Source organism: Streptomyces sp. NPDC006012 (assembly GCF_042871185.1).
GTDB lineage: Bacteria > Actinomycetota > Actinomycetes > Streptomycetales > Streptomycetaceae > Streptomyces.
The window spans coordinates 1-115,343 of sequence record NZ_JBIAIE010000011.1 but is presented as its reverse complement, the minus strand read 5'-3'; the positions used below and the strand labels follow the sequence as shown (position 1 = coordinate 115,343).

General features: G+C 71.1%; 75 protein-coding genes and 5 pseudogenes (1 of these 80 running past the window's edge). 31 read left to right on the top strand and 49 right to left on the bottom strand.

All coding sequences use genetic code 11. From position 1 onward, the window contains the following. From ACFYPJ_RS20620 to ACFYPJ_RS20550, 15 genes and pseudogenes are all read right to left on the bottom strand, one after another. A protein-coding gene (locus ACFYPJ_RS20620; RefSeq protein ID WP_389019179.1) for an SDR family NAD(P)-dependent oxidoreductase crosses the window boundary here: on the bottom strand, nt 1–2,372 show its 5' portion. Its footprint begins 6,511 nt before the window's first position; only the first 2,372 of its 8,883 coding nucleotides appear in the window; the start codon lies at nt 2,370–2,372; its stop codon lies off the left edge, out of view. Between the two features lie 18 nt (nt 2,373–2,390). Next, a pseudogene (locus tag ACFYPJ_RS20615) lies at nt 2,391–5,576 on the bottom strand (beta-ketoacyl synthase N-terminal-like domain-containing protein); the annotation flags it as partial. Nucleotides 5,577–5,960: 384 nt separating this feature from the next. Next, nucleotides 5,961–10,067: pseudogene (locus ACFYPJ_RS20610) on the bottom strand (SDR family NAD(P)-dependent oxidoreductase); the annotation flags it as partial. Between the two features lie 267 nt (nt 10,068–10,334). After that, a pseudogene (locus tag ACFYPJ_RS20605) lies at nt 10,335–12,953 on the bottom strand (type I polyketide synthase); the annotation flags it as partial. A gap of 75 nt (nt 12,954–13,028) precedes the next feature. Further along, the gene (locus ACFYPJ_RS20600; RefSeq protein ID WP_389018934.1) at nt 13,029–31,544 is read right to left on the bottom strand and encodes a type I polyketide synthase; all 18,516 of its coding nucleotides are present in this window, start codon (nt 31,542–31,544) and stop codon (nt 13,029–13,031) included. Nucleotides 31,545–32,134: 590 nt separating this feature from the next. Further along, on the bottom strand, nt 32,135–32,311 hold the full coding sequence (locus ACFYPJ_RS20595; protein WP_389019176.1) for a hypothetical protein: 177 nt from the start codon (nt 32,309–32,311) through the stop codon (nt 32,135–32,137). A 463-nt stretch (nt 32,312–32,774) separates the two neighbouring features. Next, nucleotides 32,775–33,419 carry a CoA transferase subunit B gene (locus tag ACFYPJ_RS20590; protein WP_389018931.1) on the bottom strand — a complete coding sequence of 215 codons (645 nt, stop codon included), beginning with the start codon at nt 33,417–33,419 and terminating at the stop codon, nt 32,775–32,777. Continuing rightward, nucleotides 33,419–34,204, bottom strand: coding sequence for a CoA transferase subunit A (locus ACFYPJ_RS20585; RefSeq protein ID WP_389018928.1), 786 nt, complete (start codon nt 34,202–34,204; stop codon nt 33,419–33,421). The genes ACFYPJ_RS20590 and ACFYPJ_RS20585 overlap by 1 nt, the downstream gene beginning before the upstream one ends. Further along, complete coding sequence (locus ACFYPJ_RS20580; protein WP_389018925.1) at nt 34,201–35,202, bottom strand: NAD(P)H-dependent flavin oxidoreductase; 1,002 nt, start codon at nt 35,200–35,202, stop codon at nt 34,201–34,203. Before ACFYPJ_RS20580 ends, ACFYPJ_RS20585 begins: the two co-directional genes overlap by 4 nt. Then, nucleotides 35,199–36,890, bottom strand: a complete 1,692-nt coding sequence (locus tag ACFYPJ_RS20575) for an AMP-binding protein (protein ID WP_389018922.1) — start codon at nt 36,888–36,890, stop codon at nt 35,199–35,201. Before ACFYPJ_RS20575 ends, ACFYPJ_RS20580 begins: the two co-directional genes overlap by 4 nt. Next, nucleotides 36,890–37,699 (bottom strand): enoyl-CoA hydratase/isomerase family protein, encoded by an 810-nt coding sequence (locus ACFYPJ_RS20570; protein WP_389018919.1) that lies wholly within the window; start codon nt 37,697–37,699, stop codon nt 36,890–36,892. Before ACFYPJ_RS20570 ends, ACFYPJ_RS20575 begins: the two co-directional genes overlap by 1 nt. A gap of 1 nt (nt 37,700) precedes the next feature. After that, entirely contained in the window at nt 37,701–38,933 is a 1,233-nt protein-coding gene (locus tag ACFYPJ_RS20565) for a CaiB/BaiF CoA transferase family protein (protein WP_389018916.1), read from the bottom strand. A 77-nt stretch (nt 38,934–39,010) separates the two neighbouring features. After that, nucleotides 39,011–39,781, bottom strand: coding sequence for an enoyl-CoA hydratase/isomerase family protein (locus ACFYPJ_RS20560; RefSeq protein ID WP_389018914.1), 771 nt, complete (start codon nt 39,779–39,781; stop codon nt 39,011–39,013). A gap of 34 nt (nt 39,782–39,815) precedes the next feature. Then, nucleotides 39,816–40,748, bottom strand: a complete 933-nt coding sequence (locus tag ACFYPJ_RS20555) for a hydroxymethylglutaryl-CoA lyase (protein WP_389018911.1) — start codon at nt 40,746–40,748, stop codon at nt 39,816–39,818. A 61-nt stretch (nt 40,749–40,809) separates the two neighbouring features. Beyond that, a complete protein-coding gene (locus ACFYPJ_RS20550; RefSeq protein ID WP_389018908.1) occupies nt 40,810–41,295 on the bottom strand; it encodes a MarR family winged helix-turn-helix transcriptional regulator in 486 nt (161 codons plus the stop codon). 108 nt (nt 41,296–41,403) lie between these two features. Here ACFYPJ_RS20550 and ACFYPJ_RS20545 point away from each other — a divergent pair, with 108 nt between their 5' ends. Further along, entirely contained in the window at nt 41,404–42,765 is a 1,362-nt protein-coding gene (locus tag ACFYPJ_RS20545; RefSeq protein WP_389018905.1) for an MFS transporter, read from the top strand. Between the two features lie 137 nt (nt 42,766–42,902). On the opposite strand, the gene ACFYPJ_RS20540 is transcribed toward ACFYPJ_RS20545, so the two are convergent. The 3 genes from ACFYPJ_RS20540 to ACFYPJ_RS20530 form a co-directional block, all read right to left on the bottom strand. Then, complete coding sequence (locus ACFYPJ_RS20540) at nt 42,903–44,669, bottom strand: pentapeptide repeat-containing protein (RefSeq protein WP_389018903.1); 1,767 nt, start codon at nt 44,667–44,669, stop codon at nt 42,903–42,905. 241 nt (nt 44,670–44,910) lie between these two features. After that, nucleotides 44,911–46,320, bottom strand: coding sequence for an esterase/lipase family protein (locus tag ACFYPJ_RS20535; protein WP_389018900.1), 1,410 nt, complete (start codon nt 46,318–46,320; stop codon nt 44,911–44,913). Nucleotides 46,321–46,377: 57 nt separating this feature from the next. Further along, nucleotides 46,378–50,895: a peptidase C14 caspase catalytic subunit p20 gene (locus ACFYPJ_RS20530; protein WP_389018898.1), complete on the bottom strand. Its 4,518-nt coding sequence runs from the start codon at nt 50,893–50,895 to the stop codon at nt 46,378–46,380. 56 nt (nt 50,896–50,951) lie between these two features. Between ACFYPJ_RS20530 and ACFYPJ_RS20525 the strand changes: the two genes are divergently transcribed. Next, the gene (locus ACFYPJ_RS20525; RefSeq protein ID WP_389018895.1) at nt 50,952–51,941 is read left to right on the top strand and encodes a translation initiation factor 2; all 990 of its coding nucleotides are present in this window, start codon (nt 50,952–50,954) and stop codon (nt 51,939–51,941) included. 427 nt (nt 51,942–52,368) lie between these two features. Here ACFYPJ_RS20525 and ACFYPJ_RS20520 read toward each other — a convergent pair whose 3' ends face one another. Next, on the bottom strand, nt 52,369–52,965 hold the full coding sequence (locus ACFYPJ_RS20520) for a TetR/AcrR family transcriptional regulator (RefSeq protein WP_389018892.1): 597 nt from the start codon (nt 52,963–52,965) through the stop codon (nt 52,369–52,371). 164 nt (nt 52,966–53,129) lie between these two features. Between ACFYPJ_RS20520 and ACFYPJ_RS20515 the strand changes: the two genes are divergently transcribed. Genes ACFYPJ_RS20515 through ACFYPJ_RS20505 form a run of 3 tightly spaced genes read left to right on the top strand, consistent with a single transcriptional unit; the run spans nt 53,130 to nt 55,780 of the window. Continuing rightward, nucleotides 53,130–54,386 carry a cytochrome P450 gene (locus ACFYPJ_RS20515; RefSeq protein WP_389018889.1) on the top strand — a complete coding sequence of 419 codons (1,257 nt, stop codon included), beginning with the start codon at nt 53,130–53,132 and terminating at the stop codon, nt 54,384–54,386. Next, nucleotides 54,386–54,583, top strand: coding sequence for a ferredoxin (locus ACFYPJ_RS20510; RefSeq protein WP_389019173.1), 198 nt, complete (start codon nt 54,386–54,388; stop codon nt 54,581–54,583). Before ACFYPJ_RS20515 ends, ACFYPJ_RS20510 begins: the two co-directional genes overlap by 1 nt. A 6-nt stretch (nt 54,584–54,589) precedes the next feature. Further along, nucleotides 54,590–55,780, top strand: coding sequence for an NAD(P)/FAD-dependent oxidoreductase (locus tag ACFYPJ_RS20505; RefSeq protein WP_389018886.1), 1,191 nt, complete (start codon nt 54,590–54,592; stop codon nt 55,778–55,780). A 353-nt stretch (nt 55,781–56,133) separates the two neighbouring features. Here ACFYPJ_RS20505 and ACFYPJ_RS20500 read toward each other — a convergent pair whose 3' ends face one another. Then, on the bottom strand, nt 56,134–58,980 hold the full coding sequence (locus tag ACFYPJ_RS20500) for an AAA family ATPase (RefSeq protein WP_389018883.1): 2,847 nt from the start codon (nt 58,978–58,980) through the stop codon (nt 56,134–56,136). A gap of 177 nt (nt 58,981–59,157) precedes the next feature. On the opposite strand from ACFYPJ_RS20500, the gene ACFYPJ_RS20495 reads away from it, so the two are divergent. Both ACFYPJ_RS20495 and ACFYPJ_RS20490 read left to right on the top strand, forming a co-directional pair. Beyond that, on the top strand, nt 59,158–60,072 hold the full coding sequence (locus ACFYPJ_RS20495; RefSeq protein ID WP_389018880.1) for an MBL fold metallo-hydrolase: 915 nt from the start codon (nt 59,158–59,160) through the stop codon (nt 60,070–60,072). Nucleotides 60,073–60,094: 22 nt separating this feature from the next. Next, on the top strand, nt 60,095–61,585 hold the full coding sequence (locus ACFYPJ_RS20490) for a carboxylesterase/lipase family protein (RefSeq protein WP_389018877.1): 1,491 nt from the start codon (nt 60,095–60,097) through the stop codon (nt 61,583–61,585). Between the two features lie 261 nt (nt 61,586–61,846). On the opposite strand, the gene ACFYPJ_RS20485 is transcribed toward ACFYPJ_RS20490, so the two are convergent. Next, nucleotides 61,847–62,776 carry an NADP-dependent oxidoreductase gene (locus tag ACFYPJ_RS20485; RefSeq protein ID WP_389018874.1) on the bottom strand — a complete coding sequence of 310 codons (930 nt, stop codon included), beginning with the start codon at nt 62,774–62,776 and terminating at the stop codon, nt 61,847–61,849. An 88-nt stretch (nt 62,777–62,864) separates the two neighbouring features. On the opposite strand from ACFYPJ_RS20485, the gene ACFYPJ_RS20480 reads away from it, so the two are divergent. Both ACFYPJ_RS20480 and ACFYPJ_RS20475 read left to right on the top strand, forming a co-directional pair. After that, nucleotides 62,865–63,245 carry a winged helix-turn-helix transcriptional regulator gene (locus ACFYPJ_RS20480; protein WP_389018871.1) on the top strand — a complete coding sequence of 127 codons (381 nt, stop codon included), beginning with the start codon at nt 62,865–62,867 and terminating at the stop codon, nt 63,243–63,245. A gap of 353 nt (nt 63,246–63,598) precedes the next feature. Further along, nucleotides 63,599–64,324, top strand: coding sequence for a hypothetical protein (locus ACFYPJ_RS20475; RefSeq protein WP_389018868.1), 726 nt, complete (start codon nt 63,599–63,601; stop codon nt 64,322–64,324). 66 nt (nt 64,325–64,390) lie between these two features. Here ACFYPJ_RS20475 and ACFYPJ_RS20470 read toward each other — a convergent pair. From ACFYPJ_RS20470 to ACFYPJ_RS20425, 10 genes and pseudogenes are all read right to left on the bottom strand, one after another. After that, nucleotides 64,391–64,651 (bottom strand): annotated as a pseudogene (locus tag ACFYPJ_RS20470) (ATP-binding protein); the annotation flags it as partial. 310 nt (nt 64,652–64,961) lie between these two features. After that, complete coding sequence (locus ACFYPJ_RS20465; RefSeq protein ID WP_389018865.1) at nt 64,962–65,789, bottom strand: class I SAM-dependent methyltransferase; 828 nt, start codon at nt 65,787–65,789, stop codon at nt 64,962–64,964. Between the two features lie 113 nt (nt 65,790–65,902). Next, on the bottom strand, nt 65,903–66,349 hold the full coding sequence (locus ACFYPJ_RS20460) for a MarR family winged helix-turn-helix transcriptional regulator (protein WP_389018862.1): 447 nt from the start codon (nt 66,347–66,349) through the stop codon (nt 65,903–65,905). 278 nt (nt 66,350–66,627) lie between these two features. Then, complete coding sequence (tatC, locus tag ACFYPJ_RS20455; protein ID WP_389018860.1) at nt 66,628–67,572, bottom strand: twin-arginine translocase subunit TatC; 945 nt, start codon at nt 67,570–67,572, stop codon at nt 66,628–66,630. 54 nt (nt 67,573–67,626) lie between these two features. Beyond that, nucleotides 67,627–67,908: a Sec-independent protein translocase subunit TatA gene (gene tatA / locus ACFYPJ_RS20450; protein ID WP_389018857.1), complete on the bottom strand. Its 282-nt coding sequence runs from the start codon at nt 67,906–67,908 to the stop codon at nt 67,627–67,629. Nucleotide 67,909: 1 nt separating this feature from the next. Beyond that, a complete protein-coding gene (locus ACFYPJ_RS20445; protein ID WP_389018854.1) occupies nt 67,910–68,233 on the bottom strand; it encodes a hypothetical protein in 324 nt (107 codons plus the stop codon). A gap of 46 nt (nt 68,234–68,279) precedes the next feature. Further along, nucleotides 68,280–68,846, bottom strand: coding sequence for a hypothetical protein (locus ACFYPJ_RS20440; RefSeq protein WP_389018850.1), 567 nt, complete (start codon nt 68,844–68,846; stop codon nt 68,280–68,282). Between the two features lie 292 nt (nt 68,847–69,138). Next, nucleotides 69,139–69,567 (bottom strand): ATP-binding protein, encoded by a 429-nt coding sequence (locus tag ACFYPJ_RS20435; RefSeq protein ID WP_389018847.1) that lies wholly within the window; start codon nt 69,565–69,567, stop codon nt 69,139–69,141. Nucleotides 69,568–70,476: 909 nt separating this feature from the next. After that, nucleotides 70,477–71,265, bottom strand: a complete 789-nt coding sequence (locus tag ACFYPJ_RS20430; protein WP_389018845.1) for an anti-sigma factor family protein — start codon at nt 71,263–71,265, stop codon at nt 70,477–70,479. 25 nt (nt 71,266–71,290) lie between these two features. After that, the gene (locus ACFYPJ_RS20425) at nt 71,291–71,893 is read right to left on the bottom strand and encodes a sigma-70 family RNA polymerase sigma factor (protein WP_389018843.1); all 603 of its coding nucleotides are present in this window, start codon (nt 71,891–71,893) and stop codon (nt 71,291–71,293) included. Nucleotides 71,894–72,689: 796 nt separating this feature from the next. Between ACFYPJ_RS20425 and ACFYPJ_RS20420 the strand changes: the two genes are divergently transcribed. The 4 genes from ACFYPJ_RS20420 to ACFYPJ_RS20405 are packed head-to-tail and all read left to right on the top strand — an operon-like array spanning nt 72,690 to nt 74,769. Further along, nucleotides 72,690–72,986 (top strand): plastocyanin/azurin family copper-binding protein, encoded by a 297-nt coding sequence (locus ACFYPJ_RS20420; protein WP_389018840.1) that lies wholly within the window; start codon nt 72,690–72,692, stop codon nt 72,984–72,986. Then, nucleotides 72,983–74,002: a metallophosphoesterase family protein gene (locus tag ACFYPJ_RS20415; RefSeq protein ID WP_389018837.1), complete on the top strand. Its 1,020-nt coding sequence runs from the start codon at nt 72,983–72,985 to the stop codon at nt 74,000–74,002. Before ACFYPJ_RS20420 ends, ACFYPJ_RS20415 begins: the two co-directional genes overlap by 4 nt. Further along, the gene (locus tag ACFYPJ_RS20410; RefSeq protein WP_389018835.1) at nt 73,999–74,448 is read left to right on the top strand and encodes a hypothetical protein; all 450 of its coding nucleotides are present in this window, start codon (nt 73,999–74,001) and stop codon (nt 74,446–74,448) included. Before ACFYPJ_RS20415 ends, ACFYPJ_RS20410 begins: the two co-directional genes overlap by 4 nt. Before the next feature lie 48 nt (nt 74,449–74,496). Then, the gene (locus ACFYPJ_RS20405; protein WP_389018832.1) at nt 74,497–74,769 is read left to right on the top strand and encodes a hypothetical protein; all 273 of its coding nucleotides are present in this window, start codon (nt 74,497–74,499) and stop codon (nt 74,767–74,769) included. Between the two features lie 159 nt (nt 74,770–74,928). Here the strand turns inward: ACFYPJ_RS20405 and ACFYPJ_RS20400 are convergent, their stop codons facing one another. From ACFYPJ_RS20400 to ACFYPJ_RS20385, 4 genes are all read right to left on the bottom strand, one after another. Continuing rightward, nucleotides 74,929–75,795 (bottom strand): GyrI-like domain-containing protein, encoded by an 867-nt coding sequence (locus ACFYPJ_RS20400; protein ID WP_389018829.1) that lies wholly within the window; start codon nt 75,793–75,795, stop codon nt 74,929–74,931. A gap of 356 nt (nt 75,796–76,151) precedes the next feature. Then, nucleotides 76,152–76,892, bottom strand: coding sequence for a methyltransferase domain-containing protein (locus ACFYPJ_RS20395; RefSeq protein ID WP_389018827.1), 741 nt, complete (start codon nt 76,890–76,892; stop codon nt 76,152–76,154). A gap of 344 nt (nt 76,893–77,236) precedes the next feature. Continuing rightward, a complete protein-coding gene (locus ACFYPJ_RS20390; protein WP_389018824.1) occupies nt 77,237–77,629 on the bottom strand; it encodes a peptidase inhibitor family I36 protein in 393 nt (130 codons plus the stop codon). A gap of 285 nt (nt 77,630–77,914) precedes the next feature. After that, the gene (locus ACFYPJ_RS20385; RefSeq protein ID WP_389018822.1) at nt 77,915–78,280 is read right to left on the bottom strand and encodes a MerR family transcriptional regulator; all 366 of its coding nucleotides are present in this window, start codon (nt 78,278–78,280) and stop codon (nt 77,915–77,917) included. A 112-nt stretch (nt 78,281–78,392) separates the two neighbouring features. Here ACFYPJ_RS20385 and ACFYPJ_RS20380 point away from each other — a divergent pair, with 112 nt between their 5' ends. Continuing rightward, nucleotides 78,393–79,298: an NADP-dependent oxidoreductase gene (locus ACFYPJ_RS20380; RefSeq protein WP_389018819.1), complete on the top strand. Its 906-nt coding sequence runs from the start codon at nt 78,393–78,395 to the stop codon at nt 79,296–79,298. Nucleotides 79,299–79,560: 262 nt separating this feature from the next. Here ACFYPJ_RS20380 and ACFYPJ_RS20375 read toward each other — a convergent pair whose 3' ends face one another. The 3 genes from ACFYPJ_RS20375 to ACFYPJ_RS20365 form a co-directional block, all read right to left on the bottom strand. Then, a complete protein-coding gene (locus tag ACFYPJ_RS20375) occupies nt 79,561–80,061 on the bottom strand; it encodes a hypothetical protein (protein ID WP_389018816.1) in 501 nt (166 codons plus the stop codon). Between the two features lie 491 nt (nt 80,062–80,552). After that, on the bottom strand, nt 80,553–82,070 hold the full coding sequence (locus ACFYPJ_RS20370) for an alpha-N-arabinofuranosidase (RefSeq protein ID WP_389018813.1): 1,518 nt from the start codon (nt 82,068–82,070) through the stop codon (nt 80,553–80,555). Between the two features lie 425 nt (nt 82,071–82,495). Continuing rightward, nucleotides 82,496–83,650, bottom strand: a complete 1,155-nt coding sequence (locus ACFYPJ_RS20365) for a LacI family DNA-binding transcriptional regulator (RefSeq protein WP_389018811.1) — start codon at nt 83,648–83,650, stop codon at nt 82,496–82,498. Between the two features lie 507 nt (nt 83,651–84,157). Between ACFYPJ_RS20365 and ACFYPJ_RS20360 the strand changes: the two genes are divergently transcribed. Then, a complete protein-coding gene (locus ACFYPJ_RS20360) occupies nt 84,158–86,020 on the top strand; it encodes an arabinofuranosidase catalytic domain-containing protein (RefSeq protein ID WP_389018808.1) in 1,863 nt (620 codons plus the stop codon). Nucleotides 86,021–86,333: 313 nt separating this feature from the next. On the opposite strand, the gene ACFYPJ_RS20355 is transcribed toward ACFYPJ_RS20360, so the two are convergent. Next, nucleotides 86,334–87,377, bottom strand: a complete 1,044-nt coding sequence (locus ACFYPJ_RS20355; RefSeq protein WP_389018806.1) for a LacI family DNA-binding transcriptional regulator — start codon at nt 87,375–87,377, stop codon at nt 86,334–86,336. A gap of 284 nt (nt 87,378–87,661) precedes the next feature. Between ACFYPJ_RS20355 and ACFYPJ_RS20350 the strand changes: the two genes are divergently transcribed. From ACFYPJ_RS20350 to ACFYPJ_RS20300, 11 genes are all read left to right on the top strand, one after another. Beyond that, complete coding sequence (locus ACFYPJ_RS20350; RefSeq protein WP_389018803.1) at nt 87,662–88,807, top strand: Gfo/Idh/MocA family protein; 1,146 nt, start codon at nt 87,662–87,664, stop codon at nt 88,805–88,807. Then, nucleotides 88,804–89,727 carry a PmoA family protein gene (locus ACFYPJ_RS20345; RefSeq protein WP_389018801.1) on the top strand — a complete coding sequence of 308 codons (924 nt, stop codon included), beginning with the start codon at nt 88,804–88,806 and terminating at the stop codon, nt 89,725–89,727. Before ACFYPJ_RS20350 ends, ACFYPJ_RS20345 begins: the two co-directional genes overlap by 4 nt. Continuing rightward, nucleotides 89,721–90,449 (top strand): cupin domain-containing protein, encoded by a 729-nt coding sequence (locus ACFYPJ_RS20340; RefSeq protein WP_389018798.1) that lies wholly within the window; start codon nt 89,721–89,723, stop codon nt 90,447–90,449. Before ACFYPJ_RS20345 ends, ACFYPJ_RS20340 begins: the two co-directional genes overlap by 7 nt. Nucleotides 90,450–90,586: 137 nt before the next feature. Further along, nucleotides 90,587–91,927: an ABC transporter substrate-binding protein gene (locus tag ACFYPJ_RS20335; protein WP_389018795.1), complete on the top strand. Its 1,341-nt coding sequence runs from the start codon at nt 90,587–90,589 to the stop codon at nt 91,925–91,927. Next, nucleotides 91,924–92,889, top strand: a complete 966-nt coding sequence (locus tag ACFYPJ_RS20330; protein WP_389018791.1) for a carbohydrate ABC transporter permease — start codon at nt 91,924–91,926, stop codon at nt 92,887–92,889. The genes ACFYPJ_RS20335 and ACFYPJ_RS20330 overlap by 4 nt, the downstream gene beginning before the upstream one ends. Next, nucleotides 92,886–93,722 (top strand): carbohydrate ABC transporter permease, encoded by an 837-nt coding sequence (locus ACFYPJ_RS20325; RefSeq protein ID WP_389018788.1) that lies wholly within the window; start codon nt 92,886–92,888, stop codon nt 93,720–93,722. The genes ACFYPJ_RS20330 and ACFYPJ_RS20325 overlap by 4 nt, the downstream gene beginning before the upstream one ends. 6 nt (nt 93,723–93,728) lie before the next feature. Further along, on the top strand, nt 93,729–94,343 hold the full coding sequence (locus tag ACFYPJ_RS20320) for a hypothetical protein (RefSeq protein ID WP_389018785.1): 615 nt from the start codon (nt 93,729–93,731) through the stop codon (nt 94,341–94,343). Nucleotides 94,344–94,466: 123 nt separating this feature from the next. Beyond that, a complete protein-coding gene (locus ACFYPJ_RS20315; RefSeq protein ID WP_389018783.1) occupies nt 94,467–96,287 on the top strand; it encodes a glycoside hydrolase family 2 protein in 1,821 nt (606 codons plus the stop codon). Between the two features lie 413 nt (nt 96,288–96,700). Next, nucleotides 96,701–98,122: a serine hydrolase domain-containing protein gene (locus tag ACFYPJ_RS20310; RefSeq protein ID WP_389018781.1), complete on the top strand. Its 1,422-nt coding sequence runs from the start codon at nt 96,701–96,703 to the stop codon at nt 98,120–98,122. 75 nt (nt 98,123–98,197) lie between these two features. Beyond that, nucleotides 98,198–98,695, top strand: coding sequence for a GNAT family N-acetyltransferase (locus ACFYPJ_RS20305; protein ID WP_389018778.1), 498 nt, complete (start codon nt 98,198–98,200; stop codon nt 98,693–98,695). 309 nt (nt 98,696–99,004) lie between these two features. Next, on the top strand, nt 99,005–99,943 hold the full coding sequence (locus tag ACFYPJ_RS20300) for a sulfotransferase domain-containing protein (protein ID WP_389018775.1): 939 nt from the start codon (nt 99,005–99,007) through the stop codon (nt 99,941–99,943). 43 nt (nt 99,944–99,986) lie between these two features. Here the strand turns inward: ACFYPJ_RS20300 and ACFYPJ_RS20295 are convergent, their stop codons facing one another. Then, on the bottom strand, nt 99,987–100,445 hold the full coding sequence (locus ACFYPJ_RS20295) for a MaoC family dehydratase (RefSeq protein WP_389018772.1): 459 nt from the start codon (nt 100,443–100,445) through the stop codon (nt 99,987–99,989). Nucleotides 100,446–100,838: 393 nt separating this feature from the next. Beyond that, nucleotides 100,839–101,393, bottom strand: coding sequence for a TetR/AcrR family transcriptional regulator (locus ACFYPJ_RS20290; protein WP_389018769.1), 555 nt, complete (start codon nt 101,391–101,393; stop codon nt 100,839–100,841). A gap of 103 nt (nt 101,394–101,496) precedes the next feature. Here ACFYPJ_RS20290 and ACFYPJ_RS20285 point away from each other — a divergent pair, with 103 nt between their 5' ends. Continuing rightward, complete coding sequence (locus ACFYPJ_RS20285) at nt 101,497–102,420, top strand: NmrA family NAD(P)-binding protein (protein ID WP_389018766.1); 924 nt, start codon at nt 101,497–101,499, stop codon at nt 102,418–102,420. 66 nt (nt 102,421–102,486) lie between these two features. Here ACFYPJ_RS20285 and ACFYPJ_RS20280 read toward each other — a convergent pair. Both ACFYPJ_RS20280 and ACFYPJ_RS20275 read right to left on the bottom strand, forming a co-directional pair. After that, nucleotides 102,487–102,930, bottom strand: a pseudogene (locus tag ACFYPJ_RS20280) (XRE family transcriptional regulator); the annotation flags it as partial. Beyond that, the gene (locus tag ACFYPJ_RS20275; RefSeq protein ID WP_389018763.1) at nt 102,827–103,309 is read right to left on the bottom strand and encodes a monodechloroaminopyrrolnitrin synthase PrnB family protein; all 483 of its coding nucleotides are present in this window, start codon (nt 103,307–103,309) and stop codon (nt 102,827–102,829) included. The gene ACFYPJ_RS20275 and the pseudogene ACFYPJ_RS20280, both read right to left, overlap by 104 nt. 41 nt (nt 103,310–103,350) lie before the next feature. Here ACFYPJ_RS20275 and ACFYPJ_RS20270 point away from each other — a divergent pair, with 41 nt between their 5' ends. Beyond that, entirely contained in the window at nt 103,351–103,491 is a 141-nt protein-coding gene (locus ACFYPJ_RS20270) for a hypothetical protein (protein ID WP_389018760.1), read from the top strand. A gap of 89 nt (nt 103,492–103,580) precedes the next feature. On the opposite strand, the gene ACFYPJ_RS20265 is transcribed toward ACFYPJ_RS20270, so the two are convergent. Further along, a complete protein-coding gene (locus ACFYPJ_RS20265; protein WP_389018757.1) occupies nt 103,581–103,949 on the bottom strand; it encodes a VOC family protein in 369 nt (122 codons plus the stop codon). A 64-nt stretch (nt 103,950–104,013) separates the two neighbouring features. Here ACFYPJ_RS20265 and ACFYPJ_RS20260 point away from each other — a divergent pair, with 64 nt between their 5' ends. After that, a complete protein-coding gene (locus tag ACFYPJ_RS20260) occupies nt 104,014–104,475 on the top strand; it encodes a MarR family winged helix-turn-helix transcriptional regulator (RefSeq protein WP_389018755.1) in 462 nt (153 codons plus the stop codon). Between the two features lie 73 nt (nt 104,476–104,548). Here ACFYPJ_RS20260 and ACFYPJ_RS20255 read toward each other — a convergent pair whose 3' ends face one another. From ACFYPJ_RS20255 to ACFYPJ_RS20240, 4 genes are all read right to left on the bottom strand, one after another. Further along, complete coding sequence (locus ACFYPJ_RS20255) at nt 104,549–106,768, bottom strand: MMPL family transporter (protein ID WP_389018752.1); 2,220 nt, start codon at nt 106,766–106,768, stop codon at nt 104,549–104,551. Nucleotides 106,769–106,809: 41 nt separating this feature from the next. Beyond that, the gene (locus ACFYPJ_RS20250) at nt 106,810–108,108 is read right to left on the bottom strand and encodes a serine hydrolase domain-containing protein (protein WP_389018749.1); all 1,299 of its coding nucleotides are present in this window, start codon (nt 108,106–108,108) and stop codon (nt 106,810–106,812) included. Between the two features lie 392 nt (nt 108,109–108,500). Continuing rightward, a complete protein-coding gene (locus ACFYPJ_RS20245) occupies nt 108,501–109,166 on the bottom strand; it encodes a response regulator (RefSeq protein WP_389018746.1) in 666 nt (221 codons plus the stop codon). Next, on the bottom strand, nt 109,159–110,376 hold the full coding sequence (locus ACFYPJ_RS20240; RefSeq protein ID WP_389018743.1) for a sensor histidine kinase: 1,218 nt from the start codon (nt 110,374–110,376) through the stop codon (nt 109,159–109,161). Before ACFYPJ_RS20240 ends, ACFYPJ_RS20245 begins: the two co-directional genes overlap by 8 nt. Before the next feature lie 484 nt (nt 110,377–110,860). Here ACFYPJ_RS20240 and icmF point away from each other — a divergent pair, with 484 nt between their 5' ends. Together icmF and ACFYPJ_RS20230 are read left to right on the top strand one after the other, a co-directional pair. Then, nucleotides 110,861–114,091: a fused isobutyryl-CoA mutase/GTPase IcmF gene (gene icmF / locus ACFYPJ_RS20235; RefSeq protein ID WP_389018741.1), complete on the top strand. Its 3,231-nt coding sequence runs from the start codon at nt 110,861–110,863 to the stop codon at nt 114,089–114,091. Between the two features lie 331 nt (nt 114,092–114,422). Next, complete coding sequence (locus ACFYPJ_RS20230) at nt 114,423–115,037, top strand: TetR/AcrR family transcriptional regulator (protein ID WP_389018738.1); 615 nt, start codon at nt 114,423–114,425, stop codon at nt 115,035–115,037. Between the two features lie 105 nt (nt 115,038–115,142). Here the strand turns inward: ACFYPJ_RS20230 and ACFYPJ_RS20225 are convergent. After that, nucleotides 115,143–115,343, bottom strand: a 201-nt coding sequence (locus ACFYPJ_RS20225) for an SDR family oxidoreductase (RefSeq protein ID WP_389018736.1), incomplete at its 5' end; no start/stop codon positions are given.

The window sequence follows — 115,343 nt, the reverse complement described above, 5'->3', positions numbered from 1 at the left end:
CCCCGGCGACTCAGCAACAGCAGATCCCGCACCCCGTGCGCCACCACCAGATGACGCGCCAACGCCGAACCCAGCACCCCCGTCGCCCCCGTGACCACCACCACACCCTCCGACCCCGACAACACCGGGATCGTGAGCACGTTCTTGCCGACGTGCCGGGCCTGCGCGACGTACCGGAACGCCTCCCTCGCGTCGCGGCAGTCCCAGGTGGTGATGGGCGGCAGCGTCAGCACACCCTGGTCGAACAGCGCGAGCAGCTCGGCCAGCAGGCTGCGCAGCCGGTCGGGGTCCACCCGGCCGATGTCGAACGCCCGGTAGACCACTGCGTCGGGAACGGAGTCCTCGGCGCGGATGTCGGTCTTGCCCATCTCGATGAAGCGGCCGCCCGGGGCGAGCAACCGCAGGGAGGCGTCGGTGAATTCACCGGCCAGAGCGTTCAGTACGACATCGACGCCGCCTTCGCCGCCGAAGTGCCGCTCGAACTCCAGCGACCGGGAGGAGGCGATGTGCGCGTCGTCCAGTCCCATCTCACGCAGTACCTGCCACTTGGCCGGGCTCGCGGTGGCGAACACCTCCGCGCCCAGGTGGCGGGCCAGCTGGACCGCGGCCGTGCCGACCCCGCCTGTCGCCGCGTGCACCAGGACCCGCTCGCCGGCCCGCAGCCCGGCGAGGTCCACCAGGCCGTGGTAGGCCGTCAGGAACACCGTCGGCACCGCGGCGGCGTCGGTGAAGGACCAGCCCTGCGGGATGCGGGCCAGCATGCGGTGGTCGGCCACCGCCACCGGACCGTAGGCCCCGTCGATCAGGCCCAGCACCCGGTCGCCCACCGCGAGCCCGGTCACCCCGGAGCCGATCTCGGTGACCACACCGGCGCCCTCGCCGCCGAGCAGTGCCTTGTCCGGGTACATGCCCAGGGTGATGAGCACGTCCCGGAAGTTCACCCCGGCCGCGCGCATCTCCACCCGGACCTCGTGTGCACCGAGGTCGCGGCCGGTGTCGGGGGCCGGCACCGGGGAAAGGGCGTCCACCGTGCCGCCCGGTCCTGGCTCCAGCCGCCACGGCTGCGACAGGGGGGTGAGCCGCTGCTCGGCGGCCACCACCCGGGGCACCAGCGTCTCGCCGTCGCGCAGCCACAGCTGCGACTCCTCCAGCCCCAGCAGCGTGCCCCAGTTCCGTTCGGACACCGGCTCGGCGGAGTCGACGAGCAGGACGCGTCCGGGGTTCTCGGTCTGCGCCGACCGCACCAGGCCCCAGACGGCGGCGGCCGCGAGGTCCTCCCCGGACACCGCGCCGTGTGTCACGACGGCCATACGTGAGCGGGAGCAGCGATCGTCGGCCAGGTAGGCCCGCACCGTGGTCAGTACGGACTCCACCACCTGTCCGGCATCGCCGCTCGGACAGGGCACCACCAGCACGTCGGGAACGTCTTCGCCCACGACGGGCCAAGTCCCGACCGTCGCGGGCACCCCGGGACGCTCCGCCGCGGGCGCCCAGTCCACCCGGTAGAGCCCGCCCGCCCCCGCGCCGGCCGGGCCGGTCTCGGGCAGCGGTCGGGAAGCGACCGCTCCGGCCGTCAGGACCGGCCTGCCGTCGGCGTCCGCCACCAGCACGCCGACGGCTCCTTCGGCGCGGGTCAGCCGGACCCGCAGGGTGGTCGCCCCGGTGGCGTACACGGACACGTCCCGCCAGGAGAAGGGCAGCCTGACACCGTCGTCGGTCCCGGGGAGCAGCGCCGCGTGCAGTGCGGTGTCCAGTGCGGCCGGGTGGATCGAGAACCGTCCGTCGCCCAGGCCGCTCTCCGGCAGTGCGACCTCGGCGAAGACCTCGTCGCCGGCTTCCCACGCCGCCCGCAGGCCCTGGAAGACCGGGCCGTATCCGAGGCCGAGAGCCGCCCACCGGTCGTAGGCGCCGCTCACATCCAGCGCCCGCGCACCGTGCGGCGGCCACTGGCCGAGCGGCTGGTCCGCCGCTGCTCGGACGCCGTCGGACAGCGTTCCGCTCGCGTGCAGTTGCCAGCTCGCGCCGGCCTCCCCGACCGGCCGGGAGTGGAAGTGGATGTTCCGAGCCGGGCCGGCCGACGGTTCCACGACCACGTGCAGATCGATCTCACCGCGTTCGGGCAGCACGACCGGGGCGTGGAAGACCAGCTCCGCCACGGACCGGCAGCCGACCTCGTCACCGGCCAGCAGCGCCATCTCCAGCAGGGCGGTACCCGGCAGGACGGCGGCGCCTTTGACCCGGTGGTCACGCAGCCACGCGTGCGTGCGCAGTGACAGCCGCCCGGTCAGCACCGCCCCGCCGTCGGGCTGGTCGACGACGGCGCCGAGCAGGGGGTGGCCGGTGGTGCGCAGGCCCAGTGCCCGCCCGTCCACGCCCGCCGAGCCGCGCAGCCAGTACGTGCGTCGCTCGAACGCGTAGGTCGGCAGGTCCACGGTCTGGGCGCCGGTGCCGTCGTACAGTCGCGCCCAGTCCACCTCCACGCCGCGTACGTGCAGCGCGCCGGTCGCGGTGAGCAGCGAGGTCAGGTCGTCGCGGTCGCGTCGCAGCGTGCCGCTGACCAGCACCGCGTCATCGTCGACGGTGTCCTCGACCGAGCCGGACAGCACCGGGTGCGGGCTCACTTCCAGGAACGTTCCGTGACCCCGCTCGTGCAGCGTACGTACGGCCTGGTCGAACAGCACCGGCCGGCGCAGGTTGTCCACCCAGTAGTCGTCGGTCAGGGTCCCGGTGTCCACCGGGGTTCCGGTCACCGTGGAGAGGAAGGTCTGCGGGCGGGACACCGCTGTGACCCGGCCGGCCACCGCGCGGATCGCCTCGGCGAGGGCGTCGACCTGTTCGGTGTGCGAGGCGTAGTCGACGGGGATGACCCGGGCCCGCACGCCGCGTGCCTTGAACTCGGCGACCGTCTCGGTGACGCCGTCCACCGGACCGGAGATCACCACTGAGCGGGGCCCGTTGTAGGCGGCGATCTCCACGCCGTCCCGCAGTGCGGCCCGTACCTCCTCGGCCGGCGCCGCCACCGACGCCATGGTGCCGTGGCCGGAAAGGCTCGCCCCGATGGCGCCGGAGCGCTCGGCCACCAGCCGGACACCGTCGCGGAGTGTCATGGCGCCCACGGCGACCGCCGCCGCGATCTCGCCCTGGGAGTGGCCCACGACCGCGGCGGGCGCCACGCCCAGCTCCTGCCACAGCCGGGCCAGGGACACCATCACCGCGAACAGCGCGGGCTGCACCACATCCACGCGGTCGAGCCCCGGCGCGTCCGGCTCACCGCGCAGTACTGCGGGCAGGGACCAGTCGACCAGGTCGGACAGCGCCGCGTCGCACTCCACCATCGCCTCGGCGAACACCGGGGAGCACTCCAGCAGCCGCAGCGCCATCCCGGCCCACTGCGAGCCCTGGCCGGGGAACACCCACACCACGCCGGAACCGGCCTCGACCGTGCCGGACACCGAGCCGGAGACCACCGCCGGGTGCTCGCGGCCCGACGCGAGCGCGTCCAGCCCGTTCAGCAGTTCGTCGCGGTCGGCCGCGACGACCACGGCACGGCGCTCGAAGGCCGACCGGGTGGTCACCGAGGAGAGTCCGAGGTCGATCAGACGGGTCTCGGGATGCGAACGGACGAATTCGGCGAGCCTGCCCGCCTGTTCCCGCAGCCCTTCGGCACTGCGGCTGGACACGCGCACCGGCACGACCCGCATGTCACTCACGACGGGGACGCGCGGCGGTGTCCCGGTTGCGGTCCTGCCGGCCGGTTCGGGAGCCGCCTCGGGCAGTGCCGGAGCCTGTTCCAGCACCAGGTGTGCGTTGGTGCCGCTGACTCCGAACGAGGACACGCCGGCCCGCCGGGGACGGTCCACCCGCGGCCAGGGCACCTTCTCCGTCGCCACCCGCACCCCACCCGACGACCAGTCCACATGCGACGACACCCGGTCCACATGCAACGTCCGGGGAACCACACCCGCACGCATCGCCATCACCATCTTGATCACACCCGCCACACCCGCAGCCGACTGCGTATGACCGATGTTCGACTTCACCGACCCCAGCAACAACGGCACCTCACGACCCCGCCCATACGCCGCCAGCAACGCCTGCGCCTCGATCGGATCACCCAACCGCGTCCCCGTACCATGCCCCTCCACCACATCCACATCCGACGCCGACAGACCGGCATCCTCCAACGCACCCGCAATCACCCGCTCCTGCGACGGACCGTTCGGCGCCGTCAACCCATTCGACGCACCATCCTGATTCACCGCCGAACCACGCAACACCGCCAGCACCGGACGCCCCGCCGCCCGCGCATCCGACAACCGCTCCAGCAACAGCACACCGACACCCTCACCCCAGCCGGTGCCGTCAGCGGCCTCGGCGTAGGGCTTGCAGCGGCCGTCCTCGGACAGCGCGTGCTGGCGCGAGAAGACGACGAACGTGTCGGGCTCGGCCATCACCGTCACGCCGCCGGCCAGCGCGAGCGAGCACTCGTTGCGGCGCAGCGCCTGCGCCGCCAGGTGAATCGCCACCAGCGACGACGAACACGCCGTGTCCACGCTCACCGCCGGCCCCTGCAGTCCGAGCGTGTAGGAGACCCGGCCCGATGTGACGCTCGTGGAGGTGCCGGTGACTTCGTACCCGGATAGGTCGTCCAGTGATTTCCGGGCATGTGCGCCGTAGTAGTAGTAGTTCGTCCCGACGAACACCCCGGTGCGGCTGCCGCGCAGCGAGACGGGATCGACCCCGGCCCTTTCGACCGCTTCCCAGGAGGTTTCCAGGAGCAGACGCTGCTGCGGGTCCATCGCCTCCGCCTCACGCGGGGAGATACCGAAGAAACCCGCGTCGAACGCACCGGCATCGGCCAGGAATCCGCCGTGGCGGGTATAGCTCTTGCCGGGGGCCTCGGGGTCGGGGTCGTACAGCGAATCCACGTCCCAGTCCCGGTCGTCGGGGAAATCCCCGACCGCGTCGATGCCCTCCGCGACCACGTGCCACAGGTCCTCGGGGGAACGCACCGATCCGGCGTATCGGCACGCCATACCGACGATGGCGATCGGCTCGGAGGCCGCGTCCTGGAGGGTCCGGTTCTGCCGCCGCAGGCGCTCGACCTCCTTGAGCGTACCGCGCAGTGCCTCGACGACTTCGGCTGAGCTGTCCATGGTGGGCGTCCTCTCGGGATAGGGGGGTCAGCCGGCGTCGTTGTGCCGGGCCAGGGACAGCAGGCTCTCGATGTCCATCTCGTCGATGGACCGCGGCTTCTGCTCCTGGCCGGTGTCGGTGTCCTGATCAGGGTCGGCCGGGGTGGTCAGGAGGTCGAGGACGCCCGCGCGGCGGAGCCGCTCCAGCGGCAGGGTGGCCAGAGCGTGCCGGATCCGTGCCTCTTCCTCGGTGTCGTAGGTGTCCGGCTCGTCCAGCCCGAGCCGACTGCGCAGATGGACGGTCAGCTCACCGGGGTTCGGGTAGTCGAACACGACGGTCGCGGGCAGGTGCAGACCCGTGGCCCGGTTGAGTTCGTTGCGGAACCCGACCGCGGTGAGCGAGTCGAAACCGAGATCGCGGAATGCGCGGCTCGCGGAGATACCCGTGGAATCCGGACGGTCGAGCACGCGGGTGCAGATGCGCTGCACCAGCCGCAGCAGCCGCTCGTTCTGCTCGGCGGTGCTGAGGCCGCGCACCGTCTCGGCGAAGCCGGCACTTCCGGTACGGCTGTCGCCCCCACCGTCGCGGGGGGCGGCGGCCGCTGGCTCCGGCGTGGACAGTGCCTCGAACAGCACGCTCGGCCGGACCGCGGCGTATACGGACAGGAAACGCCGCCAGTCGATGTCGGCGACCGCGGCCTCGGTGCGGTCGGCGGTCAGCAGCGCACCGAGGATGCGGATCGCCTCGGCCGGGTCGATCAGGCGCACGCCGGTACGCGCCAGCCCCTCCCGGAACGCGGCGTCGTCGCCCATGCCCGCACCGGCCCATGGCCCCCAGGCGACGGACAGCGCTCGCACACCCCGCGCCCGCAGGTTGCGCGCGTGCGCGTCGAGCACCGCGTTGGCCGCGGCGTAGGCGCCGTGGTCGCGGATGCCCCAGACAGCGCTGACCGAGGAGAAGTACACGACGGCATCGAGCGTGCTGGGGTCGAGGGCCGACTCCAGGGCGAGGGCCCCGTTGACCTTGGCGGCCACCATGGTCGCCAGGTCGTCGACGCCGGTGGCGGACAGCGGCATGCTGCCGCCGACACCGGCCGCGTGCACCACGGCACATATCCGCTCGCCCGCTTCGCGCAGCGAGCCGACGAGTCCGTGCACCGCGGCGGGGTCGGCGAGATCGCAGGCCAGCGCGGTCGACTTGGCACCGCTGGCCCGCAGTTCGGCGAGCAGTTCGTCGGTGCCGGGTGCGTCGGGGCCCCGCCTGCTGACCAGTACCACGTGCTCGGCACCGTGCCCGGCCAGCCAGCGGGCGACGTGGGCGCCCAGCGCACCTGTTCCTCCGGTGACCACTACGGTGCCCGCCGGCCGCCATGCGCCGCCGGGTCGTTCAGGGAGTCCGGCGGGGACGAGCCTGCGGCCCAGCAGCCGCCCGTCCGCCACCCGGATCTGGTCCTCGTCGCCCGCCCTGCCCAGCGCGGCACGCAGCAGCCGGCCGGACTTCCCGTCGAGGGCGTCCGGCAGGTCGATCAGGCCGCCCCAGCCGCCCGCGTACTCCAGCGCGGCCGTCCGGCCCAGGCCCCACACGGCGGCCTGCACGGGATTCGCCGTCTCCCCGGTCGCCCCTCGGGTGACGCACCACAGGGGTACACCGAGCCCGGCCGCCGCGAGCGCGCGGACCGCGACCAGTGTGGCGGCCAGCCCGGTGGGCACCTCCGGCCGGTGGGGGTGCGGGGACGGGTCGAGTGCGGTCAGGCTCACCACTGCTGACGGGGTGAATCCGACGGCCGCCGTACGGATCCGGTCGGCCAGCGCGGCGACGTCGGCCTCCAGATCGGCGCTCAGGTCATCGGGCCGGACCGGGACCACCACGACCTCGGCGCCGTCGCCCCGCAGCGCGGCCAGCACCGGGTCTGCCGCGCTCGTCCCGCCGGCGGCCGGGTCGGTGCCGTCGGCGGGTACCAGAGCCAGCCACCGGCCGGGCGCGGTCCCGTCGGACGGCGCGAGCGGCGTCCACTGGGTCTCGTAGGCAGTCGCCCCGGTCGTGTCCGCTGCCGCCCTGCGCGGCGCGTCGGGCCAGTAACGCCGGTGCTGGAACGGGTAGGTGGGCAACTCGACGTGGCGCGGTGAGGCCGGCAGCACCCGCGTGAGGTCGACCGGGGCTCCGTTGACGAACAGTTCGGCCAGCGCGGTCATCAGCCGGCGCACTGTGCCGTCCCCCCGGCGCAGGCTGCCGGTCACCAGGGCCGGCTTCCCCGTCTGTTCCAGGGTCTGGGTGACCGGCAGGTTCAGAATCGGGTGCGGACTGATTTCGGTGAACACCTGGTGCCCCTGCCGGGCGAGCGCGGTGACCGCTTCGGCCAGCCGCACCGGCTGACGCAGATTGCGGTACCAGTAGTCGGCGTCCAGCGCCGCGGTGTCCAGCCAGTCGGCGGTGACGGTGGAGAAGAAGGGGATGTCGCCGGTGCGGGGGGCGACCAGGGACAGCGCGTCGAGCAGGCGCGAGCGCAGCGGCTCGACGTGCGCGGAATGCGAGGCGTAGTCGATACCGATCCAGCGGGAGCGCACCCCCTTGTTCTCCGCCGCTGCGCGAAGTTCACGCAGTGCCGGCAGTGCGCCGGTGACGGCCGTGGAAGCCGGGCCGTTGAACACCGCGACCGACAGCGCGTCGCCCCAGGGCTCGATCCAGCGCGTCACGTCGTCGGGGGTCGCGGCGAGCGAGAGCATCCCGCCCTTCCCCGACAGCTCCCGCAGGGCCTGAGCGCGCAGCACGGTCGCGGCGGCAGCGTGCTCGACCGACAGTCCGCCCGCGACGCATGCTGCCGCGATCTCTCCTTGCGAGTGGCCGATCACCGCCGAGGGCCGCACGCCCCACGACTCCCACTGTCCGGCCAGCGACACCATGGTGGCGAACAGCATCGGCTGCACCACGTCGGCGGCCTCCGGGTCCCGGTCGCCGAAGCCGGAGCGGGCCGCGTCGGTGATCGACCATCCCAGATGCGGGCGCATCGCCTGGTCGCACTCGTCCCACCGGGCAGCGAACGCCGGTGAGGCATCGAGCAGTTCGTTCGCCATGCCGGGCCACTGACTGCCCTGCCCGGGAAAGAGCCACACCGGGGCACGGTCGAACGGCCGGGCCGTCCCGGTGACCACGCCGTCGGCCGATTCGCCCGCGGCGATCACGCGCAGCCCGGCGGTCAGCGCGTCGAGGCCGGTGCCGAGCACCACGGCACGGTGTTCGAACGTGGCACGGGTGCCGGCCAGCGCGGACGCGATCGCACCGAGGCCGGGCCGGTCCGTGTCGGCCGCCCCGCCGATCGCGTCGGCCAGCCGCACGGCGCGCTCCCGCAGCGCCCCCTCGCTGCGCGCGGTGAGCACCGAGGGCAGCACGTCACCTGATTCCGGCAGCGGCGCGGGGGCCGGCTCCTCGGGCGCCTGCTCCAGGATGACGTGGGCGTTCGTGCCGGACACGCCGAAGGAGGACACACCCGCCCGGCGTGGGCGTTCCGACACCGGCCACGGCTGTTCCTCGGTGAGCAGCCGGACGTCGCCGCGCGACCAGTCCAGCTTGGTGCTGGGACGCTCCGCGTGGAGGGTGCGGGGAAGCACGTCGTGCCGCATGGCCTGGACCATTTTGATGACGCCGAGGACTCCGCCCGCCGCCTGGGCGTGCCCGATGTTCGACTTGACCGATCCCATCCAGAGCGGTCGTTCGGGGTCCCTGTTTTTTCCGTAGACGGACATCAGGGCCTGCGCCTCGATGGGGTCGCCCAGGACGGTTCCGGTTCCGTGTGCCTCGACGGCGTCCACGTCGGACGGCTGTGCACCGGCGTCGGCGAGGGCCGCTCGGATCACCCGCTGCTGGGCCGGTCCGCTCGGCGCGGACAGCCCGTTGGACGCGCCGTCCGAGTTGATCGCGGTGCCGCGCACCGTCGCGAGCACCCGGTGTCCCCGGCGGCGGGCGTCGGAGAGGCGTTCCACCAGCAGCATGCTGGCGCCCTCGCTCCAGCCGGTCCCGTCCGCGTCGTCGGCGAACGCCTTGCACCGCCCGTCACCGGCCAGTCCGCCGAGCTCGGCGAACTGGCGGAACCCGCGCTCGGTCGACATGATCGCGACACCGCCGGCGAGGGCCAGTTCACACTCGCCGGCCCGCAGCGCCCGTACCGCGAGGTGCAGCGCGACCAGCGACGCCGAGCACGCGGTGTCGACGGTCAGGGCGGGACCCTCCAGGCCGAGCAGATAGGCGATCCTGCCGGAGATGACGCCGGCGGCGGTGCCGGTCAGCAGATGGCCGCCGGAGACGGACGTCCCGGCTATCGCGTGCTCGTAGTCCGAGCCGCCCACTCCGGCGAACACGCCGGTCCTGCGGCCCCGCAGGGTCCCCGCGTCGATCCCGGCGTTCTCCACGGCCTCCCAGGCCACCTCCAGCAGCACGCGCTGCTGGGGGTCCATGGCCAGCGCCTCCCTCGGGCTGATGCCGAAGAAGTCGGCGTCGAACCCGGCGGCGTCGGTGAGGAATCCGCCCTGCCGGCAGATCGCGGGGTCCAGGTCGTCGAGCTGCCAGCCGCGGTCGGCGGGGAAGGGCGCGACACCGCTCGCGCCGTCGCGCAGCAGCCGCCACAGCTCGTCAGGACCCTCGCCGCCGGGGAATCGGCAGGCCATGCCGACGATGGCGATCGGCTCGTCCGTCTCGCCGCGGTGCGTGGTGCCCCGGTCGGACTCCTCGTCGCGGCCGAGTATCTCGGCGATGAGGTGGTCGACGACACGGGCCGGGGTGGGATGGTCGAACGCCAGGGTCGCGGGCTGGCGGCGGCCGGTGTCGGTGCTGATCCGGTCGGCCAGCCGCACCGCCGACATGGAGTCCATGCCGATCTCGGTGAAGGCGCGGTCGGGCTCGATGTCCGAGGCGTCCTGGAAACCGAGGATGTCGGCCACGGCCAGGCGCACGTCGGCGAGCAACTGCCGCCGCGCCTCGGCGGGGTCGGACGAAGCCGCCGGAGCGGACACCTGCTCGGACCCCGCTTCGACGACCGCGTCGGTACGGGGCTCGGCCTCCCCGGTCCCGCGAGGCGCCGCGGTCCCGGTGGGGGCCGACCCGGTCAGCCAGTACCGCTCCCGCTGGAACGGGTAGGTGGGCAGGTCCAGCCGTACCGGGCCGTCCGGCGCGAGGATCGTCTCCCACGGCACGGGTGCGCCCGCGGCGAACAACTCACCGAGGGCGAGCAGCAGCACCTCGGGCTCGTCGTGACCACGCTGCATGGTGGAAGCAACGGTCACCGGCTCCGACGACTCCTGCACGCACTCGCTGGTGGGCAGGGCGAGGCCACCGGGGCCGATCTCCAGGAACGCGGTGACGCCGAGCCCGAGCAGCCGCTTGACACCGTCGTGGAAGCGCACCGGGCGGCGCACGTGCCGCGCCCAGTAGTCCGGGTCGGTGATCTCCTCGGGAGCGACCAGTTCGCCGGTCATGTCGCTGACCAGCGGGATCCGCGGCGCGTGGTGGGTCAAGGTGCGTGCGACCTCGCCGAAGGGCTCCAGTATCGGGTCCATGGCGGCGGAATGGCCGGCCAGGCCGAGCGGCAGTTTCCGGGCCCGCCTCCCGAGCGCCTCACAGGCCCCCACGACGCGCTCGATCGCCTCGTCCGTGCCCGAGACGGCCATCGAGCGCGGTGAGTTGACGGCCGCGATGTCGACGTGCTGCCCGGTCTCGGTGAGGATCTTGCGCAGTTCCTCCTCCGAGAGCGCGATCGACGCCATCGCGCCGCTGGTGCTTTCCATGAGCCGGCCGCGGGCGGCGACCAGGACGGCGGCGTCGGCGAGGTCGAGCACCCCGGCCACGTGCGCGGCGGCCAGCTCGCCGAGGGAGTGCCCCAGCAGGTAGTCCGGGGTCAGGCCCCAGTCCTTGAGCAGTGCCACGGTGGCCACTTCGACGGCGAACAGCGCGGGCTGGGCGAAAGCCGGCCGGGACACGAGTGCGTCGGAGGCCATCGTCTCGATCAGCGGTTCGGGCAGGTGCGGCGCGAACGCCGCGCTGATCTCGTCGAACGCCTCGGCGTACGCGGGGAAAGCCCGGTACATCTGACGGCCCATGTGGGCGCGCTGGGCGCCCTGGCCGCTGAAGAGGAACGCGGTACCGCCGTGCCGGCGGGCGCGGGAGTGGATGACTCCCGCCCCGGTACGCCCGCCCGCCACCAGCTCAAGGCCGCCGAGCAGCTGCTCCCGGCCGGTTCCCACCACGACCGCCCGGTGCGGGTGCTGGTCCCGGGAGGTCGCCAGCACCGCGGCCAGCTCCGCACCGGCTGTTTCGGGGTGCTGCTCGGCGAACCCGCGCAACCGGGCGGCCGACTCCCGCAGCGCCTTCGTGTCCCGTGCGGTGACCAGGAGCGCGGTCGGCACCTCCGGGTCCGCGGACGTCGCCCGGGGCGCGGAGAGCCGGGCCCCGGAAGGGGGGGTCTCCTCCTGTGGCGTCTCGTGGGCGGGTGCGGGGGCCTGTTCGAGCAGGACGTGGGCGTTGGTGCCGCTGATGCCGAAGCCGGAGACCCCGGCGCGGCGCGGTCGCCCGGTGTCGGGCCAGGAGCGGGACTCGGTCAGCAGCCGCACACCGCCCGACGACCAGTCGACCTCCTGGGTGGGTGCGTCCACGTGCAGCGTCCGCGGCAGCCTGCCGTGCCGCATCGCCATGACCATCTTGATCACGCCGGCCAGCCCGGCCGCCGCCTGCGTGTGCCCGATGTTGGACTTCACCGAGCCGAGCCACAACGGCTGGTCGTCCGGCCTGCCCTGGCCGTAGGCGGCCAGCAGCGCCTGTGCCTCGACGGGGTCGCCGAGCCGGGTACCGGTGCCGTGCGCCTCGACCACGTCCACCTGCGGGGCGCTCAGGTCGGCGTCCCGCAACGCCTGGCGGATCACCCGCTGCTGGGAGGGACCGTTGGGGGCGGTCAGCCCGTTGGACGTGCCGTCGGAGTTCACCGCGCTGCCCCGGACCACGGCCAGCACCGGCTCGCCGCGCCGCCTGGCCTCGCTCAGGGGGCGCAGCAGCAGCATGGCCGCGCCCTCGCCCCAGCCGGTGCCGTCCGCGGACTGCGAGAACGCCTTGCACCGCGCGTCCGCCGACAGTCCGCCCTGCTCGTACAGCTCGGCGTAGAGCGCGGGTTCGCCCATGACGCTGACCCCGCCGACCAGCGCCTGCGTGCATTCGCCGTTGCGCAGTGCCCGCACTGCGACGTGGAGCGCGACCAACGAGGACGAGCAGGCGGTGTCGATGGACAGCGCGGGCCCCTCCGTGCCGAGAACGAACGCCAGCCGCCCGGAGGCGACACTGTCCGTGGTGCCGGTCAGCAGATGGCCCATGACCTTCTGCTGCTCGGTCGCGTCCTTGGGCCAGTACCGCTGGGCGGTGATGCCCACGTAGATCCCGGTGGCCGTGCCGCGCAACGACGAGGCAGGCACGCCGGCCCGCTCCAGCACCTCCCACGTGGTCTCCAGCAGCAGCCGCTGCTGCGGATCCATGGCCAGCGCCTCCCTGGGCGACACCCCGAAGAAGCCGGCGTCGAAGGCCGCCGCGTCGGACAGGAAACCGCCCCGCTGACAGATGCCGGGGTCGAAATCGCCGGTGTCCCAGCCCCGGTCGGTGGGGAAGCCGCCGATCATGTCGTGGCCGCCCTCGACCGTGTCCCACAGTCCCTCGGGCGAGTCGATGCCGCCGGCGAAGCGGCACGACATGGCCACGATCGCGATGGGCTCGGTCGCGGCCGACTCCAGTTCGCGCAACCGCTGCCGGGTCTGCTGGAGATCCGTGGTGACCTTCTTGAGGTAACCCACGAGTTTGTCGTCAGTGCTCATGCTCATCTACAACCCCTGGTGGGAGGAGAGTCGATCGGGGGCATCCGGATGTGATCACCGGGGTTCGATGTCGGTACCGCCGTACTCGTTCTCGATGAAGGCGAGGACCTCGTCGATGTCCTGGTCGTCGGTGTCAGCCAGTGCTGACGGCACCGGCGATGTCGGCGCACTTGTCTTCAGCAGCGTCAGGATGCGGCGCACCCGCTGCCCGATCTCCTCGCTCGCCTCGTCACCGTGCGAGAGCGACTCGATCTCGGGTTCGAGCTGGTCCAGCTGCCGCAGGATTCGCTCGGCCCGGCCCAGCTGAGCGGGCGCGAGTCGAGCCAGCAGGTGATCGGCCAGATCGCCGGGTGTCGGATGGTCGTACACCGCGGTCGCGCTGATCCGCAGGCCGGTGGCTGCGTTCAGCCGGTTCCGCAGTTCCACCGCGGTCAGCGAATCGAAGCCCAGCTCCTTGAACTGCCGGTCCTCGTCGATGTCGTCGGCGGCGGTGCGCCGCAGTACCGCGGCGACGTGCGTGCGCACCAGCCCGGTCAGCAGCTCCCTGCGCGCCGGGCCGGTCAGGGTGTCGATCTGCGCGGGCAGTGGCGTGCCGTCGTCCGGGCCGGGCCGCGCGGTGCCGCCCTGAGATCCCCCGCCGGTCCGGAGCACTCCGGCGAGCAGCCGGTTCGGCCGGGTCGCGGTCTGGGTCGCGGCGAATCGGTCCCAGTCGACATCGGCCACCAGCACCGTCCCGGCGTCGGCGCGCAGCACCTGCTCCAGCGCGGCGACGGCCCGCTCGGCCGGCATGGGCAGTACCCCGGTGTGCGCGGTGCGGGCACTGGCGGCATCGCCGGCGGCCATACCGCCCCCTGCCCAGGTACCCCAGGCGACCGCCGTCGCGGGCATCCCCTGTGCGCGCCGCGACGTGACGAGCCCGTCGAGGAAGGCGTTGGCCGCCGCGTATCCGGCCTGACCGGCCGCGCCCACCGTCCCGGCCAGTGAGGAGAACACCACGAACATCGACAGGCCGGCGTCCCGGGTGGCTTCGTGCAGCACGAGCGCCGCGGCTGCCTTGGGCTGCCACACCACGGCCAGGCGCTCGGCGGTGAGCCCGTCCAGGATGCCGTCCTCCAGCACGCCGGCCGTGTGCACGACTCCCGTCAGCGGGAGGTCCTCGGGAAGCGCGGCCAGCATCCGGGCGACCGCGTCGTGATCGGTGACATCGCAGGACACGACGGTGGACTCGGCGCCCAGGTCGAGCAGTTCGGCACGCAACTGCGCCACGCCGTCGGCGTCCGCACCGCGGCGGCTGGCCAGCAGCAGGTGCGGTACCCCGGCCCCGGCCAGCCACCTCGCGGTGTGCCGCCCGAGCGCGCCGGTACCGCCGGTGACGAGCACGGTGCCGTGGTCGGGCACCCGTCCGCCGTTGTCCGGCAGCGCCGTCACCCTGCGCAGGCGACGTGCCCGAGCCCCGTCGGAGCGCAGCGCGACCTGGTCCTCGTCGCCGGCCATGACCACACCGACCAGGTCGGTGACGGTACGGGGTTCGAGCCGCGCCGGCAGGTCGGCCAGGCCGCCCCACTGCTGGGGCAGCTCCAGGGCGGCCACCCGGCCGAGGCCCCACACGGCCGACTGCGCGGGGCTGGTCCGCGCGCTCTCGGACTCGTCGACGGCCACCGCGTTGCGGGTGAGGCACCACAGCGGCGCCTCGGGCAGCAGGTCGGAGAGTGCCTGTGCCGTCGTGGCCGTGGCGAGCACGGCCCCGGGAGCGTCTGCGTCGGACAGCGCCTCGTCCAGCGTGAGCAGCGACAGCACCCCTGCGACGGGCGCGTCCTGCCGGGAGTACGGGGCGAGGCGTTCGGCCAGCGCTGCCCGGTCCAAAGCCGAGAGGTCCACGAGCACCGTTCGGACGTCGCCGCCCCGTTCCGCCAGTTCCGCCGCCAGTTCGGCCGCGGGATCGCTCCCCTCCGGCACCAGCACCAGCCACCGGCCGTCGAGCCGCTGTGCGTCGCACGGTGCGGCGGGCACCCAGTCGATGCCGTAGTTCCACGCCTGGACCGTGTCACCCTGCTGCCGTCGGCGGCGCCACGCGGCCAGCTCGGGCAGCAGGCGGCCCGCCGGGGTCTCGGTGTCCACGCCGGCGCCGGCCAGCATCGGCAGCACCTCGTCGTTCTCCAGCGCCGTCCAGAACTCGGCGTCGAGCGCGTCCGCGTGCCCGTTCCTGGGCTCCTGCCAGAACCGCTGGCGCTCGAAGGGGTACGTGGGCAGGTCCACCCGGCGGGCCCCGGTGTCCGCGAGGACCGCCGGCCAGTCCACGTCGGTGCCCGCGAGCCAGGTCCGTGCCACCGCCGTCACAAGCGTGGACGGCTCGTCCTGCGTCCGGCGCAGCGTCGGCAGCGCCACGACATCGGGGGCGTCGTCGGCGATCTCACCGATCATCGCCGAGAGGATCGCGTCCGGCCCCAGTTCGACGAACGTGGACACGCCGTGACCGCGCAGCCAGGCGACCGCGTCCGCAAAACGCACGGCCGCCCGTGCGTGCTCGGCCCAGTACGCGGGCGAGCCGAACTCCCCGGTGGCCGGGAGACCGGTCACCGTCGACACCACGGGGATCTGCGGTGCCCGCCACTCCAACCGCTGCGTTCGTGCCCGGAATTCCGACACCATCGGTTCCATCAACGGCGAGTGGAAGGCGTGGCTCACCCGCAACCGCCTGGTTTTCACCTGACGGTCCGCGCAGACCTCGACGATCCGTCCGACAGCCTCGCCTGCTCCCGCGACGACCACCGACCGGGGCCCGTTCACGGCCGCGACCGACACCTCCGGTTCGCCTTCCACCAAAGGCGCCACGAACTCCTCGGACGCTTGGACGGACACCATCACGCCCCCCTCGGGCAGCGCCTGCATGAGCGCTCCGCGTGCCACGATCAGCGTGCACGCGTCCGCCAGCGACAGGACGCCGCTGACGTGCGCCGCGGTGATCTCGCCGATGGAGTGCCCGGCGACCTGGTCCGGGCGGACCCCCCAGGCGTGCAGCAGCCGGAACAGGGCGACCTCGACGGCGAACAGCGCGGGCTGAGTGAACTCCGTGCTCTGCAGCCGCTCCGCGTTCTCGAAGAGCACCTCGTGCAGCGGTACGGGCATTCCGGCGTCAAAGAGCGCTTCGGCCACCTCGTCCAGCGCCGCGGCGAACACGGGGAACCGCTCGTACAGCTCCCGGCCCATGTCCGCGCGCTGCGAGCCCTGCCCGGAGAACACGAACGCGACGGGGCCCGGGCTCACTCGCTGGGCCACCGTCTCACCGGCAGCGACCGAGTGCAGCCCGGCCAGCAGCCCGGCCCGGTCGGCGGCCGTCACCACGGCGCCGGTGGTGAACCGGGACCGGCCGGTGGCCAGGGAGAACGCGACGTCGGCCACGGTCAGCTCAGGGCGCTCGGCCACGAACGCGGCCAGCCGGTCGGCCTGGTCGCGGACCGCGGCGGGCGTCCTCGCGGACAGCACGACCGGTACGGGGAACTCCGGGCCCTCCTGCTCCCGGACGGCGGGCTCCGGCCCTGGCTCCGGCTTTTCGATGATCACGTGTGCGTTCGTACCGCTGATGCCGAACGACGACACGGCCGCACGGCGCGGACGCCCGGCGTCCGGCCACTCGTTCGGCTCGGTGACCAGTTCGACGGCACCGGTGGACCAGTCGATGTGCGGCGAGCGCTCCTGCGCGTGCAGCGTCCGGGGCACCGTGCCGTGCGACATGGCCAGCACCATCTTGATCACACCGGTGATCCCTGCCGCCGCCTGGGTGTGGCCGATGTTGGACTTCACCGACCCGAGCAGCAGGGGCCGGGTGCGGTTTTGTCCGTACGTCGAGAGAACCGCGTGCGCCTCGATCGGGTCCCCGAGCGTGGTGCCCGTCCCATGGGCCTCCAGGACATCGACATCGGCGCTGGTCAGGCCGGCCGAGGACAGCGCCTGGTTGATGACCCGCTGCTGCGCCAGACCGCTGGGCGCGGACAGACCGTTGGACGCGCCGTCCTGGTTGATCGCCGAGCCCCGGACCGTGGCCAGCACCTGATGCCCGTTGCGGCGCGCGGCCGACAGCCGTTCCACGATCACCGTCGAGCAGCCTTCGGCCCAGCCCGTGCCGTCCGCCAAGGAGGAGAACGCCTTGCACCGCCCGTCCGCCGACAGCCCTCCCTGGCGGCTGAATTCGAGGAACAGGTCGGGCGTGGACATCACGGCCACGCCGCCCACCACGGCCAGCTCGCATTCGCCCGTGCGCAACGACTGGCCGGCCAGGTGCAGGGCCACCAGCGAGGAGGAACACGCGGTGTCCACCGTGACCGCCGGTCCCTCAAGGCCCATGGTGTAGGCGATGCGGCCCGAGAGGACGCTGGAGGTGTTGCCCGTCAGCAGGTAGCCCTCCAGCCCTTCGCCGCCGCCTTCCAGATAGCCGCCGTGGCTGGCGCCCATGAACACCCCGGTACGGCTGCCCTGCAGCGATGCCGGCACGATCTGGGCGTGCTCCAGGGCTTGCCACGAGGTCTCCAGCACCAGCCGCTGCTGCGGGTCCATGGCCAGTGCCTCGCGCGGGGAGATGCCGAAGAAGTCGGCGTCGAACTCGGCGGCCTCGTGGAGGAATCCGCCCGAGGCGGTCGCGCAGCCTGCCGCGGCCAGTCCGGCGAGATCCCAGCCCCGGTCCGTGGGCAGACCGCCGACGGCGTCCGTCCCGGACGTCAGCAACTGCCAGAACTCCTCGGGAGAGCCGACGCGGCCGGGCAGCCGGCAGGCCATTCCGACGATCACCACGGGGTCGTCGTCGAGATCGTCACCGTGGGCGGCCACCGTGGCCGCGGTGGCCGCGTGCGCCGCGTCGTCGCCGAGCAGCTGTCCGAGGATGTGGTCGGCCAGCGCGCCGGGCGTGCTGTAGTCGAAGACCACGGTCGCCGGCAGCCGCAGCCCGGTCGCGGCGGTGACCCGGTTACGCAGTTCGAGCGCCGTCAGCGAGTCGAAGCCCTGGTCCTTGAAGGCCGTGTCGGCCCGGACGTCCTCGGCGTCGGAATGGCCGATCACCGCCGCGACCAGCCGGGACACCAGCTCCTGCATCTCCCGGGCACGCTCCGCGGGCGGCATGGCCGTCAGCCTGGCGGCGAGACCGTCCTGTCCGGCCAAGTCCGCGGCGGCCGCGGTGCGCCGGACCGGCCGCGAGCGCGGGGCGAGGTCCTTCACGACCGGGGAGGGGTGCGCGTTCGCGCGAAGCGCCCGCTGGTCGAGCCGGATGGGCGAGACCACCGCCCGATGCGCGGCGAGCGCCGCGTCGAACAGTTCGACGCCGACCTCGGCAGGCATCTCGGACAGGCCGATGCGCGCCATGCGCCGCATGTCCTCCTCGGTCAGCCGGCCGGTCATGCCGACTTCCCGGGACCAGGTGCCCCAGGGCAGGGCGATCGCGGGCAGCCCCAACGACCGCCGGTAGTCCGCCAGGCCGTCCAGGAACGTGTTGCTCGCCGCGTACGCGGCCTGACCCGGGCTGCCCAGGATGCCCGCCGCCGAGGAGAACAGCACGAACCACGACAGGTCCGCGTCCCTGGTCAGCTCGTGCAGGTGCCAGGCCCCGTCCAGCTTCGGCGACAGCACCGCTTCGACCGTCTCGCCGCTCAACGATGCGACGGTCGCGTCCAGCAGCACGCCCGCGGTGTGCACGACCCCGGTCAGCGGGTGCTGGGCCGGGACGGCCGCCAGCACCTCGGCCAGCGCGTCCCGGTCGGTGACGTCGCAGGCCACCGCCTGCACCGTGGCGCCGAGCGCGGTCAGGTCCGCGACCAGTTCTTCCGCTCCGGGCGCCGCGGCGCCCCCGCGGCTGACCAGCAGCAGGTTCCGCACTCCGTGCCCGGTGACGAGATGCCGGGCGAACAGTGCGCCGAGACCGCCGGTACCACCGGTGATCAGCACGGTGCCCTCGGGGTCGAGCGGCCTCGGCACGGTCAGCACGACCTTGCCGACGTGCTTGGCCCGGCTCATGAACCGGAACGCCTCGGGCGCCCGCCGTATGTCCCAGGTCGTCAGCGGCAGCGGAGCCACCGAGCCGGCCTCGAACAGCTCCGCGAGCACGTCCAGCATCCGCGCGGTCCGCTCGGGGCCCACCGTCATCAGGTCGAAGGCGGTGTAGGTGACGCCGGGGTGGCGTGTCCCGACCTCGTGGGCGTCGCGGAGGTCGGTCTTGCCCATCTCCACGAATCGCCCGCCGTCAGCCAGCAGCCGCAGCGACGCGTCGACGTACTCGCCGGCCAGCGAGTTCAGTACCACGTCGACACCGCGCCCGCCGGTCACCGCGCCGAAGGACCGCTCGAAGCCGAGGTCCCGGGACGAGGCGATGTGGTCGTCGGCGAGGCCCAGCGCACGCAACTGGTCCCACTTGGCCGGGCTCGCGGTGGCGAACACCTCGGCGCCCAGGTGACGGGCGAGTTGGATGGCCGCCATGCCGACACCACCCGCCCCGGCGTGTACCACCACGGATTCCCCGGCCTGCAGCGAGGCGATCTCGACCAGGCCGTGGTACGCGGTCAGGTAGGCGGCCGCCACCGTGCCCGCCTGGGCGAACGACCAGCCGCCGGGTATGCGCGTGAGCAGCCTCTCGTCGGTGACCATGACCGGGCCCGCGCCACTGGTGTGGAACATGCCGGTCACCCGGTCGCCCGGGCGCAGCCGGGTCACACCGGAGCCGGCCTCGGTGACGACACCCGCCGCCTCGGTGCCCAGCAGATCGTTCTGTCCGGGGATCATGCCCAGGGCGTTGACCACGTCCCGGAAGTTCAGGCCCACCGCGCGCACGGACACCCGCACCTCGTCAGGGCCGAGCGCCCGGGCCGCCTCGGCAGTGGGCCGCAGCGCCAGCTTGTCGAGCGAACCCTTCTCGGTGATCTCCAGCCGCCATGCCTGCTCCTCGCCCGGCACCGGAAGGAGGTCGTCGGCGGACACCCGGGCGTAGCGGGGGGTGAGCGGTGTGCCGTCGCGCAGCGCCACCTGTGCCTCCCCCGTCGCCACGGCCTCCGCCAACAGCGCGTCGGTGGCCTCGGCGTCCGGTTCGACGTCCACGAGCACGAACCGGCCCGGGTGCTCGGTCTGTGCCGAGCGCACCAGCCCCCACACGGCGGCACCGCCCAGGTCGCGCACCGGCTCCGCGACGGTGGTACTCACCGCGCCGCAGGTGACGACGACCAGGCACGCGTCGTCGTCGTGGGCGCGCGCCAGCCACCCCTGCACCAGTGCCAGCGCCTCGGTCACGGCCGCCCGCACCCGGGTGCCGGCCGAGCCCGTCCCGGCTCCGATCCGGGCCACCTCGATCGTCGGCGGGGTCCGGTCGGCCGTTCGCTCCTGCACGGCGGGCCAGGTCAGCCCCAACAGCAGGTCGTCGCGGCGACGCCCGGAGGCCGGCAAGGTGCCGGGCGCGACCGGGCGCACCGTCATCTCGGCGAGCGAGAGCACCGGCCGTCCCGCCGGGTCCGCCAGATCGGCGGCCACCGCTTCCGGCCCGAGTGTGGTCATCCGGACCCGGACGGTACGTGCTTGGACCGCGTGCACGGTGACCCCGCTGAACGCGAACGGCAGCCAGCCCTGTTCCGGTTCGGCGAGCCCGCTGTAGCCGCCCGCGTGCAGCGCCGAGTCCAGCAGTGCCGGGTGGATCAGGAAGCGCTCCGTCTCGCCGGCCACGTCCTCGGCCAGCACGGCCTCGGCGAACACCTCGTCGCCGCGCCGCCACACCGGCCCCAGCCCCCGGAACGGCCCGGCGTAGCCGAAACCGGCCGCCGCCCGCTCCGGGTAGTAGTCGTCGGCCGCCACCGGCTGCGCGCCGGCCGGCGGCCAGGCACCGCCGGCCCAGTCGGTCTCCGCCTCCGCGGCCGGGGTGAGGACGCCGTCGGCGTGGCGCGTCCACTCCTCCTCGTCGTCGCCGCACGCATACACCTCGATGGTCCGGGCCCCGGCGCCGTCCGGTTCACCGACCACGACCTGGAGCCGCACCCCGCCCTCCTCGGGCAGGACAAGTGGCGCGTGCAGCGCCAGTTCACCGATGCGCGGGCACCCCACGTCCTCGCCCGCCCTGGAGGCCAGCTCGACGAACCCGGTACCGGGGAACACCGCGGCACCGTGCACCCGGTGGCCGTCCAGCCACGGTTGCGCGCGCAGGGACAGCCGGCCGGTGAACACGTGGCCGCCGCCCTGCGGCAGTTCCGTGCACGCGGCGAGCAGCGGGTGCCCCACCGCGCGCAGGCCGGTCGCCGCCAGGTCGGAGGCGGTCGCCGCCTGCGACGGCCAGAACCTCTGCCGCTGGAACGCGTACGTCGGAAGGGCCACCCGTCGTGCGGCGCCGTCCGCGGGCTGCACCGGCGGCCAGTCCACGGGCACCCCGTGCACGTACAGCTGCGCCAGCGCGGTCATCAGCTGGACTTCTTCGTCCTTCTGCCGCCGCAGCGTCCCGGTCACCACGGCCACGGCGCCCAGCGACTCGGCGACCTCCTGGACCGGCACGGTGAGCAACGGGTGCGGGCTGATCTCGACGAACGTCCGCAGCCCCGCTGAGAGCAGGCTGCGTACGGCGGGTGCGAAGCGCACGGTCCGGCGCAGATTGCGGAACCAGTACCGGGCGTCGAGCGGCTCGTCCGGAGTGATCCAGGCATCGTCGACCGTGGAGTAGAACGGGACCCCGGGTGCCTGGGGCGACAGCGGGGCGAGCAGCTGCATCAGCTCGTCGTGCAGCGCTTCCATCTCGCCCGAGTGCGACGCGTAGTCCACCTCGACGCGGCGGAACCTGACCTCCCGCTCGGTCAACGCCGACAGCACGTCGTCCAACGGTCCGTTCGGCCCCGCGATCACCACCGAGCGCGGGCCGTTGAGCGCGGCGATCGACACGTCGTGGACCGCGCTCAGCAGCGGTTCGATCTCCTCGGCCGGCAGGGACACCGAGACCATGCCGCCGGAGCCGGCCACGGCGCCCAGCGCGCGGGCCCGCAGCGCCACCGCTCGCGCGCCGTCCGCCAGTGACAGCGCCCCCGCCACGCAGGCCGCCGCGATCTCGCCCTGCGAGTGCCCGACGACCGCGGCCGGGCGCACCCCGTGCGCCTCCCACACGGCGGCCAGCGACACCATCACCGCCCACAGCGCCGGTTGCACCACGTCCACCCGGGCCAGCAGCTCCGCGTCCTCCAGCGCGTCGGTGAGCGACCAGTCCACGAAGGGTGCGAGGGCCCGCTCACACTCCGCCAGCTTCGCGGCGAACACCGGTGAGACCGCGGCCAGTTGCCGTCCCATGCCGAGCCATTGCGCACCCTGCCCCGGGAAGACGAACACCACGCCGCCCGTGGCCTCCGCCACGCCGGTGACCACGTCCGCCTCGCCCGCACCCTCGGCGAGCGCGCTCAGCCCCACGACCAGTTCCCCGTGGTCGCGGACCACGACCGCGGCCCGGTGGTCGAACAGGCCACGGGTGGTGCGCATGGCCACCGCCACGTCGGCCGGGCGAAGCGCCGGGTCGGCGACGAGCAGCCGGGCCAGGCGCGCGGCGTTGTCCCGTACCGCCGCCGCCGACCTGCCGGACACCACGACGGGCACAGCCGTCGCCGGGGCGTCCTGGGCCGCGGCGTCGCGGTGCGCCGGGTCCGCCGGCCGGCCGTCCTTCGCGGCGGCGCCGGCAGGGGCCTGCTCCAGGATGACGTGCGCGTTGGTGCCGCTGATCCCGAAGGCCGACACCGCGGCGCGCCGCGGACGTGACGCCTCGGGCCACGCGGTATGGCCGGTGAGGAGTTCGACCGCGCCCGCCGACCAGTCCACGTGGGGGGTGCGCTCGTCCGCGTGCAGCGTCCTCGGCAACTCGCCCGCGCGCAGGGCCAGTACCGTCTTGATCACACCGGCGATCCCGGCCGCCGCCTGGGTGTGGCCGATGTTGGACTTCACCGAGCCCAGCAGCAGCGGCTGCTGCCGCCCCTGACCGTAGGTGGCCAGCAGTGCCTGCGCTTCGATCGGGTCGCCCAGCGAGGTGCCGGTGCCATGCGCCTCCACGGCGTCCACGTCGGCCGGTTCCAGACCGGCCTGCGCGAGCGCGGCCCGGATGACCCGTTGCTGTGCGGGGCCGCTCGGCGCCGACAGTCCGTTGGAGGCACCGTCCTGGTTCGTGGCGGAGCCCGCGATCACCGCGAGGACCTCGTGCCCGTTGCGTCGTGCGTCCGAGAGCCGCTCCAGCAGCACCAGCCCGGCGCCCTCGCTCCAGCCCGTGCCGTCGGCGCCCGCGCCGAACGCCTTGCACCGCCCGTCGGGCGACAGCGCGCCCTGGCGGGACATCTCGATGAACAGGTTCGGCGTGGTCATCACGGTCACACCGCCGGCCAGCGCGAGCGAGCACTCGCCCTCCCGCAGTGCCTTGACCGCCAGGTGCAGCGCGACCAGCGACGACGAGCAGGCGGTGTCCACCGACACGGCGGGCCCTTCCAGCCCGAGCGTGTAGGCCAGCCTGCCGGACAGCACGCTGGAGGCCGTGCCGGTGGTGATGTGCCCCTCGGTGTCCTCGGCCGCCCCGCGCAGCAGCGACACGTAGTCCTGGCCGTTGGTTCCCACGAACACTCCGGTGGCGCTGCCGCGGCGGGTGGCCGGGTCGATCCCGGCCCGCTCCAACGCCTCCCAGGCCAGTTCCAGAAGAATGCGCTGCTGTGGGTCCATGGCCAGCGCCTCGCGCGGCGATATCCCGAAGAAGGCGGCGTCGAACTCGGCGGCCCGGTCCAGGAAGCCGCCCACCCGTACGTGCGTGGTGCCCGCGTGCGAGGGGTCCGGGTCGAACAGCCCGTCCAGCTGCCACCCCCGGTCGGTGGGGAAGTCCGTCAGCGCCTCGCCGCCCTCGCCCACCAGCCGCCACAGATCCTCCGGGCTCTCGACGCCCGCCGGGAACCGGCAGGACATCGAGACCACCGCGACCGGGTCGTCGACGAGGGACTGCGCGGTGACGGGACGGGGCGCCTCGGCGCTCGCCGCACCGAAGTGCGCGGCCAGGATGTGCTGCGTGATCGCATCCGGGGTGGGGTGGTCGAACACGAGGGTGCGGGGCAGCTCCAGGTCGAGCAGCGCGGCGAGACGATTGCGGAACTCGACGGCGGCCAGCGAGTCGAAGCCCTGCTCACGCAGCGCGCGGCCGGTGTCCACGGCGGTGGTCGTGCCGTGACCGAGCACCGAGGCGGCCTGATCGCGGACGACGGCCGCGAGCCGGACCGTCCGCTCGTCCGCTCCCAGCCCGTGCAGTTCGGCGCCGAGCCCTGTCCGCGGGGCGGCCGGTCCGTCCGTCGTGTTCTCCTCGCGAAAATCGCTCAGCTCCGCGAACAGCCGGTCCGGGCGTACCGCGGCGACCGAGGACAGCAGGCGGGACCAGTCCACGTCCACGGCGACCGCCGTCGGTACGTCGCTCCGCGCGACCAGTGCGCCCAGCGCGGCAAGGGCCGGCTCCGGCGCCAGGTCGGTGAGGCCGAGCCTGCGCATGCGTCGGTCTGCCGCGTCCCGCGCGGCCATCCCGTCGCCGGCCCACGGCCCCCACGCGACGGAGACCGCCGGCAGGCCCTGTGCGGCACGGTGCTGGGCGAGAGCGTCCAGGTAGGCATTGGCTGCCGCGTAGTTCGCCTGGCCCGCGTTGCCCATGACCCCGGTGAACGACGAGAACAGCACGAACGCGCTCAGGTCGAGGTCGTAGGTCAGCTCGTGCAGGTTGCGCGCGCCCGCGGCCTTCGGTGCGGCGACGGCACGTATCCGCTCCGGCGTCAGATCCATGAGCAGGCCGTCGTCCACCGTGCCCGCCGCGTGCAGGACGGCGGTGAGCGGCATGTCCGCCGGAATGCCGGCGAGCAGCCGGCGCAGCGCGTCCCGGTCGGCCACGTCACACGCCTCGATGCTGACCCGCGCGCCGAGGCCGGACAGCTCGGCCTCCAGCTCGGCGGTCGCCGCGGACCGGCCGGAGCGGCTGACCAGCAGAACGTGCTCCGCGCCGAGCCCGGCCACCCACCGGGCGGTGTGTGCGCCCAGTGCCCCGGTGCCGCCGGTGATCAGCACCGTGCCGGTCGGCTGCCACGTCCGCTCGGCGCCGCTGAGGCGGGCGGGCAGCGGAACCAGCCGCCTGGCGTACAACGCGGACCCGCGGACGGCGAGCTGGTCCTCGGCCCCCGCACCACCCAGCGCCTGGACCAGCAGGCGGGCGAGGCGGTCGTCGGGCGAGGCCGGCAGATCGGCCATGCCGCCCCACAGGCCGGGGTGTTCCAGCGCCACCACCCGGCCGAGTCCCCACAGCTGCGCCTGCTCCGGGTTCTCCAGGGTCTCCCCGGCCACGGCGACGGCGCCCGTGGTCAGGCACCACAGCCGGGTGGGCGGTTCCAGCCCGGCCAGGTCCTGGACCAGGGCGACGGTCGCCTCCACCGACTCCAGCAGGGACAGCACGATGTCCGCCGGCGCTTCGTCGAACCGCTCACGCAGCCGTGCCGCGAGCGACCCTGTGCCGGTCGTGACCACGCGTACCGCCACCGACTCGGCGGCCAGCGCGCTTTCGATCGACGCCGCCAGGGCGCGCACCCGGTCGTCCGGGGGCACGACCAGCAGTGCGCCACCGCGTGCCGCTGAGCGGGCCGGGGTGACCGGGTGCCACTCGACCCGGTGCAGCCACGATGTCGCGGTCGCCGCACGATGTCGTTCGGCCCGCCAGGAGCCCAGGGCCTCGACGACGTCGTGGAACGGCTGGTCGGCTTCCACACCGAGCGCACGGCTCAGCTCGGCCACGTCGCCGCGGCCGACCGCCGCCCAGAAGCCGTCATCCGGCGTGGCGGACACCTCGCGGCCGCTCTCGTCGGCCGCGGTCCAGAACCGCTGCCTGCGGAACGGATAGGTGGGCAGCGCGACAGGACGGGCATCCGTCCCCCGGAAGTAGCCGTGCCAGTCCACCTCGACACCACGGCTGTGCAGCCGGGCCGCCAGCGTGGCCACCGAACGCTGCTCGGAGCCATCGCGGCGCAGCGTGGGCAGGACCGTCGTGGCGAGGGTGTCGGCCAGCACCTGCCGGGCCATCCCCGAGAGCACCGCGTCCGGGCCGACTTCGACGAAAACCGTCGCGCCCGCCCGGCGCAGCGCGGTGACGCCGTCGCCGAAGCGCACGGCCCGCCGCACGTGGGACACCCAGTACTCGGGGGTGCACACCTCGTTCCCCGCAAGCGCTCCCTGGACGTTGGAGACGATCGGCACACTCGGTTCGGCGAACTCGACCCCGCGCAGCACCTCGGCGAATTCCGCGAGCATCGGATCCATCAGCGCCGAGTGGAACGCGTGACTCACCGGCAGCTCACTGGTACGGGCGCCTCGCGAGGCGAACTCGGCCGCGAGCGCGCGCACGGCGTCCGTCGTACCGGAGAGCACCACCGCGGACGGACCGTTCACCGCCGCGATGTCCACCTCGGCGCCGGGAGAGTTCTCCCGCAGCCGGTCCAGCACCGCTGCCTCGGACGCCTCCACCGCGACCATGGTGCCGCCCGGCAGGTTCTGCATGAGCCGGCCTCGGGCCGCGACCACGGCGCACGCGTCGGCCAGCGACCACACGCCCGCGACATGCGCGGCGGCCAGCTCGCCGATCGAGTGGCCGATGAGCAGGTCGGGCCGTACTCCCCAGGACTCCAGCAGCCGGACGAGCGCGACCTCGACCGCGAACAGCGCGGGCTGGGTGTATCCGGTCTCGTTCAGCTCCTGCGGGTCCTCGTCGATCACCTCTTTCAACGGACGTGCCAGCAGGCCGTCGAACTCGGCGCACACGGTGTCGAACCACTGGGCGAACACCGGATACGCGCGATACAGCTCGCTGCCCATGCGGTGCCGTTGGGAGCCCTGGCCGGAGAAGAGAAAGGCCACGGTGTGCGACCCCGCCTTGTCCCTGGGCAGCGCGGGCGCCCCATCGGCCAGCCGGAGCAGTCCTTCGCGAGCCGTCCCGGCGTCGGTGCCGAGCACGGCGGCCCGGTGGGGCAGCCCGGTACGGGTGGTCGCCAGCGAGTACGCCATGTCCAGAGGCCGCAGGCCCCCGTTGCCCAGCGCGTGCGCCAGTCGGCGCGCGTGGTCGGCCAGCGCCTCGGGATCGGCGGCCGACAGCACCAGCGGCACCGCCGGGGCGTCCCCGGCCCCGGCCGTCTCGTCGACGGCTCGTACGAGGGCACCGGGTCCGTCCACGGGGACGCCCGCGGCCGCCCCGTCCCAGGGCTCCTCGATGATGACGTGCGCGTTCGTACCGCTGATGCCGAACGACGACACACCCGCTCGGCGAGGACGGGCACCCTCGCGCCACGGGCGCGCGTCGGTCAGCAGCCGCACCTGCCCCGAGGACCAGTTCACGTGCGGGGTCGGGCGGTCCACATGCAGCGTCCTGGGCAGCATGCCGTGCCGCATGGCCAGAATCATCTTGATGACGCCGGCCACTCCGGCGGCGGCCTGGGTGTGCCCGATGTTCGACTTGGCGGAGCCCAGCCATAACGGCTCGGCACGGTCGTGGCCGTAGGCCGCGAGCAGCGCCTGGGCCTCGATCGGGTCGCCCAGCGTGGTTCCGGTTCCGTGTGCCTCGACGGCGTCGACCTCGTCGGGCCGCAGCCCGGCCGCGGCCAGCGCGTCGCGGATCACCCGCTGCTGCGAGGGGCCGTTCGGCGCGGTCAGGCCGTTGGAACGCCCGTCGGAGTTGACCGCGCTGCCGCGCAGTACCGCGAGTACCTCGTGTCCGTTGCGGCGGGCGTCGGAGAGCCGCTCCAGGAGCAGCACGCCCGCTCCCTCGGACCATCCCGTCCCGTTCGCGCCCTCGGCGAACGCCTTGCACCTGCCGTCCGGTGACAGCCCCTGCTGGGCGGCGAACTCGACGAAGATCCCCGGCCTGGCCATCACGGTGACGCCGGCCGCGACCGCCATCTCGCACTCGCCGGAGCGCAGCGCCCCGGCCGCCTGGTGCAGGGCCACCAGCGAGGACGAGCAGGCGGTGTCGACCGTGACGGCCGGCCCCTCGAAGCCGAACGTGTACGCGATGCGGCCGGAGAGCAGACTCGCGGTGACGCCGGTGAGCACGTGGCCGCGCACCGTCTCGTCGCCTTCGTGCTGGCGCGGCCCGTAGTCCTGGGACATGGCGCCCACGAACACGCCGACCCTGTGGTCCGGCAGCCGGGCGGGATCGACCGCGGCGTTCTCGAACGCCTCCCACACGGCCTCCAGCAGTACGCGCTGCTGCGGGTCCATCGCCGTGGCCTCGCGGGGCGAGATACCGAACAGGCCGGCATCGAAGTCGGCCGCGTCGTGCAGGAACCCGCCCGCGCGGGGCACGGCGTCAGGAAGTGCGTCCACCGGCCAGCCCCGGTCGGCCGGAAAGCCGCCGATCGCGTCGCCTTCCGCGGCCAGCAGCGACCAGTACTCCTCGGGCGAGCGCACTTGGCCGGGCAGCCGGCAGGCCATCGCCACGATCGCGATCGGGTCGTCGTGCGAGGCCCGGGCCGGGGCCACACGAGTCGGCGCGGCCTGTGACGAGTCGGTGTCCAGCAGTGCTGCCAGCAGTTCCACGACCGCGTTCGGCGTGGGGTGGTCGAACATGAGGGTGGTGGGCAGTTCGAGCCCGGTCGCCGTCGCGAGCCTGTCGCGTAGTTCAACCGCGAGCGCGGAGTCGAACCCCACGTCGCGGAAACTCGTGGTGGGCGGCAGTTCGACGGGGTCGTCGTCCCCCAGTACGGCGAGGGCCTGCTCCCGGACGAGCTTCAGCAGCGCCGCCTGTCGCCCGGGGCCGCCCGCGGCGGCGGCCGGCTCGGGGCGGACCGCCGGCGACGACGGGCCCGGTTCCCCGTCGTGTCCCGGCTCGTGCCGGTGGGTGACCGACGCCCGCCGGCGGGTCGCGACACCGCCGCCGGTGGTTCCCAGCGCGCGGCGCTGGAAGGCGTAGTACGGCAGGTCGACGCGCAGGGGGCGGTGAGCGGCGAGTACGGCGGTCCAGTCGACCTCGACTCCCAGGCAGTGTGCCCGAGCGAGCGCGCCGAGATACCGGCGCCACCCGCCGTCGTTCCTGCGCAGCGTCGGCAGCGCTTCGGCGGCCGTGTCGCGCTGCCGCGCCATCTCGGTGACCCCGAACGTGAGCACCGGGTGCGGGCTGATCTCGATGAACACCTGGTGTCCCCGGTCGAGAAGCGCCTGCACGGCGGTGTCGAACCGGACGGGGCTGCGCAGATTGCGGTACCAGTACGCGGAGTCCAACTGGCTGCCGTCCACCGGCAGGCCAGTGACCGACGACATGATGGCGACGTCGGTCGCGGCCGGGGTGACACCAGCCAGGACCTCGGCGAGTTCGTCCCGCAGCGGCTCCACCGCGGGCGAGTGGGACGCGTAGTCGATCGGCACCCACTGGGCCCGCACACCGCGCTGCTCGCACCGCGTCACCAGCTCCGTCAGTTCGGCGCGCGGGCCGGCCACGACGGTGGTGCTGGGTCCGTTGACCGCGGCGACCGTGAGCGCACCGGACCACTCCCGCAACCACCCCTCGGTCTCGTCGACGGGCAGTACGAGGGTGACCAGGCCGGTGTGCCCGGCGAGTTCGGTGAGCGCGCGCGCTCGCCGCGCCACGATGCGCGCACCGTCCTGCAGCGACAGCGCGCCCGCCACGACTGCCGCGGCGATCTCGCCCTGGCTGTGTCCGACCACCGCGGAAGGCTCGACCCCGCAGGCTCGCCACAACGCGGCCAGTGACACCATCACCGCGAAGAGGACGGGCTGCACGACTCCGTCGCCCAGTTCCAAGGTCGGTGCGTCCGGCTCGCCGCGCAGAACCGCGGACAGGGACCAGTCGACGAACGGGCTCAGCGCCGTCTCGCAATCCGCGATGGACCGGGCGAAGACGGGTGAGGAATCCATCAGTTCGGCGGCCATCCCCGCCCACTGCGAGCCCTGGCCGGGGAAGACGAAGACCGGTCCGGACACGTCCAGCGGCCGACCGCCCGTCACGGACTTCAGGGGAGTGCCGTCCGCCAGGGCGTCCAGCCCGCGCATCAGTTCCGCCAGGTCACCGCCGACCACCGCGCCGCGATGGGGCAGGTGGGTACGGCATGTGGCGAGCGAGAACGCCACATCGGCCGGTTTCGTGTCGGGCCGGTCGGCCAGCAGGGCGGACAGAGCCCGTGCCTGGCCCGCGAGCGCCGCCTCGCTGTGGCCGGAGAGCACCCAGGCGAGCGGCGCCGTCCCGGTGGCCGGCTCGGGACCCCCGTCCGGTGCGGGACCCTCCGGTGCGCGCTGTGCGACGTGTTCCCTGAGCACGAGGTGACAGTTGGTACCGCCGATACCGAACGAGCTGACTCCGGCCACCCTCAGCCGCTCGGCGGACCACGGCTGTGACTCGCGCTGCAGACTGAGCCTCAGCCCGTCGAGGTCTATGCGCGGATTGGGCACCTCGAAGTTGAGGCTCGGCACCAACTCGGCGTGGTGGAGGCACAGCACGGTCTTGATCAGCCCTGCGATGCCGGCCGCGCCTTCCAGGTGGCCGATGTTGGTCTTCACCGACCCGACCCGCAGCGGTGGGCCGTCCTGGCGCGACGCGCCGAACACGGCGCCCAGCGCGGCAGCCTCGACGGGGTCGCCCTGCGCGGTTCCGGTGCCGTGCAGCTCGACGTAGTCCACGGCGGACGGTTCCACCCCGGCACTACGGTGGGCGAGGCGCAGTACCTCGGCCTGCGCGCGCTCGTCCGGGACCGTGAACCCCGGGCCCCCGCCGTCGTTGTTCACCGCGCCTCCGGCGAGCACGGCATAGATGCGGTCACCGTCGGCCACCGCGTCCGACAGCAGACGCAGCATCACGGCCCCGCCGCCCTCGGCGCGCACATAGCCGTTGGCACGCGCGTCGAAGGTGTAGCAGTGCCCGTCGGGTGATAACGCGCCTGCCTTGTCGACGGTCAGCGTGCCCTCGTGCGTGAGGATCAGGTTGACACCGCCCGCGACCGCGGCCGAACATTCGCCCCGCCGCAGGCTCTCCGCCGCGAGGTGCACGGCGACCAGCGAGGAGGACTGCCCGGAGTCGACCACCAGGCTGGGCCCTTGCAGGCCGAGGGCGTAGGAGACACGGTTCGCGATGCCGCTGCGCAGCATTCCGGTCAGGCTGTGGGGAGAAAGCGCCGCAGGGCCCTGGTCGTGCACGACGGTTGCGAACTCGGTGCCGATGGAGCCGACGAACACTCCGGTGTCGGAGTGCCTGAACCGGACGTCCGGCCAGCCTGCGTCCTCGAAGACCTCCCAGCCCAGCTCCAGCATGAGCCGCTGCTGCGGATCCATCGCGGCCGCCTCACGCCGCGAGATCCCGAAGAAGCCCGCGTCGAACTCGTCTACGGAGTCGACGAAGCCGGCACGCGGCCCGATGGAGGCGGCGGACAGTGCCGCCCGCCTGTTCTCGGGGACCTCGCAGACACTCTCCGTCCCGGACCTGAGCAACTGAAGGAACTGTCGGTGGTCACTCGCCCCGGGCAGTCGGCAGGATATTCCGACAATCGCCACTGGTTCCGCCGGGCGCGACGCCCCACCGCGTGCACTGTCGACTGACATAAGGCGTTGTCAACCTTTCCGAGGTTTTGGCGATCTCGTTCGGTTCAAGAAAGTTCGCCGCCTGTTCAGCCGCGCATGATCTCCTGAAAGGCGCCGTGCATTACGAATGCGAATTGCCCAGCAAAATGCCCGACAACAGGCGTTGATCCATGAAGCCGTCAATCGAGACGGACACGAACGGTCGGGCAGCGGTCTCCGGGGGACGTCTGAACCATCAAGCCGATACGCGTGTGTATGGGGTGATTATCTTCTCGGACTTACCACGGCAGGTGAGAGCACCTGGAGCCTACTTGGTCGGTCTGCGGACAGCACGAAGAATCTCAAGTTCTGCCAACCGATGGTAGTTCATGTGTGGCGCATTGCGACTGTCGGGAAGATCATAGTGCAAATCTCGCCGGTCGGAATGACGGGTGGAAAAGTACACATCTACCGATCACGTCCGTACCGGACATGTCCAATTTCCAGGGGCTGCTGAATATCGGTGTTTTCTCGCCGCAGGGGACATTTTTACAGCTCCCGGGATGGGGTTCATGTCATTTGTGTGAGGGTCGGGCGACGGCAAGGGAGGGTTGATCGGGGCTGGATTTGGCCTAAGTGGTCACACCCGGCTTCGTGACATCGACGACATACGTCGAGAGCGTCGTCGTCGTGACCCTGCCGACATTGCGGGCATTGTGGATGACGCCGTCGGGGAGGAAGCACGGGTCCCCCGTACGCAGCCGGAGGGCCGGCCTGTCATCGAACTCCATCAGGACGTCGCCATGGATGAGGCAGCCGACCTCGACACCGGGATGGCTGTGCCGGCCCGAGTCCTGGTGCCGGGAATCTGCACCAGCGTCTGGACGGCATCCCGACCCTGAGCGGGCGAGATATGTTTCTGGAGGAGGGTGTTGAGTGACACCTTTGTCGGGCTTCTGCGCCTGCCCACGACCCGCGGCCTGCCCATCCCCTCACACCCAAGAGGCGGCAAAGAAGTCGGTTTCTCTCGTGAGTGAGCCCCGGCATCATGGTCGTCGGCAGGTTCACATGCGAGAGGACGAGTGCGGCGGGTGTCTGGTGACGGGCAGACAGATCTGACGGAGTTGTGGCAGCAGCGTTGGCCCAGTTGCCCTCCGGTCGGGTACAAGCTCCGCGACCCGTACCGGGATGTCTGGGTACGTTTTCACAGCCTGCCGGAGTCGAAGCGGTACCCCTCGGGGTGCGTACGGCGTCGGCGACGCCTGACGTCCTTCACTTCAGGTCCTTCGGCACGGTCAGCTTCGCGTCGGTTCTGGCGGTGATCTCGTCCACGGTGACGCCCGGAGCGGTCTCGACGAGCAGGAGCCCGTCGGCGGTGACGTCGAGGACGCCGAGGTCGGTGATGATCCGGTTCACGCAACGCCTGCCGGTCAGCGGCAGCGTGCACTCCTCGACGATCTTCGACGTGCCGTCCTTGGCGGTGTGGGTCATCACGACGATCACCGTGCGGGCGCCGTGGACGAGGTCCATGGCGCCGCCGATCCCGGTGATCATCTTGCCGGGGACGGCCCAGTTCGCCAGGTCGCCGTGCGCGGAGACCTGCATGGCGCCCAGGACGGCCACGTCGATGTGGCCGCCGCGGATCATGGCGAACGACAGCGCCGAGTCGAAGAAGGAGGCGCCGGGGAGGACAGTGACGGTCTCCTTGCCGGCGTTGATCAGGTCCGGGTCGACGGCGTCCTCGGCGGGGTAGGGGCCGGTGCCCAGAATGCCGTTCTCGGACTCCAGGACGACCTCGACGCCCTCGGGCAGATGATTGGGGATCAGGGTGGGCAGGCCGATGCCGAGGTTGACGTACTGGCCGTCCCTGAGGTCCCGCGCGGCGCGGGCAGCCGTCTCTTCGCGCGTCCAGGCCATCAGTGGCTCACCGTTCCTCGTACCGACGACGCGGAAACCGTGCGCTGTTCGATCTTCTTGTCTCTCGCCTGCTCGGCCGTCAGCACGACCACCCGCTGGACGAAGACGCCCGGCAGGTGCACCGCGTCCGGGTCGATCCCGCCCGGTTCGGCCAGTTCCTCGACCTCCGCGATGGTGATCCTGCCCGCCATCGCGGCCGGCGGGTTGAAGTTCCGGGCGGACTTGTTGAACACCAGGTTCCCGTGCCGGTCACCCCTGGCCGCCCGGACCAGGGCGAAGTCGGTGCGGATGCCGTGTTCGAGCACGTACGCGGTGCCGTCGAACTCGCGGACCTCCTTCGGCGGCGAGGCCAGCGCGATGCCGCCCCGCCCGTCGTAGCGCCAGGGCAGCCCGCCGTCGGCAACCTGGGTGCCCACCCCCGCCGGGGTGTAGAAGGCGGGAATGCCGGCCCCGCCGGCGCGCAGCCGTTCGGCCAGCGTGCCCTGGGGGATCAGCTCCACCTCCAGTTCCCCGGCCAGGTACTGGCGGGCGAACTCCTTGTTCGCCCCGATGTAGGAACCGGTCACCCGCGCGATCCGCCGGGCCGCCAGCAGCACCGCGAGGCCGGACTCCATCGCGCCGCAGTTGTTGGAGACCACCGACAGCTCGCCCACTCCGCGCTCGTACAGCGCCTGGATCAGCACGTTCGGCACACCGCTGAGGCCGAAGCCGCCCACGGCCAGCGACGCGCCGCGCGGCACATCGGCCACCGCCTCCAGGGCCGTGGCGACCACCTTGTCGGTCATGCTCCGGCCCCCTCGGCCAGGGCGGATCGCGGCTCGGCGGGGAGCGGCAGGGGCAGACGGGTCAGTGCGATGCGGTATTCGGTGACGATGCGCTCGACGACCTCGGTGGCGGAAAGCACCGCGTCGATGAGGCCCGCGGACTGGCCCGCTTCCACCTTGCCCTCGCGCACCCGGCCGTGCAGAGCGGCGTCCTTGAGCGTGGCGGCCTGGAACTCCTTGCGGCGTACGTCGAGTTCGGCGGCGGATTCCTCCAGGCGCCGCATACGTGTGGTGAAGTCGTTCCCGACGGCGCGGATGAGGCCGAGGCCGTGGCCGACCGTGCAGGTGTCCTCCACTCCGGCGGCGAGCACCGCCGATTTGTAGTCGGGGTGCACGGTGGCTTCCTCGGTGGCGAGGAAGCGGGTGCCGAACTGGACGGCGCCCGCGCCCAGGGCCAGCATCGCGGCGAGTCCGGCGCCGTCCGCGATCCCGCCGGAGGCGATCACCGGGGTCTGTGGAACGGCCTGGACCAGGGCACGTACGAGCACCTGCGTGGCGACCATGGCGGGCGGCGGGTGGCCGCCCGCCTCCGCGCCGACGGCGACGAGGCCGTCGACGCCCGCGTCCGCTGCCTTGCGGGCGTGTTCGACCCCGGCCACGACGTGCAGGCAGACGGTGCCGAGGTCGCGGAAGCGCTCCAGGTAGCGGCGTGGCCCGCCCTGGGATGCGATCAGTACCGGTGGCCGGCGGGACAGGAGCAGGTCGATGACCTCGTCGGCGCCTTGCCGGTGGAGGGGCAGGTTGACCGCCCAGGGCCGGTCGGTGCCCGCCGCCATCTCGTCGAGCACGCGGGCGAGATCGGGCAGCCGCATGGGGCCCGCGGCGACGACTCCGAGCCCGCCCGCCCGGCTGACCGCGAGCGGGAGCGCCGAACTCGACGAGGCCCAGGACATGCCGGCCTGGATGACGGGGAGGCGGATGCCGAGCAGCCGGGTGACCGGGGTGGGGATGCTGGTCATGCCGGCACCTCGTGATCCCGCTGGGCGAGCAGCGTACGAGCGTGGGAGGCGAGCCGGTTCTTCGGCACCTTGGAGCTGGCGGTCATGCCGATGTCCTCGAAACCGTCGACGATGCGCAGATGGCGGGGCACCTTGAAGGCGGCCATGCGGGTGCGGGCCCAGGTGAGCAACTCTTCCTCGGTGGTGCCCGGTTCGGTGAGGACGACGAACGCGAAGGGCACTTCGACCAGGCGTTCGTCGGGGACGCCGACCACGACGGCCTGCCGCACGTGCGGATGGCCGTGCAGGGTGTCCTCGACGTCGGCCGGTGCCACGTTCTCGCCGCCGACCCGGATGATGTCTTTGGTGCGTCCGACGAAGTGCAGCCGGCCGGTGGCGTCGAGCGTGCCGACGTCACCGGTGGTCAGCCAGCCGTCGGTGTCGATGGCCGCCGCGGTGGCCTCGGGGGCGTCGAGGTAGCCCTGCATCACGTTCCATCCGCGCACCAGGATGGAACCGGGCTCGCCCGGCTCGCAGTCGCGGGTGCCGTCGGCGGCGCGTATGCGGACCTCGACGCCGGGCTCGACACACATGGCGCCGGACGCCCTCACCTGGTCGTCCTCCCACCAGCAGGACTGGGCGACATTGGGGGATGCCTCGGACAGCCCGTATCCGGCGACGCACTCGGTGGCGCCCAGTTCGTCGATCACCCGGCGGACGATGGTGGGCGAGGCCGCGACCCACGCACCCCGCAGATGGAGCGTGCGGTGCGCGCGGTCGGGGTGGTTGAGGAGCATCAGCGCGATGGTGTCGTTGCCGGAGAAGTGGGTGCACCGCTCGGTCTCCAGCAGCCGCAGCGCCTCGGCCGGTTCGAACCTCGGCATGGTCACCAGCGTGGTGGCGTGCTGGATGGACGAGAGGACCGACAGGGTGCTGCCGGCGACGTGGAAGAAGGGCCGGGCGCTGTGGAAGCGGTCTCCGGGTCGCAGGCCGAGGCGGGCGCCGGAGAAGAACGCGTCGGCACACATGCTGCGCTGGGTGAGGAGCACGCCTTTGGGCCGGGAGGTCGTGCCGGAGGTGTACTGGACGAGCAGGACGTCGTCGGGGGTGCCGGTCGCGGGGGTCTCGCGGCCGGCACCGGTTCCGGCTTCCACGTCGGCGTCAGTTTCTGTTTCAGTTTCGGCTTCGGCTTCGGCTTCGGCTTCGGCTTCGGCCAGGAAGTCGGGCCATGCCGTCGCCCAGTCGGGCACGTTGTCGCCGCACACGACGATCCGCTTCAGGTCGGGCAGTTCGGAGCAGGTACCGGTGCCGTCCGCGCCGATACCGATCTCGCGCAGCATGGCGCAGAAGTCGGTGCGCAGCACCCGGTCGGCGGCGAAGAGGGTGGAGACCTTCGCGTGGGCGAGGGTGTGTGCTACCTCGCCGGCCGTGTACCGGGTGTTGACGGGGACGGTCAACGCGCCGACCGATCCGATAGCGACGAACAGGGCGACCCAGCGGGGTCCGTTGCCGAGGCAGAGGCCGACGTGGTCGCCCCGGCCGATGCCGGCGGCGGCGAGGGCGCCGCGGATCCGGGCGACCTCGGAGGCGAGCGCGGCGTAGGTGATCCGTTCCTCGGCGGTGACCACGGCCTCCACGTCGGGGGCGAGCAGGGCTGCCCGTTCCAGTGCCTCGTGGGCGGTCAGGGGGCATGCCGTCCTGAGGTCCATCACTGCTCCTCCGCTGGGGTGTGCGAGCCGCCGGAACGGCGGTGGGCGAACCGGTCGACGCCGTCGCGCCAGCCGCTGTCGGCCAGGCACTGCTCGATGGCCGCCATCTCGATCCGGATGCCGCGGTCGAGGTCGGTCTCGCTGCCGAGGTCGACGGCCCGTTTGGTCAGCGCGATGGCGAGCGGTGGCGCCTTCGCGATCGTGGCCGCGATGTCCGCGCCGGTGCGGGCCAGCCTGTCGTCCGGTACGAGGCGGGAGACGACGCCCAGGTCGAGGGCTTCGGCGGCGGGCAGGGGCCGGCCGGTGAACAGGAGGTCCTTGGCGCGGCGTTTGCCGATGGCCCGTTGCAGGCGCTGGGTGGCGCCGACCGTGCCCCAGTGCGGCTCGGGGAAGCGGAATGTGGTGCTTTCGGCGGCGACGGCGAAGTCGGCGGCGAGGGTGATCTCACCACCGGATCCCACGACCGCGCCGTGCACGAGGGCGACGACCGGGTGGCGGCACTGTTCGATGGCCTCGTAGGCGGCGAACGAGGCGAGGCGGCGTCGGCGGACCCAGCCGGCGTCCCGGCCGGCCCGCTCCTTGAGGTCGGCTCCGGCGCAGAAGGCGGGGCCCTGTGCGGACAGCAGCACCACGCGGACGTCGTCGTCGGCGTCGATCTCCTCGAAGGTGGCGCGCAGTTGCCGGCACATCGGCAGGTCCACGGCGTTACGGGCGCGGGGCCGGGCCAGTTCGACGTGGGCGATGCCGTCGGTCACCGAACAGTGCACACGCGGGGCGTCGGCGGGGCCGGGCTTGTCGGTCACGGTCATCTCAGATCACCCCCGCGGCCCGCAGGTCCTCGATCTCGCTCTGGCCGAGTCCGGCGACCTCTGCGAGGACGTCATGGGTGTCTGCGCCCAGCAGAGGTGGGATGCCGGCGGGCGCGGGCTCGCCGCCGGTCTCCCGCAGCGGGGTGCGCAGGGCCTGGAAGGTGCCCTCGGTGGGGTGCTCGAAGTCGGTGACGACGCCGCGTTCCCGGGCGTGCGGGTCGGCCAGGGCCGCACGGACGCCGCGGACCTCCCCGGCCGGGATGTCGGCGGCGCGGAGTTCCTTGAGAAGCGGCTCGCGGCCCCGTCCGGCGATGGCCGTGCGCAGCGTGGTCATGACGCGGTCGCGCTGGGCGACCCGTCCCGCGTTGTGCCGCAGGGCCGGATCGGCGCCGAGTTCGGGGAGACCGAGCACGGAGCACAGGGGGGACCAGTGCTGGTCGCTCCCGCTGATGTGCAGCCAGCCGCCGTCGGCGGTCCGGAAGGCGGCGGAGGGGACCCGCCCGGGGTGTTCGGTACCGGTACGGACCGGGTCCTCGTCCCGGGCGAACAGCCGGGCCGCGTTGAGGGCTTGCAGGCTCAGCTGGACGTCCATCATGGAGACGTCGAAGTGCCGGCCGCGGCCGGCGGCGCCGCGGCCGGCCAGACCGGTGAGCGCAGCGATGGCGACCCAGAGTCCGGACGTCATGTCCGCCACCGGGATGCCGGTCTTGCTGGGCGGTCCGTCCGGTTCCCCGGTCATCGCCATGACACCGGACAGCGCCTGGAAGACGGTGTCGTAGCCCTTGCGCATGCGGTCGGGGCCGCTCTGCCCGAAGCCGGTGGCGGAGACGTACACCAGCCCCGGGTTGTCGGCGGACAGGTCGTCGTACCCCAGTCCCAGCCGGTCCATGACGCCGGGCAGGAAGTTCTCCACGACCACGTCCGCGCCGGTGGCGAGCCTGCGTGCGACGTCCCGGCCGCGGGTGTCCTTGAGGTTCAAGGTGATGGAGCGCTTGCCGCGGTTGAAGGCGAAGAAGTAGGCGCTCTCGCCGTGCGGCAGGCGAGGCTCGAAGCCGCGGGTCTCGTCGCCGCCGCCCGGCCGTTCGACCTTGATGACGGTGGCGCCCAGTTCGCCGAGAATCTGGGTGGCCATCGGGGCGGCGAGCACCCGTGAGAAGTCGAGGACGGTGATGCCGGTGAGCGGTCCCGGCGTGGCGGGCGCCGTGCCGGGTGAGGCCGGGACGGACGCGGTCACCGGCGTGGGCGGGGCCGGCGGGGCCCCGGGCAAAGGCGTGGTCGGCCCCTTCCCGGTCGGCGGCGTAGCGGGCGTGGTCACCGACGGAACCCCCGCATCAGCGCGTTGACGTCCTGACCGGCCCGCATCGCCGCTTCGGTGGGCAGGTCCGCGACTCGGTAGAACAAGTCCTTCGCCGCGCGAAGGGCGCGGGGCTCCACCCCGGCCCACCGCTCCGCGATCTCCAGCGCGGCGGCTACCACCTGGTCCGGTTCCACGACGCGGTTGGCCAGACCGTGTTCCCACGCCTCCGCGGCGGTCAGCAGCCGTCCGGTGCTGATGAGTTCGAAGGCGAGCTTGCGGTGCAACTGGCGCTGGAGTCCGGTCATGACCAGGGCGGGGACGAGGGAGTGCCGCAGTTCCGGGTAGCCGAACTTCAGGTCCGTGCCCACGACGGTCATGTCGGCGCCGATGGCGAGTCCGGCGCCACCGCCCACGGCGGCTCCGCGTACGGCGGCGACGACCGGCGTTCCCATCCCCTGCATCTGCGTCTGCAGCCGGGCGGTGAGAGCCGCCCGTTCCAGGACCGCTTCGGGCTGGCCGGGGGTGAGGGCCGGGAACTCCGACAGGTCGGCGCCGGAGCAGAACGCGCGGCCTGCGCCGGTGAGGACGACGGCGCGTACTCCGCCGTCGTCGTCGGCCGCGGTGAGCGCGGTGCTCAGGGCCCGGGTGAGCGCGGTGTCGAGGGCGTTGAGCTTGTCGGGGCGGTTGAGGGTGAGGACGCGGACGGGGCCGCGGTCTTCGACGAGCAGGACGTCGTCGGCCGCTGCGGCCGCCTCGGCGGGCTGCCCGCTGATGGTGACGGTCACGGAAGGTTCTCCTCGGTCGGGCAGTGGGGCAGGGTCAGGCGGCGGAGCGCTGGAAACCGGCGCGGGCCACCATGCTGTGCAGGGGGCGGCCCAGCGCCTTCTCGCAGGCCCGGGATGCGGAGGCGAGTGCGTCGAGGTCGATACCGGTGTCGACACCCATCGCGTCGAACAGGCTCACCAGGTCTTCGGTGCAGACGTTCCCGGTGAGGCCGGCTCCGTAGCCGATCTTGGACGGATGGCCGCCGACACCTCCGAGGGCGCTGTCGAAGTGGCGGCAGCCGGCCTCCAGGGCGGCGACCGCGTTGGCGACGGCCGTGCCGCGGGTGTTGTGGAAGTGGGCGACGACCGGCAGCCCGGGATGGGCCCGGTCCAGGCGGCGGAAAAGATCGGCGACAACTGCGGGAGTGGCGACGCCGGTGGTGTCTCCCAGCGTGACGGCATCGGCGCCGAGGGCGGCGAAGCGGGCGACGTCCTCGGCGACGCGGCCCGGGTCGACGTGCCCTTCGAAGGGGCAGCCGAACGCGACGGAGACCACGCCGATCAGCCGGAACCGGCCGCCTGCCAGGGCCACCATGTCCTCGACCCGCTTCCACTGCTGCGCCCGTGTGGTGCGCAGGTTTCTCTCCGTGTGGCTCTCGCTGGCCGACACCAGCAGGCTCAGCTCCTCGGCGCCCGTGCCGCGGTCGAGGTCGAGGTCGGCCAGGGCGCGTTCGACGGCGCGGGGGTTGGGGCACGTCGCCTTGAACGCCACACCGGGGCGGTGGGTGACGCCCGCCAGGACCTCACTCGCGTCGGCGAACGCGGGGACCCAGCGCGGATGGCTGTAGCTGGTTGCCTCGATACGGCGGAATCCCGCGTCGGCGAACGCCTCCAGCAGGGCGATCTTGGTAGCGGTCGGTACGAACGTGGGTTCGTGCTGCAGCCCGTCCCGGGCGAAGCATTCGCAGACGGTGACCGTGTCGGTCATCGAGCCACCTCCTCAGGATGACTCAACCAGATCTATCCCCTGACTGTTGATAATGTCAACACTATTCCCCGTCAAGGAGGTCCCGCTCCTGCCGCTCCAGAGACAGTGCGAGGTCGGCCAGCTTCTCCAGTGCGCACCCAAGGACCCGGGCCTCCTCGTCGGAGAGGAGCGCCGCGAAGACCGCGTCCCGCTCGTTCGCGGCCGCGATCAGGCCCCGGTACACCTCGACCCCGGCCTCCGTGAGAGCCAGTTGGCGACTGCGCCCCGTCCCCTCGGTACGCCTGACGACTCCTCGCTCGACCAGCCCTCGCACGACCCGGCTCATCTGTGCCTTGTCCAGGCCGGCCCGCCGGGCCAGCCGGTTGAGCGTCAGCGTCGGGTCGGCGGCGATGAGCGCGATGGCACGCCACTCGCCGAGGCTGACGTCGAACTCGCGGCGATACCTGAGGGCCGCGCTGCGCGACAGGGCCGACGACGTACGCGAGAGCCGGTAGGACAGCAGCTCGGAGATCGGCACAAGGTCTCGACCGTCCTGACGTTTCACCATGAGCGGCATGGTATCCCGCCCAGACTGTTGACTTTATCAACTTAGGCGGCGGAAACTCGCAGCGCCCGCCGCCTCCGGCGACACACCACAGCGAAGGAGCTGTACGTCGTGGCCGATCCAACGACCTTCACCACATCGCAGCACGCCGCCGACACATCCGAGGTCGACCGCGCCGCGACCTACCGCACCATCACCTGGCGCGTGATGCCGCTCCTGGTCATCTGTTATGTGGTCAGCTTCATCGACCGCACCAACATCGGCATCGCCCAACAGGGACTCCAGCGGGACCTCGGCTTCGGCTCGGCCGTCTACGGCCTCGGCGTGACCCTCTTCTTCGTCGGTTTCATTCTCTTCGAGGTACCGAGCAGCGCGCTGCTCGCCCGCATCGGCGCCCGCAAGACACTCGTTCGCATCATGACGTCCTGGGGCGTCGTCACCGTCGGCACTTCACTCGTCCACAACGAGATCACCTTCTACGTCGCCCGGTTCCTTCTCGGCGTCGCGGAGGCGGGCTTCTTCCCCGGAGCGCTCTACTTCCTCGCGCGCTGGTTCCCCTCCGTCCGGCGCACGCGCATGACCGCGGTGTTCTTCGCGGGAGTGCCCGTCTCCGGTGTCCTCGGCTCCCTCATGTCCGGCAGCATCATGAAGGCCTTCGGCCAAAGCGCCGGTCTCGCCGACTGGCAGTGGCTGTTCATCATCGAGGGAATCCCGCCGCTCCTCCTCGCGGGTGCCGTCCTGCTGTGGCTGGTCGACGAACCCGAACAGGCACGCTGGCTGACTCCCGCGCAGCAGGCGGCCGTACGGGCGGACCTCGACGCGGACCAGCGGCACAAGGAGGACGGGCAGGCGACCGGCAAGGGGCACAACGGACTGCTTCTCGCACTGCGCGACCCCAAGGTGTGGATCATCGGCCTGTGCGCCTGCGGCGCCTACACCCTCGCCAACGCCGTGTCCTTCTGGACTCCGCGGATCATCGCCGAGGCGGGCGTCGGCGACGTCCTCGACCTCGGCCTCTTCTCCGCGCTGCCACCCCTGCTCGGCATCGTGGTCATGCTGATCGTGGGACGGCAATCCGACCGCACCCTGGAACGCCGTTGGCACGCGGCCCTGAGCTGGATCGTCGCCATCGTGGCCATGGTGGCGCTCTCGGTTGCCGGACACAACGTCGCCCTGGTCGTAGCGCTCCTTGCGGTCCTGGCCGCGGCCCACTACTCCGGCCTCACCGTCTTCTACTCCATCCCCTCCATCTACCTCAGCGAACGCGCAGCGGCCACCGGAATCGCCCTCGTCACCTCGATGGGCTCGTTCGCGGCGGCGGCGTCGCCGTCCCTGCTCGGATTCATCCAGAGCAACACCGGCAGCCTCGCCCTCGGCCTGCAGATCAGTGCCGGCATCGTGTTCCTCGCCGTCGTCCTGCTGCTGGTCGGCATCAAGGCGAGCGACCTGCGCGAGCAGCAGCTCTCGCCGTAGGCCCGAACACGCGTCCGACCCCGAGGTGGTTCATGAAGTCGCTGTCGCTCAGGCGATGACGCCGGGGAGGAAGACCGGGATGGCCCCGGCCGCGAAGAGACCGAAGGGCCGGCACTGATCTCTCCGTCGACACCTCGTCATCTCCGCACACGACTGCGCACGGCAAGAACCGCAAGTCCGAGCAGAGCCGGCTCGACGAGGCGGGTGGCCATTTCGACGTACGTCCCGGCGGTGGTCAGGTCCTGTCCGGAGGCACGGAAGATCACCGAATTGGCCACCACTCTCAAGGACTGCTCGAACCGCGCAGTCGACAGACGTCGACGGTAGGGTCCTTCCGGGTTGACCGGGTCGGGCGTCTTCGTGGTCAAGGTCACGCTGCGGTCGTCGATCCTGCCCTTGCTCACCGGGTCCGGATCGTCCTGCGGCAGACCCCACAGCATCATGGCCAGCACGGTGGCCGTCGTCGCCAGACCCAGCCACGCCAGAGCCCGGACGGCCCGCAGGCCGTACCCGGACACCGCCCAGTACAGCCCCAGGATCATCCGTTCGCCGCGGGGCGCCTCGCTGTCGTGCCGGCGCATTTCCATCTCGCCGTAGTAGAAGTCGGCCGCGCCCGGCTCGTTCTTACCGTCCTCCAGTGCCTTGCGCAGCTGCCGGTAGACCGGTGCGAGAACGGCGGGTTCGTGCGTCTCGACGCCCTCCGGGGCGGGCGTCCACCCGACCGCGCCGTACCGGGTCGCCCGCCAGTGGTGCTCCTCGGCCAGGGTACGGCGACGCGTCCAGCGCACCGGGAACCAGCCCCGCCGGGACACCCCCGTGGGCGGCAGCGGCAGGACACACCGGCCCTCAAGCCTCAGCTGGTCCAGGTGGACCGTCTCCACGAAGCGACAGCCCGTCAGATCGACGTTGGCCAGCACCAGGTGTGCGACGTCCACACCGCTCACCGAGATCACGCGCACCCGGGCGTCGGCCAGGCCCAGTTCGTCGATCGGCTCGTCCACGGGGGAAACGAACGGGCCGGACCGTCCCTCGACGGTCACCGGGAACTCAAGTACGGCGTCGCTGATGTCGACAGTGGCATGGCGCAGCCGCAGCGCGGCGGTGGACGCCCAACGCGTCCGCCGGCAACGAAGACGGCCCGCGGCGGCCTCCAGCGTCACCGCGGATTCGAACACCGCGTCGGACAGGTCCACCAGTCCCGGGCAGACCAGGGGGCCGATCATGGCCGTGCTGCGGAATACCGCTCTCCGAAAGCTCACGTCGCCCTCCAGGCGAGCCTGGCAGAACGCCACGTCGCCGCCGACCTTCGCCCCGTCGAAGGTGACCCCCGTCTGGAAGTGAGACTCGGAGAACAGGATCTCCTCACGTAATTCCGCTCCGTCGAAACACGCTCTGCTCCGATGGAAGTGCGCCCCGTCGAAAAAGGCAGGGCCGGCGATCACCGCGTTCTGGAAATCCGCGCCGTCCTCGAAGAAGGCACCGTCGAAGTACGCCGTGCCATCGATGACCATCCCGTCGAAGCGCGCGACACCCAAGAAGCGCACCCCCGTGAAATGGGCCTCCCCGGTGGTGACGCCCTTGAACATCACGCTGCCGCCGACGCGGTCGACGCAGAACCGGAGCACACCCCCGATGCGGGCGCCGTAGAACCATGCATCGGCAGCAACGGCGGTGTCTTCGAGCCACAGTTCGCCGGCGACTTCCGCGTTCCCGAATCTGAGGTCCTGCCCGAAATTCGTGTCGCGGAAATAGGCGCTCCCACCGAACACCGCCGTACCGAAGGAACAGAAACCGGAGAAGTCGATCTGCTCGAACGTCACGTCGCCGGCGAACCTGGCCTCGTCGAACTCCACCTGGCCGAGCAGAGCACGTCCCGTTGCCGGCTCCCGGAGCCGGGTGAGCACGTCGTTCAGAAGGTCCTGCGTCAGGGGAGTGCCGCGGTGGTCGATGTCGGCGCCAGGAGCCAGACCGGCAAGATGTGCGGCCCGCTCCCCGGCGTCCAGGTGCGCCAGGCAGGCCGCGTAGGTTCCGACCCTGCGACCTCGGCAGCGCGTGCCGGCGTCACTGTGCCCGCACTGCGGCCAGTCGGGAGCGTCGTGCGCGCCGGCCTCGGGTAAAGGTGCGATGGCTTGTTCCCTTCCTGTCTCACCCGGCGAAAACTGTGACGTCCTTGCGGTCGAAGCGCTTCGGCCTGTCGACCACCGCCTCGACCCACCAGCGGCCGGGTGCCGCTTCCAGCTCCGCCCGGTACCGGTCGGGTCCGTGTTCCTCGAAGACGACGGGTTCCTTGGCCGTCCTGCCCGACCGCCACATGAAGGTCCGCAGATTGCGCCCCTGAAGGTTGTGTCCCAGCAACTCGACGGCAAACGGCCGGCCGGCGACGACGGCGGGGGCAGGGAAGTGCAGAGCGATGCCCTCGTCCCCGGCGAGCATGGCGTCCGGAGGGCTTCCCCTGCGGACCGCGACGAGCACGTCCCGCAGAGCGGCGGAGCTCGCCATGTCCTCGTTCCGGAAACCGGTCCAGAGCATCGGGCTCTGCTCCCCGACAACCCAGTCCGCGAGGGCGGACGGTCGCGGCACCGCTCCGTCCCCCGGCCCCAGGGGGCTGTGGTCGCCGGAGGCGGGGCAGGACCCGTCGGGGGAGAGCGTGATGGCCTCGGGTGTCGGATAGTCACCGCTGCTCAGGCAGTACACCGTGTACGGCAGTCGGCCGTCGGGGTCGGTGCGGCGGTGTCCGTCGCTAGCCGACCTGAACCTCTCATGGAAGCCCAGGACATCACGGACCGCGGCAGCAGGCAGGCCCGGAACCGGATACCGGTGGTCGGCCACCGTCCGCGGCCGGCTCTTTCCCTCCACCCGGACGGCGGCGTACACGGGCAGCATCTCGGCAACCGCGGGCAGGCCGAGGGCCCAGTCGCGCAGCACCTCGTTCAGCCTGGCGCGGGCGCCCTCGCCCGGACCGCCGGTGCCGGGAATCGCGTGACCGGCCAGAAGACGGGCGGCCTGGGCCAGACCCTTCTGAGGCGTGCCGAGAGTGACCAGGGTACGAGCGGTCTTTCGGCCGTCCTCGCACTCAAGGTAGTGACGCCCGATCAGGCCACCCGTCGAGTGGCAGACCAGAATGACGCCCGGATCGTCGGGACGGCCCGGGTAATGCGCGTCGACCTGCTCGCTCCATCGGTCGAGTTCCCTCGCCACCCGTGTCCTCAACTGCCTGGCGAGCAGCCGGTGGGAGAGTCGCCAGTCATAGGTGAAGGAAACGAACTGCGCGGTGAGCGGGTCGCCGAGCGCGGCACGGATGTCGGGATAGCCCGTGCAGGACATCAGCCCGGGTACCGAATCCGGCGAAGTGAGCAATGCGCCGGTGTCCAGACGGAAGCGGTCCTCGGGCAGCGCGTCGCCGAGTCCCGGGGGCAGGGCCACCTCGGCCAGCGTCCCGGCCGTGGGCGGCGAATGGATCAGGGATTCGCTGCATCGCGACCAGACGTCCTGGCCGTCGCGGCACAGTCGGGTGCCGAGAAAACCCGGTACGAAGACCACAAGGTCATGTTCCACTCCGCTCTCCCCCTCGCCAGTTCCTGCGTGGTCGTGCGGCTGCCACTCGGTCCGCGGTCACCGCGCATCGGCCGCGAAGAAGGTGTGCGGCAGCCGGATCAGGTCGCATCGGTCGTTGCCCTGCAGCGCCACCACCAGACCCTCCGGGTCGGGAGCGGTGTCGACGGTCTGGACGTCATAGCCGCGCGAGGGGATCCCGGGCCCGCCCAGCCATCTCTTGGACCAGACGTCCCACGCGGGTGAGATCCTCCGCTCGGCACAGAGCAGGAGCACGGGCCTCTCCACGGGACCTGCGAACACGAGCGAGGTCACTTGGGGGAAGAATCCCTCCAGTCGCTCCGGCGGGTGGAGGCCCTCACCGGAGCAGTCCTTCACATACACGCTGCCGCTGTCCGCCCAGGCCAGCAGGGGCAGGGATTCGTCGTCGTCCTCGTCGTACAGCTCCCCCAGGGCAAGACAGGTGGGAGTGGCGCCCATACGGATGCGCTGGTCCACGCCTTCCTCGTCCTCCCGCCACACCCTCAGCTGGTCTCCCAGGTCTCCGGCAAGCCAGTACGTGCCGTCCCTCATGATCCTGGCGTCGATGCCGCAGAAGCCGGAGTCGGTGCTGATCTCGCCCCTCGTGGGCTCGGCAGACGGGGTGCCGGCCGGGATCTCGTAGCGGGTCAGGCGCCGGCCGTCCGGTACGCACAGGCGCAGCGTCGCCCGGGACGCATCTGCGACAAGGCTCAGCGCGCGGGCCGGCTGCCCGGCATCACCGCCCAGCGCGATGTCCTGATGGGCCACCACGGACAAGTCCTCGTCGAGCCGCCACAGTCGTACGGTTCGTCCCGCCGCGGCGGCCACCGCCCAACCGTCCGCCGCCCGTACCGAGTCCACTGCTGTCACCATTCTGTCGTGGGGTAGCTCGGTGGCGGGATGGCTCGCCCGGGCCCCCCGCTCAGGGCGGGACACACGAACCTTGTCGCCCCACGTCCGGCACAGCAGGGGCGGTCCGCCGGGCGCCGGGGCCAGGGCGACCGCGGGGCGCTCGTTGCTCGGCCGCCGAGGAGTCCCGTGGCCTGCTTCCAGGGCCGGAACCACGTCCACGAAGCGGATGTCCGGGCCGTCGGCCACCGCGAGCAGCCCTTGTCCACGGGGCTCGAAGGCCATGGCGCCCTGCCGGGGTGCGTCCAGCTGGAAGGCCGCCTCGCGTCCTGGTTCCTCGACAGACCAGATCCGTACGACGACTTCTTCGTAGCCGGCGAGCAGCAGTTCGTCGCCGTGACGGCCGAAGGCCAGCCCCTGTGCCTTCGAGCGGAACTGCGCCACGCGTCGCACGGCCGGTGGAGCGCCGTGGACGTCGTTGTCGGTCTCGCAGCACCAGACGCGCACCTGGTGTCCGTCGGACACGGCGAGCCAGCCCCGCTCCGGAGTCGTACCGCGGCGTGGTGTGCCGGCCGCGGCCGCGGCCAGGGCGGGATAGTCGAGTGCGCCGAGATCCACCTGCTCGGCGCGCAGGCCGCCGACTCTGTTGACCGGCCGGTCCACCTCGAACAGTTCGGCACGTTCCCCCGCGGCCAGGACGAACAGGCGTGTCCCCAGGGTGAGAGCGGCAAGGTGCCGCACGTCCACCGTGCGGATATCCGTCAGGTGGGTGCCCAACTGCTGCATGCCGCTCTTCCAGAACCACACCCAGATGCGGGACCCGTCGGCTGCCAGGGCAACGGTCTCCGTGGCCATCTCGGCCGTGGCCAGGGCACGTACGGCGCCACCCCACCGGTATTCCTGGTCGGGGACGCGGGCACCGGCACGCCAGAAGTAGACGGCTTGGTCGTCACGGGCGACGGTGGCCCAGCGGGGCCCGGCGCCCACCTCCCGCACCTCGCTGAGAATGCTCCGGCGTTCACCTCCGGACCGGGGAAGCCGGCGGGTCAGCAGCCGGGTGCCCGACTCGGGATGCAGGACCTGGATCTCCCCCAGTCCGCCGGCGGTCAGCGTGTCCGCGGGCGGCAGTGCCGCCACTGCGGTCCCGGCACGCCAGCTCAGCGCTCTTGCTCCGCCCAGAGGCGCCGCACGACGCCATTCGGGAGGGGCCGGCCGCACGTCGGTCCAGTACTCCTGCCAGGGCAGGAAGCCGTCGATGCGCTGCAGTGCCCGGTAGGTCGCGTCCCGGTGGCTGACAAAGGCCGTGGCACTGGTCAGCGCCTTCCGCGCGAGCAGGGCGGACAGCGGCAACGGGGAGGACATGCGGGGGAACGAACCCGCGACCCGGCCGTACAGCGCGGCCCCGTCGCAGTTGCGGGCGAGTCCTGCCGCGAGCGGCAGCATGACGTCGGGGTTCGTCCGCATGAGGAAGTGCACGTCCTGGAAGAGTTCCCGCAGGACGGCCGGCTCGGCCTGGGCGGCATGGGCACCCAGGTACTCGACGGTGTAGTCGTCGGCCTCGCTCCAGTCGGTCCCGGCCTGGGCGCGCAGGGTTTCCACCACCCTGCGGTGGGCCTCTTGTGTGCTCAGTCCGGCATCGGAGAGAAAGAAATCGCCGAAACTGGGATGGGCCAGCTGGTGGCGAACACGGTTCGCCGCCTCCCGTCCGCCGTCCTTCCGCGTGGCGACGATCCCGCCGTCGGCGTTCCGGCAGACCTGCCGCAGGTCCTCGAAGGTGAGCTCGGGGGTGCCGTCATCGCGCAGGGCGTTGGACAGCGTGAGCCAGGTCGAATCCGGTGTCAGCCCGGGTCCCTGGATCACCGCCAGCGCCCGCAGTACCTCACGGGCACGCTGCGCACCCGGCTGCCTCTCAAGATGTCCTGTCTCCTCCGTGAGTCGCCTGCGCAGGTCCATGCCGCCGTTGCGCAGCCACGACAGGAGACCGGCCTCGGTGACAACCTGGGTCCGACGGGAGAGTTCGGTCGCGACCAGGCGGGCCACCAGGAACGATCCCTGGCTTTGCGTCGCGATGGTCTCGGCCGTCCAGTCGCGGTCGTCCTTCCGCCGCCCGTTCCCCCGGTACGGAGATCGCTCTGCGTCCAGGACCGACATCGCCATGCCGGTGATGCTCGCGCGCGCCTCCTCGTCGTCTCCCAGCACCACGGGTGCAAAGCTCTGTTCGAGTGCGTCCAGGAGCGACTCCTCCTCCGTGGGCGCGGTGGTACGTCTGCGGGGCTGGGGGCGCGTACCGACGATCACGCGGACGCCCGGCAGCGCGGACAGCGGGTTGAGGAGGTTGCGAGCGATGTCGTGTGCCTGGTCCGGGAGGGCCTCGTCCAGCGCGTCGAAGATCAGGTTCACCGAACCGGCCTGATCGACCAGCTCCTTGACGGCGTCGGCGTACGTCTTCGACGTCACCCGTTCCGCCGGCAGGAGTGGCGCTCCGTCGACGTGCGCCAGCACCTCGCGAAGGGACGCGGCCAGCGAATGGGCGGACTGCCCCCGGCAGCTCAGCGCCGCGTGCACGGTTCCTGCTCGGGGTAACGTCGCAGGATCGAGCGTCGGACCGAGCGTCTCCCGCCAGCTCTGCAAAGAGGTGAGGGCCAGGCGGCCGAGCAGTGCCGTCTTCCCCGTCCCCGCCAGGCCGGTTACGGCGAGAAGCCCTTTGGGGTGGGTCTCCATCCATCGTACGATCCTGCTCAGGGCGTCCCGTCTGCCCGCGAAGTGGCGGCTGAGGTGGCTTCCTTCCTCCAGGCCGAACTGCTCGGCCTCGGTCCACGGCTTCCGCCGTGTCAGCACGGCCGGCCTGTACTCCGGCCGGTCCGACGCCTGGAAATACGGGTTGTCCAGGAAGCTGTTCGGCAGCGCCCGTACCTCGATGTATCCCGGTCGCTGTGCGGGGTCGTCGAGACCGGCGGCCGCGGCCTCCGCGTCCACGGCGTCCCGCAGGTAGGTCAGGGGAAGGTAGAGGGCGGACGGTTCGAACGGGCGAGCGTGGTCGGGCGCCACGAAGTCCGGTTTGGCCAGTGCTTCCTCCAGCCATTGAACCCAGCGGCCCTCGGGTACCTGCGCATCGGCCCCCGATGTGCCGATGACGGCGAAACCCGCCCGCCGGGTCTCCCTCGCCCGGTACACCGCCGTATTCCGCTCCAGGTCCAGGGCGTGGCGCAGCGCCTCGTTGAGGGAGTTGTAACCGTGCGAGGAGCATGCGTCGACGATCAGGAGGGTGTCGGTCTCGTACTCCGGCCGAAGGAGCCGACCCACGAGCTCCACCAGGGAGACGGCTCGCCCGGGTTCGAAATCTCCTGACTGCCAGGAGTCGGAGCAGGCGAGGAAGTAGCCCTCGTCTCTTCGCTGGACGCCGTGGCCGGTCCAGTAGAGAATCTTGCGTTCGGCGCTGTCGGCCAGGAACTCCTCCAGGCCGGCCCACAGGTGCCGCCGCGTGGAACCGGCCCCGTCGACGGAGAGGCTCTCCCCGAACCCCAGTTCCTCGCGCGCGGTCCGGGTGAACCGGCGCCGTACCTCCGTCAGCCGTGGCCGGCCCAGCCGCTGCCGCGTGCCGTCGTCGGGATGCGTGTAGTCGGACACCGCGATGGTGCCCACCAGAGAAGAGGAGCGCCGCTCAGTCTTCAGAAGCGTCAGCTGATCGCCCACATCGCTCCGTATCATGTCGTCGACGACATCCTCGTCATTCCATCCAACCCTATTTTCAAGCGGAGTTGACGATGCGTGACAGATTCACCGTGGTCGGCCGGGCAACAGGATGTCACCTTTTAGAAGGGGACGGGATACGGCCCATCCACGAGGAGAACGTCCGCGTCCGGTACACCCCGGAGCGGGTGGAGTTCCCGGAGGAGATCGGGGCCTGGCGGCGTTCCATCGAGGCGGAGGAGGAACGCAAGGAGGCCAGCGGCCTGCCGCACCGCTGGAACAACGAGCGCTTCGCGGTCGAGCGGGTTGTGGTGACGCGCACTCACCTGGCCGAGGAGCCCGTGGTCTCCCTTTCCCTGCGGAACGCCGACTACTTCGACTTTCTCACCACGTCGCTCAATCTGGAGCGGCGGCAGGAAAACGGCCTCACGCTGCGCAAGCAGTATCTTGAGGACAAAGATCCGGCCGAGGCACCGGCTTGGATGAGCTGCAGTTTCGGTGTCAATGTGGCCCTGGAGACAGGCAAGGACGGCAAGATGCTGTTCTCCCGGCGCAGCACCCAGGTAGCTGGGCCGAACAGCGCTCGGTGGAACTCCTCGGCCAACGAGGGCCTGGCCCGCGAACACGACCTGCCCACGGACGGCAGCCCGATCAGCCTGCACGCGGTGGCCCGCCGCGCTCTGTACGAGGAACTCGCAGTTCACAGCACGGACAAGCTTCATCTGGAGCTTCTCGGTTTCGGGCTGGACCTGGTCAACCACCAGTGGGCGGGCTTTTTCCGAGCGGTCCTGCCCGATCTGGACGAACCCACGATGCGCCTTCGCTGGACGCGAGGTGTCACCGACAAATGGGAACACGACCGCTTCGAGTTCGTGGACGCAACCCCGGAGTCGGTGCTCGGCTTCATCGCGGACGAGCCAGAGAACAGGTGGACGCCCTGTGCACCGACGCTCTTCTACCTCGCCCTGGTGCGCGGTGCCGTGGAGCGCGGCAACGGCGACCCGTCCGCCCGGTTCGATGTGGAACAGGCAGAACAGAGCGTCATGTCGGCCAGAGGTCTCTGAGCCGAGCGCCCGGGGTTCTCGTACTCGACGTGGCAGGTCGAAATTCACCAGGTCCGCCCGCGGGGAGCGGTCGACGGCCTCCAGCCCCCGAGGACCGGCGGGCCGCCGGCCCGGGAGCCGTGAAGTTTCACTGCCCCGGCATCGAGAGTGCGGCCAGGTCACGCCGGCACCGCGTGGTTCCGGTGTGGACGAGGTCTGACGCGGGACCGGATCAGCGGATGTCGGCCGGTCGGACGCAGTCGGGGTTGATCAACTCGTGTGCGTACCACGCCAGTTGCCGCAGGCGGCAGGCAACGTCGTAGCCGTGGGCGGCAGCAGGCCGGCCTGGGTCCGACGCTACCGCACCGGCTCCGTCCAGCCCCGGTCCAAGGCTCCGCACCATGACCTGCCGCAGGGCTTGGATCCGGCGGCCGAACGGACAGCGGTGTCAGGCGGGTGTGGGGACCGGGATCGCGTTGGTGTGCACCAGATGCAGCGTCTCGCGTGCGATGTCGCCCACATCGATGGTGCCGCCGCTGTCGACCCACTTCTGCAGGATCACCTCGATGACGTTCATGGTCCCCGCGGCCGCCAGTACGGCGACCATGTCGCCCCCGGTGCTGCCGATCCTGCGCAGGATCTCCCGGGTCAGTTCCTGACGCCAGCGCCAGTTCTGGTTGGCGAGGCCGGCCCGTAGCACGGCGGTCTGGTTGGTGATCTCGTACAGCGCGATCAGCCGTCCGGAGTGGGTCGTGATGGTGTGCTGGACACTGTCGATCACCGCGTAGAGCGCCTGCGGCAGTGGCAGGTCGTCGGGCTGTTCGAGGAACACCGCCAGCGCCGTGTTCAGGCCCTCCTCCACGAAGTTGATGACCAGTGATTCCTTCGTCGGGTAGTACCGGTAGAGCGTGCGGGTGCCGACTTCGGCCGCGGCGGCGATCTGCTCGACCGTCGTGTTGTCGTAGCCCTGGTTGACGAACAGCTCGAACGCCTTGTCCGCGATGAACTGCCGGGTGCGTTCCATCTTGGTTTCGCGCAGTCCCATGTCCCCCACCTCCGCCCGCGACGACCGCGGCGATCGTAGCACTGTCAGATGGCAGTCACTGCCACCTGACAGTGGCGTGAATGTTTCCTTGCGGCAGTGCCTGCCTCATGGCAGGTTTGGCCGCATGGCAATCACTGCCACTTTCAGCCGAGGAGCTGGGCACCATGAGTGAGACGACCACCGACATTCCCGCTGCCGTGGGCAGCTTCCCGGTCACGCGGGACGGGACGTGCCCGTTCGACCCGCCCGCCGCGTACGCCGAACTGCGCAGCCAGGACGGGCCCATGGATCTGCTCTCCTGCCCAGCGGGGATCGACGCCCAGGTCGTCAGCAAATACGACGACGTGCGGTCGGCGCTGATCAACCCCAAGCTCAGTTCGCACGCCGCCCCGTCCACACATGTGGTGGCCGGCGGCGACGTCGACAGGCCGCTGGTTCCCGGCTCGATCCTGCACATGGACGGTACGGAGCACGCGAGGCTGCGCAGGCTGCTGACGCCGGAGTTCACCGTCAAGCGCGTCGAGGCCATGCGCCCCTACATTCGGCGTCTGATCGACGAGCACATCGACGTGATGCTGGCCAGTACCGGACCGGTCGACCTGTATCACGCCTTCGCGCTGCCCATCCCCTCGATGGTGATCTGCGAGTTGCTGGGAGTCGCCTACGGCGACCGGGACCGGTTCCAGCGGCAGACCGGCGTGATGCTCTCCGTGGACCGCGACCCGGCCGAGTTGGAGCAGGCCAACGCCGAGGTCATGCAGTTCATGGAGCAACTGGTGACGGCCAAGGCGGCCGAACCCGCCGACGACCTGCTGGGCAGGCTGATCGTGCGGGCCAGGAAGTCCGGCCAGGAACTGAGCATCGAGGAACTGACCACGCTGAGCATCTCGCTGCTGGTCGCCGGGCACGAGACGACCGCGAACATGATCGGACTGAGCACGCTGGCCCTGCTGCGCCGGCCCGACCAACTCGAAGCGCTGCGGGCGGATCCGGGACTGGCGGGCACCGCCGTCAACGAGATGCTGCGCTACATCTCGCCCGTGCAGTTCGGGCTGCTGCGCCACGCCACCGAGGACGCGCAGGTCGGTGACGGGACACTCAAGGCCGGGGAGTGGCTGGTTGCTTCTCTGGCCTCGGGCAACCGGGACGAGTCGGTGTTCCCCGACCCCGACCGGATCGACCTCAGGCGCCACGCCACCGCGCACCTGGCCTTCGGCTACGGCATCCACCAGTGCCTCGGCCAGCAGCTGGCCAGGGTCGAACTGCAGGAGGTGTTCGCCCGGCTGTACCAGCGGATCCCCACGCTACGGCTGGCCGTGCCGTTCGAGGACATCCGGTTCAAGGACAACGCGCTGGTCTACGGCGTGCGCGCGTTGCCGGTCACCTGGGACAAGTCGGATGTCGTGGAGGGCGGCGCATGATGCGGGTCAGTATCGACGTGGAGGTGTGTGTCGGGGCCGGGCAGTGTGTGCTGGCCGCCCCGGACGTCTTCGATCAGCGTGACGAGGACGGCATGGTGGTCCTGTTGCTGGAGAATCCGCCCGCCTCCTTGGCAGAGGCCGCGAAGCAGGCCGCGCTGCTCTGCCCGGCGCTGGCCATCCGGACATCGGACGAGTAGGTGTCCGTGGACAAGATCGTCATCGTGGGCGCCTCGGCGGCCGGTCTGACCGCCGCCGAGGCCCTGCGCCGAGAGGGCTACGCCGGGCAGCTCGTCCTGGTCGGCGACGAACAGCAACTCCCCTACGACCGGCCGCCGCTGTCCAAGCAGGTGCTGGCGGGCACGTGGGACCAGGGCAGGACCCAACTCCGCCCGGACACCGTCTACCGCGACCAGAACATCGAGTTGCGGCTGGACACCCGGGCGATCGGAGCGGACCTGGACAGTCGCACGGTGGCCCTGACCGGCGGGGAGCATCTCGGCTTCGACCGCCTGGTCATCGCCACCGGGGTGACCCCGCGCAGGCTGCCGTTCGGCCATGACCTGGCCGGTGTGCACGTGCTGCGCACCCTCGACGACACCCTGGCGCTGCGCGCCGACCTGCTGCGCGCGTCCTCGCTGGTGGTCGTCGGCGCCGGGTTCCTCGGCTCCGAGGCCGCTGCCTCGGCCCGCCGGCTGGGGCTGGACGTGACACTGGTCGATCCGCTGCCGCTGCCCCTGGTCCGCCAGTTCGGCGACCGCATCGGCCAACTGGTCGCCGATCTGCACCAGGAGAACGGGGTGCGGGTGCGTACCGGCGTCGGAGTGGCCGCGCTGCTCGGCGAGGACAAGGTGTCCGGAGTCGAGCTCACCGACGGCACGGTGGTGCCCACCGAGGCGGTGCTGGTGGCGATCGGCTCGACGCCGGCGACCGACTGGCTGACCGGCAGCGGGATCCCGCTGGCGGACGGCGTGCTGTGCGACGCCACCTGCCAGGCCGTCGAGGGCGTGTACGCGGCGGGCGACGTGGCCCGCTGGTTCAATCCGCACTTCGGCACACGGATGCGGGTCGAGCACCGGATGAACGCCACCGAGCAGGGCATCGCGGTGGCCCGCAACCTGCTCGGCGCGAACGCCCCGTTCGCGCCGGTGCCGTACTTCTGGACCGACCAGTTCGACGCGAGGATCCAGGCGTACGGCATCTTCCCGGCGGGCGGTGAGATGGTGATCGCGCACGGTGAACCGGCTGACCGGCAGTTCGTGGCGCACCACCGCGTGCAGGAGCGGATCACCGGGGTACTGGGGTGGAACATGGCCCGGCAACTGCGCCAAGACCGGCTCCTGATCACGGCACGGGACGACGGCCCTGCCGGAGACCGTCCACTCCGTGATCTTTGACCTATGGCCTTTGACCTTTGGCCTCTGACCGTTGAACGGCAGGACGGCGACACCTGGCAGGCAGGCCATGCGGCCGTTGGAGGAGTTGGTGAGCGGGCCCGGCGGCGTCCAGCTCACCGTGGCCGACGGCCGATGGGACCCCCGGGTCACCGCGGCGTTGGTGCTCCTCCTCGACAGCCACAGCGGCCCCTTCGACGGCTCCTGGGACGACGGTCTGCGGGACTGCCCCACCCCCCAGGTCCGGTCGCGCTGCCGACGGGCGCCGCGGAGCGGCCCCTGCCGCCGTGCCCCGCGCACGTCCGGTCTTGACGGCAAGTGTGCGTCAGGTGACTGCTTCCGCGGCCGGCCCGCCCTCATTCCAGGTGGCCGGCCCTCGCGGTTGCGCCCTCGATGAGGTCGCGGAGCTGGGAGCGGGCGGTGATGCCCAGCTTGGGAAAGCTGCGGTAGAGGTGCGAGCCGACCGTGCGCGGAGAGAGAAAGAGCTTCTCGCCGATCTCACGGTTGGTCAGTCCACGGGCGGCGAGCTGGATGATCTGCTGCTGTTGCGGGGAGAGTTCGGCGAGCGCGTCGGGAGCCGTGTCCGTGACGCCGAGGCCGGCGGCGCGCGATTCGGCCCGGGCACGTTCGATCCACGGGCGTGCGCCCAGGCGGCGGAAGGTCTCCAGGGCCTCGGTGAGCGGCGCCCGCGCCTCGGCGATGCGCCGCCGGCGCCGCAGCCGTTCGGCGAGGTCGAGGAGGGTCTGGGCGCGTTCGAAGGGCCAGTGCTCAAGGACCGGGTCGGCCAGGGCGGACCGGAAGTGCTGCTCGGCGTCCTCCGGGTCGGCCAGCAGGCCCCGGGCTCGGCTGATCAGCGCACGCAGCCGGGGTGAGGCGTTCTGTGCGAGCGTGCGTGCGCAGCGCTCGCCGATCGTGGCGGCCTCCTCGCGACGGCCGCAGCGGACAGCGGCGGCGGCCAGATCCGCGAGGGCCGGGTAGGAGGCGTGGTAGTGCACGGGCCCGCCGTCCGCCGTGAAGGCCATGCGGAGGTGTTCGTACGCGGTCTCGTACGCGCCTTCCGCGGCTGCCGCGGCACCGAGCGCACGACGGGCATAGACCTGGACCGAGCGGCTCTCCAGCGGATCGATCAGGGCGAACGCCTCCTCGGCCCGGGCCCGGGCCGCAGTCGCGTCACCCCGGTAGGCCAGCAGGGTGGCATCCACGGTGGCCGCACAGGCCACGGCGTGGTCGAGGCCCGCCGCCCGGCCGACCGCGATGACGCGAGCGCAGGCGTCACGGGCCTGGTCCCATCGTCCTCGTTCCACATAGGCCCAGGCGACCGCGCCGCCCAGCCCCTCCGGCAGGGTTCCCCGCGCCGCCCAGCGGTCGAAGGCCTCGTCGAAGGCGTGGACGGCCCGCGGGGTCTCGTCCAGCAGCCACGCCATGATCCCGACGGTGGTGAGCAGTTCCGGCCGGGCTTGCGCATCGGAGACCGACCGGGGAAGCAGGGAAAGGAATTCGGCCCGGTCGCGGAACGGGTCGGACACGGCCCTCACCCAGGTGCGCAGGCCGACCGTCGAGGTGTCCTCGGGAAGGCGCCCCAGGATGTCCTGGACGCGGCGGTGCTGGGTGTCCTCGCCGGAGTAGAAGCGGACCACGGCCGCGCAGGCCAGGAGGTCCAGCGCGGCGGCGGGCCGGACGACCGCCAACTCCTCGGCGGCGTCGGCCAGCCGGGCGAAGACCACGGTGTGGCGCACGGTCAGGACCGCCAGCCGTCCGGCCTGCACGGCGGCGGACGCCAGCAGCGAGGTGTCATCCGTGCGCGCACGTGCCGCGGCGGTCAGTTCCTCGACCCAGGCGAGGTCTCCGGTGAGCACGGCCGCCGCGGCGGACTCGACCAGCAGCCGTGCGCTGTCTTCGCGTCGCGGCGCGAGTTCCGCCGCGCGCTGGAGTGCCTTGGCCGCGGCCGCATGGCCGCCGCGGCGGCGGGCCCGGGCGGCGGTCCGCTCCAGCTCCGCCGACACGGCCGCGTCCGGGCCCGGGCAGGCGGCGGCCAGGTGCCAGGCACGCCGGTCCGGTTCGTCCCGCAGCAGTTCGGCGAGCGTGAGGTGAGCTTCGCGGCGCGCCTCGAAGGGCGCGGAGTGATACACGGCGGACCTGATCAGCGGGTGGCGGAACCGGAGGTCCCGGCCGGTCCGCCGGACCAGCCCGGCCTGCTCGGCGGGCCGCCAGGGGTCGTCGTCGGCGTTCCCGGCGTTCCCGGAACTGTCGAGGATCTCCGGGCTGCCGGGGCTCTCGGCGTACGCGGGCCCGGCCGGGACCGCGATCGGGGAGTCGACGCTGTCCATGGCGGCCAGGAGCAGCAGGGCCGAAGCCGTGGCGGCGGGGAGGCCGTGCAGGCGGGCGGCGAAGATCCGCTCCAGATGGTCGGTGAGGGGCAGCGGACCTTCGGACGGCCACGTGGCAGCGTCGTCAGCGGTGACCGCTCTCGTCAGTTCCACCAGCGCCAGGGGGTTACCGCCTGCCTGGTCGAGGATCCGCGCCCGGGCACGGCCGGTGGGGGGCTTCGGCTGCCGGTCCAGCAGCAAGCCGGCCGCGGCGTCGTCGAGCGGTCCCAGGGTGAGCGTGGGCACCTGCCGGTCGAATCCCGGGAGGTGAGCGCCGGTACGGGCGGCGATCAGCATCGTGATCGGTTCGCCCTCCAGCCGTCTGGCGGCGAAGGACAGCGCGTCCAGGGAAGCACGGTCGGACCACTGCGCGTCGTCCAGCACCACGAGCACGGGATGCCGGTCGCCCAGGGCCGACAGCAGACTCAGGACGGCGACCCCGATCAGCATGAGGTCGGGTGCGCTCGCCTGCTGTGGGGCGGCCGGTCCCGTGCCGAAGGCGGCGCGCAGGGCTGCCCGCTGCCGCTCCGGCAACCCCTCCACCTCGGCCGGCAGCCGACGCAGCAACTGATGCAGCGCGGAGTACGCGAGGCTCGACTCCGATTCGCTGCCCTCCGCGCGCAGGACGCGAGCACCGCCGGCCGCAGCCCGACGCACCGCACCGTCCAGCAGCGCGCTCTTGCCCGTCCCCGTGCCGCCGACCAGCATCACCACCCGGTCGGCCGACGCCGGGTCCACCGCGCGAATGAGGCTCGCCAGCTCCGCGTCCCGGCCGACGAGCGGCTCCCCCGGATCCGGTGCCGGGACCGGGCCGAGGTTGCCTGCCTGCTCGTCCAACGGGGTCTCCAGGAGGTGTGGTTCTTCGAACGGGAGCCGTCCGCCCTGCCCAGCCAGGCTACAAGCGGCCGGGTGCGGTGCCCGGAGCGCGCGCGGGTGCAGTCACGTTACGGATACCGCGCTCACCAGAGCCGCTCGTACGGTTCAGGAAATCCTCCGCATTCCCAAGGACGCGCCATGGACCACATCACGCTCGGCAATATCAGCATCATCCGGGTGTGGGAATACTTCGGCTCCGTCGACATGACACCCGACACCTTCTTCCCGGAAAGCCCGAAGCACGTGTGGGACGACGGCGCCTCCTGGCTGACCCCGCATTTCCTCGACGCCGAGACCAACTTCGTGAATTCCGCGATCCAGACGTGGCTGCTGCGCAGCGAGGGCAGGACCATCCTCGTCGACACCGGCGTCGGCAACCACAAGGAGCGCCCGTACGCACCTGTCTGGAGCCACCTCAAGACGGATTTCCTGACGAATCTTGCCCGGGCCGGTGTCCAGCCCGAGGACGTGGACATAGTGATCAACACACATCTCCATGTCGATCACGTCGGCTGGAACACCTATCTGGACGACCGGCAATGGGTGCCCACTTTCCCCAACGCCACCTATCTGATGCCGAAGGACGACTTCGACTTCTGGAACCCGGACAACGGCCGCCAACCGCTGCTCGGCCGCGGCAACCAGAACGTCTTCGAGGACAGCGTGGCCCCCGTGCACCGGACCGGCCGGGCACTGCTGTGGGAGAACAGCCACCGGATCGACGCCGGCCTGCGCCTGGACGCGGCTCCCGGACACACCCCCGGCTCCTGCGTACTGACCCTCACGTCCGGGGCGGACCGCGCCGTGTTCGTCGGCGACCTGCTGCACAGCCCGGTGCAGATCCTCGAACCCGACGCCAACAGCTGCTTCTGCGAGGACCCCGCCGGCGCCCGTGCCACCCGCCGCAAGGTGCTGGGCTGGGCCGCCGACAACAACGCACTCGTGATCCCCGCGCACCTGGGCGGCCACGGCGCAGCCGAAGTGGTGCGCGAGGGAAGCAAGTTCGCCGTCAAGGGCTGGGCGCCCTTCGCCCCGTACACCGAGCAGGTCTGAGGCCCGCGGAAGGACACGAGACATGAGCAGCCACTCCGGCCCCGTCGTGACCACGGCGCAGGGAGCCGTCCGCGGCCTGCGCCAGGGCGACACCACCGCCTTCCTGAACATCCCCTACGCTGCCCCGCCCCGGGGTGCCACCCGGTTCGCGCCGCCGCGTCCGCACCGGCCGTGGGACGGCGTACGGGACGCCACCGCGCCAGGACCCACCGCGCCGCAGGCCGAACGCAAACTCGGCAGCATCGACATGTCCCCCTACTTCGGCGCCGGTTGGAGCCGCGGCGAGGACCACCTCACGGTCAACCTCTGGACGCCCGCGGCCCCCGAGGCCGGCCTGCCCGTCATGGTGTTCGTCCACGGCGGCGGATTCGTCGCCGGATCGACGCGGTCCGCGCTGTACGACGGCTCCGCCTTCGCCCGCGACGGCGTCGTCCTCGTCACCCTCAACTACCGGCTCGGCATCGCCGGCTTCCTCGACCTCCCCGGCGCCCCCGCCAACCGCGGCCTGCTCGACGTCGTCGCCGCGCTGCGCTGGGTCCGGGAGAACGTCGCGGCCTTCGGCGGTGATCCGCACAACGTCACCCTCTTCGGCCAGTCGGCCGGGGCGACCCTCGTCTGCGGCGTCCTCGCCACCCCCGACGCCGCGGGCCTCTTTCGCCGGGCGGTCGTCCAAAGCGGCAGCGGCCTGGGCGCGTTCACCACCGAGCAGGCCGCCCGCGTCACCCGCGCGGCGGCCGGGATCCTGGGCGTCGAACCCCACGCCGGCGCCTTCGCGGAGATCTCCGACGAACGCCTGGTGGCGGTCGCCTCCCGGCTCGCGGGCATCGACCTGCAGACCGCCACCCACCACGACCCGCTGATCGGCCTCAGCCCCTTCAGCCTGGTCCTCGGCACCCAGCCCGCCCACTCCGTCGCCGCCGACCTCGGCGCCGATGCCGACCTGCTCATCGGGGCCAATACCGAGGAGGGGAACCTCTACCTGGTCCCCGTGGACCAGTACGCCACCTCGACCGCCGAGGACGTCGACTACACGGCGGCGCGCTCGCACCCGGATCCGGCACGCCTCGTCGAGACCTACCGCAGAACACGCCCCGGGGCGTCCTTCGGCGCGCTGCGCTCCGCCATCATGGGCGACGCGCTGTTCGGCGCGGGCAGCTGGGCCCTGGCCGACGCCCATGCCGCGCATCCCCGGTCCGCCACCTACGCCTACGAGTTCGCCTGGCGCTCCCACGCCCTGGACGGGAAACTCAGTGCCACCCACGCGGTCGAGCTGCCCTTCGTCTTCGACCTCGCGCACCGACCCCGGCTCCATGGCCCCGCGGCCTTGCTCGGCCCGGACAAGCCGCCCGCCGATCTTGCCGCCCGGATGCACGGGACCTGGGTCCGGTTCGCCAGGACCGGCGACCCGGGCTGGGACCCGTACGACACCGAGCGCCGGGCCACCATGCGCATCGACGCCGAGTGGACCCAGGAGGACGACCCCCGCAGCCAGGAACGACAGGCATGGAACTGACCCTCGTACGCGGCCACCCCTCGTGGACAGAGTTGTTGATCCCGACGTTGCGGCTGCTGGCTTCGTTCACATGAAGAGCAGCGTTTGACCAGCGGGTTGGTGTCCTGTCTCAATGAAGTTAGTCGTCCGCATGACGGTGACCTGCGTGGACTGAGTTGGATGAGACAGATCGACCCGGTTCGCCGAGACGAAAGGCCGGAGCCGACCCGTGCGGACTCACAGGACATCTCAGTGGGGCCACACTCACGCCCCACGACGGGATCAGACGGTGAGGACGAGCTTGCCCTGGAGGTGACCGCCGTCGAGCAGCCGATGCGCGTCGGCGACGCGCTCGAACGGGAACGTCTCCTGCACGTGGATCCGGAGCCTGCCCTGTTCGACCAGATCGACGAGACCTCGCAGGGCGACCGGATCGGGGTCGACCGCGATACCGCTGAAGCGCATGCCGGCCGCCTCATACTTGGCGGCGAGCACAGAATCCTCCTCGGCGACCGCCGTCACCAGGTGACCGCCTGGACGGAGCACTTCGAGCGACCGCTCGACGGTGTTACCGCCGATCGTGTCGAGCACGACGTCGACGTCGCGGACCGCCTCGGTGAAGTCGACCGCCGTGTAGTCGATCACCTCGTCGGCGCCGAAGCCCTCGACGAAGTTCCGCTTGCTCCCGCTGGCGGTGGCGATCACGTGCGCGCCGAGCGCTTTCGCGATCTGGATCGCGACGTGGCCGACCCCGCCACCACCGCCGTGGACCAGGACACGGTCACCCTCGCTCACGCCGCCGAGGTCGACGAGGCCCTGCCACGCCGTCAGCCCGACGATGGGCAGCGCCGACGCCTCGACGTGCGAGAGCGACTCCGGCTTGCGTGTCAGGTGCAACGCGGGCGCCGACACCAGCTCGGCGTACGCCCCTGCCGCCCGCGGGAACAGCGGCATCCCGAACACCTCGTCACCGGGCCTCAACCGCCACGTCCCCGGCGCCTGTTCGACCACGCCGCTGATGTCCCAGCCGAGGATGAACGGTGGCCGGCCGATCAGCGGGAACTCGCCGGCGCGCAGGCGCGCCTCCAGCGGGTTCAGCCCGATCGCCTTGACACGGACGAGAACCTCGGTCGGAAGGGGCTGGGGCTCGGGCGCGTCCACGATGGTGAGCACCTCGGGACCGCCGAACGTCTGCTGGGTGATGACTCGCATGACTCTCCTGACTTTGGAGGGGGAGAGAACCCAGGCTATGAATCTGATAGGAACCAGCAGGTACCTGCGGCGCAGGTACCTTTGGCGCATGAGCGGTTTCCGTCCCGGTGATCCCTTTCTCGCCGACTGTCCGGCGCGTCTGGCGGTCGAGCTGATCGCCGACAAGTGGACGGTGGTCGTGCTCTACGGCCTCAGCAAGGGCCCCGTGCGCCACGGCGAGCTGATCGAGCTGATCGGCGGCATCTCCCGCAAGATGCTCACTCAGACGCTCCGACGGCTCAAGGCGCACGGACTCATCCGCCGCCACGTCTACGCCGAGGCGCCGCCCCGCGTCGAGTACGAGCTCACCTCGCTCGGGGCGACGCTGATCGATCCGATCCACATGCTGACCGAGTGGGCGAGGGCGAACGGCGACGCAGTGCTCGACGCGCTCGACGCCGGCTCCGAGCCGGTCGCCCATAGCGACTGAGACCCCTGCCAGGGGCGGCCCCTTCAGATCCACCCCAGCCGGTACAGCCATCCAGCACCCGCAGCGCGCTCAGCCGCGCGACCAGGTTCACTGAGGCAGAAAGACGAACGACTCGGTTCGTTGAAAAGATGACTCCCCTTGAGTGAGACGGGACAGTCGGGCAGCAGCTGGCGATCTTGAGTGCTGCGGATGCGCACGAGAAATGACGTCACCGTGCTGCGGTGCCACCGGAGTACGGAAACGGCTGACCGCGCTCTTGATCACCGGTCGTTGGACTCCCGGGGCTCGGGTGGTGTCGGTGGACGGGAAGGTCAAAGCATGGACGATGACCGCTGGGCCAGGTGGCCTGAGCCATGGGCAGGCACGGATGCCGACATACGGACGGTCATGGGCGCGATCCCCTGCTCCGGATCGCGACTACCGGGTTTCCCGGGCTCCGGGCGAGCATCCTTCGCCTGGTCGCCGGGATCGGACGATGCCAGCACTTCGGGGACGGAACTCGCCAAGGCCTTCTCCAAGTCGCCGGGGATCCGCTGGAGGCGGACGGCACCACGCTGTGTCCGACGAACTGGACGATTCAGGCTGCTCGCGATGCCATCACGGACGATCTGCACCTCCTGTTCCCTCTCCTCCCCGACCCCGACCCCGATCCCAATGTCCGCTCCGCGACCGCCTTCGTCCTGGCGGCAGCGATCAGCGAGATTCCTCGTGTCTCCTCAACCCTGCACCGCAGACTGGCGGTGGAAGACGATCCGGTGGTCCGTGTGAGCTTGATCCTGGCGATCGGCCAGCTCGCCCGCGAACACCAGGATGAACACGCTCCGGCGTGGGCCCGGGAGCTGTGGTCGGATCCCGGCCGATCGCCCGAGATCCGCATCGGCGCCAGCCTCGCCTGGCTGTGCCTGGTCGGCGACACCGTCCCCGACGAGCTCCGAACCCTGCTGACCGACCCGAGTACCGACCAATACATCGACCTGTTCCAGCGGGTGCCGTGGCTCGGACCGGTCGACTCCGACAACGGGCTGCGCCGCTGCGTCCACGAAATGCTCACGCCGGATGTCCCCTGGCACAGCGTTTGATGGACCTCCGCGAGAAGGGCTGAGGTCCATCACGGCGGAGGGCCATCACGTTGGGGCTTTCAGCAGTCATCTGGCCTTCGCCGGTTCCTCGTCCCGCGACCGCGTCGCGGCGAGGCGGTAGGAGTCGGTGCCGGTTGCGATGATGGTGCCGTTGAAGGTGAGGCGGTCGACAATGACCGCGCAGAGGCGGGCATCGGTAAAGGTCATGGTCCTGCCGGAGAAGGACTCGTTGGAGGCGATGGCCACGTTGTTCTTCTCCTCATGTTCGGTCAGGACCTGGAAGAGGAGTTCGGCTCCGCGACGGTCGAGTTCCACGTAGCCGAGTTCTGACGGCTGCCCTCATGCCGCGCCCTCGCGCCCCGCCCCGCATCCGCTCCGACCGCTCGCTGGCCCGTCGCAGCGCTCCACGCCGCCAGCGTTCCCCACGGACCTTCAGTTCCCGGGCGACCGGCTGCGGCATAGGCCGTCCCAGCGGCCAGTCCACGACCTCCGCTGCCACAGCGTGGAGCTTGATGTTCAACGACTGGGGCACCTCCAGCAGCACCTCCCAACCGTCCGGAGGCAGCACCTGCCACACCGCGACCAGCACCCCGATCGCCTGGCCGAGTGCAACCCTGCAGGAGGGCGCCTATCTGAGTCACGCCGTTGTTGCGGTGAGGAACTGTGTCTGGATCTGGATTGGCTGGTCGGCCATGGGCAGTTCGAAGTGGCTGACGGCAGTCACCTCGTTGATGTCGCTGACCTGCCAGCCATGCTGCTTGAACTGGGCCAGCCAGGCATCGCGGTCCTTGATGGTGTGCAGGGGGCCCGCGCCGCCGAACATGACCTTGTCCACGTGCGAGGTGACGAGCGCAGAGTCGAGGCCGGCGGGGTGCACCTCGGCGGTGATGGCCAGAGTGCTGCCCTTCGCCGCGCGGCTGGAGACACCGGCCAGCAGCCGTTCCACGTCGCCCGGTTGCAGGAACAGGACGAGGTGTTCGCCGATGAAGAGGGTCGGCTGCTGGGCGTCGTGCCCAGCGCCGGCCAGGACGTCGGCGACGTCGTCCGTCGCAAAGTTCACCGCGGCCAGGGTGACGCAAGAGATGTCGGTGTCCAGGGCTTCGAGGCGCCGCGCCTTGTCGGTGATGAGGTCCGGCAGGTCCAGGTCGAAGAACTGCACGCCGGAACCCCTGAACCGCAGTGCGCGGTCGTCGTAGCCGGCGCCGAGGTTGACGACCTGGCGGGTGCCGGCCGCGATGGCGTCCAGCAGGAGGCGGTCGAAGTACGGGGCACGGGGAGCCAGCAGGCCCAGGGACAGGGATATGTCGCTGGGCTCGCCGCTCAAGTCGATGGCCTGCAGTCCCTGAACGAGTGCACGTCCCGCCGCAGGGTCGCCCTCGTCGGTGTACGGGCGGTCGAACTCGACGCGTCCGAGGGCGCACACCTCACGGATCATGGTCAGTGTCTTTTCTGCTTGCGTCGTCATGATGACGCTCCATTCCTTGTCCCGCGCGCTCGTCCGGGCAGGGCCGAGGGCGCGTCGGCCTCTTGCCGACACGGTGGGTGATGGGGTGTGGTGCCGGCGGCTTCGACGGCGGGTCAGGACTTGTCGAGCCGCGGCAGATCAGCGGTGATCTTGTCGAGGAGTGTCTGAAGGGTGGCTCGCTCCGCTGGGGTGAGCGGCGCGAGGATCGACTCGTCCACGGCGATCATCGCCTCCTCACGGCCAGAGATGAGCTCGATGCCGTCGCTCGTGGCGAAGACCCGCTTGCTGCGTTCGTCGCCCCCTTCGAAACGGCGCTCGACCAGACCTCGCGCTTCGAGGCCACGCAGGACCCCGGAGACATTCGCGGCAGTCGTCCGCGTGACCTGTGCAATGTCGCGCTGGATGGCCCCGGGATGGTCAGCGAGATAATCGAGCACGAATGCCTGCTGCATGCTGAGTTCCCGGGAGCGGACCCACTCCTGCCCTGCCTGCACCTGAGCCCAATTGATCACTTTGAGCTGCTCGAGCGGACCGATAGAAGTGCCTCCAGCTGTGTTCACGCCCCCGACGCTAACCATTAAGGCATTAACAGTCAAGCCGCTAACTGACGCACCTGCAGCCCGTCCTGCATGACGTCGTCGACAGCCCCGCGCAGCCGGACTTGCTTCCAGTCTCTGTTCAACGGACCCAGCCGAGGCCACGCCTGGAACCACTTGTGCGCTGTGCGCGCAACCTGGACAGCGGGAGAAGAACTGGGGCGTCTGCTCAGGAAAGTCTTCCTCCAGCCCACCCGCCGCGGCGCCTCCGCACTCCGTACCCTGCTGAAGGCCCCCTCGGGTCACGTCACGCGTCGGTGCAGGTCGTCGTCGGTGTCCGGCTGTGTGGGCAGGGCCTGGGCGGCGGACACCGGATCCGCTTCGCCGATGTCCTGAGACGTGAGGTCGAGGCCGGAGGGCTCGTCGTCACCGGGACTCTCTGCCGCCCTTCGGGCCTTGCGCCGGTCATGGAGGAGCCCGAAGACAACGGCGGCGAAGAACAGCACCCAGATCGGCGCGGCCAGCGCCAACATCGTCAGCGGGTCCGTGCTCGGCGTCGCTACGGCCGAGAAGACCGTGATCCCCATGATCATGCGGCGCCACCAGCCGAGCATCCGGCGGCCGGACAGCACTCCGGTGAGGTTCAGCATCACCAGCAGCAGCGGCATCTCGAAGGCGAGACCGAAGACGACCACCATGCGGCTGACGAGGTCGAGCAGATCGTCCAGCGGCAGCAGGTTGTCGACGCCGTCCGGGGTGAGGTCGATCAGCACCTTCGCGGTCGTCGGCAGAATCTTGTAGGCGAAAAAGGCACCGCCGAAGAACAGCGGGACACCCGCGCCGACGAACACGTAGGCGTACTTCCGCTCGTGCTTGTGCAGGCCGGGGGCAACGAATGCCCACAGCTGGTACAGCCATACCGGCGAGGCCAGCACGACACCTGCTGTCAGGGACACCTTCAGTGCCAGTGTGAAAGGCGCGAGCAGACCATTGATGGTGATCCGCGCACACGTGGTGTCCGCGCTCTGCTCGGCCAGACGGGCGAAGGACGTCGGGCAGCCGACCGAGTCCAGCACCGGCCCGGTGAAGAAGTTGATGATGCCCTTGTAGGAGAAGGCCGCGACGATCGTGACCACCAGGATGGCAAGGACGGCCTTGGCGAGCCGGTTGCGGAACTCACGGAGGTGCTCCGCGAGCGGCATCCGCCCCTCGGGGTCCTTCTCCTTGTTGCGGGCCGACTGGGACACGAAAGGTCCTCATCTCGTACGGGGATGAACCAGAGTGCGCACGACCGGGCTCGCTCAGTCTCGGTGGCTGGTCGTGCTGTCCGTGGGTACGGTGCGGGTGGTGGCGGTGTCTCCGGGTGCGCCCGAGATCGTCCGCGGCTCCGGTGCGGGCTCCGGCTCGGGGCGTGGCTCGTTCGAGGCGCCGTCGTCCTTCATGGCCTTGGTCTCGCTCTTGAGGATCCGCATGGACTTGCCCAGCGCCCTGGCCGTGTCGGGCAGTTTCTTCGAGCCGAAGATCAAGACCACGACCGCGACCAGGATCAGCAGGTGCCAGGGCTCCAGCGCGTTGCGGAACATGTCACATCACCTCTTCGAACACGTCGGGTCGCCCGCCCGCGACCGGGACCTGCGGAAGGCCGAGGCGGGTGGAGGCGCACGCCTTCGGCCTCGTACGACTGCCCGCTGCCGTCGGCGGGCGCGTCCAGCACGGTTGCCCGTGCGCCGATACGGTGCCGGGTTCCCCTTCCGCTATGGACATCTGCGTCGGCTGCCCGGCCCGCTGCGTGTGCAGGTGTGTTCGGGCCGGGTGGACGTCCAGCCGCTGCCCCTGGGAGCCGTCACGTTCGGGCATCTGGAACAGCCGGTGTGTCTTCGCGTTCGGCCACGGTGCGTTCTTCGTCATCGGCTGTTGCTGGCGTGACCGTTCCTGCCGCCGACCGGCGTGATGTTCACACGTGGCTGTCGGGCATGCGAGGCGCGGCGAGTGGAGTGGGCCGGCTGCCACGGGGGCGTGCCGGGTGTCGATCTCCGTGCAGGTCATGTTGTCCTTCTCCTTGCTGGTCATGTGTCTGTGTCCTTCGCCTTGTCGGATCGGGGGTTCGGATTCCAGCGCGCGTGGCAGTCGTCCAGGCGGCGTACTCCTGGCGTACGTAGACGCGGTGGCCGAGGGCGGGTGTGACCGCGTCGGGGTGGTGCGGACCGGCCACCAGGTCGGGATGGCGGCGGTCGTGCAGGACGAGTTGCTCGGCGGTTTCCGCGGCGGCTGCGAGCGGGCCGGGGGCGGGGGCATCGAGGGCCATCCGGTCCATGAGGGCGGCCCGGCGTAGCAGCCAGGCGCGTTCGGCGGCCCTCGCATCGACCAGCGGGTCGCTGACCGGCCTGGCCTGACGGCCGTCGCGTTCCGCGCCGAGAGCCAGCACCTGGTGCATCTCGCGGCGCAGGTCCGGCGCATTCGCGTACACCTCGTGCGGGGGCGGGGCGCCGATGCCCACGCCGGTGTCCTGGGTGCCGTCCACGTTCATACCTCCGCCTGTGCGCAGGGTCCGGCGCCGCAGCGTTGACACAGGACCGTGTCGTGGTCGTCGTCGTGGCCGCCGTGGTCAGGGGCCGATGGGTGTGCCCCGGACCGCATGGGCAACCGGGCCGGGCCCGGGCAGCCGTCGACGGGGCACGGCTTGTGGGTCGCGAAGGCTCCCTCGGCGGGGCCGTCGGGTGACCCGGCACCGCAGCCGGCCCCGGTGACCCGTTGCTGTGCTGCGCTGCCGGCCCCGGCAAGGAACCGCAGTCCGTACGGAACGCCCGGCCCGGTCATGGGGAGCACCTGAGGCAGGCGCGGACTTCGCGGCCGCCGCATGTCTGGTGGACCTCGGTCGACTGGGCGAGGTACTGGACGATGCCGGTGCCACGTCCGTGTTCGTCGGGGGCGAGGTCGGGACGATGACGCTGGACCGCCATGCCGGACTCAGTGACCACGATGTGCAGAGTGCCGTCGTCGAGGACGAGCAGCAGGGTCATGCGTTCATGGCCGTACTGGGCGGCGTTGGCGGCGAGTTCGTCGACGATGAGAACGGCGGAGTCCCGCTCGCTCGCCGGCACGCTCCAGGTCTCCAGCAGATCGGCCGCGAAGTGACGGGCGGCGGAGACGTGCGCCTCCTGCGCGGGCAGGGTGAGTAGCGCCTCGCGGCGGCGGGGCCGGCCGAGCAGTGCACTCGGGCTGGGGGAATCGGTCACAAACATGGTCTTCTGACTCTTCTGTGGGTGTGCGGAGAGCGGAACGAGGAGGTCACCGACTGCTTCGGGCTCTCGGTGGGCCGCATCCTCAAGGGCGCGCTCATTCAGTTCCACGGACGACACATGCCGTACGGTTCGAGCTATTTGCCCCTTTTGCTCGACTTTTTGTGCGTCACGTCAATGCCGGTGACCTGACTGGGCGCATTCGCCTCCGCCAGGGCTCGATGTCCTACCCGGCCGGACCGGGCACCGGCAGCTCGTTCCCTTGCCGCACACCTCTGTTCGGGTGCGGGACGGGATCACTTCGACCGGGCCGCTCGGTGAGACCGAAGGTCGGCGCCACCGGGCACGAGGGGAGGTAGTGCCTGCCCTGTCTGTGTACTCACACATTCAAGTCAGCTGAGGACGCCGCCGGTTCGCCGAAGCCCTGGGTCCCCGGGAGCGCTGATCGGCACCACGCGCGCGGCGGTGGACCGCACACTCGGAGGCGGAGCGGCTCACACGGAGACGGGGCCACGCATGGAGACGGGGCCACACCCGAAGACGGGCCCACACGCGGAAGCCACTCGCCGGGGAAGCGGCCTCGTAAGCAGAAACGACTCGCGAGCGGAAGCGACTCACGCACGGAAAAAGTTTCGCAAGCAAAGGCAGCCCGCGCGCGGAAACGACGCGCGCGGGGAAATGGCTGCCCCCAATCCCTCCCAGTCCGGCCGGACGTCCCGTGGGCGTTCCTCTTCCCGCCGGTCTTGAGGTGACACAGTGCCCGTCGGCCGCCCGGACCCCATCACTGCTGCCCGGCGCCCTTCAGCGGCGACGCCTCCCTCCCCCTCGTACCGCCGTGTGCTCACACCCGACAGCCGTCGTGACGTCACTGGGCGGCCGGACCGCGGGTGGCAGAACGGCCCCGGCCTCGCCTCACGCCTGCATGGTGACCAGTTTCTGCCCGTTGTCAGCGAGGATCTCGAAGTGGGAGATGGCATCCGGGGACATGGCGACCGCCCCTGGGATCGTGGTGCCGGAAGGGTACTCGCCTGCCCGCCAGGTGGCGCCGTCCGTTCTGGCTCCGCCGGGGCCGATCGCCTGGAGCCTGCAGGTGATCCCGGCGGGTGCTCCCTTGGCGGAGACCTGTAGGACGCTGCCCCAGGCAGAGGGTGAGACCTTCACCGAGGCGGAAACGCCGGTGTTGGGATCGCTTCCGGAGAAGGTGCGCCAGGCGATCGGTGCGGTCGGCCCGGGCGGCTTCGCCTGACTGCCCACGGTTCCGACGGCCGCCAGCCATGTGCCGCCGGCCGCTGCCGCGATGAACGTCAGCGAGGCGGCCGCGCCAGCCAGTTGCAGGCGCCAGGTCCTGCGGCGCCGGGCCGCGGCCTGCTGGAGCAGTCGCTCCAGCACACTCCCGGCCGGCGCCTTCGACGCCGCTGGCGCGGGGGCCCGTTCGGGCCGGGAACTCCGCGCGCTTTCGGCTGCCCGTGCCACCAGCCGGTCGGCCAGGTCCCCGTCGGCCGCCGGCACCGTCTGGCCTGCGGCTTCGGCTTCGGTCACCGTCGCGAGCAGCGCAGGCAGTCCGGCCAGCCGGGTGTGTTCGGCCCGGCAGTCGGCGCACTCCGCGAGGTGGACGCGCACCCGTTCCATTTCCGCCGGGGGCAGCGTCCCCAGGACGTACCCCCCGAGCGCCAGCCGGAGGGTGTCGTGCTCAGCGCTCATGGCCGCCACCTCCTGCCCGCCACGGTCATGGCTCGATGCCCCGTTCCTGCAGCGCCAGCCGCAGGGCGTGCAGGGCGTAGTACGTCCGCGACTTCACGGTGCCCAGCGGGATGCCCAGCACCTGTGCGGCCTCCACCATGGTCCGGCCCCGGTAGTAGGTCTCCAGCAGGACGGCGCGGTGGTCCGGGGACAGCGACCGGACGGCGTCGGCAACCGCCCAGCTCTGCAGTGCCTGCTCGATCTGGTCCTCGCCCGGCGTCTGCTCGGCGGCCCGCTGAAGGGCGTCGCCGCCGGTCTCGGCCGGCCTGGCCTGCCGGGCCCGGTGGGCGTCGATGACCAGGTGCCGGGCGACCGTGCACAGCCATGCCCGGGCCGGGCCGCGTGCGGGGTCGAACGCGGCGGGATGCTGCCACGCTCGCAGCAGGGTCTCCTGCACCACATCCTCCGCCCATTGCCAATCTCCTGAGGTCAGTCGCAGCACGTAGTGGAACAGGGCTCCCGCGTGCTCCGCGTAGAGAGTGCGCAGCAGTTCCTCGTCTGCGGTCGAAAGCGTCCCTTTACCAGTGACACGGCGCGCGGAGCGATTCGGATCGGTCCCTGAGCCACGCTTTCGGGAACTCCAGTGCATAGGGCGATCATCGCGCATATGTACTGCTTTGTCCTGTAACTCACGGCATGGTGGCGGTGACGCTCCGCGCGCGCCGTGGGTGACATGCACCCGTCGGGTCTGGCGGCACCCGGCGGGCCGGGCGTGCGCGATGCCGACTGATCTGCGGCGACACCAAGTCGTCTCACAAAAATTGCATATCTACCGAACCGTGGAGCCCCTGCGGTCCGTGGAGCCGGACAAGAGCCGACTCGCGCGCACTTCCTCAGCGATTCCCAAGCCACGACGGAGGGATCAGAAGTGACCGAGATGCACCCACACGACGGACGCGCTCCCGGCGCCGGACAAGGCACCACGCCCCCGCGCAATCACGCAGCCGGGCAGGCGCCACCGCGCAGTCTCGCCACGTGCCGAGCACACACCACGGCGACGGCTCCGCGCTCGTCCGCCTGGTCCGTGGGAGGTGCGCGCCCATGAATACGGCTTGCACCGCATATCCCTGCGGTCACGTGCGCCGAGCCGGCGCCGTCACCGTCTCCCCCTGATTCAGTGAGGAACAAACACCATGCACCTGAACTTTCGCGCACCAGGCCGTCGCGCCCGCGCCGCGGCCGGGCTGGCAGTCGCCGTCATGGCCACCGCCGGCACGGTGGGGCTCCTCAGCTCATGCGGCCAGTCGTCACACTCCTCGACCGCCGGCGCCGGCGCCATCACACCCGGTCCGGGGCAACACCAGACGGCAGGCATGCCCGGCGCCACCGGGCCGGGAAAAAGCTCCCCTCCCGGCGCTTCACCGATGCCCAGTATGACCATGCCCATGACTCCCCCGAGCACGGGCAAGCCGGCCGCGCCGGTGACCGGGAACGCGGTGGCGATCAACAACTTCGCGTTCTCCCCGGCCAAGCTGAAGGTCAAGGTGGGCACGAAGGTGACGTGGACCAATCAGGACACCGAGGCCCACACCGTCACCAGCTCCGGATCGGGCGGCCCGTTGCATTCGGCCGCCCTGGCCACCCACGCCACCTACAGCTTCACGTTCACCAAACCCGGCACCTACGCCTACCTCTGCACCATCCATCCGTTCATGACCGCCACCGTGGAGGTGACCCGATGACCGGCTACTCCGACCGTCTCGACGGAGCACCGGCCGACGACGCCGGCCGGCCCGAGACCGAACACGGCATGACCCGACGTCAGCTCCTGCGGCACGCGGGGTGGTTCGGCGGCGCGGTGGTGCTGACCGTGGCCGGTGGTGAGGTGATCAGTCACATAGCCGACTCCCGAGACACCAACGCCGCGGCCGCGGCCCCGGCCGGGGCAGGGGCCGGGGCCGCGACGGCGGCAAGCGGCGCACTGCGGTTCGTGCAGGTCTCCGACAGCCACATCGGGTTCCAGGGCCCGGCGAACACGGATGTGGCCGGCTCCTTCGCCGAAGCCATCAGGCAGGTCAACTCGCTCGGGTTCAGGCCCGACTTCGTCATGCACAGCGGTGATCTGACCCACTTGTCCACGGCCGGACAGTTCGACCAGGTCAAGCAGATGATGACCGACATGGCGACGGACCGCGTCTTCACCGTGCCGGGCGAGCACGATTCCATCGGCGACGCGGGCCGCGCCTACCGGCGGACCTTCGGCATGGGCACGCTCGGCGACGGCTGGTACAGCTTCGACACCCACGGCGTGCACTTCATCGCCCTGGTCAACACCCTGAGCCTGGAGAAGCTCGGCCACCTCGGCACCGAGCAGATCGACTTCGTTCGCAAGGACATCGCCGGACTGCCGTCGGACACCCCCATCGTGGTCTTCAGCCACATCCCGCTGTTCGCCATGTACCCGAAGTGGGGCTGGAGCACCGACGACGCCCTCACGGTCATCGCCCTGCTGCGCCGCTTCTCCTCCGTCACCTGTCTCAACGGGCACGTCCATCAGTTGTTCACCAAGACAGAGGGCAACATCACCTTCCACTCCGCCACCACCACCGCCTACCCCCTGCCCAAACCGGGCCGCGCCCCCGCCCCCACCCCGCAGGTCGTCCCCGCCCGGCAGCTCAAAGCGGCGCTCGGCATCCGCAGCGTCGGCTACCGCCAAGGCGACCGCGAACTGGCCATCAAGGAGCAGAGGCTGGCATGAACACCCAGAGACTGCTCGCCCCCGCCCTGCGGTCGGCGACCGCCGCGACCCTCGCGACCAGCGGATTCCTTCACGCCCAGCTCTACGTCGACGGGTACCGCTTCATCCACGTCATCGGCCCCCTGTTCCTGCTCCAGGCCGCCGCTTCCATCGCCCTCGCCGCCCTGCTGGTGATCGGAACACCGCCCTTGCTGCTCAGGGCCGCCGCAGCAGGCGTCGCGCTCGGCGCTCTCGGCGGCTTCGCCGCTTCCCGCACCGTAGGAGTGTTCGGATTCACCGAGCACGGCCTGCAGCCCGAGCCACAGGCCGTGCTCAGCCTCCTGGCCGGAATCGGCACGCTGCTGTTCCTCGCCCTCTGGCAGGTGACCGTAGCCAGACGACCTCGTGCTGCCCGACCACCCGCCAGGGCTCCTGACTGGGCGACGACTCGCACACCACCCGGCTGAACCACCCTGCGCCGCCCTCCCCTGATTCCGGAACCGAGGAGTACCCCCATGTACCTGGAACCACGCCCAGGAATCGCCTGGCCGAGCCCACACGTCCGCGAACTGAAGGATGCCGTACGCGCTCTGCTCGGCCTGGACGACGACACCGCCGTCAGAATCCGCCAACTCTTCTACGGTCAAGACGGCCGACTGCCGCTGGAGACCGTCGTCGAGGTGCTGCCCATGGACGGCGAGGCCCACCGCTGGACGCTCCACCGCCCCGCCGAGCAGGTCACCGAGGACGAGCTGCGGGCCACTCTCCTAGACCGGCGACCCGGCTGACCAAAACCTCCGGGAGTTCCGGAACCTCCGAAACCTCCGGGGCTTCCGGAACTGGCCGGCTATCACCAGCCCGGGCCCACGACTGCCGCCACCGGACCGGTCGTGGTCAGGGCACCGCGGGTGAACGACCGCCGCGGCCCCGTCGGCTCGGCGCCTTGGTCAGCCCTGTTCCCGCTCGACGGGAAGCCACAGCTCAGCGTCGGCTTCCGTCTTGTCCGAGGACAGGCGGGTGCGCAGGATCTCGGGTCCGGGACGGCTGCGGTACGGGTTGGACGGGAACCACTCAGTGAACACATCCCGCCACAGCTCCTGGACGGCCTGTGGCACCGGCCCGGAGGTGGTGAAGGCCGCCCAGGTGCCGGCCGGGACCGGGAGCACCGTGGTGCCTTCGGGGGCGGCCGCTGACGTGATCACCCCGTGGTAGTAGTCGAGTTCGGTGCCTTCGGCGCGGCTCGGGTCCAGGTCGTCGCAGACCGCGACGATGCCCTGCGGCTCCAGGTCGGACAGCTTCGCCAGGCGCTCGATGGTCTGCGGTTCGATCCCGCGGACGAAATCGATGATGGCCTGGTTCGGTCCCAGGTGCACCAGGGGCACCCGGGCCCTGAGGCCGACGACGCTGAAGTCCGGCCTGTCCACCACGCGATAGCGCATGCTGCTTCTCCCTTCGACGGTGAGGCGGAAGGTCAACCGGGGCTGCGAGACGAGCGCGGCGCCGAGGTGGCGGGCCTCGCCCGGACCGACCCCGTGCATGGCACGGAACGCACGGGCGAACGCCTCGCCCGAGCCGTAGCCGTAGCGCACCGCGATCTCCAGCAGGGACGCGCGCCTTGCGAGCACCTCGGCGCCCGCGACGGTGAGCCGGCGGCGCCGGATGTACTCCGACAGCGGCATGCCCGCGAGCGCGGAGAACATCCGGCGCAGGTGGTACTCCGAGGTCGCCGCGATGCGCGCCAGCTCGGCCACGTCGATCTGCTGGTCGAGGTGGCGCTCGATGTGGTTAAGGGTCTGGTTGAGCCGCTCCAGCACTCCCGGTCTCCTTCCTCTTTCGTGATCACCACGCTAGCCAGCAGGCACCCTCCCGGACCCGACATCCTGTGCCCGATCAGGTCGGGTCCAATGGGGGTCGGGTCCGGTCGGCCCGGGGAGAACGCAGGAAGGGCCGTGAAACCTCGTACCCCAGGGTCGAGGCCGTCCCGCCGGGGTGCGCGGCCTCGACGTCCCACCCGGCGGAACACCTTTGAGCCGCACAGGGACAGCCCGGGGCCCAGCAACGAGCTACTCGGACACAGCGCCGCCAGGTCGTGCAGCGGCCGCTGCGGCCCCCACGGCCCGGGGAGACGCCGTTGCAGGTTTGAGTACGCGGCCGGACGGCTCGGCTGGTTCTACAGGTCGGCCACGAGAAGCCGGTAGCCGACGTCGAGGGTTTCGCGTTCGAGCAGATCGGCGTGGCGCTGCTGCCACCGGCCGGAGGACAGGTCGTCGGACAGCCGGGCCAGTCCTGGCTGGAGGATCTCCTCGCCGGTCTGGGCGAGCAGCGAGATACCGGCCCGCACGTCCGGGTCGAGGTATGCCTCGGGCCGACGCCAGTAGGCGGCGAGGAAGCCGTCGGTGCAGTCGTGCGGGATGGGGACGGTCTCGACGCGGGCACCTCCCAGCAGCGTGACCAGGCGCTCGACCGCGACGGCTCGTGTGTCTTCGAACGCGGCCGCTTCGGGCAGGTACTCCTCCAGCAGCCAGAACCTGTGGTTGATGTCCGGCTCGAAGGTGAGGATGACGATCCGTTGCCGGGCGATGCGGAGGAGTTCGCCGATGCCGGCTTCCAGGTCGCTCCAGTGATGCACGGTCAGGAGGGCCATCGCCGCATCGGCCGAGTCGTCAGCAAGCGGAATCGACTCCGCGGACGCTTCCAGGGCCGGTGCGGAGCCGACCGGGCGCTGGGCGATCATCACGGAGCTGGGTTCCACGGCCAGCACCGTCTGTGACGGTTCGTAGGATCCCGTACCGGCTCCCACGTTGATCACGGTGGCAGCATCACCGAGCGCTTGCTGGATCCTGACGGCGATTCGGGGGTCGGGTCGCCGGGTGTGCGCGTAGGTCACACCGATGCTGTTGTAAGTCGCCACACCGGCAGTATGCGCTGCGCACCAGGAACGGCGCCACGGCCGCGGCGATCGTATGGGCCGTGGTGACCGCCTCGTGGCCGGTCCGGCTCGACCGGCCCAGTCGGCAGCGCACCTGCCGACCGAGCCGCGCGGACATCGAGGCCCCACCATCCGACGCCGGCGCCACCGTCACGCCCCCACCGCCACCGCCACCGCCAACGGACCGGATCGACCGGCATCAGCCGCTCGATCCGGTCCCACACCGCAGCAGTGATCACCGATCGGAAAAGACACGTCCGATCAACTGATCAACCCGCCAAAGAAATACGTGCTGTTCCCTGGCCAGGTCAATTCAGGCGGGGTGATCAGCAGGCCCCTACCCACAGGGAACTGATGTTGTCGTTTCGGTTGTACTGGGAGGTGTTGCCCTGCCAGTTCCCCACCGGCCACGTGGCACCGTCCCGGTTGATGTTCAGCCACGTGCAGAACGTCTTACCTGTTCGGTTCCACACCGAGGAGATCTGGTCGTTCAGGTTGAAGTCGCGAAGGTCGTCGGAGCCCACCTGGAAACGCGCCATCCTGCCCCAGCCACCTGCGTCTTCCCAGGCACAGAACCACCCCACCGGGCAGTCCTGGTACGCCATGATCGACTTGCTCGTGTCGACGGTCGTCGTGGCCGCCTGGGTGGTGGTCGTGGATGCCATTGCCCCGACCACGGCGAGTCCCAGTGCGGCGCACAGTCGCGTGAACCGTTGCATGAGGTGTTGCCCTCCTTCGATTCGCGCAGCGCCGGAAAGTCCGGACACTGCCCTGTTCCCCTTCGGGAGGTGAAGCCGAAATTATTGATGCGGAATGACGGCTACAGCATCCCTCGAAAGAGTGGCAACTTTCTGAGAGTGACTCATAAATGTTCTCTTGACGGAATGCGCGATTCCTGCTTTGCCCCGCCCACGACTTCTGGGGTGCCGCGAGTGTGCCGATCACGTCCCGCCTCCGTCATCGCGGCCGGCCTGACCCGCACAAGGCCGCGAGAACAGCACTCATCACCACGTGAGGTCGCATTCAGCAGAAGGGTTCCGCGTGTTGGCGATCACCTTGTCGAGCCGGTCACGCGCCGCGAGCAGGTCGACGATCCGCTGGCTGATACGGGCGCGCTCGGTCTCCAAGTGGTCCAGGAGCCTCGGGTCCGCTGTACCGGCATCCACGCACGGCAGCACCTCACGCACGGACCGGCTCGACAGGCCGGCGGCAAAGAGCTGCTGGATCAGTCTGACCCGGCCGACGGCGGTATCGGGATACTGACGCTGGCCTCCGGCGCTGCGGTCGGGCTGGAGAAGATCCTGCTCCTCGTAGTACCGCAGGGCCCGGACGCTCACTCCCGCTTTCTCCGCCACTTCACCGATACGCACCGGTCCTCCGTTCCCCGGACTGCTCGCCCGACTTGCATCTGACGTTGGCGTGAGGTTTTAGCGTAGCTGGCGTCGAGGCTCACCGAGCCCACCGATCCGGTAAGGCAGGACCATGCGCGCAGCCCGTTACCACGAGTACGGCGGTACAGAGACCCTGATGATCGAGGACGTGCCGGAGCCGCATCCCGGCCCTGACGAGATCCGCATCCGGGTCGCGGCGGCCGGCGTCAATCCCGTCGACTGGAAGGTACGCAACGGATCGGCACGTGACGTGATCCCCGTGGAGTTGCCCGCGATCCCCGGACGCGATGCCGTCGGCGTGGTGGACGAGATCGGTGACGAGGTGCGCGGGGTGAGTATCGGAGACCGTGTTTTCGGGCTGGGCGGTATCACCGGTGCGACAGCGGAGCTGGCCGTGCTCTCGGCCTGGGCGCCCGCGTCCGCCGCGTGGAGCGACGAGGAGGCCGCCGGGGCCGGCCTGGCTGCCGTGACCGCGCTGGGCGGACTGGAGGTATTCGGTTCCCTCAAGGGACGCACCCTGCTCGTCGAGGGCGCCGCCGGAGGCGTGGGCAGTGCCGCGGTGGAGATCGCTGTCGCGCAAGGCGCCACGGTCATCGGAACGGCCGGCGAGCACAACCACGCGTTCCTCACCGCTCTCGGAGCGAGGGCCACCGCCTACGGCACCGGGCTCGCGGAACGCGTCCTTGCCCTCGCCCCGGACGGCATCGATTTCGTACTGGACACCGCGGCCTCCGGGTCGCTGTCCGACCTCGTCGCGATCGTGGGCGATCCCACCCGGGTGTCGACCATCGCCGACCATGTCAACGCGCCTCGCCTGGGCACGCATCTGGTCAACGCGCGCAACGACTCCGCGCTTCTGGCAACGGCCGGGGAGCTGGGCCGGCAAGGCCTCTACACGCCGCGCATCGAGCGGTCCTACCCCCTCGAACAGATCGCGGAAGCCCACGCGTTCTCCGAGCGCGGGCACGTGCGAGGAAAGGTCGTGGTCCGCATCTGAGCGGTGTCCGGTCCGGTTTCGTGGTCTGTCCGGTCGGTTCGTCGGCGGCCCGGCGTCGGTCGTGGCTGCGTCGGGCCGCCGTCTCGTGCCCTCTGATGCCGTCTGGTGCCCTCTGGTGCCGTCTGCGTCAGAGGGACCAGCTCGGCAGTCTGGCTGCGGTCAGGACCGGCGGGTGGAGGACGGTGAGGAGATGGCCGATCTCCGGTGGCCGTACCCGTTCCCAGCCGGTCTTGACGCAGGATCACCGAACCGGACTGGAGTATCAGGGGACCCACTTGGTGCACTTGCTCGTGCCCGCGTGGTGGCCGCAGGCACGGAACTCGCGGCTGTTGTGGCTGTCGATGACGAAGTTGACGGCGAGGGTGTGCTGATCGTGTCCGGAATGGACCTTGTAGGGGCCGCAGACGTGCCAGGAGCCGGGGCTGTCGGACCAGTCCATCCACACGGTGTTGCCGACACTCGCGCCGGTGATCTTCGCCCAGTAGTAGGTGGTACGGCCGCTGCCGATGTGCCCGTTGCGCAACGAGATCCGTGCGTGACCGATCGTCGTGTGGGTGATCTCCACCGGTTGCGAGACACGGTTGGGATTCACCCTCGGCCCACAGCTGTGGTTGATGACTCCTGCAGGTGCGACGGCGGTCGTGCCGGGCGACGAGACCGCCGCCGTGCCGGCCGGCACGGAGGCGGTGGCAGTCGGGGCGAGGGCGAGGGTGGCGCCGACAGCAGCTGCGGCGATCAGCGTCCTGCTCGTTCGAGCGTTCATCACGCGGTTTCCTTCCTGTTGGCGTAGGAGGGCGACGGGACGTTTGTGGGGATCCGTCTGGCTGCCTCGCCGCCCGGCTGGCAGGACCGAGCCTGTGCCGGTGGGCGCAACCCCGGCAACGGCCGCCGGAGGAACGGGGAAAACCTGGGACGCGGACGGCTCTGACCTGCCATGACCGTCCGCGGGCTGACGAGATCGCGGGACGGCGGGAAGCCGACGGGACGCCCGGCCGCAGTGCACCGCCCGTACGACGGTGACCTCCGCGTGCCGGGTGGCGCCCGTCCCGGCCTCCGCCACCGGGCGGCCGCGGTGGCGGAGCGGGCGCCGCCGCCGGACGCGGTCCGGCCGACGCCGCCGACGGCCGGGTGACGAAGTGGCCGGGCCGCCGGGCGGCCGGTCCACCAGGCCACCGGGTGACGACCCGGTGAGCCCGGCGCCGGCGCCGGGAGACGCAGTACAACCACCCCGGCGTCTGCCGGCCCCGTACGCGGCTACGGTGCCGCGGTGGGGCGCGGTGCGGTGCGGATCATGGACCAGGAGACCGGCGGGAGGTGCGCGGACAGGCCGGCGGGCTCCATGGAGTGGCGGGTGGAGCTGCGCGGTTCGACCCGGCGCGGCGCGGTCCTGGAGTTCGTCGCGAGGAGGTCCTGCCCGCCGAGGACGACGTGCTCCACGACCTCGTGTCCGTCGTCGGCCATCCTCAGCCGCAGCGTGGCCGGCTGCCGTTCGTCGCGGTTGACCGCGAAGATCGTGGTCTCGCCCGTCTCGGGGTTCCGGGTGGCGGTCACGTCGGCCGCGGCCACGTCGCCGAGCGTGGTGGAGTGCAGCTTCGGGGTGACCGGCTCGACCCGCAGGACCTCGCCCACCGCGTGCCGGGCGGTGAGGGCGAAGGGGTGGAAGATGGTCTGCCGCCAGGCCGCGGTGTCCGGCTCGGTCCTGATCGGCGCGATGACGTTGACGAGTTGGGCGAGGCAGGCGATGGTCACCCGGTCGCTGTGCCGCAACAGGCTCATCAGCAGGCTGCCCAGCACGACCGCGTCCTCGGCGGTGTACTCGTCCTCTATCAGCCGCGGGGCGCGGGCCCACTCGGGGGCCTCCTGGCCGGTGAACCGGTTCTCGTACCACAGGTTCCACTCGTCGAAGGCGAGGTTCAGCCTGCGCGGGGAGCGCCGCTTGGCGGCGATGTGGTCGCAGGTCGCGACGACGCCCTCGATGAAGGAGTCCATCACCTGCGCGGAGGCGAGGAAGCCGACCCGGTCGTCGCCGTGCTGTTCGAAGTAGGCGTGCAGGGAGATGTAGTCGACCACGTCGTACGCCTCGTCCAGGACCTGGGCCTCCCAGGTGCCGAAGGTCGGCATCCGCACGTTGGAACTGCCGCAGGCGACGAGTTCGATCGACGGGTCGATCCGCCGCATGGCCTTGGCGGTCTCGGCGGCCAGTCGGCCGTACTCGGTGCCGGTCTTCTGCCCGATCTGCCAGGGGCCGTCCATCTCGTTGCCCAGGCACCAGGTCCTGATGCGGTGCGGCTCGGGCACGCCGTGGGCGATGCGCAGGTCGGAATAGTGGGTTCCGCCGGGGAAGTTGGCGTACTCCAGGAGGTTGCAGGCGTCCTGCACGCCTCGGGTGCCGAGGTTGACGGCCATGATCGGTTCGATGTCGGTCTGCCGTGCCCACGCCATGAACTCGTTGAGACCGAACGTGTTCGGTTCGACGGACCGCCAGGCCAGGTCGAGGGTCGCCGGGCGGTCCTCGCGGGGTCCGACGCCGTCCTCCCACCGGTGGCCGGAGACGAAGTTGCCGCCGGGGTAGCGCACGGTGCTGACGCCGAGTTCCCGGGTCAGTTTGATGACGTCGAGCCGCAGGCCGTCCACGGCGGCCTCGGGATGGCCTGGTTCGTAGACCCCGCCGTAGACGCAGCGGCCCATGTGCTCGACGAACGATCCGAACAGGCGCGGCGGCACCGGCGCGATGGTGAAAGCGGGGTCGATGGTTGCGGTGCAGGTGAACACGCCTGGCTCCGATTTCTCTCCGCACGGGCGGAAGGTCACTTGATGCCGGTGGTCGCGACGCTCTGGACGAAGTGGCGCTCTTGACCAGCGCCTGGTACGACGGTGCGTCGGGCCCGGTGAAGCCGGTGAGCACCGTCAGGTGCACCACGCCGTCGGCGGACGTACCGCCGTCCGCGCCGTTGTCTCCGCAGCCGGCGAGGAGCAGGGAGAGAGCGCCGGCCGTGGCCACCACGACGGCCGCTGGGCCCCGGCCGGTGTGTCTTCCCGGCCGACGAGTCCATTGCGGCCGGGCTGTCCGCTGCGGCCGGGGCGTCCAATGCGGTCATGCTGTCCGCTGCCGTCAGGGGGACCGCTGTGGTCAGGCTGCCCGCGGCCGGCGTGTCCTGTGTGGTTGAGGTGTCCTGTCCTGCCGACGTGCATGCCGATCACTCCCCTCGGTCAGGTGACCGGTGCTCCGGGGCGGGCGAGGCGACGGGGCCGTCTCCCTCGGTGGTTCGGTCGGGGTGGCTGCCGCAGGAGTCGCGGATCACGAGGTCGAACGGCAGCACGGTGTGGGCGGGGTCGGGAGCCGTGCCGTCGAGGAGGTCGAAGAGGACGGTCGCGGCCTGGCGTCCGAGGGCCTGTGCCGGTACGCGGACGGTGGTGATGCCGGGGGTGGTCAGCCGGGAGACGCCGAAGTCGTCGTAGCCGGCCAGCGCGACGTCCTCGGGGATGCGCAGCCCGCGCGAGCGGATCTCCAGCATGGCGCCGTAGGCCATCTCGTCGTTGGCGGCGAAGATCGCCTGAAGGTCGGCCATGCTGTCCAGTACCTGCCGCGCGCACGCCCGCCCCGACTCCTCGCTGAAGTCGCCCACGGCGAGGGTGTGCGTGCAGGGCCGCCCGGAGTCGGCGAGCGCGCCGCGGAAACCCTCGTAGCGGTCCACGGCCGTCTGGTGGTCGAGCGGTCCGCTGATGTGCGCGATACGGGTCAGCCCGTGGTCCCGCACCAGGTGGCGGGTGATGGCGGCGGCGCCCGCGACCTCGTCGACGCCGACGCTCGCCGCGTGCGGCAGCTGCGCGAACCGGCCGACGAGCACCACCGGCAGGGTGGCGTCCACCATGCGTTTCACGTTCGGGTCGCTGATCGAGGCCGAGGCGACGATCGCCCCCGACGCGGCCTGCGAGCGCAGCACCCGTTCGTAGGCGGCCACGCCGTGGGTTTCGTCGGGGTTGGTCGACAGGATCAGCGTCGCGTCCCGCGCGTTGGCCTCGGCGGTGACCCCCACCAGCAGGTGCATGAAGTAGGGGTGTCCGAAGACGTGTTGGCCGGTCTGGGGGACGACCACGGCGATGGACGTCGAACGGCCCGCGCGCAGTGACCTCCCCGCGGAGTTCGGGACGTAGCCGAGCCGGGCCGCGGCGGCACGCACGGCCTGCTTCGTCGGCTCGCTGATGCGCGGGTGGTCGGCCAGCGCCATGGACACCGCGCTCCGCGAGACCCCGACGGCCGTCGCCACGTCCCTGAGGGTGACGTTGGCACGCCCGGCAGCCGTCATCGTCGTCCTGCCTCCGGTGGGTCGTTGTCTGGCCGTGTCCGTCATGCCGCGCCCCTTTCCGGCCTCTCTCGCCACGTTTCCCGCCGTGGACGGCGACCACGGGCGCGGCACGGCCGGGCACATGGGCCGACGGCCAAGGGAAAGGGTCGATCAAGTGCTCCAACGTTTCAGCGATGTGGACGCTAAGTGCCCGCGCACACCCCGTCAAGCCTCTGGAAACGGCTTTGTCCGGGCCGAGTTCACGGACGATCGGCGAGCGCGAGGGGTTGACGCCCCGACCCGGCGTCTCTAGCTTCAAAGCCGCTGAATCGTATGAGCACCGGTTCGGCGCCCGCGCGGCGCCGCCCGCCGCCGGCGTGCCGCTCGTCACAGATCGCTTGTCACAGATCGCTTGTCACAGATCGCCTGCCCGTCGCCGATCGTCCGCACGTCACAGATCGCCCGCTCCTCACCACCACGTGTGCGCGGCGCCCTGCCCTGCCGCGCCCGTACGTCCGCGTCCTCACCGCGGACGTCCGCACCGCCTGGCTCCCGACGGAGAAAGGGTCGACGATGACCGAACACCCGCCACCAGTCCGCTTGCGCACGGCACTGCGGAGATCCCGCCGCGCCCTGCTCGCCCTCTGCGGGGCCCTGGCCCTGACGGTGGGCCTGCTGCTGGGCGTCACCGGACCCGCGAACGCGGCCGACTCGCTGCCCTGCGACGTGTACGGCAACGCGGGCACGCCCTGCGTGGGCGCCTTCAGCACCGTCCGCGCTCTGTACGCCTCGTACGACGGCAGCCTGTACCAGGTCACCCGGGTGCAGGACGGCGCGAAGCTCGACATCGGGCTGCTCGCGCCCGGCGGTTACGCCGATGCCGGGGCCCAGAACGCCTTCTGCACCGGCGCCGCCTGCCGCATCAGCGAGATCTACGACCAGTCACCGCGCCACAACGACCTGCCCGTCGCCGGCGCGGGCACCGCCGGTGCCGCCGACATCGGTGCCCCGGCCAATGCCCTGCACGTCACCGTGAACGGCCACTCGGCGTACGGCGTCTACATCGCGCCGGGGATGGGATACCGCCATCCCGTCGGCTCCGGCGTCGCCACGGACGGGCAACCCGAAGGCATGTACATGGTGACCAGCGGCACCCATGTCGACCGTGACTGCTGCTTCGACTTCGGCAACGTCGAGGCGGTCGCGAACGACACCGGAGCCGGCCACATGGACGCGCTCAACATGTCCACCATTCCCGCCTGCAGTCCCTGCACCGGCACCGGACCGTGGGTGCAGGCCGACCTGGAGAACGGCATCTTCCAGGCGGACACCAACGCCCACAGCACCAACGGCGGCAACTCCAGTCCCTTCGTCACGGCGCTGTTGAAGAACAACGGCCAGACGTCCTTCGCGCTCAAGGGCGGCAACTCCCAGTCCGGCTCCCTCACGACGTGGTGGAACGGCCCCCTGCCCCCGGGCTACGCGCCCATGCGCCAGGAGGGCTCCCTCGTGCTGGGCACCGGGGGCGACAACAGCAACAGGGCGGTCGGCTCGTTCTTCGAGGGCGCGATCACCACCGGCTACCCCTCCGATGCAGCCGACGCCGCCGTCCAGTCGAGCATCGTCGGCGCCGGTTACTCCGGAGACACCGCCGGGGTCGCGCCGTCGACGATCGCCGGGCCCGGCGGCAAGTGCGTCGACGTGACCGGCGACGACGTGGCCGGCAAGACCACGGCCGTCCAGCTGTGGGACTGCCAGAGCCGCTCCACCGACCAGCGGTGGACCCACGACGCCGACGGCTCGCTGCGCACCCTGGGCCGCTGCATGGACGTCGTCGGCAACGTCACCACGCAGAACGCGCAGATCCAGCTGTACGACTGCAACGGGGTCGGCGGCCAGAAGTGGGTGCAGCGGGCCGACGGCTCCCTGCTCAACCCGCAGTCCGGGCGCTGCCTGGACGCGACGGACGGCGCCACCGCCAACGGCACCCGGCTGCAGATCCACGACTGCAACGGCACCGCGGCGCAGGTCTTCACCGTCGGCGGCGGCTCGATGATCCCGGGTCCGGCCAAGAAGTGCCTGGACGTGAACGGCGACGACGTCGGCGGCAACGGCACCGCGGCGCAGCTGTGGGACTGCCAGTCCTACGCCCGGGACCAGCACTGGGTGCACACCTCCACCAACAGGCTGACCACACTGGGACGCTGCCTGGACGTGGCCGGCAACGCCACCGCGCAGAACACGCAGGTGCAGCTCTACGACTGCAACACCGCGGTGGGCGGCCAGGTCTGGGTGCAGCAGGCCGACGGCTCCCTGCTCAACCCGCAGTCCGGGCGCTGCCTGGACGCGACGGACGGCGCCACCGCCAACGGCACCCGGCTGCAGATCCACGACTGCAACGGCACCGCGGCGCAGAAGTTCCCCCTGAGCGGCTGACCCGTACGGCCCCGCATGAGGCGGCCCCTCCCCCAGGGGGCCGCCTCATGCAACGCTGCAACGGCACGGCATCGGGCGGGACTCCCGTGACTCCTTGCCGGACCCCCTCGAACAGGCCCGTCACCGTCGCGACCCCGTCGGCGGCTTCCCGGGCCACCGTCACCCGGTCCGGCTCCGAACGGCACCGGGCACAGGAACGGGGCCGGCGGCCCTTGCGCACACCGCATTCCCTGCACTTCGTCATGCCCCATACTCCCCTGCCGCCGCACCCCGCGCGGAGGCGCGGCGACGACGGCCCCCAAAACGGGCCGCCTCAAGGCACCAGCGGCCGTCTGCCGCCGACCGTGGACTCCCGCTCCTCCAGCCAGTGCGGGGCCACATGCACCTCGAACGGCAGACGTGTCTCCGAGCGGATGCGAGCCGCCAGGCACTTCACGGCCAGGGAGGCGACGGCCGTCAGATCGGGGACCACGGTGGTGAGGGACGGTGTACTGTACAGCGCCTCCTGCGACCCGTCGACGCCGGCCAGCGCGATGTCACCCGGGACGTCCAGGCCCGCTTCGTGCACGGCCCGCTGCGCGCCGACGGCCAGCATGTCGCTGAAGCAGAAGACCGCGTCGGGCCGTACGTGTGCGGGCAGCTCGATGAGCGCGCGCATTGCCAGCAGGCCGTTGCGTCGGTCGAACTCCTTGACGGCAGGGGCCAGGCGCGGATCGAAGGGCAGTCCGGCCGCGTGCAGTGCCTGCTGGAAGCCCTCCAGGCGCTGGCGGCTGGTCGCCGACGCCTTGCGGTCCGCGCCGATGGCCGCGATCCGGGTGCGGCCGAGACCGGCCAGGTGCGCGGTGGCGTCCCGCGCGGCGGCGACGTTGTCGATGAGGACGTGGTCGACGACCAGGTCAGCGGGTTCGTAGCTGCGTTCGCCGAGGAGGACCAGAGGGAACTGGTCCGCGACCGGGGCGAGTTCGGCGGTCGTGACGTGCAGCGGCGAGAGGATCACGCCGTCGAGCAGTGACGCGCCGACGCCGGTGGCCAGGCGCAGTTCCTCCGCCGGGTCGCGGAGCGTCTCCTCGATCAGGACGGTCAGTCCGAGCGCGGTGGCCTCCGTCCGTACGTGGTGGGCGAGGTCCGCGAAGTACGGCGTGGTCAGTTCCGGGACGGCGAGGGCGATCAGGCCGCTGCGCCCCGTGCGCAGCCGGCGGGCCGACGGGTTGGGCCGGTAACCGAGTTCCTGCACGGCCCGCATCACTCGTTCCCGCGTGGCGGGGGACACCCGCGGGGCATCACGTACAACGTTGGAAACGGTCTTGATCGACACCCCCGCGCGCTGCGCCACGTCTTTGAGTGTCACTGCTGTCACCGAACGGTCCCCTCACTGGTCTTTCTCGGATTATGCATGCCCCGGCCGCGACTGTCAGCGATCTTGACGAGCTTCCGCTGTTTTCGGACGAAGGGTTGACCTCCCGGATCCACGGCAGTTACAACGTTGGAATCGATAGCAAGCGGTTGCTGACGCCGTTGCAGTCGTGACGACGGCCGGGGTCCTCGGGGCACGGCCGCCTGCCACTTGTCTTCGTGCTGTCCGCCGCTCACCTTCGTACCGCCCGCCGTACTCCACCCCGTCCGCCTCACGAGAGGGACCGTATGTCTCCGCATCGTTCGAACGCGCCGCTGCGCACAGCCGTGGTCGGCACGGGAGGTATCGCGCGCTCCAGCCATCTCCCGGCCCTGCAGGCGCTGGCCGCGGAGGGGGAGACGGAGGTCGTGGCCGCGGTCGACGTGGACGGCCACGCCGTGCGCGCGTTCGCCGACGAGTCCGGGATCCCTCATGCGAGCACGGACCTCGACGCGATGCTGGCCGAAGTACGTCCCGACCTGGTGGTGTTGTGCACGCCGCCCGCCGTGCACCGGGAGCAGTCCGTGGCCGCGCTGCGCGCCGGTGCCTGGGTCTGGTGCGAGAAACCGCCGTGTCCCTCGCTGGCCGACTACGACGCCGTCGAGGCCGCGGCGAAGGGCGGCGACGCGGACCCGTACGCGTCCATCGTCTTCCAGCACCGCTTCGGCTCGGGCGCCCGGCACGTGCGCCGCCTGCTGCACGGCGGCGCGTTCGGCCGGCCGCTGGTGGCGCACTGCCAGACCACCTGGTACCGGGACGCCGCCTACTACTCCGTGCCGTGGCGGGGCCGTTGGGCGACCGAGGGCGGCGGCCCGGCCATGGGCCACGGCATCCATCAGACGGATCTGCTGCTGGACCTGATGGGCCCGTGGGCCGAGGTGCACGGCATGGCGGCCCGCCTGGTCCACGACGTGGAGACCGAGGACGTGTCCACCGCACAGGTCCGCTTCCAGAACGGCGCCGTCGCCACGGTGGTCAACAGCGTGCTGAGCCCGGACGAGGTCAGCCGGATCCGGATCGACTGCGAACTGGCGACGATCGAACTGAGCCACCTGTACGGCTACCGCAACGGGGACTGGCGCATCACCCCGGCTCCGGGCGTCCCGGAGCCGACCGTGGCCGCCTGGCGCGACTTCGGTACGGACGAGCCCAGCTCACACCTCGCCCAACTGCGCGCCCTCGTCGCCGACATCAAGGCCGGCCGACGCCATCCCACCAGCGGTCCGGGGGGCCGGCGGACGCTGGAGTTCATCACCGCCCTGTACAAGTCCGCGTTCACCGGCACGCCCGTGCGCGCGGGCGACATCGGTCCCGGTGACCCCTACTACACCGAGCTGCACGGCGGTGCCCCGGGCTGGGCACCGGCCGACTCCGAGGAAGAGGACCACGCATGACCCTGGCACTGACCCACGCCCACGGGGACCGGATCACCGTGGCCCACCAGGCCACCGGTACCGAGCTGTTCGCCTACGTGTACCGGCCCGAAGCCGCATGGGAGGCCCCCAAGCCCTACCTGCACCCGATCCGGACCCTGTCCGGGGCCCTCGTCACCGACTACCGGCCCAACGACCACCGGTGGCACAAGGGCCTGCAGCTGACCGCCTCCCACCTGTCGGGGCAGAACCTGTGGGGCGGCAACACGTATGTGCACGGCGAGGGGTATCTCGCCCTGCCGGAGAAGGTCGGCTCGATGGCGCACACCGCCTTCGAGGAGGTCTCCGTCGCGGGCGAGCGCGCCGTCATCGCCGAGCGTCTGACCTGGCACCCCCACGACGGGGAACTCTGGGCCGAGGAGGAGCGCCGCCTCGAAGTGTCCGAGGTCGACCCCGGGGCCGGGAGCTGGTCGCTGACCTGGACCTCCGCCGTCGTCAACCGGCGTCCACAACCGCTGCGTTTCGGCAGTCCGACGACCCACGGGCGCCCGGCGGCCGGCTACACCGGCCTGTTCTGGCGGGGGCCGCGGGCCTTCCGCGACGGGCAGGTCTTCAGCGCCGAGGCCGACGGCGGCGACCTGATGGGGACCCAGGCGGACTGGCTGGCGTACGTCGGTGAGCACGACGGGCGGGACGGACACGCGACGATGATCTTCGAGCACGCACCGGGCAACGACCACTTGGGCGACAAGGGGACGCACCCGGCGCACTGGTTCGTGCGCAGCGACCCCTTCGCGGCGGTCGCGCCGTCCTGGGCGTTCCACGAGGAACTCGTCCTCGCCCCCGGCGACACCCTCACCCGCAGCTACCGCGTGACCGTCGCGGACGGCGCCTGGGACCGCGGCCGGGTCGCCGCCCACGTGCGCGGACACGCGTGGTGAGCGCCGCATACGACGGCTTTCCCGGGGCGGTCGCGGTGTCCCGGCTGCGGGTGTACGACTGGCCCACCCCGGACGGCCGGCCCGGCGGCGGCACCCCGCACCTGCACCTCACGTGCAGCGAGGGGTACGTGGTGACGGCGGGCCGGGGAACGGTCCAGACGCTGACCGCCTCCGGCTTCCGCGAGAGCCCGCTCGGGCCGGGCACGGTGGCCTGGTTCACGCCCGGCACGATCCACCGCCTGATCAACGACGGCGGTCTGGAGATCACCGTCGTGATGCAGAACAGCGGCCTGCCCGAGGCCGGCGACGCGGTGCTCACCCTGCCCCAGGACCTCCTCGCCGAACCCGATACGTATGCGGGTGCGGTGCGGATCCCCGGCGACGTTCCCGAGGCCGAGCAGGCAGCGGTCGCGCGCGCCCGCCGGGACCTGGCGACCGGCCGGTTCCGTCAGCTGTGCGAGGCCACCGAGAGCGGCGACCCGAAGCCGCTCGCCGCCTTCCACCGGGCCGCAGCCGAACTGGTGCGGCCCCGCCTCGACGCGTGGGAGCAGCGCTGGCGCGAGGGCGCGCTCGCCGCCGCCCGGGCGACGGGTACCCAACTCGACGCCCTGCGCCGACAGGATGCGCGACATCTGGCCGAGGCCCGGGTCGTCTCCACCGGGCCCACCGTGCAAGGACGCTTCGGCATGTGCGGCCGCCTGGACGTCTACCCGGGAACCTGACCGGACGTCCGCCCCGAAGTTCCGGCCGGCCACCCCCTCCCTCCGGGGGCGCATCCCGGCGGCCGGCCGGCCCCACCACTCCCCTGCCCCCTCACCCCGTTCCCGTCCCTCATCCGCGCCCTTCCGGAAGGCCCCCTATGCCCGAGCCCCGAAGAAGCGGCGGGCACCGACTTCTGAGCCGCCGTACCGTCCTGGCCTCGGCCGCCGTCGGTCTCAGCACCGCCCTGACCCCCGCACTCTCCGCCTGTTCCGCCGCGAACGGCGGCACGTCCGGCGGCATCACCCTCAGGTTCTCCTGGTGGGGCAACGACGACCGTGCCGCGCGCACCGAACAGGCCGTGCGGCTGTTCGAAAAGGAACACCCCGGCATCAGAGTCCGGACGTCGAACTCGGACTTCGGGTCGTACCTGCAGAAGCTGGCCACCCAGGCCGCCGGCGGCGGGCTGCCCGACGTGGTCCAGCTCGACTACCGCCAGATCTCCCAGTACGCGGGCAGCAAGGCCATCCTGCCGCTGGGCGACGCCATCGACGACGGCACGATCCGTACCTCCGAGCTGGACGCGGGACTGCTGCGCACCGGCAGCTACGAGGACAGGCAGTACGCCCTGCCCATGGGCCGCGGCATCACCGGATACGCCTACGACTCCGCCCTCTACCAGAAGGCCGGCATCCCCACGCCCCGGCCCGGCTGGACCTGGGAGGAGTGGGCGGAGGACAACAGGAGGATCGCCGCCCTGCGGCTGAGATCCCCCGACGGGCGGCCCGTCACGGGCGCAGGCGACGGCGGCGGCAACGAGGACGTCTTCGAGGACTGGCTGCGCAGCCGCGGCGGACAGCTCTACGCGAGCCAGACCCGCCTCGGGTTCACCGAGGACGACCTCACCGGCTTCTGGACGTTCTTCGACACGCTCCGCAGACAGGGGGCCGTCGCCGCCGCCGAGGACACGGCACAGGCGAACAGCACCGAGACCTCCCCCATGGGCCGGGGCCTGGCCGCCGCCGACTTCACCTGGGACGCGCCGTTCCCCGGGTACACGGCGCTGCTCGGCGACGGCACCCACTTCGCGCCGGTGCCCACGACCGACGGCCACGCCGGCGCGTACTTCAAGCCGTCGATGCTCGTGGGCGTCGGCGCGCACACCGCGCACCCCAAGGAAGCGGCCCAGTTGGTCGACTTCCTGGTCAACGACCCGCGGGCCGGTGACGTCCTCGGCTTCACCCGGTCCACCCCGCCCAACAGGACGGTCGCCGGCCGCGTCGCCAAGACCCTTGAGGGTGCGGAGAAGGAGATCTATGACTACGCCGTGAAGATGGAGAAATACGGCCTGAGCCTCCCGCCGACCGCGCCCCCGCGGGGCGATCTGGCGATCCAGACCGCCTTCAAACGGGACTACCAGCGTGTGATGTTCGGGCTCGCCACCCCACGGCAGGCGGCGCGCGAACTCATCGACGAGGCCAACAGGGAGCTGAGGTCATGAGCACGGTGTCGACCAGGGCGCCCGCGCGCGCCGGCCGTACGCAGGAAACGCGGTCGCCGGCCAGGCGCCGCCGCGGACGCGAACAGCAGTGGCCCGCCTTCGTGTTCCTTACGCCGTGGATGATCGGTGCGGTCGTGCTGACCCTGCTGCCGATGGCCGTGTCCCTGTACCTGTCGTTCACGGACTACAACCTGTTCGACCCGCCGCACTGGGTGGGCCTGCGCAACTATACCGAGATGCTGACCGAGGACCCCCGCTACTGGCGCTCGGTCGGCACCACCCTGCTGTACGTCGTGATCGCCGTGCCCCTCAAGCTGGCCGCCGCGCTCGGGGTGGCGATGCTCCTGAAGAACCTCGGGCGCGGTCGCTCCTTCTACCGCTCCGCGTTCTACGCGCCCTCCCTGCTCGGCGCGAGCATGTCGATCGCCCTGGTGTGGCGCGCGCTGTTCAATGACGGCGGCTCGGTCTCCCACGTGCTGGACGCCGTCGGCATCCACGCCGGCGGCTGGGTCGGCAACCCCCACCTGGCGGTGTACGCGGTCGTCCTGCTGACGGTGTGGCAGTTCGGCGCCCCCATGGTGATCTTCCTGGCGGGGCTGCAGCAGATCTCGCCCGACCTCTACGAGGCCGCCGCGCTGGACGGCGCGAGCCGCCTGCGGCAGTTCCTCTCCATCACCGTGCCGATGCTGTCCCCGGTCGTGTTCTTCAACCTGGTGCTGGAGACCATCCAGTCCTTCCAGGTGTTCACCCCGGCCTTCGCGATCAGCGGCGGCGACGGCGGCCCCGCCGACTCGACGCTGTTCTACACGCTGTACCTCTACGAGCGCGGCTTCACCGCCTCGCACATGGGTTACGCGGCGGCGATGGCCTGGCTGCTGCTGATCGTGATCGGCATCGTCACCCTGATCCTCTTCAGGACCTCCCGGTCCTGGGTCTTCTACGCGGACGAGGAGGGACGATGAACCTCGCCCCCAGACGATGGCTGCCGCACACGCTCGCCGTCGTCAGCCTGCTGGTCCTGCTCTACCCCGTGGCCTGGCTCCTCGCCACCTCGCTCAAACCGGCCGACGAGGTGGTGACCAGCCTCGATCTGTGGCCCAGCCACCTGGAATGGTCGAACTACACGACCGCCCTGGACGGTGTGTCCGGCGTCTCCGTCACCCGGCTGCTCGGCAACACCCTGCTGATCGCCGCGGGTGCCGTCGTCGGCAACGTCCTGTCCTGCTCACTGGCCGCCTACGCCTTCGCCCGGCTGCGCTTTCGCATGCGCGGGCCGATGTTCGGCTTCATGGTGGCGACGCTGATGCTGCCCCACCACGTCGTGCTGATCCCGCAGTACATCATCTTCAACCGGCTGGGCATGGTGGACTCGTACTGGCCGCTGATCCTGCCCAAGTTCCTGGCCACCGAGGCGTTCTTCGTCTTCCTCATCGTCCAGTTCATGCGCGGGCTGCCCCGCGAACTGGAGGAGTCGGCCCGTATCGACGGCTGCGGTGCGTTCCGCACCTACTGGGCCATCACGCTGCCGCTGACCCGGCCCGCGCTCATCACCACGGCCATCTTCACGTTCATCTGGACGTGGAACGACTTCTTCACGCAGATGGTCTACCTGTTCTCGCCGGACAAGTTCACCATCACCCTGGCCCTGCGCAGCTTCGTCGACCAGTCCAGCACCTCCGCGTACGGCCCGATGTTCGCCATGTCGGTCATCTCCGTGCTGCCGATCGTGCTGTTCTTCTTCGTCTTCCAGCGCTATCTGGTGCAGGGCGTGGCCACCTCGGGACTGAAGGGCTGACGGCACATGACCCAGGTCTCCTCCCCCTCCGCCAAAGGCCGCCGGGAACCCGGCGAGGTCTTCGGCAACGGCTTCACCCTCTTCGCCGACATGCTGCTGGTGGGCCTGCTCACCAGCGCCACATGCCTGCCGGTCGTCACGGCGCCCGCCGCGTTCGCCGCCGCGTCGGCGACGCTGCGGCCGGCCGCCGGCCACGGCGCACCGGTCGGGACCGCCGCGTACCTCGCGCACCTGCGCGCCCGCCTGTCCGTCGCCTCCCTGGCCGGTGGCCTGCTGGCGCCGGTGCTCGTGGTGATCCTGCTGATCGACATGGGTCTGCTGGACAGCGCGCTGCCCGGAGCGCCCGCCGTGGCCCTCGCGCTCGTCCTGCTGGTCCTCGGCGCCGCCGTCGTGGCGCTGCGCGCCACGGCGTTGCAGGCGCCGCACCGCCTGTCCGTGCGCGAGGCGCTGCTCCGCTCGGCCGCCGACCCGCGCGGCACCCTCCTGCTGGCGGCCGGCGTGGTCCTGGCCGGACTCCTCGCCTGGTCGATACCGCTGCTGATCCCCCTGCTGCCCGGCCCGCTCGCCTTCGCCGCGACGGTCGTGGACATCCGCTCGGCGCCACACCACGGTTCCGGCTGAGCCACCGATGCGCGACCGCATCATCGCAGCGGCGAAGAGGCTCGCCACGGGCGCACCCGTGCGGATCGCGCACCACCGTCCCTGGTCCCGAACGTCCGTGTACGACACGACCGGAGCTCCCGCATGCCCATGCCCCGCACCCACCTGGACGCCGCCGGCCATCCGCGGCCGCAACTCGTCCGGGACCCCGACTGGCACGATCTGAGCGGACCGTGGCAGTTCGCCCACGACGACGCCGACCGCGGCCGGTCGGAACGCTGGATGGCCCCCGGCACCACCGGGCCCTTCACCGCGACCATCACCGTGCCCTACCCACCGGAGTCCGAGTCCTCCGGCATCCATGACACCGGCTTCCATCCCGTCCTGTGGTACCGGCGCACCGTCGAAGTGGCCCCGCCCGCGCCGGGCCGCCGTCTCCTGCTGCACTTCGGGGCGGTCGACTACCGGGCCGAGGTATGGGTGAACGGCCACCCGGTGGGCCGGCACGAAGGCGGCCACACGGGCTTCACCTGCGACCTCACCGACGTCGTCGACCAGGACGGCGCCCAGGTCGTCGTGGTCCGGGCCGAGGACCAGCCGGGCGACGCCGCGCAGCCCCGGGGCAAGCAGGACTGGCGCCGCGACCCGCATGTCATCTGGTACCACCGCACCTCCGGGATCTGGCAGCCGGTATGGCTGGAGGAGGTCCCGGACGAGCATCTGACGGCGGTGCAGTGGACACCCGACGTCGCCCATGCCCGCGTCCGCTGCCAACTGCGCCTGAGCCGCCTGCCGAGCCGGCCGCTGCGGGCGACGGTCCGCTTCGCCCTGGGTGATCGCCTCCTGGCGGAGCAGCGTGTCCTGACGGACGGCCAGGACACGGTGTTCGACATCGCGGTGCCCGCCCTGCGCCACGGACAGGAACTCGACGACCTGCTCTGGAGCCCGGAACGCCCGCACCTGACCGACGCGTCGGTGGTGCTGAGCGACGCCGCCGACGACACGCCCGTCGACAGCGTCACCTCCTACGTCGGGCTGCGCGACCTCGGCTGGGACGACGGCGTCTTCCTCCTCAACCACAAGCCCTACTTCCTGCGCTTCGCGCTCCAGCAGGGTTACTGGCCCGCGTCCCACCTGTCCGCCTCGGCCGACGAACTGCGCCGCGACGTCGAACTGGCCAAGGACATCGGCCTCAACGGGCTGCGCATCCACCAGAAGATCGAGGACCCGCGCTTCCTCTACTGGGCCGACCGGCTCGGGCTGCTGCTGTGGGAGGAGATGCCGTCCGCCTACACCTTCGGCACACCGACCGTGCAGCGCGTGATCAGCGAATGGACCGAGGCCGTCACCCGCGACCTCAGCCACCCCTCGATCGTGGGCTGGGTCCCGGTCAACGAGTCCTGGTCCGTCCCGAACCCCGCTCTCGTCCCGGAGCAACGGCACTTCATGGACGCCCTCTACCACCTGACGAAGGCCCTGGACCCCTCGCGCCCCGCCGTCTCCAACGACGGCTGGGAGATCTCCGCCGCCGACATCTGGGGCGTGCACGACTACACCCAGCACGCTGAGGAGCTGCGGGAACGCTACGGCCACGCGTCTCTGCGCCGGGGCGAGCTGGTCGAGCGGTGGCCCGGCGCCAGGCGGCTGACCCTGGCAGGCACCCGGCACGAGGGGCAGCCCGTCGTCCTCAGTGAGTTCGGCGGGGCCACCTTCGAGCCGGCGCAGGGGCAGGAGTGGTTCGGCTACGACACCGTCGCCACGGAGCAGGACTTCGCCGACCGGCTGGCCGGTCTGGTGGGGGCGGCGGTGGACTCCGGTCTCGCCGGCTTCTGCTACACCCAGTTCACCGACACCCTCCAGGAGACCAACGGGCTGCTCACCCCGGACCGCCGCCCCAAGATCCCGCTCGCCGACCTGCGCGCCATCCTCACCCGGCCCCGCAGGCAGTCCCCGCCCGGGGCCTGAGGCGTGCCGCTCCCGCACCCGGCGCATCAGGGTGCGGGAGCGCGGGAAGCACAGGCGGCCTGCCGACGGACATGAGCGCCGCCGGCTCGCAGGAGGATGCGGGCGCGGGTGCGCGGCGCCGAGCACGGGCAGGCCGGCAAGGAGAGAATCATGTCGAAATGCGCGCCGCGGAGGGTCACATGGCCGCCCGCGGAAAGCGCCCGGATGATCTCGATCGCCTCCTCCAGCCCTTCCTCCCGCCCATCGATCGACGGTCAACCACTGCCCGCCCCGTGCTCTCCCAGGCACTTGCCCGAGCCGGGCCCAGCCGGACCGGGGCGCCGCGGGAGCGGCGTCCCCGCGGGACCGGGTCCCCCGAAGCAGGCTCGTGACGGCCCTCGCGCTCACGGCGGCGGCGGGAGAGGATGCCTGGTATGAGTGTGCGCCCGCTGCCCCAGAGCACCCCCGCCGCCCAAGGCGTCGACGCCGACGGAGTCCACGCCTTCCTCGACGCCCTCGAAGCGGCCCCCGGCATAGAACCCCACAGCCTGATGATCCTGCGCCACGGCCACGTGGTCGCCTCCGGCTGGTGGGCGCCGTACGCCGAGGACCGTCTTCACCTCCTCTACTCGCTGAGCAAGAGCTTCACGGCGACGGCCGCCGGCCTCGCCGCCGCGGAGGGCCTGATCCGGCTGGACGACCCGGTGATCTCGTACTTTCCGGAGTTCGAGGCGGAGATCACCGATCCGCGCAGCCGCGCGATGCTGGTACGGCACGTGGCGTCGATGGCCAGCGGCCATGTGGCGGAGACCCTGGACCGCGCGCGTGCCATGGACCGGGAGGAACTGGTGCGCGGCTTCCTGCTGGTGCCGCCGGACCGCGACCCGGGCACCGTCTTCGCCTACAACCAGCCCGCCACCTACACGCTCGCCGCGATCGTCCAGCGGGTCACGGGCCAGTCGCTCATCGACTACCTGCGTCCGCGCCTGTTCGAACCGCTCGGTATCGGCGAGGCGGCCTGGCAGCGCGACCGGGCCGGACGCGACGTGGGTTTCTCCGGTCTGCACGCCACCACGGACGCCGTCCTCCGGCTCGGCCGGCTGTACCTCCAGGGCGGGATGTGGGAGGGCGAGCGTCTGCTGCCCGAGTCGTGGGTGGCCGAGGCCACGCGGGTGCAGGTCTCCAACGGGGATTCCCTGAGCGGGACCGACTGGCAGCAGGGCTACGGCTTCCAGTTCTGGATGTGCCGGCACGGCTACCGAGGTGACGGCGCCTACGGGCAGTTCTGCGTGGTGCTGCCCGAGTACGACGCCGTGATCGCGACGACCGCGGCGACCGTGCAGATGCAGCAGGTGCTGGACCTGGTCTGGGAGCATCTGCTGCCCGCCTTCCGGCCCGGTCCACTGTCTGACAGGGAGCGGACGGACGCAGCGCTGACGGAACGCCTCTCGGGGCTTGCGCTGCCGCCCGCCGGGGGCAAGCCCGCGCCCGCCGAGCGCGCCGAGGAGTGGGCGGCCGTCGAGTTCACCCCGGCCGAGCCGCTGGCCAGGACGACATCCGTGGAGGTCGCGGCCGGCGCCGACGGCACGCGCCTCACCCTTGTCGAGGACGACGGTCACCGCATCGAACTGCGGCTGGCGGAGAACGAGTGGAGCATCGCCGAGGAACCGGTCCCGACCGCGGTCAGCGGCGGCTGGACGGACACCGGCACGCTGACCGTGGACGTGATCTTCCTGGAGACCCCGCACCGGCTCACACTGACCTGCTCCCTGCCCGACCGCACATTCACCGCACGCTGGCACACCGAGCCGCTGCAGCCGCTGCCCCTGCGGGCGATGGGGGCGCCCCGCCGCTAGGACGTCTGCCCACAGTCCCGCCGGGGCGGCGGAAAACCAGGTGGACTCGGCGTACTGCCTGGGTAAGGTCGGGCAATGTCCGAGCTGAAGCAGCTGTGTGCCGGCCATGCCCCGGCGGTCCTGGCCTTCGAGCTGGCGAACCGCGCCTACTTCGCCGCTTCGGTCCCCGATCGCGGCGACGACTTCTTCCACCGGTTCGCCGACCGGTACGACGCCTTGCTGGCTGAGCAGGAGGCCGGCATCTGCGCCTTCCACGTGCTGGTCGCCGAGGACGGTTCGGTGCTCGGCCGGTTCAACCTGGTCGACATCGAGGACCACACGGCGGAACTCGGCTACCGGGTCGCGCAGCACGTCGCCGGCCGTGGCGTGGCGACCATGGCCGTCCGGGAGCTGTGCCGGCTGGCGGTGGCCCGACATGGGCTGCACACGCTGCGCGCGGCCACGGCCCACCAGAATGCCGCGTCCCAGAAGGTGCTGGTCAAGGCCGGGTTCGTCCCCGTCGGCCCGGCCGACCCGGTCCACCTCGGCGGTAAGCCAGGCACCTGGTACCGGCGCGACCTGGTGCTCCCCTGATCGGACTCGGTGTCCGGGCGGGATAAGCCAAATCTCTTGGAATCCTCCCGGACCGGCACCTCATCGAGTGATTTCCGTCCATATTCGTATCTCTGGCAGTGGTCGGATGGCATCGTCTTGCTTGGCGGATCACGCCGGGTTTTCCATGACGAAGAACGCCGATCAGAATGAGCCGGTCGGTGACGGCAATCTCGGAGTGGCCTGGGGGGATGACGTATTGGTTCATCTGCCTGGGGAAGAGAAACGGGGACCGGATCGGGGAGTGTGTGTGACAGGAAGAATGGAGCAATCCCCGTGATGTTGAGGCCCTTGCATCCGCCTTCCCGCGTGTATCAGAGTCCGCTGCTCGACAGTACGCGGTGGAACTCCTATACGCCCCGAAGCGGTGACATCATCATTTCCACCGCCACCAAGGCCGGCACCACGTGGACGCAGAAGATCGTGGCATCGCTGATCTTTCAGAGTATCCGTCTGCCTCTTCCGCTCATGGAGCTGAGCCCATGGCTCGACATGGGTATCGCCCCGCTCCCCGATGTCATGGCGTCGCTTTCCGGCCAGCGCCATCGGCGTTTCATCAAAACGCATCTGCCCCTGGACGCGCTGCCGTTCTATGCGGAGGTTTCCTATCTGGTGGTGGGCCGGGACCTGCGGGACCTCGCCCTGTCCACCCACCACCACGCCCGCAGTATGAGTTCGGCCGGGCCGCGTGCCGCCGTCGCGGCGGCCATGGAGAGCCATGGCGAGAAGGACGCTTCGTCGTTCATTCCTCCGGAAGTACCCGAGGACGTGCACGCGTTCTGGCGGGAGTTCTTCACCCGTAGCGCATATCCGTGGGAAGAGGACGGCTGGCCCTACAATTCGCCCACCCATCATCTCCGTTCCTGGTGGGAACACCGGTCCGAGCCCAACATCTGCTTCCTGCACTACCAGGACATGCTGGACGACCTGGAGGGCCAGATGCGCCGGCTGGCCGATTTCCTCGGCATCTCCGTCGACGCCCGCCTCTGGCCGGACCTGGTGCGGGCCTGCACCTTCGCCGAGATGAAGGCGAAAGGGCACGAGATCTGGGACTCGGGCCTCTCCGGCTCCGCACTCGGGACGTGGAACTTCTTCCACAAGGGCACGAGCGGCCAGTGGCACACCCTGTGTTCCGAGGACGAACTCGCGCTGCACGACGAAGTACTGCTGCGGCTCCCCGAGGACCTTCGCTCCTGGCTTGCCCGCGGCGCATCGCCGTTTTCGACGTGAGCGATGCCACCGCCCGGGTCTCGGTTCCGTTCCGGTGGCCGCGTCAGCCCGGCGGACGCTTGGGTACGACGAGTTCCCGGCGCAGCTTCATCACCAACGTGCGGTGCTGGTTGTAGCCGCGGGTCTCCACGCCCACCTGACCGCGGCCGTCACGTTCGGGGATGTCGCGCTTGGCGTACACCTCGCTCTCCGCGTAGAGGGTGTCTCCGTGCAGAACCGGCGCATGGTGCTCGATCTTCTCGAAGCCGCAGTGGGTGATGGCACGCCCCGCCACATCCGCCTCGGACAGGCCCAGTAGCAACGAGAAGACATAGCTTCCGATGACCAGTGGTTGTTTGTACCGGGTCGCGGTCTCGGCGTAGTGGGCGTCCAGGTGCAGGGGGTGTCGCACCATGGTCAGAAGGGAGAACAGGTGGTGGTCGTACTCCGTGACCGTCTTGCCCGGCCAGTGGCTGAAGACCTGTCCGGCCTCGAATTCCTCGAAATACCTGCCGAAGCTCAATGAACACCTCTTCAGGGGAGTGGACGGCAGTGGTCGTCCGGTCGGGAATGCCCTGTCCCGGGGATCACTTCCATGCAGGTCCCCCGGCCGAATCCCACGATCAGCCCAGAGCCCCCGATCGTGCTCCGGCTCGGAGCAGAACAGCGGAGCGCCTTCTCACCGCCGCCCCGGGCCGCGATCGCCGTGCGGGCGGACGGGAAGGGCCCGCAGCGCCCGCAGGAGGACACTGGTGCGTTGACGTGCTCACCTAATCCAGCCTGCCGCCGACGGAGCCGGTCAGGGTCCTGTCTGAACGGCTCATGGCCGACGGACACTGCGAGCGCTTTGCTTCAATGGTGAGTGCGCCGTGAATGGGGTAGGCCCGTTCTCGGTTCTGCCGGTTGTGTGCCTTGTTCAGCCCTGCGGACTCAGTCCCGCCACGGCCAGGCGGAACAGCCGGTCCGCCTGGGCGGCGGGGTCGGGGTAGTGTTCCGTGGCCAGGACGATGCCGACGACCAGCGTGATCAGGTCGGCGACAGTGACGCCTGTCGCCAGCGCGCCGTCCTGCACGGCGCGGCGCAGCAGAGGGCCTGCCGCCTCTTCCAGTGCCGCCGAGCAGCTGTTCTCGTGCACCGGGCCGTCGTAGGCCAGTGCGGCCGCCAGCCCCCGGGCGGAGACGGAGTAGGCGACGACGTCATCAAGCCATTCCAGGAGCGCGTTCCGGCTGTCGCCCTTGCCGGTCAGCTCATGGGCACGGACGCACAGGGCCTCGATCCGTTTCCGGGAGACTGCTTCCAACAGTGCGCGGCGCGTGGGGAAGTGTCGGCGCACGGTTGCTGAGCCGACCCCCGCGGTGCGGGCGATCTGTTCCAGGGAGGCGTCGGCACCATGGGCAGCGACCTCCTCCTCGGCCACGGCGAGGATGCGCGTGTAGTTGCGTCGGGCGTCCGCACGCTGGCGCTCGGGCATGGCATCACCTCCAGGATTGATAATTGGCGGGCCTCGCCGTATCGTACCGAAGCAGAAACGGCGGGACCCGCCGTTTAATCGGCGAGTAACCCGAGGAAGCGCCATGTCCACAGATCCCGCACCCGTCCTGGTCACCGGCGCTACCGGCAGGCAGGGCGGGGCCACCGCCCGCGCACTGCTCGCGGCGGGCGTTCCCGTCCGCGCCCTGGTGCGCGACGCAGCCACCGACCGGGCCAAGGCCGTCGAGGCATTCGGTGCCGAGCTGGTCACCGGCGACCTTCACGACCGCGATTCCGTGATCCGGGCCGCCGAGGGCGTCTGCGCCGTCTTCTCCGTGCAGATGCCCGGCATCACCGCGGAAGGCTTCGATTTCGAAGGGGAGGTGGCCCAGGGCGTCAACCTCATCGAGGGCGCGAAGGCCGCCGGAGTGCCGCAGTTCGTGCACACATCCGTCACCGGCGCCGGCCAGCACACCGAAACTCCCGGTTGGGCCGAAGGCCGCTGGGCTTCGATGGAACCCACCCTGGGCGCCAAGAGCGCGATCCAGGACCGGGTTCGCGCGGCCGGTTTCCCCCACTGGACCCTTCTCAAGCCGGGCTTCTTCATGGAGAACTTCCTCCCGTCCATGGCATTCCTGTTCCCGCGCGGCATAGAGGGCGGCCTAGTGAGCGTTCTGAACCCCGAGACGCGGCTGTCCCTGGTCGCGGTGGACGACATCGGCAGGGCAGCCGCCGCGGCCATCACTGCGCCGGAGCGATTCGGCGGAGTCGAACTGGAGTTGGCGAGCGACTACCTGTCGATGACGGAGGTCGCAGAGGTTCTCTCACGTGCTCTGGGCACACAACTGTCTGCGCCGGACATGACCGAGGAGGAGGCCCTCGCCGCCGGAATGCCAGCGATGGGCGCCACCCACGAGTGGCTGAACGTGGCCGGCCAGCCTGGCCGCCCGCAGTACGCGAGGGACCTCGGCATCCCACTCACCAGCTTCGAGGAATGGACGCAGCAGCACATGCGGCCCACCGCCTGACCCGGCCCCGAGTCTCACCTGGTCCGTCACCTGGCCAACGGAAGACGGCTGGCGCGTCACGGCCGCTTCGGAGGGGCTCCCGGCCGTCGCCTGGTACACGATGATCACCTGTTGCTCGGCGCTGCCGACGGTGAGCGCCAGCCTTCGCAGGGCGAGGCTGCCGGCTACCGGGTGCGCGAAGCGCTTGAGTTCGTCCGGGGCGGGCCGCGTCTCGTGCCGCGTCCACAGACGACGGAACTCTTCGTCCGTCTCCAGCTCGGCGACCAGGCGGACGGTTTTGGGGTCGCGTGGGTCGGCTTCGGCGCGCAGGGCTGCTGCGGTCTGCGCGGCTACCTCCGCCCAGTCGGGAAAGAGCCGGCGGGACGCCGGGTCGAGGAACACCGCTCGGACCAGGTTGCTCCCGGGCTCATACATCGGGGCGAGAGCACGGGCCTGCTTGTTCGCCGCCAGCACGTCGAAGCACCGGTCGCGCACGTACGCAGGGCGGTCCGCCCAGCGGCACGGGCACATGTGCCGCAGCCGGGCCGTGATATTCCGCACCGGCAACCCGGATACTTTCCAGGTAGGGCCGCAGTTCGATGCCGAAGAACTGTGGCGAGACGCCGGACACAGCCACGTCGACGGACTCCTCAAGCGAGCGAAGGGGGTTCGTCAGCCTCGTGGCTGCCCTGGCGAAGTCGACTGAACCCGGGTCTGATTCGACGAGTTGGGCGCAGATGTCGATGGGAGACATCGTCGAATAGAGACTCTGTTTCACCGACTGGATGAGAAGTTTCTCGGGCAGTTGGCCGGTGAAGGTCCGTCGACGGGGGCCGTCCGGGTTCCAACGGGAACTGCTGAAAACGTTACTGACCTGGCCAGGGCGGTCATCACGGTCGACGCCCTGCACACGGCGAGCGACACTGCGCCGGCCGTCATCGGCCGGCAACCGTGAACACGGGCCACGGCGGCCAGGCCCGCCGCACGATCCAGGCCGTGCCGACTCCGGCCTGGATCGAGTTCGCCGGCGCCGCCCGGGTCGCGCAGGCCCGCGACCCGCAGCGAACACTGAAGCTGCTTCAGGCTGCATGAGCGGCTTTGCCGTGTCCCTGGCGGCCGGCCTGGCGTTGCGAGAAGCCGACTCAGGGGCGCCTGGCGCGCCGGGGACCAGGCCGCCCGGCTCAGCCGCGGTCGTGGAGGGTCACCTGGTAGCCGTCGGGGTCCGCGAATGTGAAAGTGCGGCCGAACGGCCCGTCGACGGGCGCTGACACGATCGTCGTGCCGGCGGCGGCGAGGGCGTCGTGGATGTCCTGCGCGTCGGGGGCGTGCAGCCACAGCGCCATCCCCTGGCCCGGCTGCGCGATCGCGTCCAGGTCGACGCCCGCGACGACGTCGCGGACGGCGAACGCGATCGGCTTGGTGTCGAACACGACAGCGTGCGGCGGTCCCGCGTCAGAGCGCTTCAGCCCCAGGTACTGCTCGTAGAAAACGGCAGAGCGCTCCAGGTCGCGCACCTGCAGTGAAATGAAGTCGGGTCCGGTGACGGCCACGATTCTTACCTCCTCATCGCATGTCAGTCTCCTGACATACCGCACTGTATGTCAGACTACTGACATGAGTCAAGGTGAGCCCGGAATCGAGCTGGACACGTCGCTGGGGTACATGCTGAAGGCGGCCGCGAGCGCTCTGCACTCCGCTCTGGAGGCCGTGCTGAGTCCCCTGGGCATGACGATCACTCACTACTCCTGCCTGGAGCTGCTTGCCCAGCGACCGGGTCTGTCCAACTCCGAGCTTGCCCGCGGCGCCTTCGTCACCCGGCAGTCGATGAACGTGCTCCTGCAGGCCCTCGAACGCCAGGGGCTCGTCGTCCGCCCGGCACGGGCACCCGTGGGCAGGGCCCTGCCCACCGAGCTGACCGCCCGCGGCCGCCGCCAGCTCGAAGTGGCCAGCGCCGCGGTTCGCCGCGTCGAGCAGGACATGCTGGCCAATCTGGATGCCGGCGAACAGGATCAGATGCGGCGCCTGCTCACCACGTGCATCGCCTCACTGACCGAACCGCCCGCATCGGCGACCTGACTGCTCCGGAATTCACGCCTTTGCCGTGTCCCCGGGCGCAGACCGGCCGTCGCCCCGCTGCCCGACCGAGCACTCAGCGGGCGTGCTCCGCGGCACGTGTGCCGGGCACTCCCGGCCGGACCGCGGTCGGCTCGTCATGCTCTCCGTCGTCCTCGGTCTGTCCTCGGAGCGCACCGCGGAGCAGGAACCGAGGTGTCCACCAGTTCCCCCGGCCGAGAAGGATCATCGCCGCGGGAAGGACGACGGCGCGGATGACGGTGGCGTCGATGAGGATCGCCGCGGCGAGTCCGACGCCGAGTTGTTTCATGTCCAGGGTCGAGAGTGTGCCGAAGACGGAGAAGACGGCGACCATCACGACAGCGGCACTGGTCACGGTGCCGGCCGAGCCGATGATGCCGCGTTCCACCGCCTGCTCGGTCGTCAGGCCGGCACGGGCTCCTTCCCGGATCCGGCTGACGACGAAGATGTGGTAGTCCATCGACAGCCCGAACAGCACGACGAAGAGGAACAGCGGCAGCCAGGTGACGATCCCGCCGTTGGACCGGAAGCCCAGGAGTCCCTCGGCCCAGTGGTTCTGGAAGACCCAGGTCAGCAGTCCGTAGGAGGCGCCGGCGGACAGGGAGTTGAGTACGAGCGCGGTGACGGCGATGACGGGTGCCCGGAAGGTCGCCAGCAGCACCACGAAGGTGAGCACGAGCACGAGGCCGATCGCCCATGGCATCGCACCGGCCACGTCGGAGGCGAAGTCCGCGTTCAGCGCCGTCCAGCCGCCGACCGCGTACTCGGCGTGCGGTACCTCGGACAGGGCGGCGGGAACCAGTTGCCCGCGCAGTGCGTCCAGGGCCTGTCCGGCTTCGCCGCTGTCTGCGGGATGGGGCACACCTATGTCCAGGACGGACACCGTCCGGTCGGCCGAGGTCTGCAACCGCGGCGTCCGGTCCTGGGCGAACAGCCGGTCCTGCCCCGCGCGCTCGCCCAGCCGGTTCAGCGCCTGCCGCACCGAGGGCGCTTCCGCTGCCGGGGCCCGCACTGCGATCTGGAGCGAGGTGCCGGTGCTGGGGAAGGCGGCCACCAGCCGTTCCTGGCTGTGCGTGATGGGGATCGAGCGGGGCAGGTCGGCGGTGCCGGGCAGCTTCAGGGTCATGCCCAGGGCGGGTGCGGCCAGCGCCAGCAGCCCGGCGACGGCGATGACGAAGGTCGGTATCGGGTGCCTCAGCGCGGGCCGCAGAACCGTCGGCCAGAAGCGGCCGCCGCCCTCCTGCCGGGCGGTCAGCCGCCACACCAGCGGGACGCGCGGCCGGTCCAGTCTGCGGCCGAGCCCGGCGAGCAGCGCGGGAAGTACGGTGACCGACCCGATGACGGCCACGGCCACCACGAGGATGGCGCCGATCGCCAGCGAGTGGAACGTGGCACTGTCCGCGATGAACATGCCGCACATGGCGACGGTCACGGCGACTCCGGAGACCACCACGGCGTGCCCGGAGGTCGCCGCCGCGATCTCGACGGCGTCCGCCGGCGTCCGGCCCTTGGCCCGCTCCTCTCGCTCCCGCCGCAGGTAGAAGAGGGAGTAGTCCACGCCGACCGCCATCCCGATCAGCAGGATGACGCTGTCGAGGACTTCGGTCGCCGGTACCAGATGGGAGGTCAGCGCGGACAGTCCGATGGCGGCGGCCACGGACGAGAGGGCCAGCAGCACCGGGACACCGGCGGCGATCAGCGCGCCGAAGGCCACCAGCAGGATGGCCAGGGTGACGGGGATGCTGACGAGTTCCGCCCGCCGGAAGTCGCCGCTGACGCGGTCGTCCAGGGCAGCGGTCAGGGAGGCGTCACCGACTTCCTCCACACGCAGGTGCGGGTACGTCCGGGCGACGGCCGCCGTCGCGTCGAGCAGCGGCTGGACGTGCGCGCCCGCCTCGTCCGCAGGCTTCGTCATCTGCGCCCGGACGACGAGGGCTGACCCGTCGGGTGCGGTGACCGCCCGCTCCACCCGCTCCACTTCGGCCAGCCTGGTCAGGCGGGCCGTGACGTCGGCGGCCGCGCGGCGGGCGGTGGCCTCCTCCAGGGTGCCGGCGTGCGCGGTGATGAGTACGTTCTCCACGGCGGGGTCCGCGAACCGGCCGCTGTCGACGATCTCCAGGGCGCGGCGGGCCTCCCCCGCTGTCAGGTCCGAGTCGTTCGTCCGCGTGCCGGTCGCGCTCCCCGCGCCGACGCAGACCACGACGAAGATGATCCAGGCGCAGATGGCCTTCCAGGGGTGTGTCGCGCTCCACCGCGCGATCCCTACCGTTGTCATCCGGCGTGCCACTGTGGTCGTGTCTCTCTCTTCGTACGGTGTCAGTTGGCGGTGGCCGGGAGGGGCTTGCCCAGCATGGTGCAGACGGCGGCCTCGACCACCTTGCGGTCGGCGGCGCCCACGGCCGGCACCCGCAGCCCGAACAGGGTCGTGGTGACCACGGTGACCGAGCGGGTTCCGGTCTCGTCCGTGTAGTTCTGGCTGGCGTACCCGCCCACCGCGCCGGTGTGCCCCCACACGGGTCCGCACGGGCCGGCGTACTTCTCCAGGCCGAGCCCGTAGCGCGTTCCGTCCGGCTCGTCGGGTGTCTCCGCCACGGTGGTCTTCATCGCGGCGAGTTGCCCCGGGGCGAGGAGCTTCCCGGACGCCAGGGCGCGCAGGAACCGCTGTTCGTCGGACGGTGTGGAGACGACGGCGGCCGCGGCCCAGGCCCAGGCGGGGTTGAGCGCGGTGACCAGCACGTGGTCGCCGCGGGCGGGACCGACGAACGCCGTGCCCTCGGGTGCGCCGGGCGGCAGCAGCGGCGCGAGATGCGCGGCGTCCGGCTCGTAGCCTGCTGCCAGTTCGTCGCCGTCCCGGGAGGTGTTGCCGGTGGCCAGATACGTGTCGCGCAGGCCGAGCGGGCGGATGATGCGCTGCCGCAGCAGCGTCGGCACACTCTGCCCTGACGCCTTCTCCAGGACCAGACCCAGGGCCACGTAGTTGGTGTTGCTGTAGGAGAACTCCGAGCCGGGACGGGCCACGGGCGGGTACTGCGCCGCGACGGCGAGCAGTTCTCCGGGGGCGACGTCGGACGGGTCCGCGCCCGTCTCGCGGGCGAGGACACCGGGGTCGTTGATGTAGTCGAAGAGTCCGCTGGTGTGGTTCAGCAGCATCCTCAGCGTGATGTGCCGTCCGTCGGGTATCTGTCCCGGCAGCCACTTCTCCACCGGGTCCTGGAGCGAGAGCCGTCGCTCGGCGGCGAGTTGGAGGGTCAGTACGGCGATCATGGTCTTGGTGTTGGAGCCCATGCGGAACCGGTCGTCGGCGGAGAGCCTGTGGTCCTTCCGGGTCCACCGGGCCTGTCGTGCGAGCGAGATCGTCCTGCCGCTGCCGTCGTTGACCCGCACCACCACTCCGGGCGCGCCCGCGGCCACCTCCTGCCGCATCAGCTCGGACAGTCGCGCGACCGCCGAGGTGTGGTGGCCGGGCCTGCTCGCAGAAGCAGTCGACTGCGTGTCGGACACCGCGTTGCCCGGCACCGCGGAGGTGCTCAGGGCGGCTGCGGCAGCCACTGCGACGGCAGCGGCCCGGAAGCTGCGTCGAGTGGAAAGATGCTGGTCAGCGGGTCGGGACTGCACGGGCTCCTCCTGGGACTGTGGTGACGCGGTTGCTGCACCCATTCAGTCGGGAAAGGCGACGGAGGTCGTCACTCGTTGTCGTGCAGTTTCGGCACCCCGCTGCCGCTCTTGTGGCTGACAGCGGGTACGCCGGCCGTCATGCCAAGGAGTGACGAGGAGCGCCGGGGCGTGCCAGGGCCGGTCCGTGCAGAGGCGGTCCGGCCAAGGGCGGGCCCGGCAAAAGCCGGTGCGGCCAAGGGCCGGTGCGAGAAGTGCCGGTCCCACGAAGGGCCGGTCCGTCCGCAGGCATGCCCGGGCCGTGGGCAAGCCCGGCCATAGGCAGGCGCGGCCTTCAGCGAGCGAAGGCAGGCACGTCCAGGCCAGGAACAGGCGGGGGGGGCAGGCCAGGAGCGTCAGTTCAGGGTGCGCCGGGCCAGCACCGCCGCCTGAGCGCGGCTCTGGCAACCGGTCTTGGTGAGCATGCGGCTGACGTGCGTCTTCACCGTGTGCAGGCTGACCATCAGCCGTTCGGCGATCTCCGCGTTGCTCAGCCCCTCGCCGACCAGGCGCAGCACCTCGCGCTCTCGCGGCGTCAGGTCGGTGAGCCGGGCGAGGTCGCCTCCGTCAGGAGGCCGACGGGTGGCGAGGTGGCTCGCGATGATGCGCTCGGTGACGGGGGGACTGAGGGTCCTGTGCCCGGCCACCGTGGCCCGGACTGCGGCCGCCAGTTCCTCGTAGGAGCTGTTCTTCAGCAGGAACCCCGAGGCCCCCGCGGCCAGCGCCCGGTCGACGTATTCGTCGACGTCGAACGTGGTGAGCATGAGTACCTGCGAGCGGCTGGATCCCAGTAGTCCGCGCCGGCCCAGCTCCGCCAGTGCCCACAGTCCGTCGCGGCGCGGCATGCGGATGTCGAGCATCAGGACGTCGGGGCCCAGCCGCGCGCACGACTCGACCGCTTCCTCACCGTTGCCGGCCGTGCCGACGACGGTGATGTCGTCCTGGCTGTCCAGGATCGCGGCCAGACCGTCCCGGATGATCCGTTCGTCGTCCGCGACGAGCACAGTGATCGCGTCAGACATCGGCGGCATCCAGCCGGGCCGACGCCGTCGGCAGCACCGCCACCACCTGGAATCCGCCCTCAGCGGTCGGACCGGTGCTCACCTGTCCGCCCAACGCCTCCGCCCGTTCCTTCATGCTGACCAGTCCGAGACCGGCGCCCCACGTACCGTCCGCCGTCTCCTGCGGTCGGGTGTTCACCACCTCGCACCGCAGCAGACCCGAGTCCTCGGTGACCGTGACGCGCACCCGCGCTCCGGGAGCGTGGCGGCCGACATTGGTCAACCCTTCCTGAACGATACGGTAGGCGGCGAGTTGAAGCGGCTGCGACAACACATCCGGGTCCGCATCGATCCGTGCGTCCACCCGGGCGCCCGCGGCCCGGCTGCGACTCAGCAGTTCCGCCAGGTCACGCAAGCCCGGTGTGGGCTGCAACGGAGCCGTTTCCTCGGATCCGCGCAATACCTTCAGCAGATCCCGCAGTTCACCGCCTGCCTGTCGGCCGGCCATGGCGAGGCCGTCGATCTCGGTGCGGGCCCACACCGGCAGGTCGCCACCGCGGGCCCGCAAGGTCTCCGCGCGTACCACGAGCAGGGTCAGGGAGTGGGCGACCACGTCGTGCATCTCACGGGCGAGCCGCACTCGTTCCTGCTGCGCCGCCTGATCTTCCCGCCGCTGCTGTTCACGCCGCATGTCCGCCACCCGCCGGGCCGCGCCGACCAGTCTGATCCGGTGCGTGCGGGCGGCGGATCCGATGGCCCACGCCAGCGGCATCGGTGCCAGGACGGCTATCACGTCGGAGCCGCCGGTGAGGTCCGCGGTGGCCGCGGTCACCCGGTTGATCCACGCCCCGGCACCCACGAGCACACCAGCGGCGAGCACGGCCAGCCCCGTACGCACCCAGTTCGTGCAGGAGTTGCCCAGGCCGTACAGGGCGACCGCGAGCGGCAGGCTCAGCAAGGGGGACAGCCGGGCGCCCTCGGCCGCACCCGTGACGAACACCGCCACCAGGCTGCTGACCACCACCAGGAAGACGGTCACGGGAAACCTGCGTCGCGCCATCAAGGCGACGATGCCCACGGCCTCGTACGCCGCCACCAGCCAGAGGGCTCGCGGAGACGTATCGATGTTCGGTTGCATCAACACCGGTGGGCACAGGGTCAGTGCGACAAGCCCCAGGTCGGCGCCCAACAGGCGCCAACGCACACGGCCGCGGCCGAGATCTTCCGTCATGGACCGACATTAGAGGTATCGGTTCCGGTGATCGTCACTCCTAGGGACTAGGAGGTCTGGTCTGTTCCAGTGGTGGCGCCGAGCCGACGGCCGGGGCGGGCGCGTCCCGCTGCAGGACGATCTCGCCCCGATCGCCCAAGATCCTGTAGCTGTTGCCGGCTCCGGCCGGCGAGCCGGCCGGTCCGACGCCGAGCGTGCCGCTCGCGTCGACCGCAGGCTTGATGTCACTCCGGCCTGTCCGGTGCAGGTCACGTACGCGGTCCCGAAGGGCACGGACGCCTCCACGGGACAATCAGCACGCACGGGGTGACGCCGCCGGGAGACGGCCCGTGGGGGACCGAACCTCCTGGCGGACCTCCTGGCGCACTGTGCTCATCCTCACATCCGCTCCGTCACCTACGGTGATTTACTAGGACGTCCTAGTATGTTTGACCGTCGCATCACGCACCGCTGTTCCCCCAATCCTGTCCGAGAAGGCAGCCCAATGAGCACGTTGCACCGGCCCGTGCACCCAGTCCGCCTGGTCACGGCCTCAGCCCTGTTCGATGGACACGACGCATCCATCAACATCATGCGCCGAATCTTCCAGTCCCAGGGCGCCGAGGTGATCCACCTCGGCCACAACCGGTCGGTACGGGAAGTCGTGGACGCCGCGATCGAGGAGGATGCGCACGGCGTGGCGGTCTCGTCCTATCAGGGCGGGCACGTCGAGTACTTCGAGTACCTGGTCGAGTCGCTACGCGCCCAAGGAGCGGGCCACGTCCGCGTCGTGGGCGGCGGGGGCGGTGTCATCGTGCCCGAGGAGATCACCCGGCTGCGCGAAAGCGGGGTGACCATCTTCTCGCCTGAGGACGGGCAGCGCATGGGCCTGGCCGGAATGGTCAACTCCGTGCTGCGCGACTGCGACTTCGACCTGTGGGACGGCAAACCGGCCGATCCGGCCGGCGTCCTCGCGGGCGACCGGTTCGCGCTCGCCCGCGCCGTCACCGGCGCCGAACTCGGCAAACTGCCCCCGGAAGTCCTGGAGCAGCTCCGCGCCACCGCCGCAGCGCGGGTCACACCTGTACTGGGCATCACCGGCACCGGCGGTTCGGGGAAGTCGTCGCTCACCGACGAACTGGTGCGACGTTTCCGGGTCGACCAGCAGGACAAACTACGGATCGCCGTGATCGCGGTCGACCCGACCAGGCGACGCGGCGGCGGTGCACTGCTCGGCGACCGGATTCGGATGAACTCCCTCGACGGGAACCGGGTGTTCTTCCGGAGCCTGGCCACCCGCGGCAGCCACGAGCTGCCCGAGCACCTGGCCGAGGTGATCGACGTGGTGAGGGCGGCCGGGTTCGACCTGGTGATCGTGGAAACGCCCGGCATCGGCCAGGGGGATGCGGCGATCGTGCCGTTCGTCGATACCTCGATGTATGTGATGACACCGGAGTTCGGAGCCGCCTCGCAGCTGGAGAAGATCGACATGCTCGACTTCGCCGACGTCGTGGCGATCAACAAGTTCGAGCGGCGCGGCGCCAAAGACGCACTGCGTGACGTGGGACGCCAGCTGGTGCGCAACCGCGAGGAATTCGGCAGGCGTCCCGAGGACATGCCGGTGTTCGGCACCTCGGCGGCCACCTTCAACGACGACGGAGTCACCGCGCTCTACCAGCACCTGAAGACCACCCTGGGGGACAAGGGGCTGGCGCTGTCCGAGGGCCGGCTGGCACCGGTCGACGTCCGCCACTCCTCCGGCATCCGCCAGGTGGTCCCCGCGGACCGGGTCCGCTACCTCGCGGAGATCACCGACACCGTCCGCGCCTACCATGCCGAGACCGGTCAACTGGCCGAAGCGGCCCGGCGGGTGCAGCGGCTGGAGACGGTCACCACCGAACTCAAGCAGGCGGGTTGCGACGCGGACAACATCAGTCCGCTGCTCGCGGAGGCACGACGGCAACTGCCCTATGACATCACGGAGCAGATCGCGCACTGGCCCTCGGTCGTAGCCTCCTACTCCGGCGACGAGCAGGTCGTGACGGTCCGGGACAAAGAGATCCGCACCCAGCTCACCCGCGCATCGCTGTCCGGCACCAGGATCCCCCGCGTGGCCCTGCCCCGCTTCACCGACCACGGCGAACTGGTGCGGTTCTGGCGCGCGGAGAACCTGCCCGGCCGCTTTCCGTTCACAGCCGGGGTCTTCCCCTTCAAACGGGACGGCGAGGATCCGGCCCGCATGTTCGCCGGCGAAGGCGACCCTTTCCGCACCAACCGCCGCTTCAAGCTGCTGTCCGAGGGCCAGCCCGCCACCCGTCTGTCCACCGCCTTCGACTCGGTCACCCTCTACGGCCGTAACCCCGACAACCGACCCGACATCTACGGCAAGGTCGGCACATCCGGCGTCTCGGTGGCCACGCTGGACGACATGAAGGCGCTGTACGAGGGCTTCGACCTCGCCGCGCCGGCCACGTCCGTCTCGATGACGATCAACGGTCCCGCACCGACCATCCTCGCGTTCTTCCTCAATACCGTGATCGACCAGCAGATCGACCGGTTCCGGGCCACAGAGAACCGCGAACCCTCGCCCGGGGAGGCGGCGGAGCTGCGCGCACACGCTCTGGCGAACGTGCGTGGCACGGTCCAGGCGGACATACTCAAGGAGGACCAGGGCCAGAACACCTGCCTGTTCTCGACCGAGTTCAGCCTGCGGATGATGGCGGACATCCAGGAGTGGTTCATCGCACACAAGGTGCGCAACTTCTACTCGGTGTCCATCTCCGGCTACCACATCGCCGAGGCCGGCGCGAACCCCATCAGCCAGCTCGCCTTCACCCTGGCCAACGGCTTCACCTACGTCGAGGCATACCTCGCCCGAGGCATGCACATCGACGACTTCGCACCCAACCTGTCATTCTTCTTCTCGAACGGCATGGACCCCGAATACGCGGTTCTCGGCCGAGTCGCCCGCCGTATCTGGGCCGTCGCGATGAAGGAGAGATACGGCGCGGGCGAGCGGTCCCAGAAACTGAAGTACCACGTCCAGACCTCCGGGCGCTCCTTGCACGCCCAGGAGATGGACTTCAACGACATCCGCACCACTCTGCAGGCGCTCATCGCGATCTACGACAACTGCAACAGCCTGCACACCAACGCCTACGACGAGGCCGTCACCACCCCCACCGAGGAGTCCGTCCGCCGGGCCCTGGCCATCCAGCTGATCATCAACCGGGAATGGGGCCTGGCGATGAACGAGAACCCGCTCCAAGGCTCGTTCATCATGGACGAGCTCACGGACCTCGTCGAGGAGGCCGTTCTCCAGGAGTTCGAGCGGATCAGCGAACGCGGCGGTGTGCTCGGAGCGATGGAGACCGGATACCAGCGCGGCCGCATCCAGGACGAGTCGATGCTTTACGAGCAGCGCAAGCATGACGGCAGCCTGCCCATCATCGGCGTCAACACCTTCCGCAAACCACACGCCGACACCGTCGAACCCGCCACCATCGAACTCGCCCGCGCCACCGAGCAGGAGAAGCTCTCGCAGCTCCAGCGGGTGCGGGACTTCCAGGCGGGCCACCAGGAGCCGGCCCACGCCGCCCTGGCCGCCCTGAGAACCGCGGCCGCGGACGGCCGCAACGTCTTCGCCGTCCTCATGGACGCCGCCCGGGTCTGCTCGCTCCAGCAGATCACCGACGCCTTCTTCGAGGTCGGCGGCCAGTACCGCCGTAACGTCTGAAACAACGGAGGGGAACCCCGGAGAGAACCCGTCACCCGCCTCGGTGTGGCCGGCTGCGGCCTCATGGGCTCCGGCCGGCCGAGGCCGCCGCCCGCGAGGATCTCGGCGTCCGCGTCGCCGCACCCACCCCGAAGCCGTCGAGGTGGCCGGGAAGCACCGGCTCGGTGCGGTGCGGAGCCCCCCGAGCCGGTCCGAAGGGCGGAGGATATGACCATCTCTCGATTTTTATTTCTGATATCGGCCACAACAGGGGGAACGCCTGTTCAGTGGGTGTCGATCACCGCGGCCACACGCCTCGGAGCGGGTGCCGACCCCACGTATGCTCCTGTGCATGAATGCTGTGCAACCTGCCCGCAAGCGTGACAGTGCCGCGACACGCGAGGCGATTCTCGCCGCGGCTGTGGTGGAGTTCACGGAGCACGGTTACGCGAGGGCCGGCGTCCGGCAGATCGCTGAGCGGGCGGGCGTGACGGCGATGATGATCAACCGTTACTTCGGGTCGAAGGAAGGACTGTTCGCCCAGGCGGTGGACCGGGCTTTCGGGCCGCCGACGGTGGTCGGCGACGAAAGCCAGAGTCCGTCGCGAGAGATCGCGCACACGCTCGCCGAGCGCACCGCGCCCGGTGCCGAGCGTCTCGATCCGTTCCTGCTGATGCTCCGTTCGGTGCAGGATCCCGAGGCGGCGGATGTCCTTCGCCGGGGCATCGAGGCGCACGTGGGTGCGCGCCTGGCGGGGCTGCTGGGCGGCCCCGAGGCGGAGGTGAGGGCCCAACTCGGGCTGGCTCTGGTCGCGGGGACGTGGCTGCTGCGTACCGTCGTGGGTACGTCCGCCCTCGCCGAGGCCGACAACGACAGCCTCGCGGATCTTCTGACGGGCATGCTCCGCCCGGTCACCGGGGAGGCGGATGCCGCAACTGCCGCTGCCGCCGAGGACATCCCCGGGTAGCCGGCGGCAGGAAACCGCCCGCCGCGAAGAGGTGGCGGTGCCGGTACGGATCGTGCCGTTGCCGTTCGGCACCCGTACCGGCCGTGGCCGTCCGGCCTGTTGCGTTCAGAACGCCGAGCGGATGAGTCCGCCGTCGACGCGGATGGTGGCGCCGCTGACGTACTGGGCGTATTCGCTGCACAGGTACGCCACCGCCGCCGCGATCTCGTCTGGCTCGCCGAAGCGCTCCTGGTCGTTCGGGATGAGGGCGTTGACGGCGTTGGGCCCGATCTCCTCCCAGGTCTCACCCCAGCCGCGGGCGGGGCC

What these genes read in the sequence shown, in the direction of transcription:
- ACFYPJ_RS20260 (WP_389018755.1), top strand. Translation starts at nt 104,014, where the DNA reads ATGAGTCAAGGTGAGCCCGGAATCGAGCTGGACACGTCGCTGGGGTAC.
- ACFYPJ_RS20480 (WP_389018871.1), top strand. Translation starts at nt 62,865, where the DNA reads ATGAGCGGTTTCCGTCCCGGTGATCCCTTTCTCGCCGACTGTCCGGCG.
- ACFYPJ_RS20530 (WP_389018898.1), bottom strand. Translation starts at nt 50,895, where the DNA reads ATGATACGGAGCGATGTGGGCGATCAGCTGACGCTTCTGAAGACTGAG.
- ACFYPJ_RS20345 (WP_389018801.1), top strand. Translation starts at nt 88,804, where the DNA reads ATGACCCTGGCACTGACCCACGCCCACGGGGACCGGATCACCGTGGCC.
- ACFYPJ_RS20525 (WP_389018895.1), top strand. Translation starts at nt 50,952, where the DNA reads ATGCGTGACAGATTCACCGTGGTCGGCCGGGCAACAGGATGTCACCTT.
- ACFYPJ_RS20325 (WP_389018788.1), top strand. Translation starts at nt 92,886, where the DNA reads ATGAACCTCGCCCCCAGACGATGGCTGCCGCACACGCTCGCCGTCGTC.
- ACFYPJ_RS20320 (WP_389018785.1), top strand. Translation starts at nt 93,729, where the DNA reads ATGACCCAGGTCTCCTCCCCCTCCGCCAAAGGCCGCCGGGAACCCGGC.
- ACFYPJ_RS20585 (WP_389018928.1), bottom strand. Translation starts at nt 34,204, where the DNA reads ATGACCGACAAGGTGGTCGCCACGGCCCTGGAGGCGGTGGCCGATGTG.
- ACFYPJ_RS20390 (WP_389018824.1), bottom strand. Translation starts at nt 77,629, where the DNA reads ATGCAACGGTTCACGCGACTGTGCGCCGCACTGGGACTCGCCGTGGTC.
- ACFYPJ_RS20590 (WP_389018931.1), bottom strand. Translation starts at nt 33,419, where the DNA reads ATGGCCTGGACGCGCGAAGAGACGGCTGCCCGCGCCGCGCGGGACCTC.
- ACFYPJ_RS20375 (WP_389018816.1), bottom strand. Translation starts at nt 80,061, where the DNA reads ATGAACGCTCGAACGAGCAGGACGCTGATCGCCGCAGCTGCTGTCGGC.
- ACFYPJ_RS20255 (WP_389018752.1), bottom strand. Translation starts at nt 106,768, where the DNA reads ATGACAACGGTAGGGATCGCGCGGTGGAGCGCGACACACCCCTGGAAG.
- ACFYPJ_RS20435 (WP_389018847.1), bottom strand. Translation starts at nt 69,567, where the DNA reads ATGTTTGTGACCGATTCCCCCAGCCCGAGTGCACTGCTCGGCCGGCCC.
- ACFYPJ_RS20410 (WP_389018835.1), top strand. Translation starts at nt 73,999, where the DNA reads ATGAACACCCAGAGACTGCTCGCCCCCGCCCTGCGGTCGGCGACCGCC.
- ACFYPJ_RS20475 (WP_389018868.1), top strand. Translation starts at nt 63,599, where the DNA reads ATGGGCAGGCACGGATGCCGACATACGGACGGTCATGGGCGCGATCCC.
- ACFYPJ_RS20575 (WP_389018922.1), bottom strand. Translation starts at nt 36,890, where the DNA reads ATGGACCTCAGGACGGCATGCCCCCTGACCGCCCACGAGGCACTGGAA.
- ACFYPJ_RS20240 (WP_389018743.1), bottom strand. Translation starts at nt 110,376, where the DNA reads ATGACGGAAGATCTCGGCCGCGGCCGTGTGCGTTGGCGCCTGTTGGGC.
- ACFYPJ_RS20550 (WP_389018908.1), bottom strand. Translation starts at nt 41,295, where the DNA reads ATGGTGAAACGTCAGGACGGTCGAGACCTTGTGCCGATCTCCGAGCTG.
- ACFYPJ_RS20430 (WP_389018845.1), bottom strand. Translation starts at nt 71,265, where the DNA reads ATGAGCGCTGAGCACGACACCCTCCGGCTGGCGCTCGGGGGGTACGTC.
- ACFYPJ_RS20485 (WP_389018874.1), bottom strand. Translation starts at nt 62,776, where the DNA reads ATGCGAGTCATCACCCAGCAGACGTTCGGCGGTCCCGAGGTGCTCACC.
- ACFYPJ_RS20555 (WP_389018911.1), bottom strand. Translation starts at nt 40,748, where the DNA reads ATGACCGACACGGTCACCGTCTGCGAATGCTTCGCCCGGGACGGGCTG.
- ACFYPJ_RS20310 (WP_389018781.1), top strand. Translation starts at nt 96,701, where the DNA reads ATGAGTGTGCGCCCGCTGCCCCAGAGCACCCCCGCCGCCCAAGGCGTC.
- ACFYPJ_RS20515 (WP_389018889.1), top strand. Translation starts at nt 53,130, where the DNA reads ATGAGTGAGACGACCACCGACATTCCCGCTGCCGTGGGCAGCTTCCCG.
- ACFYPJ_RS20380 (WP_389018819.1), top strand. Translation starts at nt 78,393, where the DNA reads ATGCGCGCAGCCCGTTACCACGAGTACGGCGGTACAGAGACCCTGATG.
- ACFYPJ_RS20465 (WP_389018865.1), bottom strand. Translation starts at nt 65,789, where the DNA reads ATGACGACGCAAGCAGAAAAGACACTGACCATGATCCGTGAGGTGTGC.
- tatA (WP_389018857.1), bottom strand. Translation starts at nt 67,908, where the DNA reads ATGTTCCGCAACGCGCTGGAGCCCTGGCACCTGCTGATCCTGGTCGCG.
- ACFYPJ_RS20330 (WP_389018791.1), top strand. Translation starts at nt 91,924, where the DNA reads ATGAGCACGGTGTCGACCAGGGCGCCCGCGCGCGCCGGCCGTACGCAG.
- ACFYPJ_RS20495 (WP_389018880.1), top strand. Translation starts at nt 59,158, where the DNA reads ATGGACCACATCACGCTCGGCAATATCAGCATCATCCGGGTGTGGGAA.
- ACFYPJ_RS20520 (WP_389018892.1), bottom strand. Translation starts at nt 52,965, where the DNA reads ATGGGACTGCGCGAAACCAAGATGGAACGCACCCGGCAGTTCATCGCG.
- ACFYPJ_RS20245 (WP_389018746.1), bottom strand. Translation starts at nt 109,166, where the DNA reads ATGTCTGACGCGATCACTGTGCTCGTCGCGGACGACGAACGGATCATC.
- ACFYPJ_RS20405 (WP_389018832.1), top strand. Translation starts at nt 74,497, where the DNA reads ATGTACCTGGAACCACGCCCAGGAATCGCCTGGCCGAGCCCACACGTC.
- ACFYPJ_RS20510 (WP_389019173.1), top strand. Translation starts at nt 54,386, where the DNA reads ATGCGGGTCAGTATCGACGTGGAGGTGTGTGTCGGGGCCGGGCAGTGT.
- ACFYPJ_RS20420 (WP_389018840.1), top strand. Translation starts at nt 72,690, where the DNA reads ATGACTCCCCCGAGCACGGGCAAGCCGGCCGCGCCGGTGACCGGGAAC.
- ACFYPJ_RS20445 (WP_389018854.1), bottom strand. Translation starts at nt 68,233, where the DNA reads ATGACGAAGAACGCACCGTGGCCGAACGCGAAGACACACCGGCTGTTC.
- ACFYPJ_RS20415 (WP_389018837.1), top strand. Translation starts at nt 72,983, where the DNA reads ATGACCGGCTACTCCGACCGTCTCGACGGAGCACCGGCCGACGACGCC.
- ACFYPJ_RS20290 (WP_389018769.1), bottom strand. Translation starts at nt 101,393, where the DNA reads ATGCCCGAGCGCCAGCGTGCGGACGCCCGACGCAACTACACGCGCATC.
- ACFYPJ_RS20570 (WP_389018919.1), bottom strand. Translation starts at nt 37,699, where the DNA reads ATGACCGTGACCGACAAGCCCGGCCCCGCCGACGCCCCGCGTGTGCAC.
- ACFYPJ_RS20490 (WP_389018877.1), top strand. Translation starts at nt 60,095, where the DNA reads ATGAGCAGCCACTCCGGCCCCGTCGTGACCACGGCGCAGGGAGCCGTC.
- ACFYPJ_RS20335 (WP_389018795.1), top strand. Translation starts at nt 90,587, where the DNA reads ATGCCCGAGCCCCGAAGAAGCGGCGGGCACCGACTTCTGAGCCGCCGT.
- icmF (WP_389018741.1), top strand. Translation starts at nt 110,861, where the DNA reads ATGAGCACGTTGCACCGGCCCGTGCACCCAGTCCGCCTGGTCACGGCC.
- ACFYPJ_RS20305 (WP_389018778.1), top strand. Translation starts at nt 98,198, where the DNA reads ATGTCCGAGCTGAAGCAGCTGTGTGCCGGCCATGCCCCGGCGGTCCTG.
- ACFYPJ_RS20580 (WP_389018925.1), bottom strand. Translation starts at nt 35,202, where the DNA reads ATGACCAGCATCCCCACCCCGGTCACCCGGCTGCTCGGCATCCGCCTC.
- ACFYPJ_RS20360 (WP_389018808.1), top strand. Translation starts at nt 84,158, where the DNA reads ATGACCGAACACCCGCCACCAGTCCGCTTGCGCACGGCACTGCGGAGA.
- ACFYPJ_RS20350 (WP_389018803.1), top strand. Translation starts at nt 87,662, where the DNA reads ATGTCTCCGCATCGTTCGAACGCGCCGCTGCGCACAGCCGTGGTCGGC.
- ACFYPJ_RS20365 (WP_389018811.1), bottom strand. Translation starts at nt 83,650, where the DNA reads ATGACGGACACGGCCAGACAACGACCCACCGGAGGCAGGACGACGATG.
- ACFYPJ_RS20425 (WP_389018843.1), bottom strand. Translation starts at nt 71,893, where the DNA reads ATGCACTGGAGTTCCCGAAAGCGTGGCTCAGGGACCGATCCGAATCGC.
- ACFYPJ_RS20285 (WP_389018766.1), top strand. Translation starts at nt 101,497, where the DNA reads ATGTCCACAGATCCCGCACCCGTCCTGGTCACCGGCGCTACCGGCAGG.
- ACFYPJ_RS20315 (WP_389018783.1), top strand. Translation starts at nt 94,467, where the DNA reads ATGCCCATGCCCCGCACCCACCTGGACGCCGCCGGCCATCCGCGGCCG.
- ACFYPJ_RS20230 (WP_389018738.1), top strand. Translation starts at nt 114,423, where the DNA reads ATGAATGCTGTGCAACCTGCCCGCAAGCGTGACAGTGCCGCGACACGC.
- ACFYPJ_RS20600 (WP_389018934.1), bottom strand. Translation starts at nt 31,544, where the DNA reads ATGTCAGTCGACAGTGCACGCGGTGGGGCGTCGCGCCCGGCGGAACCA.